This window comes from Actinoplanes italicus, from assembly GCF_003001815.1.
In the GTDB taxonomy this organism is placed as follows: Bacteria; Actinomycetota; Actinomycetes; order Mycobacteriales; family Micromonosporaceae; genus Actinoplanes; species Actinoplanes italicus.
This window is the reverse complement of the sequence record NZ_PVMZ01000019.1, coordinates 1-111,931: the sequence shown is the minus strand read 5'-3', so window position 1 is coordinate 111,931 and position 111,931 is coordinate 1. Positions and strand designations below refer to the sequence as shown.

The following is a 111,931-nucleotide window of genomic DNA, read 5'->3' as shown; positions in this document are numbered from 1 at the left end:
GTGGGGTTCCAGACGTCCGAGACCTCGTCGTTCGAGCGGATGAAGATCAAGGTCGGCGACGAGCTCAAGCAGCACTTCCGCCCGGAGTTCCTCAACCGCATCGACGACACGATCGTCTTCCACCAGTTGCGTGAGCAGGAGATCCTGCGGATCGTCGACATCTTCACGGCCCGCATCGAGTCCCAGCTCAGGAACAAGGACATGGGTCTCGAGCTGACCGGCGCCGCCCGCAGCCACCTGGCCGCCAAGGGCTTCGACCCGGTGCTGGGCGCCCGGCCGCTGCGCCGGGCGATCCAGCGCGAGCTGGAGGACACGCTGTCCGAGAAGATCCTCTTCAACGAGCTGCGTCCCGGCCAGACCGTTGTGGTGGACTGCGAGGACGGCCGGCTGATCTACCGGACCGCCGAGCGCGACGTGGTGGTGTCCGCCGGGTGAGAGTTGCGTGATCGGCGCTGGAGGACCGCCCACGCGATCCATCCGGTGCCGATCACGAACCCGAAACTGATCAGCCGGTACAACACGACGGTGGCGATGGCGGTGCCGGTGTCGACTCCGCCCGCGAGCAGGCCGAGGATCAGCGCGCTGTCGATCACACCGAGGCCGCCCGGCACGATGGTGATGGTCGCGGCCGCGTACCCGGCGCAGAAGGTCAGCAGCAGCTGGGTGACGCTGATGCCGCTGCCGCTGACCGCGTGCAGGCACAGCCACAGGCAGGCGGCGTCGAGCAGCCAGTTGAGCAGGGCGTGAGCGCCGGCCACGATCGCGTTGCCGGGTGTTAGGCGGACCGCGCCGAGCTGCTCGACGAACGCCGTGACCCGGTCGACGCCGTGTTCGCCGGGCCGGCGCCGGAGGCGGTTGATCCGGGCCACGACGGCCCCGATCAACGCGGCGACGGTGTCGGGCCGCCGGGCGAGACGCCGGATCCCGACGGTGAGCAGCACCGCTCCCACGGCCAGTCCGGCCAGTGTGGGCCATGGCGGCGTGCCCTGGGCCGCGACGGCGCTGACCGTGGTGACGGTCGCGAGCGCGGCGGCGGACAGGATGCCGGAGAGGGCGATGCACCAGGAGGCGACGGCCGGGCTGGCGCCGAAGCGGCGCATCTGCTGGAAGTTGAAGCGGGTCGAGAAGGCCGGGCCGCCGGGGAGGGTGACGCTGAGCGAGTGGGCGGCGTAGGCGAGTGCCGCGTGCCGGTAGAGCGGCACCCGGACTCCGGCCGAGCGCAGCAGGCGGCGCTGCATGCGGGCGTAGGCGCCCATCGCGGCGAGTTCGGCGAAGAGGGCGGCGGCGACCTTGCCGGGGTCGGGTGTGCGCAGATGGGCCAGGGCCGCGGTGAGCGACGGCCAGGCGAACAGGAGTTCGACGCCGAACAGGGTGAGCAACAGGGCCACGGCGAGCGGGCGCCACCAACGGGCCATGCTCACCCCCAAAAGAACGACTGTTCGTTTTTATCGTGACCGCGCTTCCCTGTCCCTGTCAATCCACGAACCGGCGGGGCAGTGACGACGGCCGATCGCACCTATGCTGCCCCGGTGCGTTTCGCTTCCATACTCTCCACAATCATCCGGGTTGTCGCCGTCTTGCTGGTGATCGCGGGACTCATCGCCTACACGCCGCTGGCCCGGAAGTACGCCGACGACCACGTGTTCGTCGCCGAGAACAAGCAGACCATCACGATCACGACCGGCCCCGGCGAGCCGCTGAGCCTCGGCGTGAAGATGCCGAGCGCGGTGAGCGGGCTCTGGGCGTCGCCGGACGGACTGAAACTGGCGATCAACGACCAGCAGATCATCCTGATGGACCCGGTGCCGCAGACCTGGGGCGACGAGATCACCACGAACCTGCGGGACATCTCCGACGACAAGACCGCGACCGGCCGGTACTTCACTCCCGAGGTGACCGCGCGGACCGAGTTCGCGGGCAAGATCACCGGCACGGTCGTCTATCCGGTCGGCGGCCTGGCCGTCTTCCACGACGAGCAGGCCATCGTCGACGTACCGGTGAAACTGACCGTCGTTCCCGACGCCGAGCTCGGCCGGACCACCGGTGACCTGCTCGACCAACTGGTGTACGCCCTGTTCGGGCTCAGCGCCCTGCTGGTGTTGTTCGCGCTCGGCAGCATCGTCGTGTCGCTGATCCGGACCGGCCTGGCCGGCGCGGGCGGCGCGCTCTTCAGCGCCACCCTGTTCGCGGGCCTGTTCACGCTGATCGCCTGGGGCGCCGAGAAGGCTGCCACGCCGGAGGTCAGCGACGTCGACGTGCTCGGCGGGCTGCCCGCCACCCCGCTGCAGGTCATCCTCGCCATCGCCGCGGCGGTGTGGTTCACACTGTTCAGCATCGCGCTCGGCCCTCAGCCGGCCCAGCCTCAGCAGCCGGCTCCCGCCGCCTGACCCGCACCCGCCGGATGGCGGGGTGATTCCGCCGGATGGCGCTCGATCCCCCCGCCACCGGCGCAGCATCCTAGGTGACACCGATCACACCGGTGTTTCGTCAAGGAGGCCGCGCCGTGTCCATCGCTCCCCCGTTCGACCCCGAACTGTCCGCCGCCCTCAGCGTCATCGGCGAGCAACTGCCGCCGGCGCTGACCCCCGAGATGATCCCGCTCATGCGGGGAGGCGGCGAGGTCCTCCCCGCCATCAGCGACGACGAACTGCGTCGCGACGGCCGGTTCACCGTCGAGGAGCGCTCCGTCCCCGGCCTCGACGGCGACCCGGACATCTCCCTGCTGATCTGCCGGCCCACCGCGCCGACCGGCACCCTCGGCTGCGTCTACCACACCCACGGCGGCGGGATGATCATCGGCGACAACCGCCTCGGCGTGACCGAGATGCTCGACTACGCCGAACGCTTCAGCCTGGTAGTGGTGTCGGTGGAGTACCGGCTGGCGCCCGAGACCCCGCACCCCGGACCGGTGAACGACTGCTACGCCGGGCTGCTGTGGACCGCGGCGCACGCCGGGGAACTGGGCTTCGATCCGGGCCGTCTGGTCGTGGCCGGCGCCAGCGCGGGCGGCGGCCTGGCTGCCGCGATCACGCTGATGGCCCGCGACCTCGGCGGCCCGGCACTGCTCGGGCAGCTGCTGATCTGCCCGATGCTCGACGACCGCAACGAGAGCCCGTCGGCGGTGCAGATGGCCGGTCGCGGCATCTGGGACCGCACCGCCAACGCCACCGGCTGGGGTGCGCTGCTCGGCGCCGCCGCCGGTGGGCCGGACGTCTCGCCGTACGCCGCCCCCGCGCGGGCGACCGACCTGTCGAACCTGCCGCCCGCGTTCATCGACGTCGGCAGCGCCGAGACCTTCCGGGACGAGGACGTCACCTACGCGAGCCGGATCTGGCAGGCCGGCGGACGGGCCGAACTGCACGTCTGGCCGGGCGGCTTCCACGGCTTCGACGGCATGGCGCCGGCGGCCGCGCTCTCCCAAGATGCCCGGCAGGCCCGGGTCCGCTGGCTCGACCGCCTTCTCAACGCCTAATTTCAAGGGCATGAAGGATCTGGCCGTACGCCTGGCCGCGCTCGACGCGCAGGCCGGTGCGGCCGTGCAGGTCATCGCCTACTTCGACGGGCTCGCTGAGGCCGGCGCCGGTCTGCAGAGCATCGTCCGCGGTGCGGCGGTGCTGGCCGGCTGCCCGGCCCGGCTCGACGACACCACCCGGCGCGTGCACATCCGGATGCTGCCCGACGGTGCCGCCGAGGCCGCCCCCGACCGGGCCGGCGATCGGTGGCCGTGTCTCGACGCGGGCACGGCCGTGCTCGCCCTGGAACGTGACGGCGAGGCGGGCCCGGTCGACGCGATGATCCTGGAACGGGCGGCCGGCGCGGCGCGGGCGGTGCTCGACCGCACCCGGGGCCGGGCGCCGGCCACCGACGAACCGGCCCTGGTGGAGTTGCTCGTCGACGCCACCGCGCCGGCCGAGGCCCGGCTGCGTGCCGCACGTCTGCTCGGCCTGGCCCCCGACGGCACGGCACGCGTGTCGGTCGGCCACACCGGCGTGATCCGGATATCGGCGGTGGCCGCGGATCCGCTGCCGGGCCGGTGCGGCGTCGGTCCGGCCGTCGCGATCCCGGACCTCCCGGTGTCGTTCGAGGCGGCGCGGATCGCGCTGCGGTTCACCGCCGACGGCACCGACGACGACCCCGGCGATCCGGTCGTCCGGCACGACGACCTGGGCGCGCTCGCCGTGCTGGCCGCGGTGGCCGAGCCCGGTTCGGTGCCGGACGTACGGGCCCTCGATCACGCGACCGTGCCGTGGCTGCTCGCCACCCTGCACGCGGTCACCACGACGACCAGCCTGCGGGCTGCCGCGGCCAAGCTGCGGCTGCACCACTCGACGCTGCAGGACCGCGTCACCCAGGCCGAGCATCTGCTCGGCTGGAGCCTGCACGAGCCGCACGGCCTGCTGCGCACACAGCTGGCGCTGGCGCTGCGGCGCCTGCAACGCAACTCCTGAGTAACATCCGGCTGTATCGTGCGGCGGTGGCTCGACTTCTACTGATCAGGCATGGTCAGGCGTCCTTCGGCGCCGACGACTACGACGCGCTCTCTGCTCTCGGGCACGAACAGGCCCGTACCCTCGGAAGGTCTTTCGCCGAACGCGGCATCCGGCCGGCGCTGTTGGTGCGTGGTGACATGCGCCGGCACGCGGAGACCGTGGAGGGGCTGCTCGACGGTTTGAAACTCGACGTCGGCGTGGAGATCGACGCGGGCTGGAACGAGTTCGACTTCCAGCACGTCGTGGAGATCCACCGGCCGGCGTTCCGGGACCGGGCGGCCATGACGGCCGAGCTGGCCACCTTCGCCCGGCCGGACCGGGCCTTCCAGGAGATCTTCGACGCGGCGACGTCACGGTGGTCGTCGGGAGAGTTCGATCCCGAGTACGCCGAGTCGTTCCCGGCCTTCCGCGATCGTGTCGCCGCCGCTCTCGACACCGTTCGTGAACTGCTGCGCGAGCACAGGGACGTGGTGGTGGCGAGTTCCGGCGGACCGATCGCGATGGCGGCGAGCCTGCTCACCACCGGGACCACGGCGGGCTGGGCGGCGTTCAACCGGGTGTCGGTGAACACCGGCGTGACGAAGGTGATCTCCGGCGGCCGGGGGCTCTCGCTGTCGACGTTCAACGAGCACACGCACCTCGAAGGTGAGGCGCGGCTTCTCACGTACCGCTGAGGGGTATTGCATCAAATTGGTTTGATGTAACCTGCGGTCATGGGGGCCGACACACCGCCCGCGTTCCTCACCGCCGCCGGACATCCGATCCGATGGCGGCTGTTGAGCGAGCTCGCCCACAGCGATCTGGCCGTGCACGAGCTGACCGCTCTGCTCGGCCAGCCGCAGAACCTGATCTCCTACCACCTCGGCAAGCTCCGCAAGGCGGAGCTCGTCACGGCCCGCCGCAGCAGCGCCGACGGCCGCGACACCTACTACGCACTGCACCTCACCCGGTGCTCGGCCATGCTCGCCGGCACCGGCGGCGCCCTCCACCCCGCCCTGCGCATGCGCATCCCCGCCCCCGCCCCCGCCCCCGCGGCGGGCGGGCGCGTGCTGTTCCTGTGCACCGGCAACAGCGCACGATCCCAGATGGCCGAGGCCATCCTGCGGAGCGAGGCGGGCGGGGCGGTCGAGGTCCACAGCGCCGGGAGCAACCCCAAACCCATTCATCCGTACGCCGTTCGAGCGCTCGCCTCACGCGGTCTCGACCTGACCGCCGCCGAGCCGAAGCATCTCGACCGGTTCACCGGCCAGCGGTTCGAACACGTGATCACGTTGTGTGACCGGGTCAAGGAGGTGTGCCCGTCGCTCGACGGTGTCCACGGGCCGCAGCAGTTCGGCCGGCCACAGCAGTTCGGCCGGCCACAGCACTTCGGCCGGCCACTGCAGTTCCGCCGGCCACAGCATTGGAGCATGCCTGACCCGTCCCGCGATCCGGACGGGCAGGCGGCCTTCGACCGCCTGGCCGACGAGCTCACCGAACGTATCGGCTTCTTCCTGCACACGCTTTGAGAAGGAGAGGGTCATGACCGGCAACACCGTGCACGTCCGTTACCTGGTGGCGGACGTCCAGACCTCGATCGACTTCTACACGAAGTTTCTCGGCTTCGAGTCGATCACCACGTTCCTGCCCGCTTTCGCCGACGTCCGGCGTGGCAACCTGCGGCTGCTGCTGTCCGGCCCGGCCAGTTCGGCAGGCCGCGCCATGCCCGACGGCAGCGTCCCGCAGCCCGGCGGCTGGAACCGCATCCACCTGCTCGTCGACGACATCGACAGCGAGGTGAGCCGCCTGCGTACCGCCGGTGTGCCGTTCCGCAGCGACATCGTGAGCGGTCCCGGTGGCCGCCAGATCGTCCTCGACGACCCATCCGGCAACCCGATCGAGCTCTTCCAGCCGGCCGCCGCCTCCCCACCGGCCGCCGACTCTTCGCCGGCCGTCGCCTCCCCACCGGCCGCCGACTCTTCGCCGGCCGTCGACTCTTCGCCGGCCGTCGTCTCCCCGCCGGATGCCGGGTGACAGCGGTTACGCCGCGGGCGAGCCTCGGCACCGTGCTCGCCCAGTGGGGACGGATCGGCTGCATCGGCTTCGGTGGGCCGCCCGCCCACATCGCCCTGCTACGCAAACTCTGCGTGGACGACCGCGGCTGGCTGGACGCGCGCGAGTTCGAGGACGCGGTGGCCGCCTGCAACCTGCTGCCCGGCCCGTCGTCGACCCAGCTGGCGATCTACTGCGCGTGGCGGGTCCGCGGCCGGGCCGGTGCCGTGATCGGCGGCGCCGCGTTCATCGTGCCCGGCCTGATCGCGATCCTCGCCCTGGCCGCCCTGTTCCTCGGCGACCCGCCGACCTGGGTCCGGGCCGCCGGAGCGGGCGCCGGGGCCGCCGTGGCCGCGATCGCGCTGCAGGCCGGCTGGAGCCTGATGCCGCCCGGCTGGCAGCGGGCACCGCAGCAGAGCAGCCGGGTCCGGTGGTCGGCGTATCTGCTGGCCGGAGCTGTGGCGGCGGCGACCGTGGGCCCCTGGCTGGTCCTGCTGTTGATCGCTTGCGGCGTGGCCGAGGTCCTCTTCCAGCGCCCGTCACCCCCGCCGCGACGACCCGCCGGCGCGTTGCCGCTGCTGGCCGTGGCCGGCGCGGGCACGGGGGTACTGGCCGCGCTGTCCTGGACAGCGCTTAAGGTCGGCGCGCTCTCCTACGGCGGTGGCTTCGTGATCATCCCGCTGATGCAGGCCGACGCGGTCGAGCACCACGGGTGGATGACCGCCGCCGAGTTCCTCAACGCCGTGGCCCTCGGCCAGATCACGCCGGGCCCGGTCGTGCACACCGTGGCCGTGGTCGGCTACGCGGCCGCCGGTCTGGTCGGCGGCCTGCTGGCGGCGGCGGTCGCGTTCAGCCCGTCGTTCGCGTTCATCCTGCTCGGCGCCGACCGATTCGATCAGCTGCGCGGCAACCGCTACGTCCGGGCCTTCCTGGACGGTGCGGGCCCGGCCGCCATCGGGGCGATCCTCGGCTCGGCGGTTCCGCTGACCCTCGCCCTGGCCACGACCTGGCAGTACCTCGTGCTGGCCGGCGCGGCCGTCCTGACCCTGGCGCTGCGCCGGGGACCGGTCCTGACCCTGCTCACCGCCGCCACGGCCGGCGTCACCCTGGTCCTGCTGGCCGGCGCGCCGCTCCCTCACTGACCGCCGGCCGCACCCCGGCGGTCTGTCCGGCGCGCCGGTTCTCAGTCCTCGGTGCCGCCGAGCGGTTCGGTGTGCCGCCAGGCCAGCACGGCGGCGGGGATCATGGCGCCGACCAGCACCGCCGTGATCGTGATCGAGATCCAGCCGTCGCCGTCGACCAGGGAGCCGCTTCCGGCCTTGCGCACGAGACCGTCGGCGATCGCCATCAGCGCGAGCAGGCTGATCAACACCACGACGAGACCGTGAGCCAGACGGTAGGCGAGGTTGCGTTCGCTGATCTCACGCTCGTCGAGCAGCCGGTCCGGTGCGCTGTCGAGCAGCCGGGTAGCGGTACGCAGCAGCAGGATTCCCGCGACACTCAGCACCGCCACGGCCGCCATGAGGGCGCTGCGCGCCACACCGTCGGGCAGGGTCCCGGCGTAGAAGCCGGCGATCAGCGGCAGGACCGGCGTCAGGGCCACGATCCGGCGGTTACGACGGCTCGCCAGCCAGCCGGGCAGCGGGCGGTCCCGATGCTGCCGGATCCGGGCGTCCTTCTCGGCCAGCAGGCGGTTCAATTGCGCGGAGCGCTTGTCAGCGTCGATGCTCACCGGGGTTCTCCTGTCTTGGTGGGATACAGCTGTGCCGACATGGGTGCGAACGGTGTCAGCGAGAACACCGCTTCGACGGGCAGGTCGAACCAGGCGCAGATCCGCAGGGCCAGCTCCAGCGACGGGCCGTAGTCGCCGCGCTCCAGGAAGCCGATGGTCTGCGTGTTCACGCCGACCGCCGCCGCCAGGTCACTGCGGGACACGCCCCGTTCGGCGCGCAGCACCGGAAGCCGGTTGTGCAAGCAGCCGCCTCGCCGGTTCGCCTTCGGATCCTTGTCCGCCACGCATCGACTGTTGCGTATACACAACAGCGCGTGCACGTACACAACAAAAGGTTCTATTTGGGGTTGCCTCAGTGGCGGGCCAGGCGTAAAGGAAGGTGGGCGTAGGACGGGATCAGGACATTACGGCGGTAGCGCCGCTCCCGGATGCGCCAGGCCCGGCCGGGAGCGAGCAGCGTCTGCAGCAGGCCGGTGATCTCGGCGCGCGCTACCGGCGCGCCCAGGCACAGGTGCCGTCCGGCGCCGAACCACAGTTGCCGCTGGTCGGGCAGGTAACCGCGATCCAGGTCGAAGGCGCCGGCGGCGTTGTTGGCGGTCCAGGTCAGCATCAGCACCCGCTCCCCCGCGCGCAGCCGCTGGCCCTCGACGGTGACGTCGGCGGCGACGGCCCGCCCGATCACCGGCGCCGGGGAGGTCACCCGCAAACCCTCACGGACGGCGTCGGGCAGCAGCGACGGATCGGCGCGGAGCCGATGCTGGGCACCGGTGTCATGCAGAATCGCCACGGTACGGGCCATCGCGCTGGCAGCGGTCTCGGTGCCGGCGACCATGAGCAGCGTCGACAGCCCCTCGGCCTGGCGCTGGTCGATTCCCAGGTCGCGGCATCGGCCGAGCACCGTCTCGGGCGCCGCGGTCCGCCACGCCTCGGCGACGTTGACGGTGAGCCGGGCGACGATGACCTTGGCCCGGGCGATGGTCTCCGGCGTGAGATGGGTCGACGTGGTGGTGCCGAGCGCCAGCGCGGCGAGTTCCTCGCCAACGGCGAAGATCTCCCGGTACGCGTCATCGCGATCCGCCACCCGCAGCTGCAGCAGGTCCGCGACGATCCGTCCCACCAGCACCCGGCCCAGGTCGGCGATGTCGACCGCGCGGCCGCCGGCGAGCTCGGCACCGGCCTGTGCCAGCCGGGGACCGATCACCCGGTCGGTGAGCTGGCGGGCGTTCTCGTCGGTGAACAGATCGCGGGTCCGGGAGCGGAGCTGGTGGTGGCCCGGCCCGTCGAAGATCTCGTTGACCCAGTCGCCGAGGACCTGCGCCCACAGGTGCCCGACACCGCCCTCACCCAGCAGCGTGAAGTGCGCCGGATCGTTGAGGATCCGCCGGGCCACGACCGGGTCGGCACTGACCCATCCGATGCGTGGCACCCGCCGCAGCGACCCGGCGAGGCGTCCCGCGGTGAGCAGCAGGGGAAGGCTCGGCTTGGCGGCGACGAGAACGCGGAACTCATGGCGGCGTGCGGTGTCCAGCATCCGATCATCCTTACCCGCCCCGTCCGGTCCTGTCCGGCTGTCGCTCACCGTCGCCCCCGCCACGAAGATCCAGCTACGTCACGGGTGGACGGGATCGGCGAGACTGGCGTCGCTGGACGTTCTGTTCGACATAGGTGATCATGATTCGCCACCGACGAAGAAATGACCGTGATTCTGATGCGCCTGCCCCTCCCCGCCGGGGTCGTTCTGGTCCTGGCCACGCCCGTGGCGATCTCGTGGCTGGTCGGCGACCTGACCGACCCCACGTCTCTGGCCCTGGCCGCTGAAGGCGTCGACCTCGACTACGGGATTGAGCCGATCACTTTCGGACCCACCGGTGACCGGATCGTCGGGATCACGGCGTGTGTCGCGGTGCTGTTCTCGCTCGGTCTGCTCGTGCAGCAGACGGTCACGTCCCGCTTCCGCGGAGGCTGGTGGGCGGTGCTGCTGCCGCTCGTCGCGGTCGGCGTCATCCTCGGCTACGGCTGGCGGGTCTTCACGGCCGGCGGTATCGGCGCGAACATCGGCGCTGGGCTGGTCCTGCTGCTCGGTGGCCCGCTCGCGCTCGGCCTGCTGCTCGCCGCGATCGTCCCCGCCATGATCCTGCTCCGCGAGCGCCCCACCAAGGCCACCACCACCACCACCACCGCCGCCACCGCCACCGCTGCCACCACCGCCGCCGCCACCACCAACAGCGCCACCACCACCAACAGCGCCGCCGCCGACAGCTGACGGCAGATCTTGTGAGGTTCGGCCGCCATCTCGACCCGAACCTCACAAGATCTGCCGCCAAGAAGGCGAAGCGACGAAGCGTCGGGCGATCTTGTGCGGCTACGCCGCCCCAGCGACCACAACCTCACAAGATCTCCACCGCAGACGACCAGCGCGCGGCGCGGGGGATGCCCGCGACGCGAGAGATGCGCGCGGCGCGAGGGATGCGCGGCGCGGGGGATGCCCGCGACGCGAGAGATGCCCGCGACGCGAGAGATGCCCGCGACGCGAGAGATGCCCGCGACGCGAGAGATGCCCGCGGCGCGGGGGATGCGCGCGGCGCGGGAGCGTCGTGCTCGGGGAACGGGGTCCACTTCCAGAGCCGGCCGGCCCCGGTCGGATACCGAACAGACAGAAGCCCCCGGCCGTACGCTATCGCCGTTGATCTAGTCCTGAAGCTCTTCGCGGCGGCGGGTGAGGTAGGCGCGTTCGGCAGAATTACCTGCAAGATCAATTGCCCGGTCGTACGCTGCACGCGCGTCGCCACCACGGTCGAGTCGTCGCAGCAGGTCGGCACGGGCGGCGTGGAACGCGTGGTAGCCGTCGAGGACGCCTGCCAGCTGATCGATCTCGGCCAGCCCGGCGGCCGGGCCGTCGACCTCGGCGACCGCGACCGCCCGGTTGAGCCGCACGATCGGCGACGGGTCGAGCCGCGCCAACCGGCCGTAGAGGGCGACGATCGTGGACCACCGGGTGGCACCCGAGGTGTGCACCGCGTTGATCGCGGCCAGCAGCTGGAAGCGGCCCACGGACGGGCCACCGGACTCGACCGCGGCGATCCGTTCCCTGATCAGGGCATGTCCCTCGGCGATCAGGCCGCGGTCCCAGAGATCGCGGTCCTGTTCGGCGAGGACGATCAATTCTCCGGTACGGGACACGCGCGCCGGCCTCCGCGCCTCGGTGAGCAGCATCAGGGCGAGCAGCCCGGCCACCTCGCCGTCGACCGGGAGCAGAGTGCGCAGCAGTCGGCCGAGCCGGATGGCCTGTCCCGTGAGATCGGCGCGCACCGGATCGTCCCCGTCACCGGCCAGGTAGCCCTCGTTGAAGATCAGGTACACGACCGCGAGCACCCCGGGAAGCCGCTCGGAGATGTCGTCCTCGGTGGGCACCCGGTAGGGCACGCCGGCCGCACCGATCTTCGCCTTGGCGCGGGTGATCCGCCGCGCCATCGTGGTCTCGGGCACCAGGAAGGCGCGGGCGATCCCGGCGACGGTGAGCCCACCGAGCAGGCGCAGGGTGAGCGCCACCCGGGCCTCCACGGCCAGCACCGGATGGCAGCAGATGAACATCAGTCTGAGCCGGTCGTCCTCGACCGGCCCGATCGGCTCGGCAGGGGTGTCGTCGGCCATCATCCCGGCCGCCCGCTGCTTGGCGTCACGCTGCGACTCGCGGCGCAGCCGGTCGATCGCCCTGCGGGACGCCGTGGTGGCGAGCCAGCCTCCGGGATTCGGCGGTACGCCGTCACGCGGCCATCGTTCGGCGGCGGCCAGGAACGCCTCGGCCGCGGACTCCTCGGCGACGTCGAGGTCACCGAACCGGCGCGCGAGACCGGCGACCACCAGCGCCCACTCGTCGCGGTGGGCACGGGTGATCGCCTGCTCAGCGGCTGGGACGCTCAATACCGCCCCCGGCCGGGCCCGCGGAAGCGGTGCACCTCCTGCGGCCATTCGAGCGCGGTCGCGAGCCGGCCGGCCCAGTAGCGCGCCGTGTCGTCGTCAGGCACGTCCACGACGGCGAAGCCACCGAGGTGTTCCTTGGTCTCCACGTACGGCCCGTCGGTCACGATCGGCCCGCCCTCCCCCGACTCGGCACTGCACACCACGGTGGACCGGTCGAGCCCTCCGTTACTGAAGATCAGCACCCCTTCGGCGATCATCTCGTCGATTACCGGCCGGACCGCGGCGGATTTGGTCCCGATCTGTTCCTCGGTGTGCTCGGGCACCCACTCGTCGTTGAAGCTGATCAGGTACTCGGGCATGGTCGTCTCCTTCTGTCACCACTTCTACGAACGGTCACGCCCGGATCGGACACCATCGCGGAAAGATGGAGATCGTGAGCGCCCCACCCGACTTCCCCTATCATCCGGACCCGCTGGCCACCGGCTCCGTCCGGCCCGGTTCGCTCCTCTGTTCGTGTTTGCGGCCAGGCCAGGTCGATGATCTACACCGGTCCGGTGTTCGCCGCCGACGAGATCGAGAACGAGCTGTGCCCATGGTGCGTCGCCGCCGGCAGCAGGAACGCTGGCTGCACCATTGCGGCGACGGAGCCGAATTCCACGGCCACCTCGGCGCCGCGGCGCTCCGGGACCTTCCGGACGCCCGCCGCTACCTGGATTGGGGCCTTCTTCCGCCGCGAGCCGGGCGCTGCTGTGCGTTGCAGGCGGCGGGTAGCGTCTGGGCGTGGAGTTCATGGATGGGGTGAACGTCATCATGGCGGTCATGGGCATGGGTGAGCTCTGCCTTGGTGCCTATGTCTTGACCACCGGAAGAGTTCCTGGTGGTTACGTGCCGAGCCCCGAGCGGATCCGGAAGCTTGGTGTGTTCTTCATCCTCATCAGCGGATTCTTCCTGTTTCAGGTAGCCGGCTATGCCGGCGTCCGGCTCGATCTCTTCTCCCGCGGCATCCGCAGTGTGCTTGTTCTGACGGCCTTCGCCGTTGGCGTGATCGCGTTGATCAAGTACTGGCCGCAGTTTGCGCTGAGCAAGGTGCGCCAGCAGGCAGAAGACGTCTCCACCGACCAGCACGACTAGATCCGGCGTCAATCGTCATGCCGCGGAGCGTGTTGCGGATTTTCGCGGGAAGCCTCATTGGGGTGAGCCTCACGCCGAACGCTGGGCGCGCGAATGAGCCCGCTGAGGCCCTCATTCAGCCGCTGATCGACCACGCTGGATGTTCTGCCCGGAGAGGTGGGGAACGCGGTTGGCGGGTGGTCCGCGGAAGTTCTCCGTCACGGACCCGTTCGGGATGTCTTCGTCAATGGTGAGGTACGCCGCGTTCGCCTCACTGTCGTAGCTCATCCGCATAGGGCATTCGAGCATGCCCCTGCATGATCCTGGAGCCGAATCCTCGGCGGCACCTCGGGTGTGCACTCGAACTGCTGCCGGCAACGCGTCGCTGCTAACAATCGCATGTGACGGTCACCGCGGGCGCCACCAAGGCTTCTTCTTGGGAGCAACCGCCACCCCGTCCGTCGTGAACTGGGCTGACTCCTTGCCGATGACGAGGCTGATCTGGCGGGTCGCGCTGTTGACCAGGATGCCTTCGCATTCCGGGTCCTCGACCGCCATCTGCAGGAGTACGCGACCGGGCACACCGGCGTTGCACTGGGAGTTCGGCCTTTGTGCGGCGACGTCAGGGTCAGCGAAGGTGAGGATCCGGTGCCGTCCGTCGCCGTGCGTGGTCCGGCCAACGGCGAAGCCGGGGGCGGTCACGGGCAGTCCCTGCGCGTCGTGCGTCACGGTCCCGATGCCCACGACTCCGACAATGGAGTCGCGGAACATCTCCAGGAACCGGGCGTAGCTGTCCGGGCTGCTCGTATCCGAGTGTTCGGCCATGAGATCCGACAGTGGGGTATCACTCACGGATGGCACTGTAACGCCCGAACTGCGTGCTTCGATCAGGCCGCGATCGACCAACGTGCTCAACACGCGTATGCCCATGTCGCGCACCAGTTCGGCGGGGAGGCGCGAGCTGAGCCGTTCGAGGTCGGCCGCGTGAAGGCCACCGTTGTGGGTGTCTGGCACACTGCCCGCCATGGCACAGGACGTCTCCGGCGCCGTTGCTCGGTATGCGCGACGCTTTCACGCAACGGCCGGTGACGGGCATCATGTCGCATCACCGCTGGGAGCTTGGATTCTGCTGGCCCTCTGCGCGTCGGCGAGCGGCAGCGCCGGCGAACGCGACCGCACCAGCGCCGGTGCCGGCGAACGCGACCGCACCACCCGCGCCGCGTTGACGGAAGTGCTCGGCATGGATGTGGAGGCTGCCGCAGCGGCCGCCACGGCGATGCTGGAGCAACCGCATCCGCTGGTGTCGTCGGCCACCGCGGTCTGGAACCGGCCGGGCACTGACACGGACAGGCTGCGGCACTGGTATTCGAGCCTTCCCCCGCGGACCGGCACCGGGCCGCTGCCGGAGCAGGCGCTCCTCGATGCGTGGGCGAAGGAACACAGTCTCGGCATGATCGACGAGTTCCCGCTGAAGGTGACGCCCGATGTGGTGCTCGTGCTGGCCGGGGCCCTGGCGACCCGGGTGACGTGGGAGGAGCCGTTCGACGTCGCGCCCGCATCAGCGCTGGGGCCGGAAAGCGCGTGGGCCGCCGACCTGAGCCGCGTCCTGAGCAGCCCGCCCGCCGGACACGTGGCGTTCATCGCCACCACGGAAACGGCCGGCGACGTCATCGTGCACGCCGCAACCGCCGGCTGCGGCCCGGCGCGGCTCTCCGTGGTGTCGGTCGCCGCCGCGCCGGATGTCGCCTTCGGCAACGTACTGGCCGCTGCCCACGAGATCGCTCCCACCGTCCACGACCGACCACCGGCACACCGGGTGTCGTTGTTCGACCTTCCGGTGGGCGAGACCACACTCTGGACGATCCGCGAGGACCGCGCACCCACTCACGCGCCGTCCGGCCGGGAGGAACGGCATCGGGCGGTGCTGCCGTGCTGGGCAGCCGAGGGCAATCACGACCTGGGCGACCCGTCACTCGGGTTCCCGCTGGCGGCTCGGGCACTGGCACCGCTGCTGGAGCGCAGCGGTCTGGAGTTCAAGGCCCGGCAGGCCGCGGTGGCCAAGTATGGCCGGTACGGCTTCGAGGCGGCCGCGGTCACCGGAGGCGCCGCCATCGAGAGTGAGCCCGCGGAAGGTGACGTGCGCGCCGCGGAACTGCGATTCGGACATCCGTACGCCGTCGTCGCCGTCACGAACGACACGGCGCGGGGGCCGTGGCACGGCGTTCCGGTGTTCTCGGGATGGGTCGGCCGGCCGGAGGACGTACCGGAGGAGGATCCGGACGACGAGGCCGCCGACGACTGACCTCGGGGCCCGCCGTCAGGCCGGCGGTCGGCCGAGGCGTACCGGTAGCGCGGCCAGACCGTGCATCAGCAGTCCGGAGCGCCACCGCAGGTCCTCGGGCGGCACCGCTGCCTCGAGGTCCGGGTGCCGGGCGAACAGTCGATCCAGAGCGATACCGGCCTCCAGCCTGGCGAGCGGTGCGCCCAGGCAGAAGTGGATGCCGTGCCCGAAGGCCAGGTGCCCGCCGTCGCCGCGGTCCGGGTCGAAGGTGTCCGGGTCGGTGAAGCGCTCCGGATCGCGGTTCGCCGCCAGCAGCGAGACCAGGACCTGCTCCCCGGCCGGGATCGTGACGGTGCCGAGGGTGAGCGGGCGCGTCGTGACCCGGTAGGTGGAGGTCGCCGCCGGGCTCGCCATCCGCAGTACCTCCTCGACCACGGCGGCCGTCGGGCGGTCCGGGCGGGCCGGCATGCGGCACAGTAGGTGAACGGCGTTGCCGATCAGGTTCGCCGTGGTCTCGTGGCCGGCGATCAGCAGCAGCAGCGCCATGCCGACGAGTTCGTCACCGGAGAGCCGGTCGCCCTCGTCGGCCATCGTCAGCAGCGCGCCGAGCAGGTCGTCCTCGGGATCGGCTCGCTTGCGGGCCAGCAGGTCACCGAAGTAGGTGACCATCCCGGACATGGCCGCGACCATGTCGGCCGGAGCCGGTCCGCCCACGATGATCGTGTCGGACCAGGCGCGGAGCGGTGCGCGTTCTCGCGGCGGAACCCCGAGAAGTTCACAGATCACTTCGAACGGCAGCGGTACGGCGAAGCCGGCGATCAGATCCGGTTCGGGTGCCGCGCCGAGCTCGTCGAGCAGCCGGTCGGTGATCCGCTCGATCGCGGGCGTCAACTCCCGGGTACGCCGAGGGGTGAACGCGGCCGACACCAGCCGCCGCAGACGGGTGTGGTCCGGCGGGTCGCGCAGCAGCATCTGGGTCGCCAGAGCCGGGCGCAGCGACGCGGGCAGCTGGTCGACGGGCTGCCGCTTGGACAGCGACGGATCGGTCAGCACCTGCCGGGCCTCGTCCCAGCGGGTGACCATCCAGAACGGGACCCCGGCCGCCGAGGTGACCCGGTGGACCGGGCCCGCTTCGCGCAGTTCGGCCAGGGCCGGGTGCGGGTCGGCCGTGTACTCCTCGCCGAACAGCGACATCGCGCTCCCTTCAGGGTTCAGCCTCGGGGACGGAGGCCGTCCAGAGCAATGTCGAGGACGCGGCGGCGCTGGTCCTCGTCGACGAAGGCGGCCGAACTCAGGCCGGAGACAAGGCGCAGGACGTCGTCGAAGGCGGCGTCGGCGCGGATGGAACCGGCCTGCTGGGCCCGGGCGAACAGGGGCTCGCCGGCGGAGTACATGACGGCCCGGCAGCTGCCGAACATCGCGGAGTCGCGATTGAGCAGGTCGATGATGGCGCGCTTGGTGGCCACGTAGGCCACGAAGCGCTCGAGCCAGGCCCGCAGCGCCTCCCACGGCGGCAGGTCGGCGACGGTGGCCGCGACCTCGCTGAGCTGGGTCACCTCTTCGATGTAGACGGCCTCGATGAGGTCCTGCCGGGCCGGGAAGTTGCGGTAGAGGGTACCGATGCCGACGCCGGCCCGCTTGGCGATCTCCTCGAGGCTGGTGTCGACGCCGTTGGTGGCGAAGGCTTCGCGGGCGGCGACGAGGAGCGCGTCGAAGTTGCGCCGGGCGTCGGCGCGCTGCGGGCGGCGCACTGTGATCGGCACCTCGGTCATGAAAACCCCTTGCGAAGCGGAGGCACGCCTCCGTTAATGTGGAGGCATGCCTCGACTTTACCAGGCGGGCCCGCGGATGACCTTCGCGGTGCTGGCCGCGGCCGCCGCCGCGTTCGCCCTGATGCAGAGCCTGCTGACACCCGTGCTGCCGACCATCCAGCAGGATCTGCACACCTCCACCGGCACGGTCACCTGGGTGCTCACCGCCTGGCTGCTCGCGGCCTCGGTCGCCACCCCGCTGATGGGCCGGGTCGCCGACATCATCGGCAAGGACCGCACGCTGATCGTCGCGCTCGCCGCGATCGCGATCGGCTGCCTGGTCGCCGCGCTGGCGCCGAGCATCGGCGTGCTGATCGCCGCCCGCGTGCTGCAGGGCCTCGGGGCCGCGGTGTTCCCGGTCTCGTTCGGCATCATCCGCGACGAGTTCCCGCCGGACCGGGTGGCCTCGGCGATCGGCACCATGGCCGCGGTGATCGCCACCGGCAGCGGTATCGGCATCGTGCTGGCCGGTCCGATCGTCGGCTGGCTGGACTGGCGGTGGCTGTTCTGGATCCCCCTGGCCGTGGTGACCGTTGTCGGACTTCTGGCCTGGCGTGTCGTGCCGGCGTCACCGGTACGCAGCCCGGGACGGATCAACATCGTCTCGGCGATCCTGCTGGCCGGCTGGCTCGTCGCACTGCTGCTGCCACTCAGCAAGGGCGCCGTCTGGGGATGGTCGTCCGGACGTACGCTCGGATCGTTGGCTCTTGCCGCCGCATTGCTGGCCGGATGGATGTTCGCCGAGCTCCGCTCCGCCGAGCCGTTGATCGACATGCGGATGATGCGCCTGCCCGCGGTCTGGACCACCAACCTGGCCGCCCTGCTCTTCGGAGCCGCGATGTTCGGCGTGTTCGCGTTCCTGCCGCAGCTCATGCAGGTTCCGGCCGCCTCCGGGTACGGGTTCGGCGCGACCGTGTCCGAAGCCGGCCTGCTGATGGCCCCGCTGCTGGTCATGATGGCGATCTTCGGCTCGCTGAGCGGCCCGCTGACCCGGTGGGTGAGCAACAAGGCGCAGCTGCTGTGGGGCTCGGCGATGGGCACCCTGGCCTGCCTCACACTGGCCCTCGCGCATGATCAGAAGTGGACGGTCTCGCTGGCGGGCGCCGTCTTCGGCATCGGGCTCGGCCTGATCTACTCGTCGATGATCAACCTGATCGTGCAGAGTGTGCCCCGCCACCAGACCGGCGCGGCCAGCGGCATGAACACCAACATCCGCACCATCGGGGCGTCGATCGGCACGGCGCTGGTCAGCGCGATCGTCACCGGCCACCCCGGGGCGAACGGGCTGCCCGCCGAGAGTGGCTACACGCTGTCGTTCCTGCTGCTGGCGGCGGCGAGCGCGGCCGCGTTCGCGGTGGCGCTGCTGGTGCCTGGCCGCGCCTCGGCGACGGCGGAGGTGTCCGAGCCGGCCGGCACTCCGGCGCTCGCCGAGGCGTAACCACCCCCGGGGGACCGGCCAGCCACCCTCGACACACACCGGACCGTCAACGCGATACGCGAGCTGGTCCCCACCTGCTCGGTCCGGACGTGTGCAGGGTCCCCGTGGGCGACGGGCCGGCCCCGGCCACGCGTTTCCGCGCGGCAGACCCTCAGCATGACGGAGGGCTCTCTCGGCCCTCTATCGTTTCTCTTCCGCCTGGGAGGGATCAGCCGGCGCAAGCGGCCTTGAGCTCGTCGATCGACTTGTTGAGGGCCGCCTCGCTGGGCTTCTTCTTCGGGTTCTTCTGCCAGGCGCCGTCGAGGGCGGTCATCTCGTCGCCCACCTTGCCGGCCGCGTCCATGACCTTGGTCTCGGTCGCGTCGAGCGACTTCGCATACAGGTCGGCGGCACCGGCCAGGTACTGGGCGCCGACGGCCACGTGACCGACCGGCCCGCCGATCTTCTCGGCCTCGGCGACCTTCTTGTCGTTGTCCTTGATCGCGGCGAACAGCGTGGTGCAGGCCTTCTTGGTCGCCGCGTCGAGGCCGACCGGAGCGAGGCTCGTCTCGACGGGAGCGGCCGCGGAGGCTGCCGGGGCAGCCGGAGGGGCGGCGGTCTCGGTGGACTTCTTCTCAGTCGGCGTGCAGGCGCTGAGGGCAGCGACGGCGATGACAGAGGAAACGACAATGGCGTAACGCTTGATAAGCACTTCAGTTCCTTACTTTTGCCCCGTGGAGATCGAAATGTACCAGATCGTCGATCTCTCCCGAGGCCCCCGGGGATCGCGACACCCATAGGACGGAGCCGATACCTCGCGGGGTTACACCGGGCGGTGCGCCAGAACCTTGGCAAGAGCGGCGGCGATCGTACGGGACTCGTCCGCCGAGATCAGATCGGTGAAGTGCCGCTTGATCCCGTCGAGGTAGACCGGTGCCGCGGCCCGGAACCGGTCGAGCCCCATCTCGGTGAGGGTCGCATAGGCGGACCGCCGGTCGTCCGGGTTGCCCTCCCTCGTGACGAGCCCCGCGTCGGCGAGCGCGTCGACGACCCGGCTCACCCGCGTGCGGCTCACCACGGCCCGCTGCCCCAGTTCGCCCATGCTGAGCCGCCGGCCGGGTGCGTAGTTGAGTTCGAGCAGCACGTCGTACCAGGTCAGTGGCAGTGCACAGGCTGCCTGCAGCTCCCGGTCGAGAGTCGGCACGAGGGCCGCGTGCACGCGCAGCAAGGCCGCCCACGCGGCCACATCGGTGTCACTCATCACCACAGCCTAGCGAATTCTTGTGCGTGCGCACGCACTGGAGTAGAAATGTGCGTGCGCACGCAAACTGTGGCTGCGTCGCACTGCTGTCTCAGGCCGCCTGAGACAGCGTTACGACACCGCCGCGAAGATTCCGACAGCGAAGGGCACGACATGAACCTGCTGCACATCTCCGCCTCCCCGCGCGGCCCGCGGTCCGAGTCGCTGGCCGTCGCCGCGACCTTCCTCGACACGGTCCGGGAGGTGAGCCCGGACGCCGCGGTCGAGCAGTGGGACCTGTGGGACGGCACACTGCCCGCGTTCGGCCCCGACGCGGTCACCGGCAAGATGGCCGTCTTCGCCGGTGGGCAGCCCGAGGGTGACGCGGCCGTGGCCTGGGAAGCCGCGAGTGCTACGTTCCGGCGCTTCGACGCCGCCGACACCTATCTGTTCTCCGTGCCGATGTGGAACGCCGGAATCCCGTACATCCTCAAGCAGTTGATCGATGTCGTCAGCCAGCCGGGCATGGTCTTCGGCTTCGACCCGGAGCAGGGCTACTCCGGTCTCCTGCGGGGCAAGCGCGCCGCGGTGATCTACACCAGTGCGGTGTACGGCCCGGGCCGCCCGCCCGCGTTCGGCGCCGACTTCCAGGCGCCCTACTTCGAGGACTGGCTGCGCTGGGCCGGCGTCACCGACATCAGCACCGTGCACTTCCGCCCCAACCTGGCCACCGCGGACGCCGCCACCGCCCGCCGGACCGCCCATGACCAGGCCCGCGACCTCGCCAAAGTGCTCACCGCGGGGTCCTGACGATCATGCTCACCGGCGTGTGAGCAACGCGATCGGGGGGAACCACCAGGCGGGTTGAGGCATCCGCCGTCCGGGTAGTGTCAGCGCCCTGGACGGCGGGTTCGCCGATGCGAAGCAGGTCGGTGACACGACCCCTAACCTGGAGACCATCCTGTTCACTGATCGTCAGGCCGGTGACTTCCCTTGCTGATCACCATCGGCATCGTGGCCATTGTGCTGCTGACCGCGGCGACCGGTTATTTCGTGGCCCAGGAGTTCGCCTACGTGGCGGTCGACCGGGAACGCCTGCGGGTGCTCGCCGACGAGGGCGACGGCGCCGCGAAGCGGGCGCTCGAGGTCACCCAGCGGCTGTCGTTCGTGCTCTCCGGCTCACAGGTGGGCATCACCGTGACCGCGCTGCTGGCCGGTTACGTCGCGGAGCCCTTCCTGGGCAAGGGCACGGCCGAGCTGCTCGGCGCGACCGGCCTGCCGCAGGCGGTGACCACCTCGATCTCGATGGTGGTGGCGCTGCTGTTCGCGACCGTGGTGCAGATGGTGCTCGGCGAGCTCGCGCCGAAGAACCTGGCGATCGCGAGACCCGAGGCGGTGGCCCGGGCGCTGTCCCGCTCGACCGTGATCTACCTGACCGTGGTCGGCCCGCTGATCCGGGTGTTCGACGCGACGGCGACCCGGCTGCTGCGGGCGGTCGGCATCGAGCCGGTCGAGGAGCTCCCACAGGGCGCCACCTCGGAGGACCTGGACCGGATCATCGAGACGTCGAAATCGCACGGTGTGCTCGACGCGCGCGCCGCCCGGCTGCTGGACCACGGGCTCGACTTCCGGACACGGACAGCGGCCGAGGTCATGCGCCCCCGGGTCGACGTCACGTCGATCGGCGCGGCCGAGCCCGCGTCGCGGGTCGTCGAGCTGCTGGACACCGGCCACTCCCGCTTCCCGGTGATCGGCGACGGGCTGGACGACGTGATCGGCGTCGTGTCGATCAACGACGTGGTGACCCTTGAGCCGTCGCTGCGGTCGACCACGTCGGTCCGTGACCTGGCGACCGACCCGGTGGCGCTGCCCGAGTCGTGCACCCTGCCGCAGGTGCTGGACCGGCTGAAGGCCGCACACCGGCAGATGGCCGTGGTGGTCGACGAGTTCGGCAGCTTCGCCGGGATCATCACCCTCGAGGACGTGGCCGAGGAACTGGTCGGCGAGATCCGCGACGAGGACGACCTCCCGGAGCCGGTGATCGAGCGCGACGGTGAGGGCTGGCTGGTGCCGGGCCGGGCGCGGGTGGACGAGGTGGCCGAGGCGACCGGGGTCCGGCTGCCCGAGGACGAGCTGTACGACACCGTCGGCGGCCTGATGATGGCCAGACTGGGCCGGCTGCCCGCCGAGAAGGAGGGTATCGACCTGGAGCTGCCGGCGCTGCTGGACGACGACGGCGAGCCCCTGCCCCAGGGCATGGCAAGGCTCACCGTGCTGGAGGTCCGGCGACGCGTGCCGGAGCGGATCTCCCTCATCGTCAAGGACGACCCGATCGAGGGGGACGAGGCATGAGCACCACCCCGGCCCTGTTGATCTCGCTGGCCCTGCTGGTGTTCAACGGTTTCTTCGTCGCGGCCGAGTTCGCGCTGGTCGCGGCGAAACGGCACCGCCTGGAGACGGCCGCGCAGGAGGGTTCACGCGGCGCCCGGGTGGCGCTGTACGGCACCCGGCGTCTGTCTCTGATGCTGGCCGGCGCACAGCTCGGCATCACCCTGTGCACGCTCGGCCTCGGTGCACTCGCGAAGCCGACCGTGGCGCATCTGATGGAGCCGCTGTTCACCGCCGTGGGCATTCCGGACGAGGTGGCGTACGGCGTGGCGTTCGTGCTGGCCGTGGCCCTGGTCGGTTTCCTGCACGTGGTGGTCGGCGAGATGGCGCCGAAGTCGTGGGCGATCAGCCACCCGGAGTCGTCGGCGCAGCTGCTGGCGATCCCGTTCGTCGGCTTCACCACGATGCTGCGGCCGGTGCTGGTGGCGCTGAACGGGCTGGCCAACGCGTGTCTGCGGCTGGTGAAGGTGACACCGCAGGACGAGCTGGCCCAGGTGCACAGCGCCGAGCAGCTGCGGATGCTGCTGGAGACGTCGAAGGAGCACGGCACCATCCCGGACGCCGAGCACGAGCTGCTGACCGCGATGCTCGCCGTGGAGTCCACGACGGTCCGCGACGTGATGACCCCGACCGACCGCATCGTGTCGGTGCAGTCCGCGGCGACCGCACGCGAGGTGGAGCTGCGGAGCATCGAGTCGGGCCGGTCCCGGCTCGCGGTGATGTCGCCCGACCGCGGGATCGCTGGGATCGTGCACGTACGGGAGGCGGCCAAAGCGGTCGGCGCGGCGGCCGGCGACACGGCGGGCTCGCTGATGTCGACGCCGCTGCGCCTCCCCGCCGGCACGAGCGGCCTGGACGCGATCGCGGCCATGCGGCACGCCCGCAACCAGGTCGCACTGGTCACCGAGGGACGCGGGGTGATCGGTCTGGTGGCGCTGGAAGACCTGCTGGAGCAGGTGATCGGGCAGTTCGACGACGAGACCGACCCGGTGATCGACGCCGCTCGCCGGGCCGGTCGCACGTCGAGGTCAGGCGCGTAACCACTCCCCCGCCGGCGTGCGGACCTCGAACCCGTCGGCGAGCCGGACGTCCGGGCACCCGTCGGTGACCGGGCTCCAGCCGCCGGACGGGTCGTGCACCGAGTGCTGCCGGCAGTGTTCCTCGTCGACGTACCCCCAGGCCATCAGGACGGGACGGCCGCGGTACGAGTAGCGCCCGACGGAGGCGATGCGGTCGCCGTCGGGCCGGCGGTAGAAGTCGGCCCGCAGACCGGGCACGACGGTGCCCTCGAATTCCGCATCGGGCATCGACCGATGCGGGGCATATGTGGTCAAATCCGGTAGAGACACGCTTATTGGTCGCACTCAGGTGCCGGTCGGTTCCCGGGATTCCTCTTTCAGGTGACTCCGGATCCGCGATCGCAGCGCCCGGCGGGCCAGCGGACCGAGATCCTCGACCACCTCGACCAGCACCGCGAGCTGGTCGAGGGCCTCCAGCGCGCGGGCGGCGCCCTCGGCGTCCACACCCTCGTAGAGCTCCAGCCCGACGAACGCCGCGGACACCGCACGGGCCAGACCCGGCAGGTCGGCGACCTCGGCCACCGGCGAACCGTGCATGATCCGGACCAGCACGGCCTCGATCTCGTCGGTCCACAACTGCAGAGCGGCGGCGACCGGACGGGCGATCCGCTCCCCCGTCTGGGCCGCGGCGAGCATCTGGGCCAGCACCGACACGTTGCCGGCGGCCAGCTCGGCGGTATGCAGGTCCCGGCCGATCTGCAGCAGTTCGCGCAGCGAGCCGACCGAGGCGAACCGGCTCGCATACACGCTCACCCGCTGGCGGGTGGCCTCCAGGCAGGCGGTGCCGAGCAGCTCGTCGACCGAGCCGTAGTGGTAGAAGACGAGTGCCTGGTTGACTCCGGCGGCCGCGGCGATGGTCCGGGCCGACACCCCGGTGACACCGTGCTCCCGCAGCGCGGCGAGGGCTCCGTCGAGCAGGCGCTGCTTGGTGTCGCTCATGACGGGACATTCTGCCGCAGGGCCGGATACGGGGGCGCGATCAGGGCATCGGTCACACCTGGGCCAGCCGTTCAGGATCGGAAGGAGCAGGATCCGGCACGGCTCGCCGGAGTGGCGTCATGCCCGTCTCGGGAAAGCGTCCCGCGAGCCGCGTCTGACGCGTGTTCGGCAGCGGGCGGTGACGGGTCACAGACCGGGCGGGCCTTCGGCCGGGAGCCCGGCGGCGGCCAGCAAGGAGACGACGTACGGGCCGTCGCCCCACGCGTCCGCCTCGACGAGGGCGCGGACGGCCGCCAGCTGGATGTCGGTGAGCTTGCCGAGTTCGGCGCCGCGCTGCGGGAACGCGGCGTCCACCAGCGCGCCGATCAACGTCGCGCGCTCCTGGCCGGGGCGGGTCCGGCGGAGCCGGGACACCAGCTGGTCGACCCGCTCGGCCACCAGCGACGGGTCGAGCCGGGACAGGGTCAGCGCGGCCAGGGTGGCCATGTCGCCGTCCAGGTACGGCCAGTTCGGCACCGGGTCGTCGGCTTCCAGCAGGCACTCGTACAACTGCTCCAGCACCGCACGCGAGGGCCAGCCGGTCAGCCGGGTCGACGCTATCGCCGCCGCCCACCGCTCGGTCGGTACCGGACCGGCCCGGCGGATGTCGAGAGCCTGGACCAGCCCCGTGTCGGCGGCGGTGCCACCGGCCAGGACCGCGGCCACGGCGGCGACCGCGGCCACCTCGGCGGTGTCGCCGGGCTCGTAGGCGATCACCCGGGTCAGCGCCGGCACGACCGTGTCACGTTCCTCCGGGAACCAGGACAGCAGGTGCGCGGTGTGGAGCCGGACGGCCGGGTCCGCGGTGGCCAGGGCCGCGATGAAGGCCGGGACGTACGCACGGACCGCGGCGTACGCCTCCGGGTTCCACTGCTCGCCAGCGGTCCGGTCGGCACCGTCGGGGTGCTCGACCAGCCAGTAGTTCTCCTCGCCGATCGCGATCATCCGCAGCAGCTGCGCGGCACCGAACCGGTCGCCGGCCGCCGGGTCGGCGAGCACGTCGATCAGGAACGGCACCGCCGCGACGCTGATCGGCGTACGTTCGCCCTGGTGAGCGAGAGCGCGGGCGAGGAAGTTGTAAGCGCTGCGCCGCAGGAACTCGTCGTCGGACCATAGGGTGTGCAGGGCGGCGGGCACACCACTGGCGACGCGGGGGTCACGCGTCAGGGCCGTCCAGTCGACGCTGTCGACCACGTGCGTGCGCTCGGGCATACCTCGGAATCTAGACGATCATCGCCCCAGTCACCGCCCGCCCCCGGCCGTCAGAGGATTCGGGCGGCGACCGCCTCGCCCATCCGGATGGCGCCGTCGACGTGCTGGAAGCCGAGGCCGGCGATGTCGCTGCTGGCGAACGAGAGCGGTCCGACGTCGGAGCGCAGGTGACGGCCATAGCGGGTGAGCGAGCCGATGTCGAAGCTGGTGCCGAAGGCACCGACGGTCCACTCGTCGGCCACCCACGGGCTCTCGTAGTAGTGCACCGGGTGCAGCGCCTGCTCGCCGTAATAGGCGGCCAGCGCCTCGAGGACTTTCCACCGGCGGGCGTCTGCGTCGAGCGAGAGCAGGCTGTCGGCCTTGACGTCGGAGACGAAGCCGACGAGCGTACCGCGGGTCTCGCCCTCGACGTCCTCGTTGGTGTTGTCGTAGGCCTCATGGACCAGCGAGTACGGGCTGAACGCGGTGCCGGACAGGCCGAGGTCACGCCAGAACGGGGTCTCGTACGTGATGTGCAGCTTGATGACCAGGCCGAACGAGATGTGCTGGCGCATCTGGGCCTGCACCGGCGGCAGCGCGGGGATGTACTGCACCCGGCTGACCAGCGTCGGCGGCACCGCCATCACCACGTTGCGCCCGTGGTAGGAGCCCCGCCCGGTGAACACGGTCGCCCCGTCCTCGTTCCACTCGACCTTGGTGACCGCCTCGTCGAGGTGGACCGTGCCGGGCGGCAACCGGTCGGCGAGCGCGAGCGGCACCCGCTGCAGGCCGCCGACGACCCGCCGGTCCAGGATGAAGTCGGCGTCGACCAGGTGGCTGAAGCCGCCCGCGCTCGCCGCCATCAGCACCGCCGACAGCGCCGAGAACGAGTGCGCCGGCTTGGTCAGCATGGCCGGGCCGACGTACAGGCCGACGTTGTCGCGGGCCTCCGGGTCGTCGGTCTGCTCGGCCAGCCACGCGGCGAACGAGATCCGGTCGAGCTCGTCGGCGTCCGGGTGGTTCCACGGCTCGAGCGGGTCCATTCCGGCGGCGAGCCGGTCGAGTTCCTTGGTGAGGCGCTCCACCTCGGCGGCGGTCCGGTCGGAGACCGGGAACTTCTCCCCCGCGAACGTACGGCGTACGCCGTCACGGCCGATGTAGATCGAGTCGCCGGCCCGGTAACGGGAGTACATCTCCAGCTTCAGCTCGTCGATGAGCGCGAGCAGCGCTGCCTGGTCCGGGGAGACCCACTGTCCGCCGACCTCGAGCCGGACGCCCTCGATGTCCTCGGTCAGCAGCCGTCCGCCGACGCGGTCGCGGGCCTCCAGGACGACGACCTTGAGGCCGGCGGCGTGCAAGCGGTTCGCGACGGTCAGCCCGGTGACACCGGCCCCGACCACCACGACGTCGAAGGCGGTCACGAAAGTCCTCCAGGTATCGCTGGTTCCTGCTGGGTGATGCAGTGGATGCCACCACCGAGGGCGAAGATCGCCCGGGCGTCGACGCCGATCACCCGGCGGCCCGGATACGCGGCGGCCAGGATGTCCAGCGCGGCGGCGTCCCGGGGATCGTCGAACGTGCAGGCGACGACACCGGCGTTGCACACTAGGTGATTGACGTACGAGTGATCAACCGGGCCCCGCTCGTCCTCGATGCCCTCCGGAGCAGGCAGATCGATGACATCCCATTGCCCTGGAATGGCCTCACGTAACACCGCGTCGAGAGCGTGGTCGGGATGCTTCGGGTCGGGCTGGACGTGCAGCAACACCGTTCCGGGTCCGGACATCGTGGCCACGATGTCGACGTGCCCGCGGGTGCCGAACTCCTCGTAGTCACGGGTCAGCCCGCGCGGCAGCCACACCACCTCGCGCACGCCCAGGGTGCGGCGCAGCTCACCCTCGACCCGGTCCTTCGTCCAGCCAGGGTTGCGGCTCGGGTCGAGTTGCACGGTCTCGGTGACCAGCACCGTCCCGTACCCGTCGACGTGGATGCCGCCGCCCTCGTTGACCAGGTCCGAGGCGATGATCGTGGCGCCGGCCCACTCGGCGACCCGCCGGGCGATCCTCGCGTCCTTCTCCCACGTGGCCCAACTCTGCCCGCCCCAGCCGTTGAACACCCAGTCGACGGCGCCGAGGCCGTCCGGGCCGACCACGAAGGTCGGGCCGATGTCGCGCATCCAGGCGTCGTCGAGCGGCGCCGGGAAGTACTCGACGGCGCTGCCGAGCCAGCGGTGGGCCTCCCGGATCGCCGACGGGTCGACGACCAGGCGTACCGGCTCGAACTCGGCGACGGCCAGCGCCACCGACGCCCAGGCCTGCCGGGCCTCGTCCCCGTCGGCATAGCCGGAGGACGGCCAGGCCATCCAGGTGCAGGTGTGCGGCTCGGTCTCGGCCGGCATCCGCCAGTCGCTCATGCCAGGCCGCCGTAGGTGTCGGGGCGGCGGGTGCGCAGGAACGGGAACAGGGTCAGCCAGTCCTTGCGCTGGTTCAGGTCCAGGTCGGCGACGAGCACCGCCTCGGCGTCGCGAGGGGCCTGGACCAGGATCCGGCCGTACGGGTCCGCGATGAACGACGATCCGTAGAAGGTGATCCGGCCCTCGTCGCCGGTGCGGTTGGGAACCACCATGAACAGGCCGTTGGCGATCGCGTGGCCGACGATGACCTGCTGCCACAGCGGCTGGGTGTCGAACTCGGGGTGGTCGGGCTCGGAGCCGATCGCCGTCGGGTAGGCGAGGATGTCGGCGCCCTTGAGGGCGTAGGAGCGGGCCACTTCGGGAAACCACTCGTCCCAGCAGGTCGGCAGCCCGACCTTCGCCTCCAGGAGCGAGTGGACCGGATAGGCGTCGTCGGCCGGGCCGGGCCGGAAGTACCTGTCCTCGACATAACCCTCGGTGACCGGGATGTGCGTCTTGCGGGTGCGGCCGACGATCTCGCCGGCCGGGGAGACCAGGACCGCGGTGTTGAAGCCCAGCCCGTCGCCGAGGTCGACCTTCTCGTAGAGCGAGGCGTGCACGTGAATGCCGTGCCGGCGGGCGGCCTCCGCGGCGAGCGCCACGGTCGGCCCGGTCACCAGGTCCTCGGCGGCCTCGACCGGCTTGCCGACCGGCTGCTCGAACGCCGGGTACCTCGACAGCGTCAGTTCCGGCAGGAACACGACCCCTGCGCCCGCCCCGGCTGCCTGCGCGATGCCGCCGAGCAGGACTTCCCGCAGCTCGGCGGGGTCGGGGCGCCAGTAGTGCTGGACCAGGCCCACCCGCAACGGCGGACGGGTCGGCTCGTCGACGCGAGCGGGCGAGTCGAACGCCGCGGACCGGATCAGTTCCATGGCCTACCTCAATTTAACGAATTGCATTCGTTTTACTATGGTGGTCTCCCTCACCCGAGCGCAAGGGGGTTCGCCGATGGGTCGTCCCGCCACGCCGAAGCTGTCGGTGGACAAGATCGCGGCCGCCGCCCTGACCCTGGTCGACGCCAAGGGCGAGTTCACCCTGGGCGAGGTCGCCGCGACGCTGTCGGTACGCCCGTCGTCGATCTACAACCACCTCAGCGGCAAGGCCGAGATCATCGAGGCGATGCGCGCCCTGATCTTCGCCGAGGAGCCGATGCCGGCCATGCCCGAGGACTGGACCGACGCGCTGCGGGTCCTGCTGCGCCGCTACCGGGATGTGTTCGCCCGCCACCCACGGCTCATCCCGATGCTCACCGCGTACACCGTCTCCTCCCCCGACGTGGTGCACATGTACGACGACATCGCCACCGTCCTGCACTCGGCCGGCATCGCGACCGAACAGCTTCTCGACGTGATCACGGTCCTGGACAGCTTCGTCATCGGCTCGGCGCTCGACATCGCCGCCCCCGATCAGGTCTGGGACCCGACCCACGCCCGCACTCCGATCCTGGTCGCCGCGATCGCCGCGGCCGGTCAGGGCCGCGCCCGCGCCGACCGGGCCTTCGAACTCGGGCTCGGCCTCATCCTCGGGGCACTGCCCACCCTGGCACCACCCGTTCACGGGCGGGGATAGAGCAGGTACGGCCGGCGGCGCCGCTCGTAGGCGCAAGCCCGCCCCGCCACCGGAGCACGAACGCGCGCGATCCTGTGAGGTTGCGGCTGATCGGACGGCGCAACGTCACGAGAGAGCTTTCGCAGTCGGGTTTCCCGGCCCGTCAGCCGCATCCGTCTGAGCCGTGGTGGCGCTCGGTCGGCTGATGGCCGGGCGTTACCGTCGTGGGCTCCGGGGTCGCGGGGGTCGGTTACCGCCTCGGTCCGATGCTGGACGATCAACTGCGGCCGTTTTCGGAGCCGGGCTCCGGGATATCGCTGCCTCCGGCCCGGTGAAGGGTTCGCTGCCCACTGCTGGGCGATCAAGCGGCCTGGGTAAGGGTTCACCGGGCACGGCTGGGCGATCAACAGCCCGGGGAAGGGTTCACCGGGCACGGCTGGGCGATCAACAGCCCGGGGAAGGGCTCACCGGGCACGGCTGGGCGATCAACAGCCCGCGGAAGGGCTCACCGGGCACGGCTGGGCGATCAGGCGGCCCGGAACAGGGCTATTCCCCACCAGCCTCAGACCCTGACCGTAAAAGGTGTCTAGATCCGGCGGGGTTCGGCTTCCAGGTAGACCTCCACGTCGTAGAGCAGCCGCACCGGCTCGCCGTTGGTGACGCCGACGAAGACCGGCTCACCGGCCGGGGTGCGGCCGTGCCGCCAGACCGCCTCCCGCGCCGCGTCCACGGACGCGCGGTCGCTGCGCCCGGCGAGGTGCAGGTTCATGATCCGCCGGGCGGCCTGACGGTCACTGTCCAGCTGGATGCGCATCACCGGCACGACAGCCTCCTTGAACGCCGGTAATCTGACTTACCAACGTTAACCTAGAATGGATCGGTGACCTCGATCTGGCTGCGCACCGACCCCGACCGCCCGCGCCGCGCTCCCCAGCTGACCCGCGAACGCATCGTGACGGCCGCGGTCGAGTTGCTCGACGCCGACGGCATCGACGCGCTCACCATGCGCCGCCTAGCCCAGCGCCTCGACGTGACCTCGACCGCCCTCTACTGGCACGTCACCACCAAGGACGACGTCCTCGACCTGGCCGTGGACGAGATCTTCGGCGGCGTGCCGCTGACCGGGCCGGGCCCCGACTGGGCCACCGACGTGCGGACCCTGGTCCACGGCTGGCGGACCGCGATGCTCGCGCACCCGTGGGCGCCTACCCTGATCGGCCGTCCGTGGATCGGGCCGAACGTGCTGGCGCGCACCGAGTTCCTGCAGGCCGCGCTGGCCCGAGGCGGGTTGAAGGACGAAAGCCTCGCGGTCGTCACCCGGCTGGTGGCGAACTTCGTGATCGGCTCGGCAGCCACCGAGACGGCCTGGCAGCGGGCCGTTCCCGCCGCGGACCGGGACGCGGCCCGCCGTCTCGTCACCGCCGGTCACCCCGACGATTCCCGCTGGCCGGACGACCTGCTGTTCGAGCGGGGCCTCGACGCGATCCTGTCGGTCGCCGCCACCCTGCGGTGACCATGGCCGTTACGATCCACCGGTGTCCGCCATCGCCTCGCTCCACATCGTCAAGGCCGCCGACCTGCCGGAGATCGTCGGCGCCGCGGGTGAGGGACTCGCGTACGAGGCGATCGATCGGGTCGGCCGGGCGAACGGTGACGACTACGCGTGGTCCGGCCACGTCATGCTCAACGTCCTGACCAGCCTGGACGAGTTGGACATCATGCTGGCGAGCCCTTCCCTGCAGGAGGCGTCCGACGCCATCAACGCCGACTACGACGGCGTCACGCTGATCGACAGCAGCGCCAAGGCGTTCCTCGACCGCCTCGAGCCGGCCGCCTACCGGCCCGCCGACCTGGTCGACCTGGCGGAGCTGGGCCTCGACGACGAGGAGACCGGCTACGCGATGGAGGACACGCTGACGCTGCTGCGGGACACGATCGCCGGCCTCGCCGACGACGAGGTGCTCCTGCTGCACATCGGCTGATCTATCCGGCGGGCGCCGGGCAGTTCTGGCTCTTGCGGCGGACCGAGTACTCACGGTCGTCGAGGGTGATGCCGGACGGCTGACCGGCGAACCAGGCCTCCATCTTGCGGCCCGCGGCGCGCTGCTCGTGGTGCAGGTGCGGGGCGCCCGACTTGCCGGTGCTGCCGATCTTGCCGATCTGCTGTCCCTGCTCGACCCTGTCGCCCTCCTTGACCGACGGAGGTTCGAGCATGTGCAGGTACTGGGTCTCCCAGTGGCCGCCGTGGTCGATCTTCACCCAGTACCCGGCGCCGGTGCCGTGCGGGCCCTTCGGGTTGTCGGGCGTACGGGATCCGAGCGTGCCGTTGACGCCGGCCTCGGTGACCGTGCCGGCGAAGGCGGCCAGCACCGGACGGCCCCAGGCGGAACCGGACGTCGGGAAGAAGTCGATGTCGTAGTCGTCGTGACCTGGATAGGTACCGAGAACCCAGGTCTCACCGCAGGTCACGGGCATCTGGAAGGCGGGCCGGGGACCGGGCTCCCGCAGCTGGGGCAGGTTCACCACGACGATGACCGCGATGGCGATCAGGACGACGACGACCGCGGCGATCCCGGGCACGTTCCGGGCGGGGCGGTTTGTCACCCGCACGATCCTGACAGAGCGTGGCAACCGGAGCCGCCGGGGCCTGGCACGGACCGGTCACCATGGCCCCATGCCCGAGACCTCCGCATCACCGAGCCTCCGGCCTCCGCGGCACCGGCTGGACCGCCGGTTCGTGCTCTGGCGTACGTTGCAGGCGATCTTCTGGGCCGTCGGTGTGCTCGGCGCCCTCACCGCGATCTACGCGTACGCCGAGATCACCCGGCCCTGGCTCGGCCCGGTGCTTCTGATCCTCGCCGTCGTCTACGCGGTCAACATCACCGTCATGCCGACCTGGCGGTACCGGGTGCACCGCTGGGAGGCCACCGACAACGCTGTCTACGCGCTCAGCGGCTGGATCACCCGCGAGTGGCGGATCGTCCCGATCTCCCGTATCCAGAGCATCGACACCGAGATCGGCCCGCTCCAGCGGCGGCTCGGCCTGGCCACCATCAGCGTCACCACCGCCTCCTCGGAAGGGAAGATCACCATCGAGGGGGTCGCCACGCCCGTCGCAGAGGAGGCCGTCGACCGGCTCCGGGAGATCACCGCGGCGACCACCGGTGACGCCACGTGAGCACCGCCGGCGAGACCGCCTGGCAGCGCCTCGACATCCGGGTCGTCTATCAGGGCCTGGCCCGGGTCGCGCTGTCGCTGCCGGCCGGCATCCTCGGCATCACCGTCGGCGACGACCCGATCTGGCCGCTGATCGCCGGCTCGGTGTTCGGCGTGCTCGGCGCCCTGGGCACGCTCAGCACGTGGCGGACCACCCGGTTCCGGATCACCGGACAGCAGGTGGAGATGCACACCGGCTGGCTGGCCCGCAGGCACCGGATCGTGGCCCGCGAGCGGATCCGGACCGTCGACGTGTCGGCACGTCTGCTGCAGCGGGTGCTCGGGCTGCGTACCGTCCATGTCGGATCCGGCGAGGCGGACGCGTCGTTCGACCTCAACGGCCTGGCCTCGGAGCAGGCCGAGCGTCTGCGCCGCGATCTGATGCCCGGCGCCCGGAATGAGGAGATCGAGCAGACCGGGCGGGCCGGCGAGCCACAGCCCGGCCCGGAGACGGTCATCGCCCGCCTGCGCCCTCAGTGGGTGCCGCTCAACGTGATCGGCGTGTGGTCGGTCTTCGCGGTGCTGGGCCCGGTGTTCGCCCTGCACTGGCTGCTGCGCCCGTTCGGCGTCGACCTGCTCGACACCGCCCACGACCTGATCGACGGTCCGTCGCTGGTGTGGACGATCGTGGTCGCGGTGCTCATCGCGTACCCGATCGGGATCGCGCTGCAGGCCGCCACCTTCGTCATGGAGAACTGGAACTTCACCCTCCTGCGCACCGGGGACGGCCCCGACACCGCCCTCGTCACCCGCCGCGGCCTGCTCACCACCCGCACGGTGCAACGCGCCGACGGCCGCATCCGGGGAATCGCCTTCGACGAGCCGTTGCTGTGGCGGTGGCTGCGGCTCACCCGTACCAAGGTGCTCTCCACCGGCCTCCGTGCCCTGGGCGAAGCCTCCGTCGGTGACATCCTGCCCCGCCTCCGTCTCGGCGAGGCCCGCGAGCTGGCCGCGCGGATCCTGCCGGACGGAGCCCGGCCGCTGGAGGCGGAACTGCGCCGCCACCCGAGAGGAGCTCTGGTACGCCGGATCGGCTGGGCGGCGTACGGCCCGGCGCTGCTCTCCGGCGTCCTGCTGCTGTTCACGCTGAGCGGCGCGCTCCCCGGCCGGTGGTGGCTGCTCCCGCTGACGCTGCTCCCGGTGACGATCCCGCTGGCGGTGGTGGCGTACCGATCGCTGGGCCACACCACCGGCGGCGACTACCTGATGATCCGCACCGGTGCCCTGAACCGCCGGACGGTCGCCCTGCAGAAGCGGGCGGTGATCGGCTGGACGATCCAGCAGTCCCTCTTCCAGCGCTGGGGCGGCCGGATGACCGTCGGCATCCCGACGGCCGCCGGCAGCCGCCACTACGAGGCCCCGGACATGAGCGTCGACCAGGCCCTGGCCTTCGTCGCCGAGGCCGCGCCGCACCTCACCGACGTCACGAGACCTCGGTCCGCGCCGGAGGAGCGGTCCGGCCCGACGGAAGGGTGAACCAGAAGCGGCTACCTCCGCCGATGTTCGACTCGACCCCGATCCGCCCGCCGTGGCGTTCGACGATGCGCCGGCAGATGTGCAGGCCCAGGCCTGTGCCGGAGTATCCGCCGCTGTTGGCGCAGCGGTGGAAGGCGTCGAAGACCTTCGGCTGCTCGGCCACCGGGATGCCGATGCCACGGTCCGAGACCTCGACACGGGTGCTGCCGTCGGCCAGGTCGAACGCCCGGATCTCGATCTCGGGGACCGCGCCCGCGGGTGTGTACTTGATCGCGTTCCCGATCAGGTTGTCCAGCACGTGACGCAGCAGCCCGGCGTCCGCGACGACGTCCGGCAGCGCTTCGGCCACGGTCACCCGGGCCGTGCCCGGGGTGGCGGCGTGGTCGCCGACGACCTCGCCGACCAGGTCGTTCAGTGACGACTGCCGTGGGTCGAGCTCGCGGTCGGCCCGCGCGTAGTCCATCAGTTCCTCGGCCAGCCGGCTCATCCGGCCCAGTCCGCGCTCGATCGCGGCCAGGAAGTGCCGGAAGTCCTCGTCGGTCTCGCCGTACTCGGCCCGCAGCACCTCGACGTGCGCGGCGATCGAGGCGAGCGGGTTCTTCAGATCGTGGGAAGCCATCGTCATCAGGGCGCGCAGCTCGGATTCGCGGGCCTGCGGCGTGGTAGGCGCGGCAGCGTTACAGAAAGTGAGCTTCGTTCGCATGGCTTCCTCCGGTCGGTTCGTTGCGGTGAGCTCAGAAAACCCCCGGCTGCCGGTGTTCACTGCTGCCGAGTGAACACTTTCCCGCAGCTCCGAGGCGTGGCCGCGCGGCCGGCGCTCAGATCGGCGTAGGTCCGGTGAACGCCCTGAACGGCGCGCCTCCCGACACCTATCCTGATGCCGTGGCGACGCAGAGTAATCCGGTGGGTGATCATCGCCGGCTGCACGATCTTCTTCTCGAGCTCCGGCACCGGGCCGGCGACCCGTCTCTGCGGAAGATCAACAGCACGTCGGAGGTGTCGGTCGGCTATCTCAGTCAGATCTTCGCCGGCAAGACCGCCCCGAGCCCGGAGGTGGCCGTACGCATCGCGCAGGCGCTGAAGGCGAGCGAACGGGAGCAGGCCCGAGCCCGGTACCTCGCGGAGGGAAGCGAGGCTGACCGGCCCGTCCCACGCGCGGCGCAGGCCGGCCAGCACCGCCGGTCCGCGTGGGAGGGATGCCCGTACCTCGGGCTCCGCCCGTTCGAGGAACAGCACGCCACGGTCTTCTACGGACGACGGCTGCTGACCGGACGGCTGCTGGACCGGCTCCGGGAGCAGCCGTGGCACGCCGGCATGCTGCTCGTACTCGGGCCGTCGGGCGCCGGGAAGTCGTCCCTGCTGCGCGCCGGGCTGATGGGGTCTCTGGCCGCCGACGGCCTGACCGAGGGAAGCCGGGCCTGGCCGCGACGTGTGATCACTCCGACCGGCGACCCGGTCCGGCAGCTCGCCATCCACCTGGCCGAGCTCGCGGCGGCCGACGCCATCACCGTTCAGGAGGCGCTGACCACCCGCCCCGAGCAGACGCATCTGCTCGCCGGGCAGGCCCTGGCCGCCGCCGGTCGAGCAACCGGACCCGGCGCCCATCCGCGCCTGGTGCTCGTGGTGGATCAGCTCGAGGAGCTGTTCACTCTCACCACCGACACCGCTGAACAGGAGACCTTCCTGACCGCGCTGCACAGCCTCGCGACCGGGCCGGTCCTGCCCGGCGGGGAGCCCGGTGCGCTGGTCGTCGCCGGGATCCGCGGAGACTTCCTGGACCGGGCGCTGGCGTTCGAACCGATCCGGCGGGCGGCCGAGTCCGGTGTGTTCGCGGTGGGCGCCATGAGTGAGTCGGAACTGCGCGAGGCCATCGTGGGCCCGGCCGCCGAAGCGGGCGTGCGCCTGCCCGGCGATCTGTGCGCCGTGGTCCTCGACGATCTGCGGGAACGATGCCTCCCGGTGGGCTTCGACTGCGGGGTCCTGCCGCTGCTGTCCCAGGTCATGTTCGTGATGTGGCAGGCCAGGGACACCGCCGGGCTGACCGTGGAGGCCTACCGCCGCACCGGGGGCGTGGCCGACATCGTGCGCACGAGCGCCGAGCGCGTCTACGAGAGCCTCGCCCCCGACCGCCAGGACGTCGCCCGGCTCGCGTTCATCCACCTCACCGCGATGACCGACGGCCGCCTCACCCGGCAACCCAGCACCCGCGGCGCTCTGCGGACCGCCACGGGCAGCGACGCGATCGACGAGGTCGTCGAGGCGTTCGCGGCGCAGCGGCTCGTCACGGTCTCCGACAGCGACCACGTCACCATCGCCCACGAGGAACTGCTGCGGTCGTGGAACCGCCTCCGGGACTGGCTGCAACCCAGCCTCACCGATCAGGCGCTCTACCGGGCGCTCACCGACGACGTGCACGACTGGCAGCAGGGCCGCCGCGACCCCTCCTACCTCTACAGCGGCGGGCGGCTGCTGGCCGTCGAGGACGCACGCCACCGGTGGGCCGAAGACCCGGCGCGGCACTTCCCCATCCACCCGGACACCGCACAGTTCCTCAGCATCAGCCTGCGCCGCGACCGTCGGCGACGGCGGGCGTATCAGGCCGCGGGAATGGTCATGGTCCTGCTGCTGGGCCTGGCCGGCTACAGCGCCATGCGCGCCGACGAGAACCACGAGCGGGCGATCTCGCTGCTGGCCAGCGGGCTCAGCCGCAGCCTCACCGCGGAGAACCGCATCACCTCGGAACGGTTCGCCGCGGCGGCCCTGGCGGCCGGGCGCACCGACGAGTCACTCGACGTCGCGGGCGCCCTGCTCGCCGACGCCGCCAACGTCCTGCCCGGCGACTCGGGCGTCGTCAAGTTCAGCGAGGACGGAAAGCTCCTGGCGACCGCCGACGGTTACGGCACGGTCCGGCTGTGGGATCCGAAGACCGGCAACCCGGTGACCGAACCGCTGCGCGGCCACACCACCCGGGTCCGCTCGGTGGACTTCACCCCGGACGGGACCGTGCTGGCCACCGCCTCCGAGGACGCGACGGTACGACTGTGGGACACCACGACCGGTGAGCAGATCGGCCTCCTCTCCGGACACGCCGGCCCGGTGCGTTCCGTGGACGTCAACGCCGCGGGCACTCTCGTGGCCACCGGCGGTGAGGACCGGACGGTGCAGCTGTGGGGCCTGAGGACCGGGGTTCGGCACGAGGTGCTCAGCGGACACGGGGACACGGTGCGACTGGTGAAGTTCAGTCCGGACGGAACACGGCTGGCCGGCTACAGCGACGACAGGACCGCCCGCCTGTGGGACCCCGTGACCGGGAAGAGGGTGGGTGAGGCGGTCGCCCACTCCGGGGCGATCCACTCCCTCGGCTTCGACCCCGCTGGCAGGCTGCTCGTGACCACGGACGACGCCGGCACGGTGCGGTTCTGGGACACCGGAACCGGGCGGCTGACGGGCGCGCCGCTGAGTACCGGGACCGGGCCGGTGTACACAGCGCAGTTCACCCACGACGGCACCTGGCTGGCCACCGCGGGCGAGGATCGGACGGTACGCCTGTGGGACGTGACGACCAGACGTCTGGTGGGACGGATGACCGGGCACTCCGGCCCGATCCGGAACATGGCGGCCACGACCGGTGGACTGCTGGCCACCGCGGGTGACGACGCGAGGATCCGCCTCTGGAACTCGGGCACCCGCCGGCAGGTCGGACTCCTCTCCGGCCACTCCGGCAACGTCTGGGTGATGAGATTCAGCCCGGACGGGAAGATTCTGGCCACGGCCGGCGCCGACCGGACAGTGCGGCTGTGGGACCCGGCGACCCGGCGTCCGCTCGGCATCACGCCGCCGGGGCACACCGACCCGGTCAACGCCGTGGCGTACAGCCGGGACGGCAGCCTGGTGGCCACCGGTGCTACCGATCATCGGGTGCGCCTGTGGGATCCGGCGACGCGGGCCGCCGTCGGCGAGCCGATGATCGGGCACACCGGGCCGGTACGCGCCGTCGCGTTCAGCCCCGACATGAGACTGCTCGCCTCGGCCGGCGACGACGCGACGGTCGTGCTGTGGAACGCCGACACGCGCCGCCAGGCGGCCGCACCGCTCAGGGGTCATTCCGGTCCGGTGCGAGCCGTGGCGTTCAGCCCCGACCACAAGCACCTGGCGAGCGCCGGCGACGACGGGACGGTACGCCTGTGGACCCGGGACCGGGCGCTGTGGCACCAGGCCGGAGGCCCGCTGATCCGCCACACCGGGCCGGTACGCGCGCTCGCGTTCGACCGCGGCGGGAAGCACCTGGCGACGGCCGGCGTCGACCGGGCGGTGTGGGTGTGGGACGTGGCCGGCCGGAAGACGATCGCCGGGCCGCTGCCCGGCCACACCGGGCCCGTCTACGCCGTGACGTTCGACCCGGACGGCAAGCTCCTGGCCAGTGCCGGCGAGGACGGAACGACCCGGCTGTGGGACCTCGCCGCCGGAGGTTCAGCCGCCGGCGATCCGCTGACCGGTCACTCGGGGCCGGTGTGGTCGGTGAGGTTCAACCGGGACGGGAGGTCGCTGGCCACCGCCGGCAACGACCGGACCGTGCGGATCTGGGACGTGGACCAGCGGCGGCAGCTCGGAGTTCCGCTGGCCGGGCACACCGGTCCGGTGTACGACGTGGCCTGGAGCCCGCGTGCCGGCACGCTGGCCAGCGTCAGCGGCGACACCACGCTGCGCTGGTGGGACACCGCGACCTTCTGGCAGAACCCGCTGGACCGGCTGTGTGACCGGGTCGGCGGCATCACCGCGGGCGAGTGGAACGGTCACGTCCACGGAGAACCGCTGGCCGAGCCCTGCGGGGACTGACCAGGCAAAGGAGCGTCAGGGGCGGACCGCACCGCCGATGCTGCGCGTCACCAGACGTAGTACCTCGTGGCGCGAGACGCCGTGCTCGGCCAGGTAGCTCCAGCCGGCGTAGAGCTGTGACCAGAGCAGGCTCTGGATCCAGAGTGCGGGCAACTCCGGGTCGATGCTGCCGTCGGTGTGGCCACGCCGGACCAACTCCTCGAAGCCCTCGTCGCAGACGGTCGTCTCCTCGTCGCAGTTCACCTGGTCGCGGAAGAGCAGCGACAGCACGTCACCGAGGTCGAAATACTCCCGGCAGAGCCGCTGGAGCGCGGCCACCGCGGGGCCCTCGTCGATCCGGGCGCGGGCGGTGGCCCGCTCGAGGCGTTCGTCGGCGAGCGCGTGCAGGGCGGTGATCAGGTCGCTGCGCTCGGCAAAGTAGCGGTGCAGCGTGGTGCGTCCCACGTCGGCGGCGACGGCGACGTCACCGAGGGAGGCCGACGGGTTGCGGGCCAGCACTTCGACGGCGGCGTCGAGGATCGCCTGCCGGGTGCGGGCCCGGCTGCCGGTGGGGACGGTCGTCACGTCGAGCAGAATAACACTTGCCCAATTTGGAACAGCGGTGTTCCATTACGGGTATGCCGGATTCCACGCGCCTGCGAACTCTGCTCACCGTGTTCCGTCCCCACCGCCGCACCATGCTGATCGGCCTGGCCCTCGGTCTCGCCGCCAACGCCGCCGGGCTGGCCACCCCGATGGTCACCAAGTGGGTCCTCGACAGTTTCTCCGACGGTGTCGACCTGGCCGGACCGGTCAGTGTCCTGGCCGTTCTCGTCGTCATCGGCGCCGCCATCGGGCTGTGGCAGTGGATCCTGATGGGCACCCTCGCCGAGCAGATCGTGCTCGACGCCCGCACCTCCATCATCAGGCGCTACTTCCGGGCCCGCGTCCTCGACCTGCAGCGCCGCCCCACCGGCGAGCTCGTCACCCGCGTCACCTCCGACACCGAGCTGCTGCACGCCGCGTCCGGGAGCCTCGTCGGCCTGATCAACGCCGGCATCGGGCTGGTCGGGACGCTCGTACTCATGGGGGTCCTTGATCTGGTCCTGCTCGCGTGCACCCTCGGCTCGGTCGTCGTGGTCGGCGCGCTGATGGGCTGGCTGCTGCCGCGGATCGGCGTCGCGCAGACGGCGGCACAGGAGTCGGTGGGGCGGCTCGGAGCCAACCTCGAGGGATCGTTACGCGCCATCCGTACCGTCAAGGCAAGCCGTGCCGAGGCCCGGCAGAGCGAGAGGATCATCGGAAACGCCCGGGACGCCGCCGCGCACAGCGTGCGAGCCGCCAAGGTGTCGGCGACCGTGTGGACCATCTCGTGGTCCGGCGTCCAGCTGTCGGTGATGCTCATCCTCGCCATCGGCGCCTGGCGCGCAGGCCAGGGACTGCTCGAGGTGTCGACGCTGGTGGCGTTCCTGCTCTACGTCTTCCAGCTGATGGGCCCGATCCAGGAGCTCACCCAGAACCTGACGGCTCTGCAGTCCGGTATCGCCGCGGCCGGCCGCATCAACGAGCTCGACAGCATCGGCCAGGAGCCGTCGGCGGCGGTCGAATCGCCGGGCCCGACGAGCGGCGACGGCCCGGTGCTGGTCCTGCGCGACGTCACCGCCCGCTACGGCCCCGACCTCGCACCCGCGGTGAACGGCATCGACCTGGAGATCGCGCGACGCGGGCACACCGCCATCGTCGGACCGTCCGGCGCCGGCAAGACCACACTGTTCTCGCTGCTGCTGCGCTTCCTCGAACCCACCGGCGGCCGGATCCTGCTCGACGGGCGGCCCTATCCGGAGTGGACGCACGACGAGATCCGGGGACGGCTCGCCTACGTCGAGCAGGAAACGCCGGTCCTGCCGGGCACCATCGCGGACAACCTCCGGTTCACCCATCCCGACGCGACTTCCGATGAGGTACGCGGCGCGCTGACCGCCGTACGTCTGGAGGCCCTCGACACCGCCCTCACTGCCACCGACGTGTCCGGTGGTCAGCGGCAGCGGATCGCGCTGGCCCGGGCCCTGCTGCGCACCCCCGACGTGCTGCTGCTGGACGAGGCGACCGCCCAGGTCGACGGCCTGACCGAGGCAGCCGTGCAGGACTGCATCCGTGAGCGCGCCGCGAACGGCGCCGTGGTGACGATCGCCCACCGCCTGTCCACGGTTCTGGACGCCGACCGCATCGTGGTCCTGGAGGACGGCCGGGTCCGGGCCCAGGGCACCCACGCCGAGCTGTACGCCACCGACGACCTCTACCGCCGCCTGGTCGAGGCGCTGCGCATCGCCGCCGATCCGGCCCTCACCTGACGGGCGTCCATTCGTAGTGCGTCGAGGTGGCGATCGCGTGGAAGCCGCACCGGCGCAGGATGGGCGCGCTGGCCGGGGAGGCGTCGACGTGCAGCAGGCGGAAGCCACGGGCGACGGCCTCCCTGGCCCGGGCGGCGATCAAGGCACGGTAGAGACCGCGTCCCCGCCAGTCCGGCAGTGTCGCGCCGCCGAGCAGCGCGGCGAAGTCGGTGCCCGGGCAGTGATCCACGAGGGCGCCACAGACGATCCGGTCACCGGCCTCGGCGACCAGGACGACGGTCTGATCGGGATCAGCCGACACCCGGGCGGCGAGGTCGTCCGCGACCCAGGAGCAGTCGACCCCGAACACCTCGGTCTGCAGGCCGGCGAAGCGGCGCAGGTCCCCGGTCCCGGTGATCCGCCGCAGAACGACACCGTCGGGCAGGACCGGTTCGGCAGCCGCCTCCGCGGCAATACCGAGCAGCACCGTCGACGGCTCCTGCGGCACGAACCCGGCCGCGACCAGGCGCTCGGGAAGATCCGCCGGCAGGTCGTGGGCCCGGAGCTTCCACTCGACGCCCTCGCCACGGGCCCGGAAGTAGTCCCGCTGGCGGGCGATCAGGCGGTCGAGCTCGGCGCCGGTGACACCGACGTCGCGCGGCGCCCGGATACGCCCCACGTGCCCGCCGACGATCCGCAGGACCGGGCCGTCGTACTCATGAGTCAGACCGGTCGGGACGGCGCCGGTCGGCAGGCGCATCTGTGCGTCGTAGGCGGCCAGGAGGGCCTCGGTGTCAACCATGGCCACACGGTTCCGCAACCGTGGTTGAATTCCACGATGGACACGCTCGACACGCCGGGTGGGGTGCGCGATCTCGACCCGGGACGGCTGGCGGGCTGGTCGGCACTGCTGTCGGCCTGGTTCGACCGGATGGTCGAACGCACCGCGGGGCAGGTGGGCGGTGCCGGTGACGTGCGGTTCGTCAACCCGCTGCGGATCACCGGGCCGCTGGCCGAGCGCCGGATCAGCTGGGACGCCTTCCCTCGGCCGGTGAAGGTCAGGCACCCCGGCGATCCGGCCGGCGCCCGGCGCGCGGCCGACGAGTTCCGCAGCCTCGGCGACTACTACGGGGTGACGTTCTACGCGGTCCGCGACGGGAAGGCCGAGGAGATCGTGCTCCGGTACCGCCCCCAGGACGAGTACTGCGAATGGTTCGTCGAACGCGATCCGGGCACCGGGCGGATGGCACGCATCGTGTTCACCTCGGAGGGGCACGAGTACTGGCGTTTCCTGGCCGACGGCACGGCGGCGTTCGACGAGCCGGGCGTGCCGGAGGAGTCCCGGGTCGACGGCGATCGGGTGCTGCTGCTGCGCCTCTACCGCGAACTCGTCGGGCCCGGGGTGCGAAAGAAAGACCTCTTCTTCGGTACGGACATCGCGTACCGTCGCGAGCCCGGTGATCCGTTGCGGCTGTTCCGGAAGAAGGGCGCGTACAACCCGTACAACAAATGGAACACCGTGGCCGGGCTGGCGCATCTGACCCATCCGGAGAACAGCCTGCACGGTGAGGTGTCCCTGGCCGCCGCGGCGAGCGTGCCGCGAGCCGGGGCGGACGGGTCGCCGGTGACCGACGCCGGGCGGTTCGTCTGCTGCGCCGGGCTCGGTGATCCGAACCGGTCGAGCGACCCGACCATCGTCACCGACGTCAACGACCTGGTCCGGCAGGGACTGTCGGTGACGCTGCGCGACCCGATCGGGCTCTACATCACCTCGTTCGACGACGCGGCGGTGTCCGGGCCGGACGGCGAGGACGTCTCATCGTGGTGGCGGCCGGTCCGCGGCACCGGTGGGCTGACCGTGCGCGCCGAGTTCGCGCCACCGCCGGGTGCCACGTTCGGTCTGGAGGAGGTGCTGGTCAACGGCCTTCCGCTGGAGCGCGGCGGGCAGTTGGCCGAGGTGCTGACCATGTCGCTGTTCGGTGCGGCCGCCGATCAGGGGCTCGGTGCGCCGCCGCCGATCCCGTGCGATCAGCGGTGCTGCGCGGCCGACGACAACCCGGACGTGCTGCGGCTGGTGTCGATCGGCTCCGAGTGCCCGGAGGGCTGGCACAGCGCCTTCGAGCAGGCCACCGCGGTTCCACCGGCCGGCGCCGCAGCGAACCGTGCCGTACGGCGGGCGGGCATGACCCAGTGACCGAACCGCTGCTCGAACTCGACGACATCCAGGCGCATCTGCTACCCGGATTCGGTCACGTTCATCAGCGGCTGCTGGGCTGGCGGCTGCCGGGCGACGATCCGGCGGCCGCGGCCCGGACACTGCTCGCCGAGTTGGCCGGACGGGTCACCCCGGCACGACGCGGGCTGGCCGACCGGGCGGTACGACGGGCGGTCCGGCGCGGACGTGCCGACCGGTCCCGGCTCAGCGGACGGCCCGCGACAGCGGTCGCCCTGTCGGCGCGCACGCTGCGGGTTCTCGGGCACGACGACCTGGCCACGATCGACGAGGCGTTCACGGTGGGGATGGCCCGGCGCAGCTACCTGCGTGACCCACCATCTCGTGACTGGACGGTCGGCGGGCCCGGCAAGGAGATCGACATCCTGGTCGTGACGGCCGGGGAGGACCCGGAACGCCTGGCCACGGCCGCCGGGGAGATCAGCGCCGCGGCGGCGCTGGCCGGCTGCGAACCGGTCCACGACCAGCCGGCCCGGCGGCTGCCCGGCGACGTCGAGCACTTCGGGTTCCGCGACGGCATCTCCCAGCCGGTTCTGCGCGGGGTCGTCGACGCCGGCGGCACACCGCTGGTGGAGCGGGCCCCGATGCCGCCGATGCCGGACCACCGCGCTTACGCGGGCCCCGGCGACGTGCTGGTCTGGCCGGGGCAGTTCCTGTTCGGACTACCCCGGCAGAGCGAGACAGACCCGGTGCGGTCCGCGCCCGCCCGGCGGGTGCCCGACCTGGCTCGCAACGGGTCGCTGCTCGTCTATCGCAAGCTCGAGCAGGACGTTCCCGGGTTCCGGGCCGACACCGAGCGGATGGCCGCCGGGCTGGGCGTCGACCCGCAACGGTTGCGGGCCGAGATGGTCGGGCGGTGGCCGGACGGGCGGCCGCTGGTGCGCTCCGGCGCCTCGGCCGGGGCGGCGCTCAATCACTTCGGGTACGACACGGCCGTACCGGAGATCCCGGGCGGGCCGAGCGGCGCCGGCGCCGACCCGGACGGGCTGCGGTGTCCGCTCGCCGCCCACATCCGCAAGGTCAACCCGCGCGACCAGGAGACCGACAAGGGAGCGCCGTCAGCGACGCTCACCTTCGCGATCCTGCGGCGCGGCATCACCTACGGCGCTGCGGAGGACGAGGAGCGCGGCCTGCTGTTCCTCTGCTATCAGACCGACCTGGTCAACCAGTTCGAGCTGCTCGCCCAGCGGTGGGCGAACAACCCTGAGCGGCCCCGGCAGGGCATCGACAACGGTGTCGACCTGCTGATCGGCCGGGCGCGGACCGGCTCCCCGCGCCGCGCCCGGATGCTTGCCGGTGAGGTGTCGACGTTCGCCGACTACGTCATCCCCCGCGGCGGCGCCTATCTGTTCGCGCCCTCGCTGTCGGCGTTACGGGCGCTCGCCGCCGGTCAGTAGATCGCGCCGCCCGGCGTCTTGGCACGGCAGGTGTCCCGTACCGACCAGAAGTTGTTCAGATAGTCGGTGTGGGTGGCCCGTCCGGCTACCCGGAGCAGCGCCTCGTCGGCCTGCCGCAGCGCGGACCAGGACAGGTTGTGGCTGCCGGTGTAGGTCCGCGGAGTGCTGTTCCCGGATACCGGGCCGTCGATCAGCATGTACTTGTGGTGCACCCGGATGTCGAGATCCTGGGCCAGTTTCCAGTTGCACCGGGTGGTCTGGACCTTCGTGGTGCCGTCGGTCAGAGCATCTTTCACCCCGTCGCTGATGTTGGTGGCGACGACGTCGACCCAGCAGCCCGCCTTGCGCAGCCTGAGCAGCTCCTGGGCGACCGGCCAGCGGTTGAAGTCGAGCATCATGACCCGCACGTCGGTCTGGCGTTTCACCCCCGCCTCCTCGTACGAGCAGGCGACTGCCTTCAGGGTGTTGACGAACGGATCCGTCGTCCCGCCGGTGAACGCCTCCCCGCTCGCCTCCTGGCGCGGGAAGAAGAACGCCCGGTGTGCGCTGGCGTTACCGCTGTCGGTGTAGTAATTCGGGTTGCCGATCGCGCTGTGCCGGGCGCTGACCAGGTCCTTGTGGTACTTCAGGTACACCCCGTAGAGCGCGGGGTCCTCCAGCGTCAGCGAGTTGTTGTAGCCCTCCTCGGCGTCCCACGGCGTCATGTTCGCCGACGCCTGGAAGACGACGCCGGGGACGACCCTCCCGGTGTCCAGCGTCAGCTGCGAGATCGCGATGAACTTGTTGTGGTTGTACGCCGGGACGGTGCCGCCCGGACTCGGCCAGGCGTAACTGCGCGTGCCGATGCAGCCGCGCGGCACCTTGTAGTAGTCGTCGCACGAGACGATGAACGACTCCCGGGTGTCGTCGGTGCCGAGCACGTTCCGCAGGTCCGTGACCGCGGCGAACCCGTTCGACGCCTGGTCGACGACGATCTTCACGGCGACGCGGCGCTCGTGTGCCCGCTTCAGCCGCTCGACGATGTCCGGGGCGTCGGCGGTGTTCGCGGTGACCGGCGGGTTCAGGTGGTACATCGACATCCGCAGCTCGCCGCCGGCCGGAATCCGGTCGATCAGCCGGGCGACCTGCTTGAAGATCGCGTTCTGCTCGGCTTTCGTGCCGGCCGGATCGTTGAACACCGCCTTGTCGAGGACGGGGTCGGGCTCGGCCGCGTGGGCGGCGGCCGGGGCGGCGAGCGTCACCAGGGTGATGAGGGCCGTGACGGCGAGCCGCCCGAGGGTGGTGAACCGCAAGTGTGCTCCTTCGACGCGCAGGGAGCGGCCAGCGTAAATGAAAACGACCATCGATTCCGCCCCGTACGGGCACGGGTCAAGCGACCGGAACCGGCTCATGGACCCGCTTCGGCCGCATCTGAACCACGACGACCGAGGCGAGCAGCAGCAGGCCCCCCGCAAGCTGGACCGGGGACAGGAACTCGCCGAGCATCACCGCGGCAAGTGCGGCGGTGAAAAACGGCTCCACCGTGGACAGGATCGCCGCCGTCGACGGGCCGGTGCCCCGCAGCCCGGAGAAGAACAGCAGCGTCGCCAGCACCGTCGAGATGATCGCGATGCAGGCCACCCAGAACCAGCCGGCCGGCGAGAACCCGAGATCGGCACCGCCGGTCGCCAGCGCCTTCCCGCTCAGGGCCACCGCCGCCCCGGTCATCACCAGGGTCGCCAGCAGCAGCGGCGGCATACCCTGCACGATCCGGTCCGAGACCAGGATGTAGACCGTGTACGTCAGCGCCGACCCGAATCCGAGCGCCACACCGAACGGGCTGACCGCCCCACCGCCGGCCCCGGCGAGCACCAGCACGGTTCCGGTCGTGGCGACGGCCAGCGCGATCGCCCGCCCGCGGGTCATCCGGTCGCGTCCCAGCAGAACCGCCCCGGCGGTCACCATCAGCGGGTACGTGTAGAGGATCAGCGACAGCAGCGACGCGTCCATGACGCTCAGCGCCTCGAAGTACAGGGTTGCCTGTGTGGCGAAGCCCACCGCCCCCAGCCCCAGCGCGATGGCCACCGACCGCCCGGCCGGACGCGGCGCCGGACGCAGCGACAGCAGGCCCGCGAGCACGACGGCGGCGAGCGTGAACCGCACCAGGAGCAGGGCGGACGGGGAGACTCCGGCGTCGTACGCGAACTTGCCGAAGATGCTCATCGCGCCGAAGCAGACGGCCGAGAGCAGACAGAGAAGCGGACCCATGACGGAAGCATCGACAATTTGTCTCATCAGGTCCAGTGATGGTTTGTAGACCTGAATGGTTAGGATTTATGCATGGTCGTGCTCGATCTGCGCCGCCTGCGGTTCCTCCGCGAATTCGAGGAACGCGGCACCCTCGGTGCGGTGGCCACCGCACTCGGCTACAGCCCGTCCGCCGTCTCCCAGCAGCTGACCGTCCTGGAGAAGGAGGTCGGCACACCCCTGCTCGAGAAGGCCGGGCGCGGCGTGCGGCTGACAGACGCCGGACGGCTGCTGGCGCAGCATGCCCGGGTGCTGCTCACCGCGGCCGAGGCGGCGACCACCGATCTGGCGGCCCTCAGCGGCGCGGTCAGAGGCACGGTCCGCGCCGGCGGGGTCCAGTCCGCGACCCGCCACCTGCTGGTCCCGTCGCTCACCCGGATGACGGCCGAGCACCCGCTGGTCCGGATGGAGGTGTCCGAACTCGAACTCGAACAGGCGCTGCCCGGCCTCCGCCTGGGCTCGGTGGACCTGGTGATCAGCGACGAGTACGACGGTCACCCCCGTCCCCGCCCGCCCGGCATGCGGTTCGCCCCGCTCCTGTCGGAACAGCTGCTCATCGTGCTGCCGGCCGGCCATCCGCTGGCCGCCTCCGGAGCACCGGTCGCCGTGTCCGACCTCCGCGACGAGGTGTGGGTCTCCTCCGACGAGACGACCGGCCACCACGCCATGATCGTCGGCACGTGCCGTTCCTTCGGCGGCTACGAACCCGACGTACGACACCACTCCAACGACGCCGACGTACAGCTGGCCCTGGTCCAGTACGCGGCAGCCGTAGCCCTCCTGCCACTGCTGAACCTGCCTCCGCCCAACCCGGCCCTGGCCTACCGCCGTGTCGCCGAAGCCGACCTGGGCCGCCGCCTGTTCACCGTCACCCGCGACGCGCCGCCCTCCCCCGCCCTCACCGCCTTCCTCACCGTGGTGACCGACCGCGCCGCGGCCATCACCCCCGCCCTCAGCTGATCGCCGCCGTCCCTCGTTCGCCGCGAACCGCTGTACCTCGTTCGCCGCGAACCGCCGTCCCTCGTTCGCCGCGAACCGCCGTCCCTCGATCGCCGCGAACCGCTGTACCTCGTTCGCCGCGAACCGCCGTCCCTCGTTCGCCGCGAACCGCCGTCACGAGTTCGCGCCGGGCCGGCAGCAGGGGAAGACGCACGGACGGGGTCGGGATGCGGCCCTGCTCGTACAGCACCGCCTTGATGACCGCCGGGTTCGGAGCCGCGAACAGCCCCCGGGAAAGCGCCGCGAGCCGGCCACCGAGGTACCGCCCGCGCCCGACGTCGCCATCCCGGTACGCCTGCGCCAGGTCCGCGAAGGAACGCGTCTCCAGATGCGCCGAGGCGAGGATGCCACCGTGTGCCCCGAGCGCCAGCAACGGCCAGATCACCGCGTCGTCGCCACCGAGCAACGCGAACCCGTCCGGCAGACCGGCGAGCAGCTCGACAGTCCCGGCGTCGACAGCCCCGATGGCGTACTTCATCCCGATGACCCCCGCGAGCCCCGCCAGCCGCCGGATCGCCGCGACCGACAGATCCTGCCCCGTCCGGTAGGGCACGTGGTAGACCACGACCGGCGTGTGCCCGGCCAGCGCCGCGAAATGCGCGACGACACCGTCCTCACCCGGCCGCACGAACGGCGGCACCAGGGCCAGCGCCGCCGTCACCCCCGGCCGGGCCGCCAGATCCGCCCTGGCCCCGACCAGCAACGGCGTACCACGCTCCCGGCTGACGCGCCCGATGACCTCGACGACGGCATCCTGCTCGGCGGCGGTCAGCGACGACGGCTCACCGGTGGTCCCCAGCGCCACCAGGCCGGTGGCGCCATCGGCCAGCACCTCGTGCGCCAGGCGCTCCAACGCGTCGAGTGCCACGGCGCCGTCGGCGGCGAATGGGGTGATCAGCGGTACGAAGATCCCGTTCAGACTCATGCGACCAGCCTCTTCGCCAACGAGCATCAGGTCCAGTTCACATTACTGAGGCAAAACGTAAGCTCCACTTATGCTCGATGTGCGCCGTCTCCGCCTCCTGTGCGACCTGTCCCGCCTCGGAACGATCGCCGCCGTCGCGGCCGCGCACACGTACACCCCGTCGGCCGTGTCCCAGCAGCTGTCCGCCCTGGAACGCGAGGCCGGTGTGCCGCTGCTGGAACGCACCGGCCGCCGCGTCGTGCTCACCGCCGCCGGCCGGCTCCTGGTCCAGCACGGCGAAACGGTGCTGGCCGCCCTCGAACGCACCGATGCCGCGCTGGCCGCCGCCCGCACGGGGCTCTCCGGCGAGCTGCGCATCGGCGCCTTCCCCAGTGCGATCCGCACGCTGCTCGCCCCCGCGCTCGTGACCCTGGGTGAACGACACGCCGCCCTCGACCTGCTCCTGACCGAACTCGACCCCACGGACGTCCCCGCCGCCCTGCTCGACCGGCGACTCGACGTGGGCCTGGTCCAGGACTACGACGTGGTCCCCACGGACACCGATCCCGGCCTGGACAGCGTGCCGCTGCTCGACGAGGCGGTCCACCTGGCCGTTCCCCTGCAGGCCACCGGCCTTCGGAACCTGCGGGACCTCAGCGAGGCCGGCTGGATCCTGGCGTCCCCGGGGACTCTGTGTCACACCGCCGCCGTACGGCTCTGCGGGTCGGCGGGTTTCACACCGCGAGCCCGGCACCGGGTGGACGACTTCGGCACCGTACTGGCTCTGGTCGCCGCCGGTCAGGGCGTCGCGCTGGTGCCCCAGCTCGCCGCCGACCAGCTCCCGGCGGGCGTACGCCTGCTCCCGCTGCCCACCCGCCGCCGGACCCGGGTCGCCTTCCGGCAGGGTGCCGCGGCCCATCCGGCCGTCGCCGCCTTCGTCGCCGCACTTCCGCCGGCATGAGGGCACGATGCCGGTGTCCCGGCGACCAGGGACAGCATGTCCCGGGTTTTCGGGACACCGTGTCCCTGGCGATCAGGGACATCGGTCCACTGTGATGAATGCACAGGAATCCGCCGACCCGCCAGGAGAAGACGATGCCGGATCTGATCAGCCGAGCCGAGGCCCTCACACCGTCGCTGCGGGCCCGCGCCGCCGAGCTCGACGAGGCCCGCCAGTTGCCGGCTGACCTGGTCGCCGAGCTCAAGGAGGCCGGCTTCTTCCGGATGTTCGTGCCTCGTTCGCACGGCGGCCACGAGGCCGACCTCCGTACGGGGATGACCGTTCTGGAGACCCTGGCCACCGCCGACCCGGCCGTCGGCTGGACCGTGATGATCGGCTCGGAGACGCCCCAGCTACTCGCCTTCCTCGCCCGCGAGACGTTCGACAAGATGTATGCCGCCGGTCCGGATGTGATCGTCGCCGGCGGTTTCAGCCCCCAGGGCACAGCCGTTCCGGCCGGCGACGGCTACCTCGTGGACGGCCGGTGGGCGTTCGGCAGTGGCAGCACCCACGCCGACTGGATCTTCGGTAACTGCGTCGTCCCGCCGCCTCCCCCGGCGGGTTCCACCGACGGGCCGCCGCCTCTCCGGTCGGTTCTGGTCCCGGCGTCACAGGCACGGGTCGTCGACACCTGGCGTGTGCTGGGTTTGCTCGGCACGGGTTCACACGATGTCGAGATCCGCGGCGTGCAGGTGCCAGCCGAGCACACCTTCGACCTGTTCGCCGGCGTCCCGTCGATCCCCGGGCCCGGCTTCACCGCGCCGCTCATGCACTTCGTACTGCACCTCGGGGCGGTCGCCACCGGCATCGCGCAGGGCGCCCTCGACGCCACGGTCACCCTTGCGGGCGAGGGCAAACATCGGTTGTACGCCCGGTCGAGGCTCGCCGACAGCCAACTCTTCCAGGTCGGCCTGGGCCGCTCCGACCTCACCCTCCGCGCGGCGCGGGCCCTCCTGGCGACCACCGCCGACGAAGTGTGGACGCTGTGTTCGAGCAACCCGGCGGGCCTCCCCGCGATCGGCCCACGGGTGTCGGCGACCTTGACCTGGGTCACCGACGCCGCCCTGTCCGTGGTCGACACCTGCTACCGCACGGCCGGTGGCCAGGCCGCCCGCGACTCCTCCCCGATTCAGCGCCGGTTCCGCGACATGCACACCTTCAGTCAGCACGCGGCCGCCGCCGAGGGCTGGCTGGGCGGCCATGGGACCGCCATCCTCGGCGAGACGGGCGGCCTCTCCTACTGACAGCCGGTCCTCCGACCGTCCACGGCCCGACACACGTCCCCGGTCCGGCTCGGTGCGATCCGAGCCGGATCCGGCGGGTGGTCCTGCTCGAGGTGGAGATTTCCGCCTGATGATTTGCTCCGGTGGCCTGCCCGTTTCGGTCGGGCCTCGACGGCTCGACCGCTCGGTTGCGGCCGGCTTCGGCTGTCCGGGCCGCTCAGCGCGGTCAGGCTCGGCCGCTCGGTTGCGGCCGGCTTCGGCTGTCCGGGCCGCTCAGCGCGGTCAGGCTCGGCCGCTCGGTTGCGGCCGGCTTCGGCTGTCCGGGCCGCTCAGCGCGGTCAGGCTCGGCCGCTCGGTTGCGGCCGGCTTCGGCTGTCCGGGCCGCTCAGCGCGGTCAGGCCCGGGTTGCGAGGGTGCGGCCGGCTTCGATGGCGGCCTCGTGGGCGGACTTCCGCATGACGGCGGCGGTCTCGGTGAAGGCGTCGAGAGCCGGGTTCACGCCCACCAGGGTGAACTCGCGTTCGATCAGGGTCAGGTCGGCGCCCCAGATGTCGCCGACCACGCGGCGCAGGTAGTCGGTGTTGTGGTCCCAGCCTTCGCGAGGCGTTCCGGGGCCGTAGGCGCCGCCTCGTGTGGTGAGGACGACAGCAGGCTTGCCGTCGAGGAACTTCTCACCGTTCTCGCCGCCGGCCATGGCCAGGTCGATCCAGGTCTTGGCGTGCTGCGACACGCCGTAGTTGTAGAACGGCAGGGCGAGGATCACCGCGTCGGCCGAGCGGAGTTCGTCGGCCAGCTCGCCGGCCAGGGAGACCGCCTTGTGGTGGGCGTCGCTGCGCTGGTCAGCGGGCACGTAGGCCGCGTGGATGGCGGTCGCCCAGGCATCCGCGGGCAGGGGGTCCGCGCCCAGGTGACGACGGACGATCGAGGTGCCGGAGAGCTCCTTCTCCACCAGATCGGCCAGCTCGGTGCTCGCCGAGTTCGGGCCCAGGATGCTGGCGTCGACACGCAGAACAGCCATCGGATTCTCCCCATCAAAGGAAATAAGAGAAATGTCGTTCAAGTTCGCATGGTCGCACTTGAACGTTCAAGACGAAGCATGACACCGCAAGTGTTGAACGTTCAAGTCGTTGATCGCGTATTCTTCTCAGTCGTGAGCGATCCCACAGCCGTCCCCTGGCTCTCCGACGACGAGCAGCGCGCCTGGATGGCGCTCCAGGCGGTGCTCACCAGCCTTCCGCCCGCGATCGACGCCCAGCTCAAGCGGGACGCCGGGATCAACTTCTTCGAGTACACGATCCTGTCCTCGTTGTCACAGGCGCCGGGTCGTGCCGTACGGATGGGAAGCCTCGCCCACCTCGCGGCGGGATCGCCGTCGCGCCTCTCGCACGCCGTCTCCCGCCTGGAGAAGCACGGCTGGGTGTCGCGCCGCACCACACTCGACGCCACCGAGACACGATGCGTCGAGGCAGTCCTCACCGACGCCGGCCTGGCAGCGCTCGTGGCCACCGCGCCCGATCATGTCCGCGAGGCCCGCCGGCTGGTCTTCGACGTGCTGACCCCTGAACAGGTGGGCCAGCTCGCCGCGATCGGGCGCCAGCTGCTGACCGCCGCCGCCCCGCATCTGACCGCCTGCCTGGGCCAGCCCGGACCGCAGAACGCCTGCTGACCCACCGAAAGCCAGACCGCAGATCACCACGCTGACCGGCGCGCACCCACGACGTGGTGACCCACGCCCACCAGCCAGCCACAGATCACCACGCTGACCGCGGGCCACCACAACGTGGTGACCCACGCCCACCAGCCAGCCACAGATCACCACGCTGACCGCGGGCCACCACAACGTGGCGACCCACGCCCACCAGCCAGCCACAGATCACCACGCTGACCGCGGACGACCACAACGTGGCGACCCACGCCCACCAGCCAGCCACAGATCACCACGCGGGTGGGGATGCCTCAGCTCAGGGCGGTGGGGCGTGGCGTGGGCGCGGTCACGAGTGACGGTCGGGGGGCGTGACGATGGATCGGAGGGTTTCGACAACGGTACGGACGGCGGCTCGGTGCAGGGCTTCCGGGCGGGCCAGGACGTCGATGTGCCGGGTGGCCGGGAGGTCCGCGAGTGGCCGCAGCACCAGGCGTGGGTCCGGGACCGTGGTGAGGCCGGGCAGCAGCGCGAGCACCTCGCCCGCGGCGACGACCGACGCGGCGACCGTGAAGTCGTTGATCCGGTGCCGGATCTCCAACGGGTGCCCGGCCGACGCGGCGATGGCGGCCAGCACCCCTTCCAGCGGGAACCCCGCGTGGACACTGATCCAGGGCCAGGCACCGGCCTCGGCCGCGGTCAGCCGGGGGTTCGCGGCCAGTGGATGTCCGGCCGACATCGCCACGTACAGCGGCTCGGCGATCAACTCGATGACGGCGAGCCGGTCGGCGGGCCAGGGCGGGCTGTGCGCCAGGCGGTGTGCCAGCACCAGATCGTGATCACCGACGAGGGCCGGGAAGTCGGCGTGGGCCACGTCCTCGTCGCTGCAGCGCACGGGTGGGCCGCCGGATTCGGAGAGCCGCTGTATCAGGGGCGCGAACCAGGTCAGCCCGGCACTGTGGAACGCCGCCAGGCTGACCGGCGTGTCCGGCGCGTCGAGGTGGTCGCCGACGGCGCGGGCGGCCCGGTCCAGGGCGGCCATCACCTCGACCGCGGCGGCCGCGAGGGCCCGGCCGGCGGGAGTGAGCACGAGCCGTCGGCCGTGACGTTCGGTGAGCGGCACCCGCGCCGATCGCTGCAGCGTGTTGAGCTGCTGGGAGACTGCTGACGGGGTGATGTGCATCGCGCGGGCGACGGCGGCGACGCTTCCCCGTTCGCCGAGTTCGCGCAACAGCCTCAGGTGATGCGGATCCACAAGGCTCCACTACATCGTCGGTTCATCAGTTGGCCTCTTGTCTACCGTATCGACGGGCCGCAGGCTTCTCGATGTGACTGGAGACCTGCTTCTGCTGGCCGTGGCGATCATCTGGGGCAGCAGCTACCTGGCTGCCCAGACGCTGGTGGTCGCGGGTGGCGTGCTCACCGTACTGGCGCTCCGTTATCTGGTTTCGATGTTCGCCATGCTGCCGCTGATGCTGAAACGGCGGGTGCAGCGAGGCGAGCTGGGCGTCGGTGTGCTGCTCGGCGTCACGCAGGCTTCGATCCTGGTTCTGGAGACGTACGGGGTGTCGCTGACCAGTGCCACCAACGCCGGTGTGCTGATCAGCCTGACGATCCTGCTCACGCCGTTGATGCAGGGCGGGCTGCCACCCCGGTTCTTCCTGGCCGCCGCGACGGCCACCGTGGGTGTGATCCTGCTGGTGGCGGGCCCGGGCCTGCGTACGCCGTCGGCCGGTGACGCGCTGATGCTGGCCGCCGCCGTGGTTCGTGCCGGGCACGTCAACCTGTCGGCGCGGCTCAGCCGGCCGTCGTACGACACGGTCACACTGACCACATTGCAGACCGTCGTCGGCGCGGTCGTCTTCACCGTGGCCGCGTGGCCCTTGACGACCGGTGGATTCGGGACCGGCGAGTGGCTGGGCATCCTGTACCTGGCGCTGGGCTGCAGTGTCTTCGCTTTCGTGGTGCAGCTGTGGGCCATCCGCCGGACCTCCCCTGCCCGGGCCAGTCTGCTGCTCGGCACCGAGCCGGTGTGGGCCGTACTGATCGGAGTCGGTCTCGGCGGCGACCACCTGACGGGGATCGCGCTCGCCGGGATCGGACTGGTCCTGACCGGCGTCTACTGGGGCCAGCGGATAGAACGTTCTGTCCGGGTATCCGACACACCGACCACCCCGACGCCCGCCACCCTCAGCGGATAGAACGTTCTGTCCGGGTATCTGACACACCGACCACCCCCACGCCCGCCACCCTCAGCGGATAGAACGTTCTGTCCGGGACTCCAAGGCCCGCACCACCGCGGCCATGTCCTCCACCCCGTAGCCGGCGCCATTCGTCTCCGCGTACAGGTCCCGGCACAGATCCAGCAACGGCGACACGATCCCCGCCTGCCGGGCCGCGTCCACGACGAGCTCGCTGTTGTACAGCACGTCCCGGATCGCCGCCTGCACCTCGAAGTCCCGGTCCCGCAGCTTGTGCCCCTTGATCCGGGAGACCGCGCTCGCCATCGGGCCGGCGTCCAGGGCAGCGCTCAACGTCGCGAGATCGAGTCCGTGCTGCCGGGCGAAGTGGAACGACTCGGCCAGCCCGGTGACCATGCTGATCAGGAACGTGTTGACGGCCAGCTTCATCAGGAGCGCCCCGGGCACCTCGCCGCAACGCACGATCTCCCGGCACATCGGGCGCAGCACAGCCTCCACGCCCGGATCACCGCCGGCGATCATCACGACCAGGTCTGCGGTCTCGGCCGGGCCGCGTGAGCCGGAGACGGGGGCTTCGACGTACGTCCCCCCGGCACCGGCCACGTCAGCGGCGAGACCTGCCGAGTACGCCGGCGCGGTGGTGCCCATGTGCACGATCGTCCGCCCGCCGGTCAGCTTCGCGAACTCGCCGCTCCCCCGCCGCAGCACCTCGTCGATGACCCGGTCGTTGGCCAGCATGAGGATGACGGTCTCCGCCGCGGCGAACACCTCGGCGGGGTCGGCGGCCACCGTCGCTCCGGCGGCGCGCAGCGGCTCGGCCCGGTGCGGGCTGCGGTTCCACACGATCAGGTCGGTTCCGGCACGGGCCAGGTTGAGGGCCATCGGCTGGCCCATGACGCCGAGCCCCACGAATCCCACGGTCACATCGCCGACGCTACGACGTCACCGCCGCGCCTCCACCGGCCAATTCCGAACCGCTGGACTGCGAAGCCCCGGCCGCGGACGGCCGAGCGGGCACGGAACCGGACGATGTCCGTGCCGAAATGAACGCCGATGAGCGTCCGGTCAGGCGAAGTAGCCCTTGATCGTTGCGGACTCACTGGTGACGGTCTCGGCGCTGATCAGGTCGCTCGCCTCGGCGATAAGTACGGCCGCCCTGCTCTGGAGGATCTCGGCCGCCTTGCCGCTGGTGTAGAGCGAGGTCCTGAGGCCGGTGAGCGCTTCGTCGTACGACTCCTTGAAGGTCTTGTTCGCACTGAAGCGGGTGACCAGGATGTTGCTGCGCGCGCCCATCCGGCCGGCACCGCCGCCGCCCTCGCGGGGAGCACCGCCGCCGCCCTCGCGGGGAGCACCGCCGCCGTTCTTCAAACCGCCGCGACCGCCGCCCATGGCGCCGAAGGTCAGGTTGTGATCCCAGGCGACGACGGTGAACTGATCCTTCTCGGTCGTGTAGCGCAGGTACGAGTTGTTGCCCGGCCCGTCGATGTCGTCGGAGTTCTTGACCAGCTCCTGGAACGCCAGGTAGGTCGCGAACGCGGCCACGTCCAGATGTCTACCGAGATCAGCACCGAACGTGGCGTCGTCGGACTGGTTGATGAACTTGAGGAAGGCGGCGAGCGGCGCGACGTTCGCGTTATCGGTATCGGTCTCCTGGTCGAAGACATCCTTGTAGGCCTCGGCGTCGTCACCGCGGTAGCTGTAGTCGCCGCCGCTCTCCGCCTTGTAAAGGATTCCCGCGGACGGGAAGTTGTCGGCGTCCCATTTGTCGCCCGGGTTCTCCACGATGAGCCGCAGCGCCTCGGTGCCGCCGTTGACGCTGAGCCGGGTGGAGACCGACTTCTGGGTGGCGAGCCCGGCAAGTCCGAGCAGTTCGAGGGCGACCGCCTCGTTGAGTGCGCTGTCGGTGTTGTTGGAGCGGACCACGAACTCGCTGTATCCGCCGAGCTGCTGCCCCTCGGTGTACTTGTCGAGACGTACCAGCCAGGGAAGGTCTTGGGGGTTGCCGGACGAGATGCTGCCGCCCGGCCCGGCCGCTCCCGTCTGGTCGAGTCCTCGCAGCGTCGAGTTTCCCTTGAGCCGCAGCCCGGCCTTCTCGAACGTCGTCCCGTCGATCGTGACGGTCGCCTCGATCCAGGTCTTGTCCTGGTCGTTCAGGTAGGCGTCGATCATCGCGTCGTAGTCGGCCCGCTCGAACGCCAGGTCGATGTCGTGGACCAGGCCGTCATCGAAAATGCCGCTTCCCGCCGATGCGGCGGGCAATTTCGAGCAGCCCCCGACGACGGCCAGGCCGACCACCCCGAGCAGGGCCGCCCCGAAGGATCGGCGGGACATGGAGACAGCGGGCATGCGGGCCATCCTTGAGCGTCACGGAGCGGGACGACTCAAGGAAAGGCCGCCTCCTGAGGATCCGGTTGTGCCGAGGCTGTGCGCCGCCTGATAAACCGGACCACCAGCACTACCAGCAGGACCGTCATCAACGGCGCGCCGGGAAACTTGACGAACCTGGGCAGTCCGCCGCCGTCCGGCAGGACGGAGAACGCCGAGACGATCGCGATCAGCATGAAGGCCTGGGTGCGCAGCGTCGTCGCGGCGAGCAGCGTGAGCGGCCAGAACACGTACCAGGGGTGGAATACGGGCGACAGCAGGACCACGGCGGCCATCGCCACGGCGGCGCCCCGCAAGGCGGTCTTCTCACGGTCGTCGGCGCGAAGGGTTCCGATCAACAGCATGAGGAGTACGGCGCCGAGCGTCACGAGGGCCAGCGCACGCACCGCCGGTACGGCGTCGAAGCCGGGATGCACCAGCTGGCCGGCGTAGGTGAGCGTCATCCCGGCAGCGGTCGGCGGTGACGTGAACTGGATGACCGACGCGCTGCCCTTCATCGCCGGGATCCACCCGAAGCCCAGCCCGCTCGCGAGCGTGACACCGGCCAGCGCCGCCACGGAGGAGCCGCCGACCAGCAGCGCCGGCCGGGGCAGCGCGCGCAGGCCGGCGACCAGCCTCGACGCGGCATTGGCCGCGGGGCGGGCCGCGATCAGGACAGCGAACGGGACGACCACGACGGCGGTCGCCTTCACCGCCACCGCGAGTCCCAGCAGCGCGCCGCCCGTCAGCAGCGGCAATGGGCGCGCGTCTCCCCGTACGACAAGGAAGAGACCGGCCACCAGCAACCCGATCATGACCGCATCGTTGTGGGGCGCGGCCAGCAGATGTGCCCCGACGAGCGGCCCGGCGAGCGCCACCCAGACAGCCCGCCGCGGTTCGATGCCGCAGCGGCGCGCCAGCGCCGGCAGGCAGGCCGCGACCGCGACGACGGCGGCCAGCGTGACCAGCCGGAACATCACGACGATCCCGGTCAGCGAACCGCCCAGCTTCACCGCGGCACCGGCGATGACCAGGAACAACGGGCCGTACGGGGTGACGCTGTCGCGCCAGATCTCGGAGACCATCCCCAGCCAAGTGCAGGGCAGGGCGTTGATCCCGTACGAGTACGGGTCGATGCCGTGCAGGAACATCTCACCCTGGCAGGCGTACGAGTACACGTCCCGGCTGCCCATCGGCGGCACGAACAGGAACGGCAGCAGCCACAGCACCGCCGTCCAGGCCGCCCACCGCAGCGTCGGCACCCGGTCCCGGCCCGACCACCAGGCCCACGCCTGAATCGCCGTCCCGACGACCCAGAGTCCGAGAATGATCGGCCCGAACTCGCTGCGGGCGACCTTCACCGGATCCGTGGCCAGGTCGGCGCCGGGCAGCGCCCCACCGAGCCAGCCGGCCCCGGCGAGCATCAGAGATCCGGCGAAACCCAGCCAGCGGAGGAACGTCACAGCCGTCGAGCTTCGCCTATCGAGGCAAGCCGGTGGGTGCCGGGGTGGCGCAGGTCACCGGACGATCCGGTACCTGACGTGCGTGACCAGCGACGCGGAACGGGAGCCGATCTGCTCCAGATTCAGCGGCGGCACACCGTCGAAGAGGCGCTGGCCGGAGCCGACGGTGACCGGGGAGATCTGCAGGTTCAGCTCGTCGATCAGACCCGCGGCCAGGAACTGGTTGACGGTGGCGGCGCCGCCCGCAATCGCGATGCGGCCGTCGCCGGTGGCCTTGCGCGCCTGGTCCAGGGCCTCGTGGATGCCGCCGGTGACGAAGTGGAAGGTCGTGCCCCCGGCCATCGGCAGGTCCTCGCGGGCGTGGTGGGTGAGGACGAAGACCGGCTTGTGGTACGGCGGGTCGTCGCCCCACCAGCCGGTCCAGGACATGTCCCACTGGCCGCGGATCGGGCCGAACATGTTGCGGCCCATGATGAACGCGTCGGCGTCGACGATCGCGTCGATCTCCGCGCTGTTCTCCTCGGGGGTCTCGAACATCCAGCGGTGCAGCTGGTCGGCCGGGGCGTCACCGAACGGCCGCTCGGCGGTGAGGTTGTCGCCGGCCACGAAGCCGTCGACCGAGACGGAGAGGGATGCGAACACGAACGCCATGACCGAGGTCCTCCTCGAACCGCATGCGAACTGCAACTGATGGTAATCAGACGTCGACGCCGTAACAGCCCTTGAACACGCTGACGTCATCGTCGGCGGACGGCCAGGCGATCACCGCACGGCCCGACACCACCGGGTCCTTCGGGAAGTCGACCCACACCGCGTCGACGCTGAGCTCCCGCGCCACCCGCGGCGCGTTGCACTCGAAGAAGAAGTCGGTCTGCTCGCCGTCCTCGTCGTCCAGGTGCTCCGGCCGCCCGGTCAGTTCCAGCTCGGCCATGACCTGGTGCTCGACCGGCAGCGGTTCACCGGTCGCGGTCTCCGGTTCCAGCGAGCTGCACCAGCGCACGATCTCCCCGCGCACACCGATGAGCCACGAGTCACCGTCGCCACGGCTGCCGTAGTAGTAGGCCTGGGCGTCGCCGTAGCGGGCGCTCAGCTCGGACACCCACTCCCGGACGCGCGGCAGGTCAGGGTCGCAGCTCGGTCCGTACACCAGGGTCCAGCCGTTGATCTCGGGAGAGACGAACACGTGCCGGTAGTACCGCCCCTCCTCGGCGCCGCCATGACCCAGGTGATCGATCAAAACCTGACCCATGGCGTACGTGGAAGGCGCCGTCCGATCCAGTCCGAGCACCCGCAGGATGCCCTCCCGGTCACCACCGCGCACCGCCAGCCAGTGGTCCCAGCAGCCGCCCAGCGAATGCGGCCGGTCACCTGGCCGCTTGATCGCGATGAGCCTCCGCAGCACCGCCAGATCATCCGGGTCCAGGGCCTTCTCCCCGCCCAGCTGGACCAGTGCCTTCAACGCCGCCCGCCGCAGCCGGCCCGGCCCGTGACGCCGGATCGTGCGGATCTCCGGCAGCATCGTCTCGTTCAGCTCACGCCAGGCGTCCCGGCCCAGCACGTCCTCGACGCTCGTCACGGCGTAACGCTAGCGTGCGAGGATCATCGGCGTGGATGCGCCGACCCTGACCCAGCCGCAGGAGCCGTGGGTGGTGTTCACCCGGGCCGACGATCCGTGGGTGCCGGCGGAGGCGGAGCGGCTCCGCGAGCGCGGCGGGGCGGTGGCACGGCTCGACGGGCGGGAGCTGCTGGACAAGCGGTCCCTGATGGCGGCCTTCCGGCGCGGTGTCGACCTGCCGGGTTACTTCAGCGGCAACTGGGACTCACTCGCGGCCAGTCTGCACGAACGGCACGGGCACGGCAGCGCCACCGCTGATCTCGCCGTCCTGATCGACCACGCCGACGAGTTGCTGCACGCCGACCACCTGGGGCTGTTCGTCGCCGTGCTGTGTCAGGGAGCCTGGCAGGCGAACCTGCGCATCGACGCGGACGGCTACCTGGACGTCGACTACGCGCCGCGGAACGCGCTGCACTTCGTGTTCCTGCTCGACGCGACCGATCCGGAGGCTTTCGCCGGGCCCGCCGCCACCGAGCCGGAGGTCCTCACCGCACTCGTCGGCGGCCGGCTGACCGCGACCACCACCGGCCCGGACCACCCCTCCGCCCCGCTGCGGCCCTGACCGGCTACAGGGTGGCGGCCACCTGGGCCGGGGTGAGGGGGCCGTCGGCGATCAGAACCGTGATGTCCCTGGTCAACGGGGTGCCGGGTTTCACGGTCAGGGTGTCCTCGTAGGCGAGGGCGGCGCACACGCCGTTGTAGTCACCCGTGCGGGCGAACCAGCGGTCGGCTCCGGAGAGGCCGGTGAAGACCAGCGTGTACGCGTCGTCGACGGTCATCGCCACCCACGGGTCGGTGGAACCGTGCGGTTCGGTGCCGGACGGGGTGAACGCGACCGCCCGGCCGGGGGTCGCCCGCCAGAAGAAGCCGCCGTAGCCCGCTCCCCCGGTACGGCCGTTGGTGGCGGGACTGCCGATCGTCACCTCGGCCTCGGCGGGGGTGCTCAGGGCGTACGAGAAGGAGAGCCGCCAACCGTGCGGTGCGGGACCGGCGGTGACCGAACGCTGTTCGCGCAGCAGGAGGCGGCCCTCGGCGTCGCACCACCGCAGGTTCTCGGTGTAGCCGCCGGGGACCGGCGTGCGCCCGTCGGACAGCACCCGGCCGTGGTCGTCACGCCAGACGTAACCCTCGTCGCGCACATAGGTGCGGCCGCCCCACACGTTGACGCCGTCGACGTCCTGCATGGTGACCGAGGCGCCGAGGTGCCAGGGGTGGTCCTGCGGATACGCCTCGGTGACGGTGACGCCGCGGAGCGTGCGAACCGGGTGCAGGAACGGGCGCGGGGCCAGCCGGATGTCGACGTCGGGGGTGTCGGGGCACTCGGCCACCACGACATCGTCAACGGTCAACCCGGCCATCAGACCCCTCCTCGCATGCAGGAAAGCGCTTTCCGACACGAACCCTATCCGCGACCCCGACGCCGAGCAAGGCCGCGGTCTCTCGGCGCCGCCAAGCCGGCAGGTCCCGGCGCGTGGGTCAGGACGATGCCGTCGCCGCCCGACGATCCGGCCGACCGGCTGGAACGCTCTGCCGGGCTCGGCGAACCGTCTGATGAGAACGCGCACATCAGGATTTAAGGAAAACCAAAGAAAGCGGTTGCGGAACCACGGCTACCTTGGTTCCGGAACAGCGAAAGGTTTCCAGCGATGGGCGATTCGGACACTGCGACAGCAATCGCCGTCCGGCGTAGCGACCACTACGCCGGCCGGTCCCGTGAACAGCGGGAGGCCGACCGGCGGGACCGGATCGCCGCCGCGGCCGTGCACCTGTTCGCGAGCCGTGACTATGACGAGGTCACGGTCGCGGACGTCTGCGCGCACGCGAAGGTGTCGAAGCGGTACTTCTACGATCACTTCGCCGACCGCGAGGACCTGCTGCTGGCCGTGCACCGGGAGCAGAACGACTGGCTCCTCGGCTCGCTCGTCGAGCTGAGTCCTCCTCGACCGGCCACCGTACGGGAGCTTCTGGACCCGGTGATGCGGGCGCTGGTGCGGCTGCTTGCCGAGAATCCGGAGCGGGCGCGGGTGATCTATGTGAACGCGCCCAAAATGGAACTGCGGCGGCGTGGTCTCCTGCGTGCCGAGGCGGCCATGTTCGGGCGGTTGCTGCGCCCGATGCTGCGCACGAAAGGCGACGAGACTCACGGTGACGACAAGCGCTTCGACCGGACCATGCTGGCGCTGGTCGCGGGCATCTCCGAGGTCATCATCGAGTGGGTGGGCGACGGGATGACCGCACCGGCCGACGAGCTGGCCGACGATCTGAGCAGGCTCGCCGTGGCGATGCTGGAGCGCAGCGAGGCGCCGGGCGGCCGATGACGACCACCCGGCGCTCAGCCGCCGGTCAGGGCGCCCAGGGCGCCGCCAGGTTCCCGACGCTGTCCGCGCTCAGCGTGTGCGGGCGGTTGCCGCCGTTGCCGGCGCCCGCCGCGATCGACACCTGCGACTCGACGTGCCTGACGAACGAGCCGGGCTGGTTGATCGGCTCCAGGCTGACGCCGGTGCCGCCGAGTCCGGGCCGGACGCAGAACGTGGCGTCGGCGGTGAACAGGGCCGATCCCTCGTCAACCGCGAGACGGATCCGGCCGCCGGCGTGCCGCAGGAACCGGCCCGGGTAGTTGACCGACTCGAACGGGTAGCAGGACGAGTCGGACAGGCCACGCCGTACCGTGAAGGTCGCGTCGTTCTTCAGCACCGCGCTGCTGCCCCTGTTGAGATCTCGGTCCGGCCCAGGTCGGAGGCGTGCCGTACGTAACTGTCGGTGTGCCCCACGTGGTGACCTGCGGTGACCGTCGCACGCCGACGGGGAGGACAACCGCTGCGCCGCAGCGCCGGCGCCGAGACGTTTCAGGTGGCGGTCTCGAACCGGGCGATCTGGGCGGCGGTACGGGTCTGGTCGAACGTCGGCGTGGACGGGATGTCCTGCCGGGCCAGCGGGCCGGTCCGGTCTTGAGGTGTCTGCGGAACATGTTGAAGCCCAGGTCCTTGTGCTTCCGCAGGTCGAAGAGCAGCGCCGCGTCGGTGGGCGCGGTGTGAGCCCGTCCGGCCAGAAGCCCTGGTCGAGAGTGCCGGTCTGGAGCACGAACTCGCCGTTGAGGGTCGGGCGGAGCTCGCCGTTGACCAGATTGGTGCCGACCTCGCGCATGCCGAAGTAGTTCGTCACCCGGTCGACCGTGGTCCCGCTGCCGTTCCGCAGCGACACCCGCAGTTGCAGAGGACCGGGTCGTCAGGCGACCATCGCCGCGCGTTCGACACCGGCACGGCGAACTCGGTGAAGCCGCCTGTGGCCGCGCCGACGACCGCCGAGCCGTTCATGGCCTCGGCGAGAACGCTGTGGCCGGTGACGCTTCCGCGCGTGAAGACCCCGTACCCGCGAGGTGTTGTTGATGATGGCGGGGTAGGCATCGACCGAGAAGATCGATGACGTGGCGGTCGGCTCCAGCCAGACCGTCTGCCGGATTCCGGAGGTCGGCGTGTGGAAGATGTTGCTCTGACCGTTGTCGTTGCGCAGGAGGCCGGACAGCGCTGACTCGACCGGATGATGCGCTCGGGCAGCGTCTGCCCGAGCGGCGGCGCAGCGTAACGGCTCCTGTCAGCGGCCGGTCCGGGGAAGGTTTCCGCCGCGCGGCCCGAGGACGCGGGCCGCGCGGAGGCGGGGATGCCGGGACCGCCAGGCCGGGTTCCGTAGGCGCGCTTCCGAGTCGGGGTGTGCGGCTGTCAGTCGTATCTCGGGTCTGGGTTCCCCTGCCCTGAGGTGACTCGGCTGCGGAGCTCGCGGGCCGTCAGGTGTCGGGTGGTCGCGGTCGTGGTCGCAGTCGTGGTCGTGGTCGCGGTCGTGGTCGTGGTCGTGGTCGTCGGCTTGCGTAGGGATGACCGCCGTTTCCCGGTGCTGGACGATCATCGTGGGCTGTTTTCGGGGGCCGGCCCCGTGATATGGCTGCTTCCCGGCCCGGGAAGGGTGCGCCGAACACCGCTGGGTGATCGGGTCGGCCTGGGAAGGGTGCGTGGGGTTCTGCTGGGTGATCAGGTCGGGTCGGGTTGGGTGCATAGGGCATTGCTGGGTGATCAGGTCGGGTCGGGTTGGGTGCGTAGGGCATTGCTGGGTGATCGGGTCGGGTCGGGTTGGGTGCGTGGGCATCGCGCCCGGGGAGTCGGCACGATCGTGAACCTGGCGCAGAGGTGGGCTAATGGACTCGGCGGAGGCGGTTGAGGACGGTCTGGGCGACCACGACGACGGCCAGGAAGGTGCCGCTGATCACCTGCTGCCAGTTGCTGTTCAGGTCACCGACCTGGTTGATCATGTTCTGGATGACGCCGAGCAGCAGCACACCGGCGACCGTGCCGCCGATGCTGCCCGCGCCGCCGGTGAGCAGAGTGCCGCCGATGACGACGGCCGCGATCGCGTCCAGCTCCATGCCGGCGCCGAGGACGGTGACGCCCGAGCCGAGCTTGGCCGCGTTGACGGCCCCGGCAAGACCGGCCAACAGCCCGGACAAGACATAGACCCCGATTTTGGTACGCCGGACCGCGACGCCCATGAGCCCGGCGGCGTCCTCGCTGCCCCCGAGCGCGAACACCGACTGCCCGAAGCCGGTGCGGGCGAGCACCACCATGCCGATCAGCACCAGCAGCGCGGCCAGCCACACCTGGTTGCCGATGCCGAGCAGCGAGCCCGTGCCGAGCGTGCCGAACGCGTCGCTCTCGACGACGTAGGTGGTCGAGCCCTCATCACTGATGGCCCGCATCACGCCCCGGGCACCGAGCAGCGCGGCGAGGGTCACGATGAAGGGCGCCATCCGGGTGTACGCGATGAGCAGCCCGTTGAACAGCCCGATGCCCCCGCACACGGCCAGGGGCACGAGCAGCGCGTACACGAATCCGTACTGGGAGGCCCAGGCCGCGAGCACCCCGCCGAGCACGTACAGCGACCCGACCGACAGGTCGATGCCGCCGGTCAGGATCACGAACGTCATGCCGAGCGCGATCAGCATCGGCGGCGCGGCCGCGACGAGAATCGTGCCGGCGTTGTCGAGGCTGCGGAAGTCGGGGAACACGGCCAGCGCCACGAGCGTGACCGTGACCAGCACGGCGAGCGCACCCTGACGCTGGACGAGCCCGACGATCCGGTCGGTGCGATCGGTCCGCTCCACGCCGTTCGGGCCGGTGGAGCCCGCGGTGGCCGGGACCCCGGCGTTCAGGGTCTTCATCGTGTCGTCCTCTCGCGGGCCACGTAGACGGCGACCAGGATGATGACGGCCTGCGCCATCTCGGCCGTCGACGGGCCCAGGTCGTGCTTGATCATGGTGGCGATCACGAGCTGCATGAGGATCGCGCCGGCGACGGTGCCGACGACCTTGACCTTGCCGCCGGTGAGCGGGGTGCCGCCGACGACCACCGCGGTGATCGCGGACAACTCGATGAGCAGCCCGACCGCGGAGGCGTCGCTGGACTGGATGCGGGCCACCGACAGCAGGCCGGCGATCGAGGCGAGCACCGCACACGTCACGTAGACGGTGATGAGCACCCGCTTGACCGGCAGACCGGCCAGCTCGGCGGCCGGCCGGTTGCCGCCGACGGCGAGCAGGCGGCGGCCGAACACGGTCCGGCGGACCACGAACGCGACGACCAGCACCAGCGCCGCGGCGATCCACACGAGAACCGGCAGTCCGAACAGGTCACCGGAGCCCAGGTAGAGCATGCCGGGGTTGCGGATGTCCTTCAGTTTCCCGTCGGAGACGACCACGGCCAGGCCGCGGCCGCCGACGAACAGCGCGAGCGTGGCGACGATCGGCTGCAACCCGACCCTCGCCACGAGCAGGCCGTTGATCAGGCCGACGGCCAGGCCCGCCACCAGGGACGCGAGGATCGCCGCGACGACGCCGTAGCCGAGGTAGAGCGGGATGAGAGCGGCCGCGAGCGCCATCACGGAGCCGACCGACAGGTCGATGCCCTCGGTGCCGATGACCAGGGCCATGCCGAGGGCGACGATCACGATCGGGGCGACCTGGATCAGCTGGATCCGCAGGTTGCTCACGGTCAGGAAGTACGGGGTGAACACGATGTTGTACGCGATCAGCAGCGCTATGGCGAGGTAGACGCCGTATTCGGGCAGCCATGTCCGTACCCGCGAAAGGTCTGTGGGTCTGGTTTTGATCGTTGTCGTGGTCATGCGGGGCTCTCCGGTGCGGCCGCGGCGATGCTCGCCATGAGGTCTTCGGTGGTGACCCGGTCGCCGGTGAGGTGGCCGACGACGGCGCCGTCGCGCAGCACGACGACCCGGTCGGAGCCCTCGACGAGTTCCTCGGCGTCGGAGGAGACCAGGACGACGCCGAGCCCTTCGGCGGCGAGTTCCTCGATGAGGCTCTGCACCTCGGCCTTGGCGCCGACGTCGATGCCGCGGGTGGGCTCGTCCAGGAGCAGGACCTTCGGGCCGGTGGCGAGCAGCCGGGCGAGCAGGACCTTTTGCTGGTTGCCGCCGGAGAGGTCGCCGACGCGCTGGTCGGGTCCGGACGCCTTGATCCGCAGGCGGGACATGTAACGCTGGACGATCTCGTCGATCCTCGCGTCCGAGACGATGCCGAAACGGCTGGTCTTGGAGAGCACGGCGAGGGCGATGTTGTCGCGTACGGACAGCCCGGCCACGATGCCCTCGGCCTTGCGGTCCTCGGGCTGGACCGCGATGCCGGCCTTGACGGCGCGTTCGGTGGTCGGCCGTTTCAGCGAGACGCCGTCGACCTCCACGGTGCCGCCGTCGAGCGGGTAGGCGCCGCCGATCGCCTTGATCGTCTCGCTGCGGCCGGCGCCGAGAAGGCCGCCGAGGCCGACGACCTCGCCCGGGCGTACGTCGAAGGTGACGTCGTGCAGCTTGGTGCGGCTGGTCAGGCCGTCGACCCGCAGGACCGGGCCCGCACCCTCGGGGGTCTCGTGGTCGCCGCCGAACTCGGTGAAGCCCTGCCGGCGAACCTCGGACATCTCGCGGCCGAGCATGAGCGACACCAGTTCGATGCGTTCGAGGTCGGCCAGTCTGCCGGTGTGCACCAGCCTGCCGTCGCGCAGGATGGTGACCGACTCGCAGATCTCGTACAGCTCGTCCATCCGGTGCGAGACGTAGACGATGCCGATGCCCTGGCCGTGCAGGCGCCGGATGACCGAGAAGAGGGTCTGCACCTCGCGCGGCTCGAGCGAGGAGGTGGGCTCGTCCATGATGACCACCCGCGCGTCGATCATGACGGCGCGGGCGAGGGCGACCATCTGCTGGGCGCCGAGCGGCAGGGTGCCGAGTCGGCGCCGGACGTCGGCGGTGACGCCGTACTCGGCGAGGATCTCGCGGGCCTCGCGTTCCATCCGGCCGCGGTCGATCATGCCGACGGCGTTGCGGGGCTCGCGCCCGAGGAACAGGTTCTGGGCCACGCTCATCAGCGGGATGAGGTTGACCTCCTGGTAGATGGTGGAGATCCCGGCGCGCTGCGCGTCCATCGGCGCGGCGAACGAGCGGGGTTGTCCCTGGTAGTGGATCTCTCCGCGGTCCGGCTGATAGACGCCGGTCAGGACCTTGATCAGCGTCGACTTGCCCGCGCCGTTCTCACCGACGAGCGCGTGCACCTCCCCCGGCTGCAGGGTGAACGAGACCCCGTCCAGCGCCTTCACGCCGGGGAAGGTCTTGGAGACGTCGACGACCTCGAGCAGCGCCATCCGGCGACCGCCTTCCCTGTTGCGGGCCCGGCGACCGGACGGATCCGGTCGCCGGGCCGGGCGGTCAGTACGCGCTGTTCAGGTCGGTCTTGGCGTTGCTGGCGTCGTAGGCGCGGTCGGAGATGATGATGTCCTGGCCGACCGGCTCACCGGCGAAGAACTTGGTGGCGGTCTCGAAGGCCAGCGGGCCGAAGCGCGGGTTCGACTCGATGACGGCGTTGATCCAGCCGTCGACGATGCCCTGGACGGCGCCCTTCGTACCGTCAATGGAAACGATCTTGACGTCGCCGGCCTTCTTGCCGGCTCCCTTGAGCGCCGTCACGGCGCCGAGTGCCATCTCGTCGTTCTCGCCGTAGATGCCGTTGATGTTCGGGTTGGACTGCAGCAGCTGCTCGGCGACCTTCTGGCCCTCCTCGCGGGAGAAGTTGCCGGTCTGCTCGAAGGTGACCTTGATGTCCGGGGCGATCTTGGCGATCTGGTCCTTGAAGCCGCTGGTCCGCAGGGTGGTCACGTTGTTGCCGGGCGCACCCAGCAGGATCGCGACCTCACCCTTGTTGCCGAGCGCCTTGGCCATCTCGTCGGCGGCGCGCTTGCCCTGCTCGGCGAAGTCGGAGCCGATGAACGTCAGGTAGTCCTTGCAGGCGGTGGCGTTGATCTTGCGGTCGATCGTGACGATCGGGATCTTCTTGGCCGACGCCTTGGCGAACACCGAGTCCCAGCCGTCGGAGTTGAGCGGCGCGATCACCAGCAGCTGCACGCCCGAGTCGATCATCTGCTCGACGTCGCTGATCTGCTTGTTGAACTGTGAGTTCGCGTTCGTCGTCGTGAGGTTCGTGATGCCGAGCTTGGCGGCCTCGTCCTGGATGGACTGCGTCTCGGCGATCCGGAACGGGTTGGCCTCCTTCTCCGACTGGGAGAAGCCGACCTTGGCGGTCTTCAGGTCCACCTTGGTGCCGCCGAACTGGTCGAGGGTGCAGGTCGCGGCGCCGGGTGCGGCGGACTGAACGGCCTGGGTGGCGGCCGGCGCGGATCCGGCGCCGGCGGTGGAGGCGGGTTCCTCGGACTTGGCGCAGGCCCCGGACATCGCGGCAAACAGGACGGTCCCGAGCAGGACGGCCGCCCGGCTCCGGTTCGATCGAACGTTCATGTGGACGACTCCTAGCGAGAGAAACGGCCGTGAGAGAGCGATTACCGGCTGCGGTTCACACATTCACGCATCATCGAACTTTTTCTGTCAAGGACTTGCGTGCTCACCTAACTGAAACGAACATGTTCCTGTTAAGAGTCTTACCCGAGGGTCAGGTGGGAGCGCCATGCGGGCACGCAGAACGGCCGCCCACCCAGGCAGCTCTCGCCCGGCGGCGGCACGCAGAACGGCCGCCCACCCCGGGACGGGGCGGGCGGCCGTGGACGGTCGCGTCAGGTCAGCGCAGCGGCGCCGTGGACTCCCGGGTGATCAGGCGGACCGGGAACGTCTCCACTCCGGAGCCGGTCACGCCGTCCATCGCCGCGGACAGGCGCTGCGCGGCGATGCGGCCCAGATGCTCCAGGTTGTGGTCGATGGTGGTCAGCGGCGGACGCGAGTTGACGGCCAGCACACTCCAGTTGTCGAACCCGATCACGGCCACCCGCGACGGCACATCGATGCGCTCCTCGTGCAGCACATCGAGCACGCCACGCGCTATCTCGTCGGAACCCGCGAAGATCGCGTCCACCTCGGGGCAACGGTCCAGCAGCATCCGCGTCGCACCCCGCCCCCACGCCTCGGACCACATACCGAACCAGACCTCGCCGCCGGCCAGCTCCAGGCCCTCCTCGGTGAGCCGCTCCACCGCCCCCCGGGCCCGGTCCTGCGCCGCGCTGTAACCCGGGTCGCCGGTGATGTGCGCGATCCGGCGGCGTCCGCAGCGGATCAGGTGGTCGACCGCGGTGCGGCCGCCGCCCACGTTGTCGGTGATCAGCGACAGGTCGGCCGGATCGTCCGACGGCGCGTACGCATACACCACCGGAACCGGCAGGTCACCCAGCGACGGCCGGGTGTCGGGCCGGGCACCGACCACTATCAAACCGTCCACCCGCCGCGACAGCAGCGCGCGCAGGTGGTGTTTCTCGCGGATGGCGTCGCCCCGGGCGTCACAGAGGAACACCGACGTCTGGTCGGAGCCGAACGCGTCCTCGGCGCCCATCAGGATCGGGATCGAGAACCGGCCCTCCAGGTCGGACGTGAGCAGGCCCACCGTGCCGCTGCGCTGGGTGATCAGGCCCTGGGCCAGCGTGTTGGGCGAGAAGGAGAGCTGCTCGGCCGCACGGACGACCCGCTCGCGGGTCTCGGCGCGCACCTGAGGCTGACCGTTGAGCGCCTTGGACGCGGTCGCGACCGAGACCCCGGCGAGCTTGGCGACGTCGCGAAGAGTGGCCCTTGACAAGAAATCTTCTCCCGCATCACATTCTTGAAAACCTTTTCGGAACACTGATCTGATGGTCAGCCTAGCCCAGCGGCAGCAACTCCGAAACACGCGGGAACCGGTCAGACGTCACGCCGATGATGAACGACCAACGCCGCACCGAGTACCGCGATAGGCCACAGGAGATAGGACAGCCACGCCGCGCCGGCCGACGTGTACAGGTCACCGACCGCTTCCGCGGGCCCGTAAGCGAGCGTCAGCCGCTGCCACGCCGGCAGGATCATCGCGTGGTGCAGCGCTCTGACCACCACGTTGTCGCCGGTCAGCAGTTGCGGAAGCGCCACCAGCAGCAGGATCCCGGTCACGTAGACCGCTCCGGCCTGACGCAGCAGCACCGCCAGCCCGAGACCCACGATCGCGCAGACCGGGCCGACCAGGACCGCTCCGGACAACTCCCCCGGCGTCACCGACACCGTGCCGTCGACCACCAGCGAACCCGCCGCGGCCAGCGCGCCGACCACGGTCCACACGGCAGCCTGCACCACGGCCTTGGCCAGGACCACGTGCGAGCGAGCCGGTACCGCCACCGCGGTGGCCCGGATCAGCCCGCTGGCGTACTCCCCGACCATCGACGCGGCGCCCGAACTCGTCGCCGCCACGATCAGCACCAGATAACCGGCGAGCGGGAACACCCCGTCGCGGTCGATCGCCGCCGCGACCAGGACGGCGGCGACGGTCAGCGCCGCCGACCACCACGTCGACCGCAGCGAGCGGGTCTTCAGCCACTCCGACGCGACCAGACCGGTCATCGGGCACCCCCGGCACGGTGGTCGACACTGCCCTCGGTCAGCGCGAAGAACGCCTCCTCCAGCGAACCGGCGGAACCGGTCAGCTCCGTCACCGGGCCGCACGCCAGCAGCCGGCCCTGCCCGACGACCACAAGCTCGTCGGCCGTCGCCGCCATCTCACCGATCAGGTGACTGGACAGGAACACCGTGCGGCCCTCGGCGGCCAGCCGCCGGAACAGCCCACGCGCCCAGCGCACCCCCTCCGGGTCCATCCCGTTCACCGGCTCGTCGAAGATCAGCACCGGCGGGTCGCCGAGCAGCGCCGTCGCCACCCCGAGGCGTTGCCGCATCCCGAGCGAGAAGGTGCCCACCCGACGGCCGGCCACCCCGGACAGTCCGGTCTCGCCCAGCACCTCGTCGACCCGGCGCCGGGACAGGCCGTTGCCTCTGGCCAGGGCGGCGAGATGCACCGCGGCGGTACGCCCGGGGTGCGCCTGCTGGGCGTCGAGCAGCGCACCGGCGTGCCGCAGCCCGCGCCGGTGCGACCGGAACGGGACACCGCCGATGGTGGCGCTGCCGCCGGTGGGCGAGTCGAGGCCGAGCAGGACCCGCAGCGTGGTGGTCTTTCCGGCGCCGTTGGGCCCGAGGAAGCCGGTGACCCGGCCGGGCCGGGCGGTGAAGGACAACCCCGCCACGGCGGTGATAGCCCCGTATCGCTTGACGAGATCTTCGACGTGAATCATGCCGACCACGATCGCCCCCGGCGGTACTGATCGTCATCGGCCCGTGGCACCCGCCGGCCTCATACCGTGGTAGTCGTTCCGTGGTCGGATGGCGGCGGACCGGCCCGCGGATACGATCAGCCGCATGCCCTCACCGCTGCGGATCCGCCGCCTGCCGCTTGCCGGCTGGGTGGCGCTGTGCTGGGCGATCTCGGCCTTCAGCACGCTGCGGGCCCACCTCGGGCTTCCGGGGATGCCCACCGGTCTTCCGGCGCCGCCCGCCTGGCGCTGGGCCGTGATCGCGGTGGCGGTGGCCGCGGCCGTCGTGGCGTGCCGGCTGATCCGCACCCGGCCGCTGCTCGCGCTGTGTCTTCTGGCCACGGCTCCCGTCGCGCTGATCCTGGCGGTCGGACACGACGGTCTCGCCAACGGCGAGGACCAGCTGTTGGCCCAGTTCCTGCTCGGTGCCGACATCGTGCTCGGTTACCTGGTGGCCACCCGACCACCGTGGACCTGGGCGGTCGCGCTCGTCCCGATCCTCGGCGCGCTACCGGTGACCCTCCGGCTCGGTGATCTCCCGCAAGCATGGACCGGCTGGACGGCGTTCGTGGTCCTGCCTCTGGTGGTGGCCTTGCTGCTGGGGTACTCGATCCGGCAGGCTCACGACTACGCGCTGCGCCTCAGCGAACAGGCCGCCGCCCAGAGTGTGATGGCCGAACGGCTGCGCATCTCCCGCGAGCTCCACGATCACGTCGCCCACAGCGTCGGCGTCATCGCCCTGCAGGCCGGAGCGGCGGCCCGGGTCATCGGCACTCAGCCCGAACGCGCCCGGGACTCGCTGCTCCACATCGAGTCGACCAGCCGTGAGACCCTCGCCGGTCTGCGCCGCATGCTCAGCGGCCTGCGGATGCCCCACGACGAGGACGCGCCCCTGCGGCCCGCGCCCACCCTGGCCGACGTCGGTGACCTGGTCCGGTCCGCCGAGGGTTCCGGCGTCGACGTCCGGGTCGACTGGGCGGGGCGGCGCCGGCCCCTGCCCGCCGACGTGGAACTCTCCGCGTACCGGATCATTCAGGAGTCACTGACCAACGTGCTGCGCCATGCCGATGCCGCGACCTGCAGGATCTCGGTCGAATACCGGTCCGCCGACCTGCGGATCGAGGTCGTCGACGACGGGCACGGCCCGCACCACGGCGGCAGCGCCGATGGCGGATTCGGGCTGATCGGCCTGCACGAGCGGGCCGCCCTGTTGGACGGGGCACTCACGGCCGGCGCCCGGGCCGAGGGCGGTTTCCGGGTCGCGGCCCACCTGCCGATCGATCCCGGTGATCCCGGCGGTCCGGGTGAGGCGCGGGCCGGGGCGGACCGGACGTGACGGTTCGCGTGCTGCTCGCCGACGATCACGCACTCGTCCGGACAGCGCTTCACATGGTTCTCACCGACGCTGACGGCATCGAGGTCGCGGGCGAGGCGGAGACCGGCGCCGACGCGGTCCGTCTCGCCCGTGACCTGCGGCCTGACGTCATCCTGATGGACATCCGGATGCCCGGGATGGATGGTATCGAGGCCACCCGGCAGATCATCGGTACCGGTCCGGCCGCAGACGACGATCGGCCTCCCCGGATCGTCGTGCTCACCACTTTCCCCGACGACGGCTACGTCTACGGCGCACTGCAGGCCGGCGCCTCCGGATTCCTGGTCAAGGACATGGCGCTCGACGACATCGTGGCCGCCATCCGGGTGGTCGCGGCAGGTGACGCGCTCATCGCGCCGAGCGTCACCCGCAACCTGATCCGGATGCTCGCCGGCCGTCCCCCGGAAGCGGCCGTGGCCGCACCCGACCTCGACGGCGTGACCGATCGGGAGCGTGAGGTGCTGACGATGATCGGGCTCGGCGCGACCAACTCCGAGATCGCCGAACGCCTGCACATCACCATGCCCACCGTGAAGACGTACGTCGGCCGGCTGATGACCAAACTCGCCGCCCGCGACCGGGTCCAGCTGGTGATCGCCGCCTACCGGGCCGGCCTGGTGAGCCCCTGACCGGATAGCTGGTGAGCTCCTGACCGGATAGATTGACGGGGTTACTGACCGTTCGAGTCGGCGCCGTGGTGGTAGGTGGGTGCGCTGACGGGTTCGCTGTGTGGCGAACCTGGACACCCACCAGGAGATTCTTGTGCACCATCACGTGGAAGTCGTCGTCGTGGGCGCCGGGCTGGCCGGGCTCGCCTGCGCCCGGGAACTCTCCCGCCGCGAGATCGGCGTCATCGTCTGCGAGGCACGCGACCGGGTCGGCGGGCGCGTCGACAGCGTTCTCATCGACGGCGAGCGCGTCGAGCTCGGCGGACAGTTCGCCGGGCCGGGCCAGGACCGGGTCCACGCTCTCGCGGCCGAACTCGGGGTGCCGGTGTTCCGCACCCACACGGCCGGGGTTCACCTGGTCGAACACGAGTCCGGCCGGACAGGGCGGTTCCGGGGCGTCGTGCCGCGGCTGTCACCGGCGGCGATGCTGGACTTCGCGCAGGCCGAGGCCCGGTTCGAACGGCTCGCCCGGACCGTCGACCCCGAGGTGCCGTGGCGGGGTCCGGCTGCGGACCGCCTGGACGGGGTGACGCTGGAGTCCTGGATCCGCCGGACCCTGCTGACCCCGGCCGGGCGGCGACTGTTCGCCCTGGCCACACGGCTGCTGTGGGCCTGTGAACCGGCCGAGTTGTCGCTGCTGCACGCGCTCTTCTACGTACGGGCGGCCGGCGGGCTGCGTGCCGTCATGGCCACCGACGGCGGGGCGCAGCAGGACATGCTCGACGGTGGCGCGCACCTGCTGGCCGTACGCATGGCCCGGGATCTCGGTGATCGGGTCCGGCTCGGCATGCCGATCCGGCGGATCGCCCAGGACGACGCCGGTGTCGTCGTCACGGCCGCCTCCGGGGTGAGCGTGCGGGCGGACCAGGTGGTCGTCGCGGTCCCGCCGACACTCGCCGGGCGCATCGTGCACGAGCCCGCGCTGCCCGCCGCGCGGGACGCTCTGACCCAGCGCCTCGCCATGGGCAGCACGATCAAATGCATGATCGTGTACGCCGCGCCGTTCTGGCGCGACGCGGGGCTCAGCGGTCACGCGCTCAGCCTGCGCGGGCCGCTCGCCGCGGTGGCTGACAGCGGTTCACCCGCCGGACGGCACGGCGTGCTGGCCGGTGTCCTGGAGGGCGCGGTGGCACGCCGTCTCGCCGGCCGGTCCGCCGAGGAGCGCCGGGGCCTGGTGCTCGACGAGCTGGTGCGGCTGTTCGGTCCGGCGGCCGCCCGGCCGGTCGCATACGTCGAACGGGACTGGAACAGCGAGGAGTACACCCGCGGCGCGTATGCGGCGCTGTTCCCGCCGGGCGCGTGGACCGCCTACGGACCGGCGTTGCGGGCACCGGCCGGCCGCGTGCACTGGGCCGGTGCCGAGACGGCGACCCGCTGGTACGGCTACATGGACGGCGCGATCCGCTCCGGCGAGGACGCCGCCGCGGCGGTGGCACCACGGGTCACCGGTGGTAGAACGCCTGTGTCCGGGTGAGCATCCACGTGGCCACCGAGCTCTGCTCGTCCAACGGCAGGACCTCGATGTCGTTCGGGACGGGACTCACCCGGGAGGCGTAGTCGACGGCGGCGCGCACGTCGCGCTGCCAGGTGGGGACGCGACGGTCGGGGCGGACACCGATCATCAGGGTGCCGGGGCCGTCGTCGATGCTGCGCAGCGCCCGCCGGGCCTCGATCACGCCGGAACTGGCCCGGAAGCCGCCGATCAGGGCGTCGAGCAGGTGGTACGGCTCGGGGCGGGGCACACCGAGCAGGATGCGCGAACTCGTGTCCCGCCGGTGGCCGCGCAACCTGCCGATCCGCTCGGCGGCCACCGGCACTGCGGTCGCCGAGCCCGGGTTGACGACGAAGCCCAGTTCGGCGGGGATCCGGTCGGCCAGCTGGCGGCCGGTGAGCCGGATCTGCCTGCGGTTGCCCGCGCCGGCCTTGGCCAGCTGCTCGGCGGAGGTATAGACGATCACGTATGGCTCGCCGCCGATGGTGGTGATGGGCAGTTGCCCGCCGCCGCCTGCCGAGCCGGATGGATCGGACGGCAGGGGAACCCACACCGGGTGGTCGGCCAGCGCGGCCAGCAACGCCTCGGGCGGTGACTCTCCGCGCCGTACATGAAGGAGGGTGGTTTCCAGAGTGTTGGCAGGAAACAAGGTCGACTCCGTCCTGTCGGCGTCCCCACCCTGGTGTACGCGCTGTCACCGGAGGCGGTTCACCCGCTCGGGTGACAGAGTGGCGGGTGAGGGCTGGAGGTCCCGCGACGGGGGAGGAACAGTGCATGACTGACGTACTGGTGCGGTCACCGGCCCGCTCCTGGGCGCTCGCCCTGATGCTCGGGAGCGCCTCGTTCCTGGTGCTCTTCGACAGCCTGGCGGTCGCCACGGCGCTGCCGGCCATCGGCGACGAGTTCGGGCTGCGGCCCGGCGTCCTGCAGTGGGTGATCAGTCTCTACTCGCTGTCCATCGGCGCCTTCCTGGTTCTCGGCGGCCGGGTGTGCGATGTGTGGGGACGCCGCCGGGTCATGCTGGCGGGCCTGGCGGTGTGCACCGGCGCCGGGCTGCTGGCCGGGCTCGCGCCGAACCTTCCCGTGCTGCTCGCCGGTCGGGCGCTGCAGGGCATGGCCGCGGCGTTCGCCCTGCCCGCCGCGCTCTCCGCGGCCGGCGGCGAGTTCGACACCGAACCGTGGCGCAGCCGGGTGTTCTCGGTGATCGCTTTCGCGGCCTGGTCGGCCGGGCTGGCCGGCGCCATGCTCGGCGGGGTGCTCACCACCCGGCTCGGGTGGCGCTGGGTGTTCCTGGTGACCGTGCCCGTCGGGGTGATCGCGCTGCTGGGCGCCCGGATCCTGTTGCCCCGGGACCGGCCGGGCACGGCGTCCGGCCGGCGGCTCAACGCGACGAGCGCCGTGCTGGTCAGCAGCGGACTGGTCGTGCTTCTGCTCGGTCTGCAGGAGAATTCCCCGCTCCTCGGGCTCGGCGGGCTGGCCCTGCTGGCGCTCATGGTCGTGGTGGAACGGCGGTCTGCCCACCCGATGGTGAATCCCGGCCTGCTCGCGTCACGGCGTCGCGCCGGCAGTTATCTGGCGTTCGGCACGTACTGCGCCGGGTACACCGCCCTGGTCGTGATCGGCAGCCTGGCCCTGCAGGAGAGGTACGGGCTCACGGCCGACGCGGCCGGCCTGGCGCTGTCGCCGGTCCTGGTGGGCGGCGCGATCAGCTCGACGCTGGCCCCGCTGCTGATGCGCAGGTTCAGTGCGCGCACGATCGTGGTGACGGCCATGGCGTTGTGCGCGCTGGCGCTGACGCTGATCGCCCTCAGCGACAGCGTGCCGCAACTGCTGCCGTGGCTGCTGCTGTGGGGTCTCGCCTCCGGCCCGATCTTCGTGGGGCTCACCCGTGAGTGCATCAGCGACGCTCCGGAGGACGACCGGGGGACTGCTTCGGCGCTGTTCGAGTCGATGAGCCACATCGGCGGGGCGATCGCGGTGGCCGCCTTCATGACGATGCTCGGCGCGGGCATCGCCTTCCGTCCGGTGGAGCTGACCGGCGCCGTCGTGGTGGCGGCCGGTGCGCTGCTGACATTGCTGGTCGTGCCCGGACGCCGATCGTAGGGGACCGGAAAGCTCAGACCGCCGTTCCTCCGGCCGATGTCGGAGTCCTCGGCCGGACGACACCCGGTCGCGGGAGGCGAAGAGATGTCAACCTCGACGGCGCACGACGTGACGACGCCCGTCGATCCGGAAATCGACCGGTTGCTGGCCCTGGCACGGCTGCATCTGGGCATGGAGGTCGCCTGGCTGTCGGCGTTCACCGAGGGCGAGCAGGTCATCGTGGCCGCCGACGGTGAGACGGCGGCGATGAACGTCGAGCTGATGACCGGCACCGCCCTGGACGGCTCCTTCTGCACCAGGGTCCTGGCCGGAACCCTGCCGGAGGTCGTCACCGACGCCCGTTCCCACCCGGTCACCCGCGACCTGGCGGTCACTCGGGACCTCAACATCGGCTCCTACGTCGGGGCTCCCTGGCACGGCGCCGACGGAACAGTCCTCGGCATGCTGTGCTGCCTCAGCCGGCACGCCGATCAAAGACTGACAGAGCAGGACGCCCGATTCGTACGGATGCTCGCCGACCTGATCAGCGATCACCTGAGCAGCCCGGCCGCCCTGGCACGCCACCTCACCCGCCGATCCGAGGCGTCCGTGCGCGAGGTGCTGCAAGCCGGAGCCGTACACACGGTCTTCCAGCCGATCGTCAGCCTTCGCACCGGTGCGCCGGTGGCCTTCGAGGCACTGTCACGCTTCGACCCGATGGTGTTCGCCACCCCGGACCGGGCGTTCGCCGCCGCCGCCCGCTGTGGACTCGGCGCCGAACTCGAGCTGCTGGCCGTACGCCGCGCCCTGGAGATCCTCGACCGGCTGCCACCGGGGATCCGCCTGAACCTGAACCTGTCCCCGGAGGTCCTGACGGCCGCCGGCACCGAGCGGCTGCTGCTGGACCACGCCGGGCACGATCTCGGTGTCGAGATTACCGAGCATGCCCAGGTCTACGACTATCCCGGGCTGCTCGCCCACACCCGGGCGCTGCAGGCCGCCGGGGTGCAGATCCTCGTCGACGATGCCGGTGCCGGCTTCGCCAGCCTCAGCCACATCCTGCGGTTGCGGCCCGACATCATCAAGCTCGACATCTCGCTGGTACGGGACATCGACACCGACCTCGTACGGCAGACCATGGCCCGATCGCTCAACATGTTCGCGACCGAGACCGGAGCCGCCCTGATCGCCGAAGGCATCGAGACCGCCACGGAACTCGACACCCTGCGCGGGATCGGCGTCGCCTACGGGCAGGGCTACCTGTTCGGCCTGCCCGGCCCTGTACCGAGCACGTAGGCACGCCGGAGGCGGCGCGGGTCACTCCCGGGCGTCCGCCGGCGCTTCGGGGGTATGAACCGGTGCGGTTGGCTGAGAATCGGGTTGGTTACACGCCGGGTCGGCAACAGCGCCTCCCACACCAGCAAGGTCGTCCTCGACAACACCGGACCGGCGATTACCGGCATCGCCCCCGGACACCGGGCTCTCGTGCGGGGCAAGACCATCCGCACCACCGTGTACGCCAACGACGGATCCGGCATCCGCGACGCCTACCTGCACGGGGCCTATTCCGTCAGTAAGGGCCCGTACACCATCAACGCCTCGGCCGGCCCGGACGGGCTCCGAACGCTGACCTGGGCCGTCACCGACCGGCTCGGCAACACCTCCCGGATGAGCCGCACCGTTGTCGTGGACAACACCCGGCCCACCCTGAAGCTCACCAAAGCACCGAAGAACGGCGCCAAGGTACGCGGCACGGTGAAAATCACCGCGTCGAGCTGCTCATCAACGGCAAGGTCGTCGCCAAAGACGTCACGGCCGGATACACCTTCTCGGTCAACACCAAGAAGTACGGCAAGAAGATGAAAGTCCAGCTGAGGGCGTACGACAAGGCCGGCAACCCGACCGTGACCACCACACGCGTCTGGCGGCGGTGACAACCCAGCCAGGCCCGGGTCAGGCCCCATCTCCGCCACCGCTCCCCGCATACCTCAGACCGGGTTCCCCTCCGCCAGAGTGAGTGTGCACAGGCTCGCGCGCACCGACCGTCGCACACGGCTACTCTGGAGCGCACCGGTCAGATCCATACTTGACTCCGGCCAGGGCTCGCGGGCGAACCTTCCCCCGTCATCCACCCATCCTGACCGGTCGGCGCTCGAGTCATGCGGTCCGCATCTGAGGGCGGATCTCCTCGTGCAGCGGCTGCGGAGTTCCGCTGGGGCGAGCTTGATGCTGATCTCCCAGGCCTTCACTGCTTGTCTTGGCATCTGGCCGACTTCTGGATTCGGCGGCAGCCGTGGGATGTGTCTGCTGTTCACTCCCGGGCGTCGACCTTAGCGGGCGTGTCCCGTACAGCCGATGGCCTTGGTCTGAAAATGATCGCGATCGGCCACAGAATCAGCACCAGGACCGCGAGGACCAGATATTCGGCCATCGGTACGCGCAGCAGCTCATGCAGGTGCTGCAGGCCCCGGTTCCAGTACACGAGCGACGCGCCGGCCAGCCAGGCGGCGGCGAGCAGCCAGCGGGTACGGGCGCTGAGGCCGAGCCCGTGCATCTGGGTGATCACGAAGACGGCGAGGAAGCCGAAGAGGAACCGCGGCCAGGCGCCGTCGGGACCGGAGTTCATCACCGCGACGAGGGTGCCGTGGACGGCGACCATCAGTTCGAGGCTGATCGTCCACCAGCGGTTGGTGTGTGCGGTCGTGAAGAACAGGCTGCTCTGCAGGAGCAGCAGGAACATGTAGAAGAAGCCGATCAGGTGGCCGCTCGTGGTGACCATCGGGTGGTACCAGAAGGTGTAGATGATCGCCCAGCTGAACAGATAGCCGTGGTATCGGCGGGCGAAGTCGATCACAACGGCGGGGATCGGGGCGGGCTTGCCGGCGACCAGTCCCCGCCGTCTGTTCTCCATCAGAAGAACGAACACGAGGAGGAGTACGACCGAACCCTGCGAGCTGAAGATCGAGACGTCCTGGGCCAGGCCGTCGTACCAGAGCTGCGACTGCAGCACGTGCAGGGCGATGAAGCCGAGGTTCGCGCCGATGGCGATCACGTTGACGCGTTTGAGCCCGCGGGTCCACTGCCGGCGGCGGGTCTGGGCGTAGTAGATCAGCCCCCACGACACGATCTGGTGTGCGGCGTAGCCGAACCACGCCGACAGCCGGCTCCAGGCCGTTGGTTCGGGGAGCTGCCACTCGTACCAGGCCGCGCCGCTGTCCGGGAGCAGGGTGACGTCGTCGAGGCTCTGGCCGGCCAGCCACACCAGGCCGGTGAGCAGCGCTACAGCGGGGACACCCCAGAGCAGGACGCGCTCGCTACGGACCGTCGAGTCGTTGACCACGCGGGCAGTATGCCTGATGTTCAGCAGGCTGAACAATGCGTGTTCATCGATGGGAGCGAGCCGGTTGGAGTGGGGCGGTCCGCGGCTCGACGGCTCGGGCACGGTCGGCTTAGGTGGAGGTCATGCCCGACAGCGACCTGCAGTTCGCGATCCGCATCGCCCGCCGTGCCGGTGAGGTCATGAAGAGTCATCTCGGCGCGTCCGCCGAGACGAAAGCCGACGGCACGCCCGTGACCCGCATCGACAGGCAGATCAACGCCATGGTCGGCGACGCCGTCCTGGCCCGTGGGGACCTCATGCTCGGCGAGGAGGACGCCCATCACACCGGCGCCACGGCGGGCCGGTTGTGGGTCTGCGACCCGATCGACGGCACGTGGTTGTACGCGGCCGGGGTGCCGGCATCGGTGTTCTCGCTGGCACTGGTCGAAGACGGTGTGCCCGTTCTCGGCGTCGTGAACGATCCGTGGACCGGCCGGCTGATCCACGCCCGGTCAGGCCAGGGCGCATTCGTCGACGAGCGGCGCACCACCGTGAACACGGCCGGCGATGTCGCCGGCGCCTGCCTGGTCCTGATGGGCAGGCGGGTGCCGGCCTTCGACACGGTTCGCCTGTTCGCCCAGGCGCTCGAGGCCGACGCCGCCGTGGTGACCACCGGCTCCGCCGTTCACGACGCGGTCATGGTCGCGCTGGGATTCGCGGCGGGAACGGTGTATCCGTACACCTCGCCGTGGGACATGGCCGCGGCCGCCGTCATCGTCACCGAGGCCGGCGGCCGGATCTCCGACCTGAACGGCGCGGCTCAGCGCTACGACGGACCGATCAACGGTGCGGTGATCAGTAACGGGCGGGTGCACGACCAGTTGGTCCGCATGGTCGCCACGGCCTCGAACGGTAGGCAGTACGACGCGAACCCTGATATTCAGTAGGCTGAACGATGCGTGTTCATCGATGGAGTGGGGGCGGTGCGGGTGCCATACCGGTTGCACGTCAACGGAAGACGGCAGGTGGTGGACGTTCCCGGCGACACACCACTGCTGTGGGCGCTGCGTGAGGATCTAGGACTGACCGGGCCCCGGTACGGCTGTGGCGTCGGCGCCTGCGGGGCGTGCGTGTCGCTGATCGACGGCACGGCACAGCGGCCCTGCGTACAGACCGTCGAGGACTCCCGGGGTTCCCGGATCACCACCATCGAGGGCCTGTCCGAGCACGGTGACCACCCGGTGCAGCGGGCCTGGCTCGAGCTGGACGTGGCGCAGTGCGGCTACTGCCAGCCCGGCCAGATCATGACCGTGGTGGCGCTGCTCGCCGAGAATCCGGACCCTACCGACACCGAGATCGACGAGGCGCTGCGCGACAACGTGTGCCGCTGCGGCACCTACCCGCGGATCCGGGCCGCGGTCCGGCGGGCCGTGGAGCTGACCCGATGATCACCCGGCGCGGTTTCCTCACCGGCGCCCTCGTCGTGGCGGTCCCGATCCCCGGCGGAACCGCGCCGGCGGGGACGGAGCTCGCCCCGACCGTCTTCGTGCGTGTGGACCGGCGCGGGCGGGTGGTGGCCACGGTTCCCCGTCCGGACACCGGCCAGGGCGTACGCACGATGGCCGCCGTCCTGGTCGCCGAGGAGCTCGCGATCGGCGTCGACGACGTGACCCTGGAGCAGGCGCCCGGCGACACGGCCGCCTACGGTTCACAGGCCGTCGCCAACTCCACCTCCAGCCGGGTCATCGCCCAGCCGCTGCGCTCCGCCGCCGCCACGGCCCGCTGCCTGCTGATCGCGGCCGCGGCCGCCCGCTGGGCCGTGCCCGCCGAGGAGTGCACGGCCCGCGACGGCCGGGTCCGGCACCCGTCGCACCGGCCGCTGCCCTACCGGGACCTGGTCGTCGCCGCCGCCGCGATCGACCCGGCCACGGTGCCGGTCACCCTGACCCCGCCCGAGAAGTGGCGGCTCATCGGCAGGACCCGCGCGGGCCGGGCCGACGCCCGCGACATCGTCACCGGCCGTGCCCGCTACGGCGCCGAGTCCGCGCCCGACGGCAGCCTGATCGCCGTGGTCGCCCGGCCGCCGTGGATCGGCGCCCGGCCGGAGACCGTGGACGACACCGCGGCCCTGGCCGTGCCGGACGTGGTCGCGGTCGTCCGCCTCGACCCGCCGGCCGCCGGGCAGGGCGGGATCGCGGTCGTCGCCCGGTCCATGCACGCGGCGCTGCGCGGCCGGGCCGCCCTGACCGTGACGTGGAGCGGTGGCACGCCGGCCGCGGACAGCAGGGTCTGGCTCGACGAGCTCGAGGCGGCACTTCCCGCGGTCCCGGGCACGCCCGACCTGCAGCGCGTCGTCCGGCTGCCGCTGCTCGCGCACGCGCCGATGGAACCGATGAACGCGACCGCACACGTCACCGGGAGCGCGGTGAAGGTCTGGGCGCCGGTGCAGGATCCGGGTGGCCTGCGCAACCAGCTGGGCGCGACGGCGCAGGTGTTCCCGACGCTGGCGGGCGGCGGTTTCGGGCGGCGCATCGAGACGGACGCGGTGATGGAGGCGATCGCCTGCTCCCGGGCCGTCGGGCAGCCGGTCTCGGTGCGGTGGACGCGCGACGACGACACCCGGCACGACTCGTACCGGCCGATGTCGGTGCACCGGCTCACCGCGACGCTCGACGCGACCGGGATGCCGACCGGCCGTACCCACCAGGTGGTGACGTGGCCGTTGACCGTCAGCCCGCCGTTCGCCAACCCGATCGTGGTCCGGGCCAGCGGCGACCACTTCCCCTACACGGTTCCCGGCACGGTGTCGGTGACGCTGCGGCCCGCCCCGCTGCGGACCGGGTTCTGGCGGGCGGTCTACGCGGGACAGTTCGGCTACGCCGAGGAGTGCTTCCTCAGCGAGATCGCCCGACGCGGCGGCCACGACCAGGTCGAGTTCCGGCGGCGGCTGCTGCCCGCCGACTCGCGTCTGCGCCGCGTTCTGGACGCGGCGTCCGCGCGGGCCGGCACTGGTGACCTGGGGGTCGCCTGCCATCTCGACTACGGTTCGGCGATCGCGGTGATCGCCCGGGCCGACCCGGGCGCCCGCCGGGTGCTGCGGGTGACGGCGGCCGTCGACGTCGGCATCCCGGTCCACCCGTCCGGAGTGAAGGCACAGGTCGAAGGCGCGATCCTGGACGCCGTCTCGACGGTGCTCGGTGCACAGGTGACGGTCCGCGACGGGGCGGTCGTGCAGTCGTCGTTCCGGGACTACGCGTGGGCGCGGATCACCGACTGCCCGGAGATCGAGGTGATCGTGGTGCCGTCCGAGGCGCCGATCGGCGGGCTCGGTGAGCTGGCGTTCCCGCCGGCCGCCGCGGCGATCGCCTCGGCGCTGGCCGCCGGCGCACCGGTCACGGGGATGCCGGTCGGAGTCCCGGTAGGGTGACCGGGTGCAGGGCGACGAGAAGACGGTGGCGGACGAGACCGATCGGGTCCGCGCCGACGTCGACTCCTGGCCGACCGGACGCCTTCTGTCGGTGGCCGCCCGCATGGTGGAGGGTCGTTTCGACCGGTTCCTCGCCGGGCTCGGCCTCACCCACGCGGGGCTGATCGCGCTGCACCACCTGGCCGGTGGACCACTATCGCAGCGCGAGCTGGCGCACCTGTGCCGGGTCACCGATCAGACGATGAGCCGCACCATCGAGCGGCTGGCGCGGACCGGGCACGCCGACCGTACCTCCGACGACCGGGACCGCCGCCGCACCGTCGTCACGATCACCGGCGAGGGCACCGAGGCGCTCGCCGCGGCCCGCACCGAGGAGCAGCGCTCGGAGCATCTGCTCGGTGCGGTCGAGGACTACCACCACTTCCGCCGTCAGCTCATCACCCTGATCTCGCACAGCGGCTGAGCCCGTGCACCGCGTCGCCCTGCCCGTCACCGACGGCACCCCGCTCTACGAGCTGGCCGCCGCCTGCGAGGTGTTCGGCGCCGACCGGCAACTCGCCGGCACCTGGTACGACCTGATGATCTGCGGCGAGGACGGCGCCGCGGTCGGCGGCTGGCTGACCGCGGGGGTGTCGCGCGGGCTGGAGGCGCTGGCCGAGGCGGACACCGTGATCGTCACCTCCTGCCGGGACCCGGAGGAGCAGCCGGCGCCGGCGCTGGTCGAGGCGGTCCGCGCGGCCCACGACCGGGGTGCGCGGGTGGCGTCGCTGTGCACGGGCGCGTTCACCCTGGCCGAGGCCGGGCTGCTGGACGGGCGCCGGGCGACCACGCACTGGGCGCACACCGAGCTGCTGCAGTCCCGCTATCCGTCGGTGACGGTCGATCCGGGTGTGCTCTACATCGACGACGGCGACGTGCTGACCTCGGCGGGTAAGGCGGCCGGCATGGACCTGTGCCTGCACATCGTGCGTACCGACCACGGCACGGCGGTGGCGAACGCGCTGGCCCGCACCCTGGTCGTGCCGCCGCACCGGCAGGGCGGCCAGGCGCAGTTCATCCCGGCGGCGGTCGGGCACGGCCGCAACCACGTCCTGTCCGGAGTGATGGCGTGGGCCGCGGACCGGCTCGACCAGCCACTGTCGGTGCGTGACCTGGCCCGCGAGGCCGGGATGAGCTCCCGCAACCTGGCCCGGCACTTCCATGCGGTCACCGGCAGCAGCCCGCTGCGATGGCTGCACGATCAGCGGGTACGCCGCGCGCAGGAGCTCCTCGAGGTCTCGGACCTGAGCGTCGAGCAGATCGCGGCGCGCACCGGCATGGGCACGGCCACCACGCTGCGCCGCCACTTCAGCCAGCAGCTCGGTGTGCCGCCGGAGGCGTACCGCCGCACCTTCCGTACCGCCTGACCAGCCACGTCAACCTGTGAATTCATTCAGGTTCTGAGGGTCCGTGACGCCGCAGGCTCACGATCGTTCTCGCTGGTGGAGTGCTGTTCCCCGCAGCCCGGTGACGGCGAGCCACAGGGCCCTCCCAGCTTCTTCCCAGCCCGGAGGTTGTATCCAAGACGAGATCCTCTCGTAACGATGTCAATGTTCTTGTAAAGTCCTCGTACCGCACGACGGCGTGCGCCTGCCGGCCCGTCGTACCCGTCAGGCAAGGAATTGGAATAGACGATGCTCAATCGCACCGTGATGTTCGCCAAGCAGCACTCCCCCGATTCCGTGCGCGTGGCCGTCCGGCGGGCGATGCTCGGGGCCTACAACACACGGATGCGTTTGACCGTCCCGGTCGCCGACCGTTGCGAATTCACGAACATCTACCACTGCGCAGTGCGCAAAACAGCCAGCCAGTGGGTCAAGTCGGTGTTCAGCGACCCGATCGTCTACCGCCATTCCGGCCTGGTCACCTACGACCCGCGCTACTACGCGTGGAAGGACCCGCGGGTGGTCCCCCCGAACCGGATCGGCCTGTCGCTCTACTTCCCGCACAAGCGCTACCTGAAGATGCCGAAACCGGACGCACACCGGGCCTTCTTCGTCTACCGCGACCCGCGTGACCTGCTCGTCTCCAGTTACTTCTCGACCAAGAACTCGCACACCCCGATGGGCGACGTGCTGGAGGTCCGCGCCGTCCTGAACGAGAAGTCGAAGAAAGACGGCATGCTCTACCTGATCGGGCATCTGACGAAGAAGGGCATGTTCAACGCGGTCCGTTCCTGGGTCGAGGCGCCGCCGACGGAGAACGTCCGGCTCATCCGCTACGAGGACCTGACCGGCGAGGACCAGATCGCCGAGATGGAGGCGCTGCTGCGGCACTGCGGAATCAACATCCCGGAGGCCGAGCTCGAGACACTGCTCGACAAGTACAGCTTCTCCCGGATGAACGACCGCAAGAAGGCCGGCAACGTGTCGCACTACCGCAAGGGCAAGTCGGGCGACTGGCAGAACCATTTCGACGACGACATCGAGCAGGCATTCCGCCAGGCCACCGGGAACCTGCTGGACATTCTCGGCTATTCGAGCACGGACCCGGAGTTATCGACGGTCTCCGGCACGACGACCGACCACCCCGTGAAGATCTAGGCCCCCTCGAAAAGTCATCCCTGGATGACGAGGAGCACGACGACCACGCCGGGCTAGCGTGAGATTTCGTGACGGAGGGAGCAGGACATGGCGAAGAAGTCGAAGAAAGCGAAGAAGGACAAGAAGTCCAAGAAGGACAAGAAGAAGTGATCGAGCGGGGCCGCCGGAGGTGAACCGGCGGCCCCGCTCGGTCGTTCACCGTCCGGCCCGGACGGATCACGGGGTTCATCGGCACGGTCCAGCTGCCGCCGGCCGTCGTGGCGCATGCCCGCATGACCTCAGCCCGCCGGTGTCACCGCGGTGTCACCGCATCCGAGGGCTCGGGTGAAGGGTTCGCGCCGCTTCGACGGCACGAGCCGCGATCGTGTCGACCGAGGTGTCGTTGCGGGCGAAGAACCCCTGGGAGTGGAGCGTGGCGTAGCCGTGCGCCACCGCGATCGAGGCCTCGAGCAGCAGGACCGTGTCGTGGTAGGAGGCGGTCTCGGTGGCCGCGGCCAGGTCGAGCATGGTGGTCATCAGGGCGCGGGTGTGCTCACGCCGGGCCTCGTCCGCGACTTCGTAGAGCTCGGCGGCGTAGATGACCGGCAGGCCGGCGCCCGTGCGGGTGACGAACCTGACATAGGCGCCCGCGGCGGCGGCGAGCCGCTCGGCAGGGTCGTCGCCGGCAGCCTCTGCGGCGGCCAGGATCGCGGCGTTCAGATCGCGGGCGGCGGCCGCCGAGACGGCGCTGAGCAGATGGTTGCGGTCGGGAAAGTGGCGGTACGGCGCGGCGGAGCTGACCTCCAGCCTGCGGGCCACGGCCGCCACGGAGAAACGCTGGAGCCCCTGTTCGGCGAGCAGGTCGAAGCTTGCGGCGATCAGCGCGGCACGCAGATCGCCGTGGTGATAGGCCCGATTCGCTCCCACGCTTGCCTCCGTGTAAGTAGGCTCTTACATTAGCAAGTGAGAACCCTCTTACATCAAGCACGACGGAGGCACCGGTGACCATCCGACTCGGCTACCAGATCCCCAACTTCAGCTACGGCACCGGAGTGGAGAACCTCTTCGACACCGTCGCCACCCAGGCCCGCGAGGCCGAGAGCAACGGCTTCGACACCGTGCTCGTGATGGACCACCTGTACCAGCTGCCCGGCATCGGCGCGCCCGAGGAGCCGATGATGGAGGCCTACACGACGCTCGGCGCGCTGGCCTCGGTCACCTCCACGATCCAGCTGTCGACGCTGGTCACCGGCAACACGTACCGTAATCCGGCCTTTCTGGCCAAGACGGTGACCACGCTGGACGTGGTCTCCAAGGGCCGGGCCGTCCTCGGCATCGGCGCCGGCTGGTTCGAGCTCGAGCACGACGCGTACGGCTTCGAGTTCGGCACCTTCGGCCAGCGCTTCGAGCGGCTCGAGGAGGCGCTGAACATCATCACGCCGATGCTCAAGGGTGAGACCGCCTCGCTCGACGGCAAGTGGTACACGGCCCGTGCGGCCATGAACAACCCGCGGCTGCGCCCGCACATCCCGGTGATGCTCGGCGGTCAGGGCGAGCAGAAGACGTTCCGCCTCGCGGCCCGGTTCGCCGACCACATGAACATCATCTGCGACATCGACGACCTGGCCCGTAAGGTGTCGGTGCTGCGCGAGCGCTGCGAGGAGATCGGCCGCGACCCGTCTACCCTCGCCACCAGCTACCTGATCATGGGCATGGTCGGCGAGACCGAACAGGAGGCCAAGGAACTCGGCGAGACGATCCCGGCGGACCGTCGCAACCGGGCCTTCATCGGTACGCCGGACCAGGTGGCCCAGCAGATCCAGGAGCGGGTGCTGGGCGCCGGCATCGACGGCATCACCATCAACCTGATCCGCAACGGCCACCGTCCCGGCGTCGTGGCCTCGGTCGGCCAGGCCCTGAAGCCGCTGGTCAAATAACATCCGTGACGTCGTAGGCGCCGAGCCGGCCGCACATGCCCCAGCGGCGCGGGTCGCTCGGCGCCGCGGCGCGCAGGCCGGATCGGCGCAGGTGATCTCCGTCGCCCTGCTCCAGCGCGTCGACCAGGTCCACGGCCCGATCGGTGGCCGCCTCGACGATGGCACGCCAGCCGCCGAGCGCGGGCCTGACCAGGGCGGCCGCGGCCTCGTAGAACCGCTCCAGCGGCTCCGGGTCGCCCTTCCCGGCGGCCTCGACCAGCTGCTCGAAACCTTCCAGCGCCAGGTCACGGCGTCGGCGTACGGCCAGGTCAGGGTCGCCGTCCAGCCGTGCGGCCGCCCGGTAGCGCTCCGGGTCGGCGACGATCTCGGCCGGAAACGTCATGACGGCGTCCCCGGCCTCGGGCAGCCCGGCGTTCGACATGATCACGACTACGTCCAGGTCACCATGGTTGACGGCGCGATGGATGGTGCCGGGCGTGAACCACACCGTGGTCCCGGCGGACAGCGGCGTCTCCCGCAGCCCGCCGCTGTCCAGCGTCCGCAGCAGCCCGGAACCGCCGATCACCACGTACGCCTCGGTCGAGACGGTGTGCAGGTGCGGCGTCCCGCCGTGCTCGGCGTAGACGGCCAGCCTGGTCAGCGACGTTCCGCCGGGGAAGGTCGTCACGCCAGCGCCTCCGCTCCCAGCGCGGCGAGTCTCTCGGTGCCGGCGTCCCCGTGGTCACCGTCGGCGATCACGACGGCGTAGCGGAACGCGACGGTCTCCTCGTTCCCGAGGTCCAATTCCTCACTGAAGAACGGGGCGGGATTCAAACAGGCGAATTCTTCGGTACGGGCGAACCAGCGCGGCGGGTGATGCGGATTGGCCGAATCGTCCACGACCACGATCGTCGAGGACCGGTCCACCCCGTCGTGCCGGCCCCGGAACGCGAACCACGGCCCCCGCGTGCCGCGCAGCTCGTCGCCGCCCACCCCGTCCGGTGACTGCAGGACGCCGCCGGTGAACGAGCGCGGCCCACGCCAGAACAGCCCGCCGTAACCGGCGTTCTCCCGGCCCTTGGTGGTCGGCGAGCCGAACGCCAGCGACTGCCCCGCCACGTTGGTCATCGTGGTGGCGAACGTCAGCACCCAGCTGACGTCGTCGGCCACCGACCAGGTCAGCGTGCGCCGCTCGGTCAGGACCGGATCGCCCTGTTCGGAGATCCAGTCGAGCCGGTGGCTCAGCTCCGCATCGGTGAGCGTGTCCAGGCCGCGGTGCAGGGCGCTGCCGTTGTTGGGTTTCTGCACGTAGAACTGCCCGTGCACGTAGGTGGGGCCGCCCCAGAAGTTGTGCTCGCCGACGTGCGGCAGCGACCAGGCGATGCCCTTGTGCCAGACGTGGTCGTGCGGGCGGAACAGCGAGACGACGTCGCCGGCCAGGGTGCGGATCGGATGCAGGTACGGCTTCGGCGACTCCAGCCGCGGGGTGTCGGGCGCGTAGACGTACGAGAAAAGGGGTGTCGTCCCGGAGGAGACGGTGACCGAACGGCCCAGCAGGTGCTCGACCGTCAACGTCCTGCTCCGTTCATCGCGGTGGCGAAGGGATGCTCCGGGCCGATCTCGCCTGCCCGGACCGGATGGCCGTTCGCCGCCGAGGCGTAGAGGGCGGCGATGAACTCCATGGTGGTACGGGTGTCGGGCAGCGAGACCGGCGGCGCGGTCCCGGCGTCGAGCGCGTCGAGAACGGCGGCGAGCTGGTCGGTGTGCCCGCTGACCGTTTCCGATCGTCCCTCGTGCCAGCGCTCGGTGAGGTTCTCGTGGCCGGGTACCGGTGTGATCGTCCAGTCGGCGTCGCGGTACCCGTAGAGGTGCGTCAGCTCGACCGTGGCCCGTTCGAAGTCGAACCGCAGCGTCGACGTCTGCCGCGGCGAGATCACCGAGTTGACCACCGAGGCGAGCGTGCCGTCGGCGAACGTGACCAGGGCCATCGACACGTCTTCGGTCTCCACGTCCCGCGCCCGGCGAGCGGTGACCGCGGTGACCTGCTCCCAGCGGCCGAGGATGGAGAGCAGCAGGTCGAACTGGTGGATACCGTGGCCCATGGTCGGGCCGCCGCCCTCGGTCGCCCACTTGCCGCGCCACGGGACGCGGAAGTAGTCGTCGTCGCGGTACCACCGGGTCTCGCAGGTGGCCAGCAGCGGCCGGCCCAGCTCACCGGCGGCGATCATCTCGCGCAGCCGGTGCGCGCCGGTGCCGAAGCGGTGCTGGAAGACGGTCGCGACGTGCGCGCCGGTGCGCCGGGACGCCTCGGCGAGGACGTCCATCTCGGCGAGCGACAGTGTCGGCGGCTTCTCCACCAGCACGTTCGCACCGCCGTCGAGGCATTTCAGGGCGAGGGGGGTGTGGGTGGCCGGCGGCGTGCACAGGTGCACCAGATCGATCCGCTCCCGCTGCAGCAGCTCGTCGAGCGTGGGGTGGACCTGCGGGATGTTCCACTTGGCGGCGAAGTGCCGGGCCAGTTCGGAGTTGACGTCGACGACGGCGACCGGGGCGACACGGTCCGCGTGATCGAGCAGAGCCTGAGCGTGTACGGCTGCGATCGCTCCGGCGCCGACGATCGCCGCGCGATATCGGGGTTGAGACATGGCTCCCTTTGCGGGCCGGCCCGCGCCGCCACGGTGGGCGGCGCGGGCGTGGATCAGAGTCAGGCGGCGTCGATGCCGGCCTGCAGTTCCTTGATGAAGCTCTCGGCCGCGGCCTGCGGGGTCTTGCGCTCGAACAGGACCTCCTCGGTGTGGCGCTTGAGGATGGCCTCCACGTCACTGGCACCGTTCGGGGTGACCCGCGGCGCCTCGCCGACCTTGACCGAGTCGAGGAACTCGGCGGCGGCCTTGTCGGTGCCCGTGAGCTTCCCGGTCAGCGCGGTGCGGATCTTGGTGTTGGCCGGGATGCCCCGGTCGGTGAGCAGCACGTCGGCGGCCTCCTGCGTGTTGGCCAGGAAGTTGACGAACGCGGCCGCCTCGGCCGGGTGCTTGGAGCGCGACGAGATCGACCAGAACATCGACGGCTTGTAGTAGGCGCCGGGCGACGTAGCCGTACTCTCGCCGGGGATCTTGAGAAGTTTGAGGTTCTGGCCGGAGGCCTTGGCCAGTGAGGTGAGCTGGCTGTTCCACCAGGTGCCGAAGACCGACTTGTTGGTGGCGGTGCCGGACTGGTCGAGGCCGGCGCCGGCGCGCTCGACGCTGACCGACGCGGACGGGGCGATGCCCTGCTTGGACAGGTCGAGCAGGTACTGCCAGTACTTGGCCAGGACGTCGGCCGGGATGGCGACCTTACCGTCGGGCGAGTAGAGCGAGGCACCGTTCTGACGAGCCCAGATGTTCACGCCACCGATGTCGAAGCCCCACGACTGGACGCCGGTCACCTCGCCGTTGCTGGCCTTGGACAGCTCGCCGCCGATGCGCTTGAGGTCGTCCCAGGTCCACTTCGAGTCGTCCGGGACCGCGACGTTGTACTTGGCGAGCAGGTCGGTGTTGGCGACCAGCGAGTACGTGGTGACGCCGGTGGGCAGGCCGTACTGCTTGCCGTCGATCGCGCCCGTGGCCAGGGCGTTGGCGTCGAAGTCGGTGGTGCTCAGGTTCTTGCCGGCGGTGCCGAGGTCGAGCAGCGCGCCGCGCTCGGCGTACGAAGCGAGGTACAGCTCGTCCATCTGGATGACGTCGGGGGCGTCGTTGGCGGCGACCGTGGTGGCCAGGCTGTCCCAGTAGCCGTTCCACTCCTTGAACTCACCCTTGATGGTGATGTTCGGGTGGGACTTCTGCCACAGGTCGATGACCTGCTGGGTGCGCTGGTGCCGGGCGTCCGAGCCCCACCAGGTGAACCGCAGCTCGATCTTGTCAGCCGTCAGGTCGCCGTCGGCCTTGCCGCCGCCACCGCCGCCGCATCCGGCGAGCATCAGTGCGGCGGCAACTCCTGCGATTAGTTTCTTCACGTTGTTCCTCCGGGGATTCATTTGATGCCGGTCGTCGCGATGCCCTTGATCAGGAATCGCTGGCCGACGAGGAATGCGAGGAAGATCGGGAGGAGCGAGACCACGCTCATGGCGAACATCGATCCCCACGAGGTGGAGACCGTGGCGTCGACATAGGAGCGCAGCGCGACCGGCACCGTGTACATCTCCGGGTCGGTCAGGTAGATGAGCTGACTGAAGAAGTCGTTCCACGTCCAGATGAACGTGAAGATCGTGGTGGTGGCCAGCGCCGGGAGCATCAGCGGCAGGATCACCTGTGCGAAGATCCGCGGGTGGCCGGCGCCGTCGATGCGGGCCGCCTCGTCCAGCTCCTTGGGCAGGCCGCGGATGAACTGGACCATCAAAAACACGAAGAACGCGTCGGTGGCCAGCAGCTTCGGCACGATCAGCGGCAGGAACGTGTTCACCCAACCGAATTGGGAGAACATCACGTACTGCGGAACGATGATCACGTGGATCGGCAGCATGATGGTGCCGAGCATGATCGCGAACCAGATCTTCTTGCCGGTGAACTCGAGGCGCGCGAAGGCGTACGCGGCCATCGAGCAGGAGACCAGGTTGCCGATGATGCAGCCGAGCACGACGATCGCCGAGTTGATCAGATAGTGGCCGAACGGCGAGGACAGCGCGTTCCAGCCCTCGCTGTAGTTGCTGAACTCCAGGCTGCCGGGGATCAGGCCGGGCGAGCGGAAGATCTCCTCGCCGGGTCTCAGGGAGCTGGCCACCATCCAGATCACCGGGTAGAGCATCACCAGGGTGAGCAGGATCAGGCCGGTGTGCTTGGCGACGCTTCTCGCACTCCCGGGAATTCTTACTTCCTTCTGCGGTACGGCCACCGACGCCTTGTGCGTGCGTTCGCGCAGGTCAGTCATCGTAGAAAACCCATCGCTTGGCGGCCCAGAAGTTGACCGCGGTGAACGCCGCGATGATCAGCAGCAGGAGCCAGGCCAGGGCCGAGGCGTAGCCCATGTCGAAACTGCCGAAGCCACGCTGGTAGAGGTAGAGCGTGTAGAACATGGTCGAGTCGGACGGGCCGCCGGTGCCGCCGGAGACCACGAACGCCTGGGTGAACGACTGGAACGCGTGGATGATCTGCAGCACCAGGTTGAAGAAGATGATCGGTGACAGCAGCGGCACGGTGATCCGTCGGAACTGGGTCCACCGACCGGCGCCGTCGATCGACGCCGCCTCGTAGTACATGACCGGGATCTGCCGCAGCCCGGCCAGGAAGATCACCATCGGCGCGCCGAAGGTCCACACGTTCAGCACGATCAGGGTCGACAGTGCGGTGTCCGGATCGGAGATCCAGCCCGTGCCCTGGATGCCGAACACGTTGAGGAACTGGTTGATCAGCCCCTCCGCGCCGAAGATCTGCCGCCACAGGACCGCGATCGCGACGCTTGAGCCGAGCAGCGACGGCAGGTAGAACGCCGAACGGTAGAACGCCAGCCCACGCATCCCACGGTCGAGCAGCAGAGCCAGTCCCAGCGCGCAGGCCAGCTGCAGCGGGACCGAGACCAGCACGTACGTGAAAGTGACGCGCAGCGCGTTGTGCAGCCGCTCGTCGGAGAGCATGCGCTCGAAGTTCTCCAGCCCGTTGAACTCGGGCGGCTGGATCAGGTTGTAGTCGGTGAAGCCCAGAACGAGTGACGCGGCCACGGGGCCGGCGGTGATCAGCAGTAGCCCGGCGAACCAGGGCAGGAGAAACAGCAGGGCGGCCCTGGTGTCCCGCTTGCGGGCGGCCCTGGTGTCCCGCTTGCGCGGCGGACCGCCGGTGGAGGTGTTGAGCCGTTGAAGTTCGCCGATGGCGCTCACCCGACCCCCTTCCTACGTGGAAACCGTATTCCGGAGTCTGCGGCGTTACAGCGGGGGCGGTCAAGTGTTTCGGGCAGATGAATCAGAGCGGGGGGAAAGCGCTTACCTGACGCGCTCGCGCTTGCCCGCACTTCCTCGGACGATGAGCGCGCCACGGAAGGTCTCACGGGCCGGGCCGTCACCCTCCGGCCGTTCCCGGACGGCCAGTTCGATCGCCCGCACGCCGATCTCGGTGAACGGCAGCGCGATCGTCGTCAGCCCCGGCGTCAGGTCCCGCGCCAGCGGCACGTCGTCGAACCCCGTCACCGACACCCGCCCCGGCACGTCCACCCCGGCCGCACGGCAGGCCGCCAGCACGCCGATCGCCACCGGGTCGTTGATCGCCACCAGCACGTCGGTGCCGTCCAGGCCCTCCCGGATCAGCTGGGCCGTCGCGTCGAACCCGCCCTGCCGGCTGACCTCGCAATTCACGATCCGGATGTCCTGCACGTCGGCGCCCGCGGCGAGCAGACCCTCGACATAACCCGAGGTACGCGCGGCGGCGTACGCGCGTTCACGGGTGCCGGCCAGGATGATCGCCCGGCGGTGCCCGGTCCCGGCCAGGTGCTCGCCCATCAGCCGCGCCGAACCGCGGTCGTCCACCGCGAGCGCGTCGAACGGCAGATGCACGCCGCCACTGCCGTAGATGATCACCCGGCCGCCGTTGCGCTCGAAGGCCCGCAACTCGTCGAGAACCCGGGTGTCCGACGACTCGTGACTGATCCGCGTGCTGGTCAGCACCAGCGCCCGCGGACGGAACCCGGCCAGCGTCCGGATCGTCGCGGCCTGCAGCTCGGGCAGACCACGGGTCGAGGAGACCGTCACGAACGCGTCGACCGTGCGGGCCTGCCGCTCCATGGCTGCCACCACGGCGGCCACCGCGGGCGTCGCCAGATCGTCGGCGACCAGGGCGATCGCGTCACTGCCCCGATTCATCGCGCGGGCCGCGGCGTCCATCGTGTACCGCAGCCGGGTCGCCGCCTCGATCACCTTGCGCGCGTTCTCCGGCGCCACCGAACGGTTGCCACCACCCAGCACCCGCGAGGCGGTCGCCACGGACACTCCAGCCTCCGCGGCAACGTCACGTAGGGTAACGGTGTCCCTGGCGCGGTGCGGCAATCTGTGGTCCTCTCCGGGCGGCGCTCACTCTCCGGTGAGAGACAAACAGCCAGCCCTCACCGGTGGAAACCGTATCCCGTCGTGCCAGAATCGCGAAGTGAGTGACCACAACCGAACCGGCGCCGTCACGCTGCACGACGTGGCCCGCGAGGCGGGCGTCTCCTACGCGACCGCCTCCCGGGCACTCAACGGCAGCGACCGCAACGTCCGCGCCGAGAACCTGGCCCGCGTCCAGGAGGCGGCCGGCCGCCTCGGTTACTCCCCGCACGTCTCCGCGCAGGCCATCGCCCGCGGCTCCAGCAACACGGTGGCGCTGATCGTCGGGGCGGTCGACGACCCCTACTTCGCGTCCATCGCCGACGGCGTCGCCGAGGGCGCCTACCAGGCCGGACTCACCCTGACCGCGGCGGTCACCGACCGTTCGCCGGACATGGGCCTGCAGATCGTACGGACCATGCGCGGCCGCCGCCCGAGGGTCATCCTGATCGCCGGCAGCCGTGTCGACGACGACGGCGTCTACGCGGCCCTCGCCGAGGAACTGGCCGCCTACCGGCGCGGCGGCGGCCGGGTGGCCCTGCTGAGCCGCAACGACCTGGACTTCCCCACCCTGACCGTCGACCATCACGGCGGAGCGTTCCGGCTGGCCCAGGCCCTGGCGGGACTCGGCTACCGCCGGTTCGCGGTATTGCACGGCGACGACCGGATCCGCATGTCGTACGACCGGCGCCAGGGTTTCCTCGACGGCCTGCGTCAGGCCGGCATCGTCCCGGATCCCCGGCATGTGGTGGCCACCGACCTCAACCGGGACGGCGGCCACCGAGCGGCGACGGCCCTGCTCAGCGCCGGGAGAGACCGGCCCGGCAGCGACCCGGGCCGCTCCCCCGAGGCCGCGACTCCACCCGGCCGCAACGCGAGCCACTCCCCCGAAGCCACGAACCCACCCGGCCGCAACGCCAGCCACTCCCCCGAAGCCACGAACCCACCCGGCCGCAACGCCAGCCACTCCCCCGAAGCCACGAACCCACCCGGCCGCAACGCCAGCCTCTCCGGCGGAGGCTCCGGGGCCGTCGAGGCGATCTTCGCGGTGAACGACGTGATGGCGATCGGCGTAATGACCGCGGTACGGGAGGCCGGCCTGGTCCCGGGCCGGGACATCGCCGTGGCCGGTTTCGACGACATCGACGCGGCCCGCGACGTCACGCCGATGCTGACGTCGGTCCGGGTACCGCTTCGCGATCTGGGCCGCCGAGCCCTTGAACTGGCGTTGGCCGACGATTTCCCCGGCATCGTCGAGGTCCAGGTCGAAGTGGTGCTGCGGGAAAGCACCCCACCGCGCTGAAACCCTTTCCTGAAACGGAAACCGTATTCCTCTCTCGCACCACGGCGGCCACCGAATTTCCATTCCAGAACAGATGTCATGGTCGAGCAGCCACAGACGCGTTAACGGGTGGGGAATCGCACGTTCGCACGCTGGGAAACAGCATTCTCGGCAGTCGCCTACGAGGAAGCGCCTACGCCAGAACACCGCACCTCCCAGCGTGGTGACCTACGCCCACGGGCACGCCACACATCACCACGCACACCGCCACCGGCGACAACGTGGTGACCCACGCCCACCAGCACGCCACACATCACCACGCACACCACCACCAGCGACAACGCGGCAACCCACGCCCACCAGCACGCCACACATCACCACGCACACCACCACCAGCGACAACGCGGCAACCCACGCCCACCAGCACGCCACACATCACCCCACGCGCCGGTGGCACGGCGGAAGACTGGCGGGGAATCAGGCGGGGGTCAGGAGGCAGAACTCGTTGCCTTCCGGGTCGGCGAGGACATTCCAGTGAATGTCGGCCCTGCTGGCCACCCCGGTCCTGCTGCTCGGGGCGATGCTGACCTCGCCGCCGCAGGCCGAGGAGTCCGACGCGGGCTACCTCGCGTCGCTGGCCGAGGGCGAGAGCCTGTCGATCGTCTCGGCGAACTTCTTCCACTACTACTGGGTGGCGATCGCCCTGGCCGTGCCGGCCGTGCTCACCCTGCTGCGCGGGACGCGGGACGCGGGACGCGGGACGCGGGACGCGGGGCCGGGCGCTGACCGCGGCCGGTGTCGTGGCGACGATGGTCGGCGCGATCCAGATGTCGGGCATGCTGTTCGCCGACTGGGTGTTCGCGGCGCTGCCGAACATCGTCGGCCTCGAGTCGGCGGTGACCGTGTTCGAGCAGGTCAACAGCAGTGTCTCGATGAGCGTGTGGCTGCGCACCGGCGTGTTGCCGGGCATCGTGATGCCGGCGGTGCTGATGGCCGAGCTGGCCCGCAACGGAGTGGTCGGCTGGTGGACGGTGCCGGGGACGCTGCTGCCGATGATCGCCGGGCCGATGGTGGGCGCGATGGTGGCGCCCGTGCCGGGAAGCGTTGTCGGTGCGCTCCGCTCGTCCTGCTCGAATGCGCCTCTGGACCCGTACGACCAAGTGATCTTTTTCGGTCTGAAAGGCCCGCCGGGCGGAACGCCTCACGGTCGGGGAGGCCCGCCGGCCCGGGAGCCGGCGGGCCTGTCCGTCAGGCGTCGAGAGCCGGGTAGTCGGTGTAACCACGCTCGTCGCCGCCGTAGAAGCTCGCCGGGTCGGGCGTGTTGAACGGTCCGCCGGCCGCGAGCCGGGCCGGAAGATCCGGGTTGGCCAGGAAGTTCGCGCCGAAGGAGACCAGGTCGGCGGTGCCGTCCTCGATCAGGGCGAGCGACTCCGGGCCGGTGGCGGCCGGGTAGGTGGCGGGGTTCACGATCAGCGTGGCCGGCCACCGCTCGCGCAGGCGCCGGGTCAGGCCGCGGTCCGGGTTCTCGACCAGGTGCAGGTAGGCCAGGCCGAGCGGGGCCAGCCGGTCGACCAGGGCCGTGTAGGTCTCCTCGACGTCGTCCTCGGCGATGTCGTTGTACGGGTTGCCCGGCGACACCCGGATGCCGACCTTGTCGCCGCCGATCGCCTCGGCCACCGCACCGGCGACCTCGACGGCGAAGCGGATCCGGCCGTCGACGCTGCCGCCCCAGCCGTCGGTGCGCCGGTTGGCGTTCGAGGACAGGAACTGGTGCACGAGGTAGCCGTTGGCACCGTGGATCTCCACGCCGTCGAACCCGGCGGCGATCGCGTTACGAGCGGCCGAGGCGAAGTCGGCGATCGTCTCGGTGATCTCCTGCTCGGTCAGCTCCCGGGGGACGACCAGGACCTGCGGGCCCTCGTTGGTGAACACCTGGCCGTCGGCCTTGACCGCGGACGGGCCGACCGGGTGCAGGTCGTCGGGCAGCAGGCTGGGGTGCCCGATCCGGCCGGTGTGCATGAGCTGCGCGAAGATCACGCCGCCGGCGGCGTGCACCGCGTCGGTGACCTTGCGCCAGCCGGCTACCTGCTCCTCGGTGTGCAGGCCGGGGGTGTTCAGGTAGCCCTGTCCGATCTCCGAGGGCTGGGTGCCCTCGGTGATGATCAGGCCGGCGCCGGCGCGCTGCGCGTAGTAGGCGGCCATCAGGTCGGTCGGGGTGTTGCCGGGACCGTAGGCGCGGCTGCGGGTCATGGGGGCCATCGCGATGCGGTTGGCCAGCTTGGTGCCGGCCAGGTCATACGAGTCGAAGGCGTTGGCCATCAGAGCACTCCTCAGTGGAAAGTTCGCGTCGCGAAACAAACTAGTTCGCAGCGCGAACTTCTGCAAGGTAGGATGACCCGCATGACAGCGACCTCGGGCTTCGGCAACGCCTTGGTGTGCCTGTCCGTGCTGATCCAGCGGCGTTACGCGCAGATCTGCGCCGACCACGATCTGACCGTCGCGCAGGCCCAGCTGCTCTGCGCGGTCAAGGACGAGCCCCGCGGCATGGGCGAGCTGGCTCAGACACTCGGGCTGGCCAAACCCGGCCTGAGCGGGCTGGTCGACCGCACCGTGCGCCGCGGTCTCGTCGAGCGGGTGGCGTGCCCCAGCGACCGCCGCGCGTGCAGCGTGGCCGGCACCCCGATGGGCAAGGAGATCGGCCAGGCACTGCACCGCGACGTGGCCGTCCGCCTGCCCGACATCTTCGAGGGCCTGACCGAGGCCGACCGGCGGATTCTGGAGGAGCTGGTCAGCGCGGCGATCGGTTCGCCGGCTTCGGGTCCATGCCCCGCAGGCGGTCCCCCAGCTGGCTGATCAGGGACTCCCGGCGCTCCCGGGCCTCCCGGCACAGCGCGTCGATCCGTTCCAGGGCGTCGCGGCGCTTGGTGACCAGGCCGGCGATCCGTTCGGCGTGGACGCTGCGCGCGTCGGCCACCACCGTCGACGCCCGCAGTTCCGCGTCGCTGACCAGCAGCGCGGCCTCGGTCGACGCCCTGCGCAACACGTCCGCGGCGACCCGGTTCGCCTCGGCGGTGTGCTGGTCGGCGGTCTGCTGGGCGAACTCCACGAGCCGCGACGGGTCCACCGAGCGGGCCTTCTCCAGCTCCGCCCGCAATCTCTCGACGCGCTCCTGCGCCTCGGCGCACTCGGCCTCCAGCCGGCACAGCTCGGCGAGGTCGCGGTTCTCCGCCTCCAGGCGGCCCATCTCGTCGGCCACCTCCTTGAGGAAGGCGTCGACCTGGACGTCGTTGTAGCCGCGCGCACCCTCCGCCGGCTCCCGGAACGCGTTGCTGCCGACCTGAGCTGCGGTGAGCGACATGGATTGACCAACTACCTTTCCGGGCGGCTCGGCGACGGAGAGGGCAGAACCTTGTTCGAAATCGGCCAGCAGGAGACGTGAGGAAGTAGACGCGAACGCTTCTTCAATGTCAACACCGTGCTACGGGATGGACCTGCGTCAGTAATCAACTGACACGAAAAGAGCCCACCAGCACGCGCAACTCCTCGGCGGTACGGGCCACCTCGGCACTGGCCAGGTTGGTCTGGCTGGTGCCCGCCACCGAGATCGAACTGGCCCGCGCCACCTCGGCGATGCTGACCGCGATCCGCCCGCTGCCGGATGCGACCTCGCTGATGCTCCGGCTCATCTCGGCCGTCGTCGCGGTCTGCTCCTCGACCGCGCTGGCGATCGTCGTCTGATAGTCGTTGATCTTGGCGATGACCTCGCTGACCCGGCTGATCACGTCGACCAGGCCGCCGGTCTCCTGCTGGATCGCCGTGACCCGGCTGGTGATGTCCTCGGTGGCGCGGGCCGTCTCCTGGGCCAGGTCCTTGACCTCGCTGGCCACCACGGCGAAACCCTTGCCCATCTCGCCCGCACGGGCCGCCTCGATGGTGGCGTTGAGCGCCAGCAGGTTGGTCTGCTCAGCGATCGAGGTGATCAGCTTGACGACGTTGCCGATCTCCACGCTCGACGCCCCGAGCTGCTCGATGCGCTGCGTCGCGAGCGCCGCCTCGGAGACCGCCTCACCGGCGATCTGGGCGGCCCGGTTGGTGTTCTCCGAGATCTCGCGGATCGAGACGCCCATCTCCTCGCTGCCGGCCGCAACGGTCTGCACGTTGCGGGAGATCTCCTCGGCCTCGGTCGACGCGGCCGAGGTCTGGTGGTCGGCCTTGTCCGCCGCGCCGGCGATCTCCTGGCTGGTCGCCGAGAGTTCGGTGGCGGCGCCGGCCAGGGTGTCGGCGTTCTCGGCCATCCGCTGCATGGTGGTGCGGATGCTGTCCACGGCGGTGTCGAGCTCGGCCGCCATGACGCCCAGCTCGTCACGGGACACGATGCCGGTCCGCTGGGTCAGGTCGCCCCGGGAGAGGGCCGCGACCACCGCGCCGACGCGCCGGACCGGGCCCAGGATCGAGCGGACCAGCGGTACCGACAGCGCCACCAGCACGATCAGGCCGCCGGCGGCGACGGCCAGCATCCACCACATGGCCGACGACTTGGTCGACTCCATGGCCTCACGCTGCTCCAGGATGCCGGCGTCGAGCTTCTCGTGAATGGCGCCGATCGCGTCGTCGACCACGCCGTTCTGCTCGGCGATCAGTTCGTACCGGCCGGCCACGCTGCGCCGGTCGGCGACCGCGTCGGCCACGAACTCGGTGACGAAGACGTTGAACGCCTCCACCTCGTCGCCCAGCGCCTTGATCGCATCGTCGATGTCACCGACCTCCTGGGCGCCGGCGGCCGCGAGAGCCTCGTTGGCCGAGACCACGTCGTCGGCGGCGTCCCCGGTCACGTCGTCGCCGTTCGCCGCGCGGTAGGCGTCGACCTTGAGCTCGGCCTCGCGGGTGTCCAGGTGGTTGAGGCCGGCCTTGGTGACCGTGAAGTTGTTGAGGCTCTCCTGCTTGATGCTCAGCTGCTCCTGTGACCACAGCCCGATGCCGGTCAGTGCTCCGGCGACGAGCACACCGGTCACCACGATCGAGGACAGCCGTTGGGCGACGCTGAGATCAACAAGGTGAGGCATGGGGTATCCCGGTCAGTTCGGTCGGAGTTTCTCTCTTCCGTCGCATCGGCCCGGAGAAAGCGGTACTGAGCCCTTCGGGTCAAACCTGCCCGGACCGCAGCAGCGGCGGATGCAGCAGGGCGGCCGGGCCGCGCCGGAAGAGCTGGGCCGGGCGGCCCCGCTCGCGGATCACAGTGCCGCCGGTGGCCTCCACGAAGCCCTCGGCGCCGGTCACCTTGCGATGGAAGTTGCGCGGGTCGAGACGGGTCCGCCACACGGTCTCGTAGACCTGCCGCAGCTCGGCCACGGTGAACTCGGGTGGGCAGAACGCGGTGGCCAGCGGGGTGTACTCGAGCTTGGCGCGGGCCCGCTCGATGCCGTCGGCGAGGATCCGGTCGTGGTCGAAAGCCAGGTCACCGGCCTCGATGTCGTCGACCGGCCGCCAGGCGGCGCCGGCCGCGTCGCTGCCGGCCACCGGGCTCGGCAGGTCCGGGAGCAGTGCCAGGTAGGCGATCGTCACCACCCGGCCACGCGGGTCACGGCCCGGCGCGCCGTAGGTGGCCAGCTGTTCGAAGTGTCCCGTGCGCGGGTCGAGCCCGGTCTCCTCGCGCAGTTCGCGCGCGGCCGCCTCATCGAGGTCCTCGTCGGGCAGGACGAAACCACCGGGCAGGGCCCATTTACCGAGGTACGGCTCGATGCCGCGCCGGATCAGCAGAGCCTGCAGCGCGCCCTGGCGGATGGTCAGAAGCACCAGGTCCACGGTGACCGACACCACGCTTGTCGTCATGTTGACGATAATAGCGTGCAGGCTTTATCGTCAGGTTGACGACAACGAAGGGATCGACATGGCTGACGTGACGCGCCGCCTCCACCTCCGGCACCTGCGTGGCGCCCCGACGAGCTGGGTCAGCCACACCGTGAAGGGCCGGGAGAAGCGCTCCGGCACCGGGCTCTCGTTCTGGTATCGGCCGCTCACCGCGGTCCTGTCCGAGGTCCCGGTCGACGACCGCGAGCTGCCGCTGCTGTTCCACGCCCGCACCGAGGACTTCGCCGACGTGACCGTGCAGGCCACGGTCACCTACCGGTTCAGTGACCCGTCAGCGGCCGCGGGCCGTCTCGACTTCTCCATCGACCCCTACAAGGGTCGCTGGCGCGGCCAGCCGCTCGACCAGGTGGCCACCCTGCTCGCCGAGCTGGCCCAGCAGCCCGCCCTCGACGTGCTGGCCCGGCTGCCGCTGGCCGAGGCGCTGACCACCGGCATCGCCCCGGTCCGGCAGTCGGTCGCCGACGCCCTCGCGAGCGACCCGCGCCTGGTCGAGACCGGCGTGTCGGTGGTCAGCGCACGGGTCGTCGCGATCCGCCCGGAGCCCGACCTGGAGCGGGCCCTGCAGACACCGACCCGTGAGCAGGTGCAGCAGGACGCCGACAAGGCGACCTACGCCCGCCGTGCGCACGCCGTCCAGCAGGAGCGGCAGATCGCCGAGAACGAGTTGCAGAGCAAGATCGAGCTGGCCCGCAGGCAGCAGGAGCTGGTCGAGCAGCACGGTGCCAACACCCGCCGCGAGGCAGAGCTCGACGCCGAGACCCAGCTGGTCGCGGCGAAGGCCGACGCCGACCGCAAGGAGGTGGCCAGCATCGCGGCCACCGAGCGGGCCAGGCGGGCCGCCGCCGGCGAGGCCGAGGCCACCCGGGTCCGCGACGAGGCCCGCGCCGCCGGCGCCCGACTCGTGGGCCTGGCCGAGGCGGAGGCCGAGGCCGCGCGCATGGCCACCTACCGTGACCTGCCGCCGGCTGTCCTGCAGGCTCTCGCGCTGCGCGAGCTGGCCGGTCAGCTGCCACAGATCAACGAGCTGACCGTCACCCCCGACGTGCTCACCAAGCTGGCCGGGCGGCTCGGCAAGTGAGCACCCTGACCCCGCGGATCGTGATCGTGTCGCGGCGCAGCGAGCTCGACGAGCTGCTCGCCCGGCACGGCACGCTCGGTGCCGCGGCGTATTTCCTGCGCCAGCGGGGCCGCGACCTCGACGAGGTGACCGTCCGGCATGAGGCGTTGAAGGCGGCGCTCACCGAGGTGGGCACGGCCGTCCCGGCCGACTGGCGGCGCGGGCACGTGGAGCGCGCGGACCTGCCACGGTTCCTGTTCGCTCCGGAGGACGTGATCATCGCGGTCGGTCAGGACGGCCTGGTGGCCAACGTGGCGAAGTATCTGGACGGACAGCCCGTCATCGGCGTCGACCCCGAGCCCGGCCGCAACCCCGGCGTACTGGCCCGGCACCGGGCGGGTGCGGTCGCCACCCTGCTCGGCACCACCGGCCGGGACGCCCGGGAGCGGACCATGGTGGTGGCCCGGCTCGACGACGGCCAGGAGCTCTACGGCCTCAACGAGGTCTATGTGGGACACGCCGGCCACCAGTCGGCACGATACGTGCTGTCCACACCCGAGGGCGCACGTGAACGGCAGTCGTCTTCCGGGCTGATCGCCGGCACGGGCACCGGAGCGACCGGCTGGTGCGCCTCGATCGCCCGCGAACGCGCCGCGGCCCCGGCGCTGCCCGCTCCTGACGAGCCGGCGCTGTGCTGGTTCGTCCGGGAGGCGTGGCCCTCCCCCGCGACCGGTGTCACCCGGACCGCGGGCCTGCTCACCGCCGGCGCCGAGCTGGAGCTGACCAGCGAGTCCGAGCGTCTGGTCGTCTTCGCCGACGGCCTGGAGACCGACGCCCTGGAGCTGTCCTGGGGCCAGCGCCTGCGCATCGGCGTGGCCGCCCGCAAGCTGCGCCTCGCCTGACCACCACCGGCTGTGTCGTACTGCTGTCTCGGCGGGCCCGAGACAGCGGTGTGACACAGCCGGGCCTAGGCGAGCAGGGCCTCGCGCATGGTGCGGCCCGGGTTGAAGCCGCCCACGATCCTGTTGGCGGCCGGGTCCCAGACGTCGACGGTGTTGTTGCGGCGCATCTGATCGCGGATGCCGGGCGGAAGCGGCGGCGCGTCCGGCATCGCGTTGCGCAGGTCCCGCGCGGCCGCGATCAGCCCGGCCGCCAGCGAGGCACCGTCGGCGTCGGGCGCCACGCCGCCGTACTCCCAGCCGGACGTGACCAGGTCGAGGATCTCCAGCACGTGGCTCAGCACCGGCTCGGCGGCGGTCACCCGTACGACCTGCTTGGCCCGGGTGGCGACCACGGCCGCGGCGGCCGCGACATGGACGTACGGATGAAGCCCGCCCGGCATCGCCGACAACGGTGACCGGAGCCGCGGTCCGGCGTGCTGCCAGGTCCACCGGTAGTCGTGGCGTTCGGTCTGGAAGCCCTGCGCCACGGTGGCCGCGTAGGCGGCGTCGGCGTACTCGCGCAGCACCACCGCCGCGACGATGATCCCGTCGTCGCCGTCGAGCATCGCCGCGCCCGCGGCCGCCTGGTCGGCGAAGCGCCCGGGCACGTGCCCGCCGAACCGCTCCCGCAGTGCCCGGTAGAGCTCCTGTTGGCGGCCGGGGTCCCGCTCGGCCTGTCGCTTACCCGCCCCGAACCGGAACCACCGCATGTCGCCTCGTCTCAGCCGCCAAAGAGATCGCGGCACATCGTAATCGGCCGCTGGTGTTCACATTTCTCCGGTTGGGGCGACTCAAACGGTTGACAGTTCATCATCGACCACGGCTAATGGAAACACTGTTTCGGAGAGCGTTACGGACACCCCTGGAGGTCCCGTGTCTCTGTCCCTTCGCCATGCCCTCGCCACGCTCGTGATATCCGCGAGCGTCCTCGTAGCCGCCCCCTCGACCGCGAACGCCGCCACCGCCGCCGAGGTGGACGGCAGCATCTCGGTGCCCTGCTGGATCTACACCTACAAGCCGGACGCCGACTGGTACTTCCCGGCCACCACGAGCCCCAAGGCCCTGGTGTATCTGCAGCACGGCTTCTCCCGCGCCAACGACAACGTGGCCGACCTGGCCCGGAAGTACCAGGCCGCCGGATATCTGGTCGTCGCGCCGACCCTGCCGTCCGCCGACATCTACGGCTGCACGGTCAACAACCTCGGCAACAACACGGCCTTCCTGAACAGCGTCGCTACCTGGATCGGCGACGCCGCCAACCCGTCGGGCGCGCTGGCCAGGAGCTACGCCGCGGCCGCCGCCAAGGCCGGGCGGTCCGGCAGCACCCTGCCGTCCAGGTACGTGCTGGCGGGGCACTCGGCCGGCGGCGAGGCCGTCACCTACATCGCCAACCGGCTGCGCACCGCCCATCCGGCCGCCTTCGCGAACGTCCAGCACCTGCAGCTGCTCGATCCGGTGAAGTCGATCTTCGGCAACAACATGGCGAGCGGGCTGAACGGACTGGCCGGCACCTCGCTGCCGATCCTCACCATCTCGTCACCGCCGTACCTGGCCAACAGCGACGCGAGCGGCACCGTCGAACTGACCGGCACCCTCGACCGGCCGTTCCTCGGTGTCCGGCTGACCACCGGCTCGCACTGTGACGCCGAGGGCGCCAGCACCAACGTGCTCTGCACGCTGACCGCCGGCACCTCGCAGGCGGCCAACGTCGCGGCGCTGCAGACCCTCGCCGTGAACTGGGCCTCCGGCGAGGGTTCCTATTACCCGGGCGGCGCCTATTACCAGAGCCTGCTGGCCGACGGCGTGATCCAGACGCTCAGCGGCAACTGAGCGGGGCGCGGCGCCGCTCCTGCCGGGGCGGCGCCGCGACGATCACACCAGTTGGGTCGACACGTCGCCGTGGGCGGCGCGGACCCAGCCCTTGCCGGCCATGCGCAGGTGGAGCGTACGCATCAAATCCTGCCGATCCACCGCGGACAGTGACCGGACCGCCGCATGGTCGGCGATGCGCGTCAGTGCGGAGGCGTCGTCCAGGTCCTCCGGCCGCGGCGGCGTCCCGGCCTGCCGCGCGCGCCGCAGCCCGGTCTGCGCGCCGAGCACCGCGATCGGCTCGACGCCCAGTTCCCGTTCCAGGTACTCGAGGTCGAACCGGTCGGCGACCTTGTTGCCGACGATCGCGACCGCGTCCAGGACACCGGCCGCATCGGCCAGCTCCCGGTAACGCCGCGCCACCGACACCGACTCCGGCGTCGGCTCGGCCACCACCACGATCACGTCGAACTGGGCGTGCAGCGAGTTCGCGAAGGCGTCGGTGCCGGCCACCATGTCGCAGACCACCCAGCCGTCGTCCGCCGGGTCGAGGTGCGAGAGCAGGTTCTCCAGGATCGCCAGGTGCCCGTGGTAGCAGCCGGTGCCGATGTCCCCGGGCTCGTAGGTGCCGACGTGCATGACGTGGACCCGCTCGTCGAGCGCGGTCGCGTGCCCGGCCAGCACCGGGTCGCCCGCCTCCAGCGTGACCAGGCGCGAGCCCGGCCCCGGCGGCGTGGTCGCCACGAAGTGGTCCGGTCCGTCGATCAGCGGGTTGGTGCCGAGCAGGTGCGTGCGCACCTTTCGCGCGTTGTCCGGGTGCGACAGCGCGTCCTCGGCGCGCGCGGTCACCCCGAGCAGCGGCGCTAGGTGCACGTTGACGTCGGCGTCGACGGCCAGGACCCGGTGCCCGGCCGCCCGCAGGTGCTGCACGAACAGCGCCGCGAGGGTGCTCTTCCCACTGCCACCCTTGCCAGTGAAAGCGATTTTCATTTGCATGAAGATAAGGATGGCAGAGCCACGGGGCAAGTACCGCCATACCCCCGAGCGTGTCAGGATGGCGGTTGCAAACGTTCCCACAACACGTCAAGGAATCCCCATGCCGGAACCTGACCTGCGCGAGGTGGCCCTGCTGCTGCGCGAGCACGACGACGTCGCGGTGGCGACCCGCGAGCTGACGGCCGGGGAGGTGCTGCGGCACGGCGGCCGGGAGCTGACCGTGCTGACCACCGTGCCGCGCGGGCACAAGATCGCGGTGCACGACCTGGACGAGAACGCGCCGATCCACAAGTACGGGCAGGTCATCGGCCGGACCACGACCGCGGTGCGGGCCGGCGACCACGTGCACGCGCACAACCTGGGAATGGCCGCGGTCGACCACGAGTACGAGTTCGGCACCGCCGTCACCCCGATCCCGCCGGCCACTGGCGGCATGCGCACGTTCCAGGGCTACCGGCGCTCCGACGGCAGGGTCGGCACCCGCAACTACATCGGCATCGTCACGTCGGTGAACTGCTCGGCGTCGACGGCCCGGATGATCGCCGACCAGTTCCGCGGCCCGATCATGGACATCTACCCGAACGTCGACGGGGTGGTCGCGCTCGCCCACGACTCCGGCTGCGGCATGGTCCCTGCCAGCGAGGGCGGTCAGATCCTGCTGCGCACGCTGCGCGGGTACGCGAACCATCCCAACATCGGCGGCATCCTGGTCCTCGGGCTGGGCTGCGAGATGATCGGCGTGGACACGCTGCTCGCCGGCCTTCCCGAGAACTCCGACACCGTCGTCGAGCGGCTCACCATCCAGGACACCGGCGGCGTGCGCGCCACCGTGCGGGCGGGCACGGCGGTCGTGCGTACCCTCCTGGAACGCCTCAACGAACGCCGCCGCGAGACCTTCCCCGCCTCGAAACTCGTGGTCGGCCTCAACTGCGGGGGCTCCGACGGGTACTCCGGCATCACCGCCAATCCGGCGCTCGGCCACGCCTCCGACCTGCTCGTCGCCCAGGGCGCCACCACCGTACTGGCCGAGACTCCCGAGGTCTTCGGCGCCGAGCACCTGCTCACCCGCCGCGCGGTCAGCAAGGAGGTCGGCCAGAAGCTGCTCGACAGGATCGCCTGGTGGCACCGGTACGTCGAGGCCGGCGGCGGCACCCTCGACAACAACCCGTCCCCCGGCAACAAGGCCGGCGGTCTCACCACGATCCTGGAGAAGTCGCTCGGAGCCGTGGCCAAGGGCGGTTCCGCACCGCTGAACGCCGTCTACGAGTACGCCGAACCGATCACCGACAGTGGTTTCACCTTCATGGACACCCCCGGCTACGACCCGGTCTCGGTCACCGGCCTGGTCGCGGGCGGCGCCACCGTGGTCGTCTTCACCACCGGCCGCGGCTCGGTGCTGGGCGGCAAGCCGGCGCCGGTGCTGAAGGTCGCCACCAACACGGAGACCTACCAGCGGATGAGCGAGGACATGGACCTCGACACGGGCGGCATCGTCACCGGCTCGCTCACCATCACCGAGGCCGGCGACCGGATCTTCGAGGCCATCCTCGCGGTCGCCTCCGGCCAGGAGACGTGCAGCGAGGACCTGGACCTCGGCCGGGACGAGTTCATCCCGTGGCAGCTGGGCGCGGTCACTTAAGAACCATCTATACGGTACGGAAGGAACACCCCCTCGAACGCAGCAACCCCGTCCCGTGTCTCCCACGCGGCGGGGCTGCCGGGTCAAGGGCCCCCACGCGACCGCCGGGGCTGAGGCGACCACCCCCGGTCACCCATTCACCGCCCCTGTCGATCACCGAACTGTGGCCTGTGGCCGCCTCCCGGCCCGGGAAGCAGCCCTGCCCCACAGCCGGGCGCCAAGAACGGCCCTAGATGATCGTCATCAGTAGGGTGGCGGTGTGACGCGAGCACTGGTGACGGGAATGTCGGGCGCAGGGAAAAGCACGCTGCTCGAGGAGCTGTCGCGTCGCGGCCACCGCGTCGTCGACACCGACTACGACGGTTGGACGCTGCCGGACGGAACCTGGGACGAGCCCCGCATGTCAGCCCTGCTGGATGATCGCGACGAGGTGGTCGTCTCCGGAACCGTGATCAACCAGGGCACCTTCTACGACCGCTTCGATCACGTCGTTCTGCTGAGCGCGCCCCTCGACGTCCTCCTCGAACGCGTCGCGAACCGAGCGAACAATCCCTACGGCAAGACCGCCGAACAGCAAGCAGAGATCAAGCGTTACCTGGACGAGGTCGAGCCCCTGCTCCGCCGTGGTGCGACAACCGAACTCGACGGCCGCCGTACGGTGGGGGAACTCGCCGACTCCGTCGAACGGTTACTCACCGGCTAGAGAGCCTCGGAGCACAGGTCATCGTCGCGGGAGGGGCCGTGTCGTGGCAGCCCCACAGATCTTGTGAGGTTCGGGTCGAGATGGCGGCCGAACCTCACGAGATCCGTCCATTGATGGGCGGCGGCGAGGACGGGTGACGGGAGTGGTCAGGCGGGAGGCTCGCCGGAGGAGGCGCGGACGACCAGGGTCGTGGGGAGGATGACCTCGGCACCCTGGGCGGCGGTCATGCTGCCGGCCCGGCCCAGCAGCAGGTCGAGGCCGATCGCGCCGGCCCGGTCCTTGGGGACGGAGACGCTGGTCAGGGGAGGGTGGCTCATGCCGGCGAGGCTCACGTCGTCGTAGCCGACGACGCTCAGCCGGTCGGGCACGACCGCGCCGCGGGCCGCCAGGCGGTGCAGCAGACCCATGGCCACCAGGTCGTTGTAGGCCAGGACCGCGGTGGCGGGAGCGGCCAGCACCAGGTCGCCGGCGAGGACGCCGCCGTCGAAGGTCGGTGCTACCGAGCCGATCGGCAGGATCTCCAGGTCGTCGCCGTCGAAGGTGGCCAGTCCGGCGAGGCGCTGCCGGGTCGCCCAGGAGTCCTCGGGGCCGGAAACGTACGCGATACGCCGGTGCCCGAGTGCCCGAAGGTGCTGCACCGCCTGGCGGGTGCCGTCGACGATGTCCGCCACCACGGACGACAACCCGGGTACCCGGCGGTGCAGCAGGACCGTGTTCTGCGGGTCGGCGGCGGCGAGCAACTCGGCGTCCTTGGCTCGCGGGGAGCAGAGCAGGATGCCGTCGGTGTTGTGCCGCAGTGTCGCGATCGCCTCGAGTTCGGCGACGGGGTCCTCGTCGGTGTCGCTGATGAAGACTCCGCAGTCGACGGCCCGGGCCCGCGCGGTCACGCCCTTCGCCACGTCGGCGAAGAAGGGATTACGCAGGTCCGGGACGATCAGCCCCAGGTTTCCGGTACGCCCGGTGATGAGTCCCCGGGCGGCCCGGTTGGGCTGGTAGCCGAGCCGGTGCGCGACGGCGACGACGGCTTCGCGGGTGGCCGGGCTGACGCTGCCGCCGGTCAGCGCACGGGAGACCGTCGACACCGAGACACCGGCCGCACGCGCGACATCCTGCACGGTCGTGCGCACCCGATCCACTCCTCCACTGGCGCCTGTTGCCGCGCCAGCATAACGAGCGGCCGTTCGTCAGTAGTTGAACTGGTCGACGTTCTGGTCGGTGATCGCGAGCGCCGGGCCGAGCAGGAGCATCTTGTCGGCCTCGGTGTACGCGACCGCGGACA

The 111,931-nt window shown here is 70.8% G+C and carries 112 protein-coding genes (1 of these 112 cut by a window edge); 54 read left to right on the top strand and 58 right to left on the bottom strand.

Going from position 1 to position 111,931, the window contains the following annotated elements:
• Window positions 1-435: the final stretch of an ATP-dependent Clp protease ATP-binding subunit gene (locus tag CLV67_RS36590; RefSeq protein ID WP_106327103.1), read on the top strand. The gene continues 1,992 nt to the left of window position 1, outside the view; 435 of the gene's 2,427 nt are visible here — the last part of the coding sequence; the start codon falls outside the window, past its left edge; it ends in the stop codon at window positions 433-435.
• On the opposite strand, the gene CLV67_RS36585 is transcribed toward CLV67_RS36590, so the two are convergent.
• Window positions 393-1,415: a lysylphosphatidylglycerol synthase transmembrane domain-containing protein gene (locus tag CLV67_RS36585; RefSeq protein ID WP_106326871.1), complete on the bottom strand. Its 1,023-nt coding sequence runs from the start codon at window positions 1,413-1,415 to the stop codon at window positions 393-395. The two genes, CLV67_RS36590 and CLV67_RS36585, sit on opposite strands and share 43 nt — an antisense overlap.
• A 114-nt stretch (window positions 1,416-1,529) precedes the next feature.
• On the opposite strand from CLV67_RS36585, the gene CLV67_RS36580 reads away from it, so the two are divergent.
• The 7 genes from CLV67_RS36580 (at window position 1,530) to chrA (ending at window position 7,663) form a co-directional block, all read left to right on the top strand.
• The gene (locus tag CLV67_RS36580; RefSeq protein ID WP_146169428.1) at window positions 1,530-2,387 is read left to right on the top strand and encodes a hypothetical protein; all 858 of its coding nucleotides are present in this window, start codon (window positions 1,530-1,532) and stop codon (window positions 2,385-2,387) included.
• A 116-nt stretch (window positions 2,388-2,503) separates the two neighbouring features.
• Window positions 2,504-3,472: an alpha/beta hydrolase gene (locus CLV67_RS36575; protein WP_239166667.1), complete on the top strand. Its 969-nt coding sequence runs from the start codon at window positions 2,504-2,506 to the stop codon at window positions 3,470-3,472.
• A gap of 10 nt (window positions 3,473-3,482) precedes the next feature.
• Complete coding sequence (locus CLV67_RS36570; RefSeq protein ID WP_106326866.1) at window positions 3,483-4,448, top strand: helix-turn-helix domain-containing protein; 966 nt, start codon at window positions 3,483-3,485, stop codon at window positions 4,446-4,448.
• 26 nt (window positions 4,449-4,474) lie between these two features.
• Window positions 4,475-5,164 (top strand): histidine phosphatase family protein, encoded by a 690-nt coding sequence (locus tag CLV67_RS36565; RefSeq protein ID WP_106326864.1) that lies wholly within the window; start codon window positions 4,475-4,477, stop codon window positions 5,162-5,164.
• Between the two features lie 39 nt (window positions 5,165-5,203).
• Window positions 5,204-5,998 (top strand): arsenate reductase/protein-tyrosine-phosphatase family protein, encoded by a 795-nt coding sequence (locus CLV67_RS36560; RefSeq protein ID WP_106326861.1) that lies wholly within the window; start codon window positions 5,204-5,206, stop codon window positions 5,996-5,998.
• A gap of 13 nt (window positions 5,999-6,011) precedes the next feature.
• A complete protein-coding gene (locus tag CLV67_RS36555; RefSeq protein ID WP_106326859.1) occupies window positions 6,012-6,503 on the top strand; it encodes a VOC family protein in 492 nt (163 codons plus the stop codon).
• Window positions 6,500-7,663: a chromate efflux transporter gene (chrA, locus tag CLV67_RS36550; RefSeq protein ID WP_106326856.1), complete on the top strand. Its 1,164-nt coding sequence runs from the start codon at window positions 6,500-6,502 to the stop codon at window positions 7,661-7,663. Before CLV67_RS36555 ends, chrA begins: the two co-directional genes overlap by 4 nt.
• 41 nt (window positions 7,664-7,704) lie before the next feature.
• Here the strand turns inward: chrA and CLV67_RS36545 are convergent, their stop codons facing one another.
• From CLV67_RS36545 to CLV67_RS36535, 3 genes are all read right to left on the bottom strand, one after another.
• A complete protein-coding gene (locus CLV67_RS36545) occupies window positions 7,705-8,253 on the bottom strand; it encodes a hypothetical protein (RefSeq protein WP_106326854.1) in 549 nt (182 codons plus the stop codon).
• The gene (locus CLV67_RS36540; protein ID WP_106326852.1) at window positions 8,250-8,537 is read right to left on the bottom strand and encodes a helix-turn-helix transcriptional regulator; all 288 of its coding nucleotides are present in this window, start codon (window positions 8,535-8,537) and stop codon (window positions 8,250-8,252) included. The genes CLV67_RS36545 and CLV67_RS36540 overlap by 4 nt, the downstream gene beginning before the upstream one ends.
• Window positions 8,538-8,605: 68 nt before the next feature.
• Window positions 8,606-9,784, bottom strand: coding sequence for a cytochrome P450 (locus CLV67_RS36535; protein ID WP_239166666.1), 1,179 nt, complete (start codon window positions 9,782-9,784; stop codon window positions 8,606-8,608).
• Window positions 9,785-9,946: 162 nt separating this feature from the next.
• Here CLV67_RS36535 and CLV67_RS52865 point away from each other — a divergent pair, with 162 nt between their 5' ends.
• A complete protein-coding gene (locus CLV67_RS52865; protein ID WP_211304170.1) occupies window positions 9,947-10,516 on the top strand; it encodes a hypothetical protein in 570 nt (189 codons plus the stop codon).
• Between the two features lie 425 nt (window positions 10,517-10,941).
• Here the strand turns inward: CLV67_RS52865 and CLV67_RS36525 are convergent, their stop codons facing one another.
• Complete coding sequence (locus CLV67_RS36525; protein ID WP_239166665.1) at window positions 10,942-12,174, bottom strand: RNA polymerase sigma factor; 1,233 nt, start codon at window positions 12,172-12,174, stop codon at window positions 10,942-10,944.
• Entirely contained in the window at window positions 12,171-12,533 is a 363-nt protein-coding gene (locus tag CLV67_RS36520) for a YciI family protein (RefSeq protein WP_106326848.1), read from the bottom strand. The genes CLV67_RS36525 and CLV67_RS36520 overlap by 4 nt, the downstream gene beginning before the upstream one ends.
• Window positions 12,534-12,632: 99 nt before the next feature.
• Between CLV67_RS36520 and CLV67_RS54840 the strand changes: the two genes are divergently transcribed.
• Both CLV67_RS54840 and CLV67_RS36510 read left to right on the top strand, forming a co-directional pair.
• Window positions 12,633-13,007, top strand: a complete 375-nt coding sequence (locus CLV67_RS54840; protein WP_373873182.1) for a CbrC family protein — start codon at window positions 12,633-12,635, stop codon at window positions 13,005-13,007.
• Window positions 12,955-13,305, top strand: coding sequence for a hypothetical protein (locus CLV67_RS36510; protein ID WP_146169427.1), 351 nt, complete (start codon window positions 12,955-12,957; stop codon window positions 13,303-13,305). Before CLV67_RS54840 ends, CLV67_RS36510 begins: the two co-directional genes overlap by 53 nt.
• A 387-nt stretch (window positions 13,306-13,692) precedes the next feature.
• On the opposite strand, the gene CLV67_RS36505 is transcribed toward CLV67_RS36510, so the two are convergent.
• Entirely contained in the window at window positions 13,693-14,310 is a 618-nt protein-coding gene (locus CLV67_RS36505; protein WP_211304169.1) for a hypothetical protein, read from the bottom strand.
• Here CLV67_RS36505 and CLV67_RS36500 point away from each other — a divergent pair.
• Window positions 14,309-15,586 (top strand): serpin family protein, encoded by a 1,278-nt coding sequence (locus CLV67_RS36500; RefSeq protein WP_106326841.1) that lies wholly within the window; start codon window positions 14,309-14,311, stop codon window positions 15,584-15,586. The two genes, CLV67_RS36505 and CLV67_RS36500, sit on opposite strands and share 2 nt — an antisense overlap.
• Before the next feature lie 15 nt (window positions 15,587-15,601).
• On the opposite strand, the gene CLV67_RS36495 is transcribed toward CLV67_RS36500, so the two are convergent.
• Both CLV67_RS36495 and CLV67_RS36490 read right to left on the bottom strand, forming a co-directional pair.
• A complete protein-coding gene (locus CLV67_RS36495) occupies window positions 15,602-16,759 on the bottom strand; it encodes a cytochrome P450 family protein (RefSeq protein WP_106326839.1) in 1,158 nt (385 codons plus the stop codon).
• A 17-nt stretch (window positions 16,760-16,776) separates the two neighbouring features.
• Window positions 16,777-17,337 (bottom strand): TetR/AcrR family transcriptional regulator, encoded by a 561-nt coding sequence (locus tag CLV67_RS36490; RefSeq protein WP_106326837.1) that lies wholly within the window; start codon window positions 17,335-17,337, stop codon window positions 16,777-16,779.
• Window positions 17,338-17,383: 46 nt separating this feature from the next.
• On the opposite strand from CLV67_RS36490, the gene CLV67_RS36485 reads away from it, so the two are divergent.
• Entirely contained in the window at window positions 17,384-18,814 is a 1,431-nt protein-coding gene (locus CLV67_RS36485) for an MFS transporter (RefSeq protein WP_106326835.1), read from the top strand.
• A 208-nt stretch (window positions 18,815-19,022) separates the two neighbouring features.
• Here the strand turns inward: CLV67_RS36485 and CLV67_RS36480 are convergent, their stop codons facing one another.
• Both CLV67_RS36480 and CLV67_RS36475 read right to left on the bottom strand, forming a co-directional pair.
• A complete protein-coding gene (locus tag CLV67_RS36480; RefSeq protein ID WP_239166664.1) occupies window positions 19,023-19,505 on the bottom strand; it encodes a hypothetical protein in 483 nt (160 codons plus the stop codon).
• Window positions 19,506-19,616: 111 nt separating this feature from the next.
• Window positions 19,617-20,054: a MarR family winged helix-turn-helix transcriptional regulator gene (locus CLV67_RS36475; RefSeq protein ID WP_106327093.1), complete on the bottom strand. Its 438-nt coding sequence runs from the start codon at window positions 20,052-20,054 to the stop codon at window positions 19,617-19,619.
• A gap of 153 nt (window positions 20,055-20,207) precedes the next feature.
• Here CLV67_RS36475 and CLV67_RS36470 point away from each other — a divergent pair, with 153 nt between their 5' ends.
• From CLV67_RS36470 to CLV67_RS36460, 3 genes are all read left to right on the top strand, one after another.
• Window positions 20,208-20,843, top strand: coding sequence for an FMN-dependent NADH-azoreductase (locus CLV67_RS36470; RefSeq protein WP_106326833.1), 636 nt, complete (start codon window positions 20,208-20,210; stop codon window positions 20,841-20,843).
• Window positions 20,844-21,026: 183 nt separating this feature from the next.
• Window positions 21,027-22,385 carry a hemolysin family protein gene (locus CLV67_RS36465; protein WP_106326831.1) on the top strand — a complete coding sequence of 453 codons (1,359 nt, stop codon included), beginning with the start codon at window positions 21,027-21,029 and terminating at the stop codon, window positions 22,383-22,385.
• Entirely contained in the window at window positions 22,382-23,461 is a 1,080-nt protein-coding gene (locus tag CLV67_RS36460; protein WP_106326828.1) for a hemolysin family protein, read from the top strand. Before CLV67_RS36465 ends, CLV67_RS36460 begins: the two co-directional genes overlap by 4 nt.
• Here CLV67_RS36460 and CLV67_RS36455 read toward each other — a convergent pair.
• The 6 genes from CLV67_RS36455 to CLV67_RS36430 all read right to left on the bottom strand — a co-directional run bounded on the left by CLV67_RS36455 (window position 23,450) and on the right by CLV67_RS36430 (window position 28,993).
• Complete coding sequence (locus CLV67_RS36455; RefSeq protein WP_106326826.1) at window positions 23,450-23,728, bottom strand: hypothetical protein; 279 nt, start codon at window positions 23,726-23,728, stop codon at window positions 23,450-23,452. The genes CLV67_RS36460 and CLV67_RS36455 overlap by 12 nt on opposite strands.
• 57 nt (window positions 23,729-23,785) lie before the next feature.
• Window positions 23,786-24,439: a TetR/AcrR family transcriptional regulator gene (locus CLV67_RS36450; RefSeq protein ID WP_106326824.1), complete on the bottom strand. Its 654-nt coding sequence runs from the start codon at window positions 24,437-24,439 to the stop codon at window positions 23,786-23,788.
• Window positions 24,440-24,625: 186 nt separating this feature from the next.
• Window positions 24,626-25,690: a hypothetical protein gene (locus CLV67_RS36445; RefSeq protein ID WP_106326822.1), complete on the bottom strand. Its 1,065-nt coding sequence runs from the start codon at window positions 25,688-25,690 to the stop codon at window positions 24,626-24,628.
• A gap of 50 nt (window positions 25,691-25,740) precedes the next feature.
• A complete protein-coding gene (locus CLV67_RS36440) occupies window positions 25,741-27,090 on the bottom strand; it encodes a flavin monoamine oxidase family protein (protein WP_106326820.1) in 1,350 nt (449 codons plus the stop codon).
• Window positions 27,087-28,082 (bottom strand): agmatine deiminase family protein, encoded by a 996-nt coding sequence (locus CLV67_RS36435; protein ID WP_106326818.1) that lies wholly within the window; start codon window positions 28,080-28,082, stop codon window positions 27,087-27,089. Before CLV67_RS36435 ends, CLV67_RS36440 begins: the two co-directional genes overlap by 4 nt.
• Window positions 28,079-28,993 (bottom strand): nitrilase-related carbon-nitrogen hydrolase, encoded by a 915-nt coding sequence (locus CLV67_RS36430; protein WP_106326816.1) that lies wholly within the window; start codon window positions 28,991-28,993, stop codon window positions 28,079-28,081. The genes CLV67_RS36435 and CLV67_RS36430 overlap by 4 nt, the downstream gene beginning before the upstream one ends.
• 76 nt (window positions 28,994-29,069) lie before the next feature.
• On the opposite strand from CLV67_RS36430, the gene CLV67_RS36425 reads away from it, so the two are divergent.
• Window positions 29,070-29,690 carry a TetR/AcrR family transcriptional regulator gene (locus CLV67_RS36425; protein ID WP_170154139.1) on the top strand — a complete coding sequence of 207 codons (621 nt, stop codon included), beginning with the start codon at window positions 29,070-29,072 and terminating at the stop codon, window positions 29,688-29,690.
• Between the two features lie 565 nt (window positions 29,691-30,255).
• Here the strand turns inward: CLV67_RS36425 and CLV67_RS36420 are convergent.
• Complete coding sequence (locus CLV67_RS36420) at window positions 30,256-30,483, bottom strand: hypothetical protein (RefSeq protein ID WP_170154149.1); 228 nt, start codon at window positions 30,481-30,483, stop codon at window positions 30,256-30,258.
• A gap of 66 nt (window positions 30,484-30,549) precedes the next feature.
• On the opposite strand from CLV67_RS36420, the gene CLV67_RS36415 reads away from it, so the two are divergent.
• Entirely contained in the window at window positions 30,550-31,182 is a 633-nt protein-coding gene (locus tag CLV67_RS36415; RefSeq protein ID WP_106326812.1) for a TetR/AcrR family transcriptional regulator, read from the top strand.
• A gap of 22 nt (window positions 31,183-31,204) precedes the next feature.
• The gene (locus CLV67_RS36410) at window positions 31,205-31,651 is read left to right on the top strand and encodes a hypothetical protein (RefSeq protein WP_106326810.1); all 447 of its coding nucleotides are present in this window, start codon (window positions 31,205-31,207) and stop codon (window positions 31,649-31,651) included.
• A gap of 1 nt (window position 31,652) precedes the next feature.
• On the opposite strand, the gene CLV67_RS36405 is transcribed toward CLV67_RS36410, so the two are convergent.
• Window positions 31,653-32,273 carry a M23 family metallopeptidase gene (locus CLV67_RS36405; protein WP_239166663.1) on the bottom strand — a complete coding sequence of 207 codons (621 nt, stop codon included), beginning with the start codon at window positions 32,271-32,273 and terminating at the stop codon, window positions 31,653-31,655.
• 70 nt (window positions 32,274-32,343) lie between these two features.
• On the opposite strand from CLV67_RS36405, the gene CLV67_RS36400 reads away from it, so the two are divergent.
• On the top strand, window positions 32,344-32,847 hold the full coding sequence (locus tag CLV67_RS36400) for a PH domain-containing protein (protein WP_106326808.1): 504 nt from the start codon (window positions 32,344-32,346) through the stop codon (window positions 32,845-32,847).
• On the top strand, window positions 32,844-34,361 hold the full coding sequence (locus tag CLV67_RS36395) for a PH domain-containing protein (protein WP_106326807.1): 1,518 nt from the start codon (window positions 32,844-32,846) through the stop codon (window positions 34,359-34,361). Before CLV67_RS36400 ends, CLV67_RS36395 begins: the two co-directional genes overlap by 4 nt.
• On the opposite strand, the gene CLV67_RS36390 is transcribed toward CLV67_RS36395, so the two are convergent.
• Window positions 34,309-35,064, bottom strand: a complete 756-nt coding sequence (locus CLV67_RS36390; protein ID WP_106326805.1) for a sensor histidine kinase — start codon at window positions 35,062-35,064, stop codon at window positions 34,309-34,311. The two genes, CLV67_RS36395 and CLV67_RS36390, sit on opposite strands and share 53 nt — an antisense overlap.
• Before the next feature lie 179 nt (window positions 35,065-35,243).
• Between CLV67_RS36390 and CLV67_RS36385 the strand changes: the two genes are divergently transcribed.
• Window positions 35,244-39,197, top strand: coding sequence for an nSTAND1 domain-containing NTPase (locus tag CLV67_RS36385; protein WP_146169426.1), 3,954 nt, complete (start codon window positions 35,244-35,246; stop codon window positions 39,195-39,197).
• 15 nt (window positions 39,198-39,212) lie between these two features.
• Here CLV67_RS36385 and CLV67_RS36380 read toward each other — a convergent pair whose 3' ends face one another.
• Window positions 39,213-39,761 (bottom strand): TetR/AcrR family transcriptional regulator, encoded by a 549-nt coding sequence (locus CLV67_RS36380; protein ID WP_106326801.1) that lies wholly within the window; start codon window positions 39,759-39,761, stop codon window positions 39,213-39,215.
• Between the two features lie 53 nt (window positions 39,762-39,814).
• Here CLV67_RS36380 and CLV67_RS36375 point away from each other — a divergent pair, with 53 nt between their 5' ends.
• Complete coding sequence (locus CLV67_RS36375; RefSeq protein ID WP_239166662.1) at window positions 39,815-41,527, top strand: ABC transporter ATP-binding protein; 1,713 nt, start codon at window positions 39,815-39,817, stop codon at window positions 41,525-41,527.
• Here CLV67_RS36375 and CLV67_RS36370 read toward each other — a convergent pair.
• Window positions 41,520-42,308, bottom strand: coding sequence for a GNAT family N-acetyltransferase (locus CLV67_RS36370; protein WP_106326799.1), 789 nt, complete (start codon window positions 42,306-42,308; stop codon window positions 41,520-41,522). The genes CLV67_RS36375 and CLV67_RS36370 overlap by 8 nt on opposite strands.
• Window positions 42,309-42,344: 36 nt before the next feature.
• On the opposite strand from CLV67_RS36370, the gene CLV67_RS36365 reads away from it, so the two are divergent.
• Complete coding sequence (locus CLV67_RS36365) at window positions 42,345-43,700, top strand: hypothetical protein (RefSeq protein ID WP_106326797.1); 1,356 nt, start codon at window positions 42,345-42,347, stop codon at window positions 43,698-43,700.
• Entirely contained in the window at window positions 43,697-45,136 is a 1,440-nt protein-coding gene (locus CLV67_RS36360; RefSeq protein WP_106326795.1) for a Dyp-type peroxidase, read from the top strand. The genes CLV67_RS36365 and CLV67_RS36360 overlap by 4 nt, the downstream gene beginning before the upstream one ends.
• Here the strand turns inward: CLV67_RS36360 and CLV67_RS36355 are convergent.
• Window positions 45,130-46,428, bottom strand: a complete 1,299-nt coding sequence (locus CLV67_RS36355; protein ID WP_239166661.1) for a phospholipase D-like domain-containing protein — start codon at window positions 46,426-46,428, stop codon at window positions 45,130-45,132. The two genes, CLV67_RS36360 and CLV67_RS36355, sit on opposite strands and share 7 nt — an antisense overlap.
• A 76-nt stretch (window positions 46,429-46,504) precedes the next feature.
• Window positions 46,505-47,383 (bottom strand): DMT family transporter, encoded by an 879-nt coding sequence (locus CLV67_RS36350; RefSeq protein ID WP_106326793.1) that lies wholly within the window; start codon window positions 47,381-47,383, stop codon window positions 46,505-46,507.
• A gap of 72 nt (window positions 47,384-47,455) precedes the next feature.
• On the opposite strand from CLV67_RS36350, the gene CLV67_RS36345 reads away from it, so the two are divergent.
• Window positions 47,456-48,382, top strand: a complete 927-nt coding sequence (locus CLV67_RS36345) for a LysR family transcriptional regulator (protein ID WP_106326791.1) — start codon at window positions 47,456-47,458, stop codon at window positions 48,380-48,382.
• Here the strand turns inward: CLV67_RS36345 and CLV67_RS36340 are convergent.
• Complete coding sequence (locus CLV67_RS36340) at window positions 48,375-49,346, bottom strand: dihydrodipicolinate synthase family protein (RefSeq protein WP_106326789.1); 972 nt, start codon at window positions 49,344-49,346, stop codon at window positions 48,375-48,377. The two genes, CLV67_RS36345 and CLV67_RS36340, sit on opposite strands and share 8 nt — an antisense overlap.
• Before the next feature lie 70 nt (window positions 49,347-49,416).
• Between CLV67_RS36340 and CLV67_RS36335 the strand changes: the two genes are divergently transcribed.
• Both CLV67_RS36335 and CLV67_RS36330 read left to right on the top strand, forming a co-directional pair.
• Entirely contained in the window at window positions 49,417-50,286 is an 870-nt protein-coding gene (locus CLV67_RS36335) for a LysR family transcriptional regulator (protein ID WP_106326787.1), read from the top strand.
• A 98-nt stretch (window positions 50,287-50,384) separates the two neighbouring features.
• Window positions 50,385-51,569, top strand: a complete 1,185-nt coding sequence (locus CLV67_RS36330) for an acyl-CoA dehydrogenase family protein (protein WP_239166660.1) — start codon at window positions 50,385-50,387, stop codon at window positions 51,567-51,569.
• 373 nt (window positions 51,570-51,942) lie between these two features.
• Here CLV67_RS36330 and CLV67_RS36325 read toward each other — a convergent pair whose 3' ends face one another.
• The gene (locus CLV67_RS36325) at window positions 51,943-52,566 is read right to left on the bottom strand and encodes an FMN-dependent NADH-azoreductase (RefSeq protein ID WP_106326783.1); all 624 of its coding nucleotides are present in this window, start codon (window positions 52,564-52,566) and stop codon (window positions 51,943-51,945) included.
• Window positions 52,567-52,698: 132 nt separating this feature from the next.
• Between CLV67_RS36325 and CLV67_RS36320 the strand changes: the two genes are divergently transcribed.
• Complete coding sequence (locus CLV67_RS36320) at window positions 52,699-53,214, top strand: MarR family winged helix-turn-helix transcriptional regulator (protein ID WP_239166659.1); 516 nt, start codon at window positions 52,699-52,701, stop codon at window positions 53,212-53,214.
• Between the two features lie 325 nt (window positions 53,215-53,539).
• Here CLV67_RS36320 and CLV67_RS36315 read toward each other — a convergent pair whose 3' ends face one another.
• Window positions 53,540-54,445, bottom strand: a complete 906-nt coding sequence (locus tag CLV67_RS36315; RefSeq protein WP_106326781.1) for a LysR family transcriptional regulator — start codon at window positions 54,443-54,445, stop codon at window positions 53,540-53,542.
• 73 nt (window positions 54,446-54,518) lie between these two features.
• Here CLV67_RS36315 and CLV67_RS36310 point away from each other — a divergent pair, with 73 nt between their 5' ends.
• Window positions 54,519-55,391, top strand: a complete 873-nt coding sequence (locus CLV67_RS36310; RefSeq protein ID WP_170154138.1) for a DMT family transporter — start codon at window positions 54,519-54,521, stop codon at window positions 55,389-55,391.
• A 51-nt stretch (window positions 55,392-55,442) separates the two neighbouring features.
• Here CLV67_RS36310 and CLV67_RS36305 read toward each other — a convergent pair whose 3' ends face one another.
• From CLV67_RS36305 to CLV67_RS36285, 5 genes are all read right to left on the bottom strand, one after another.
• Window positions 55,443-56,315 carry an NAD(P)-dependent oxidoreductase gene (locus CLV67_RS36305; RefSeq protein ID WP_106326777.1) on the bottom strand — a complete coding sequence of 291 codons (873 nt, stop codon included), beginning with the start codon at window positions 56,313-56,315 and terminating at the stop codon, window positions 55,443-55,445.
• Window positions 56,316-56,456: 141 nt separating this feature from the next.
• Window positions 56,457-57,737, bottom strand: coding sequence for a CotH kinase family protein (locus tag CLV67_RS36300; protein ID WP_203737463.1), 1,281 nt, complete (start codon window positions 57,735-57,737; stop codon window positions 56,457-56,459).
• 35 nt (window positions 57,738-57,772) lie between these two features.
• Complete coding sequence (gene mptB, locus CLV67_RS36295) at window positions 57,773-59,218, bottom strand: polyprenol phosphomannose-dependent alpha 1,6 mannosyltransferase MptB (RefSeq protein ID WP_170154137.1); 1,446 nt, start codon at window positions 59,216-59,218, stop codon at window positions 57,773-57,775.
• Between the two features lie 54 nt (window positions 59,219-59,272).
• On the bottom strand, window positions 59,273-59,869 hold the full coding sequence (locus CLV67_RS36290; protein ID WP_106326772.1) for a dihydrofolate reductase family protein: 597 nt from the start codon (window positions 59,867-59,869) through the stop codon (window positions 59,273-59,275).
• 46 nt (window positions 59,870-59,915) lie between these two features.
• Entirely contained in the window at window positions 59,916-60,794 is an 879-nt protein-coding gene (locus CLV67_RS36285) for a hypothetical protein (RefSeq protein WP_106326770.1), read from the bottom strand.
• A gap of 31 nt (window positions 60,795-60,825) precedes the next feature.
• Here CLV67_RS36285 and CLV67_RS36280 point away from each other — a divergent pair, with 31 nt between their 5' ends.
• Window positions 60,826-61,395, top strand: coding sequence for a barstar family protein (locus tag CLV67_RS36280; RefSeq protein WP_106326768.1), 570 nt, complete (start codon window positions 60,826-60,828; stop codon window positions 61,393-61,395).
• Between the two features lie 4 nt (window positions 61,396-61,399).
• Here CLV67_RS36280 and CLV67_RS36275 read toward each other — a convergent pair whose 3' ends face one another.
• Window positions 61,400-62,191, bottom strand: coding sequence for a DUF6807 domain-containing protein (locus tag CLV67_RS36275; RefSeq protein WP_106326766.1), 792 nt, complete (start codon window positions 62,189-62,191; stop codon window positions 61,400-61,402).
• Between the two features lie 288 nt (window positions 62,192-62,479).
• On the opposite strand from CLV67_RS36275, the gene CLV67_RS36270 reads away from it, so the two are divergent.
• Window positions 62,480-63,151, top strand: a complete 672-nt coding sequence (locus tag CLV67_RS36270; protein ID WP_239166658.1) for a TetR/AcrR family transcriptional regulator — start codon at window positions 62,480-62,482, stop codon at window positions 63,149-63,151.
• A 25-nt stretch (window positions 63,152-63,176) separates the two neighbouring features.
• Here the strand turns inward: CLV67_RS36270 and CLV67_RS52225 are convergent, their stop codons facing one another.
• Window positions 63,177-63,647: an AbfB domain-containing protein gene (locus CLV67_RS52225; RefSeq protein ID WP_275414929.1), complete on the bottom strand. Its 471-nt coding sequence runs from the start codon at window positions 63,645-63,647 to the stop codon at window positions 63,177-63,179.
• Between CLV67_RS52225 and CLV67_RS52220 the strand changes: the two genes are divergently transcribed.
• The gene (locus CLV67_RS52220) at window positions 63,618-63,785 is read left to right on the top strand and encodes a hypothetical protein (protein WP_170154135.1); all 168 of its coding nucleotides are present in this window, start codon (window positions 63,618-63,620) and stop codon (window positions 63,783-63,785) included. The two genes, CLV67_RS52225 and CLV67_RS52220, sit on opposite strands and share 30 nt — an antisense overlap.
• A 1,231-nt stretch (window positions 63,786-65,016) precedes the next feature.
• On the opposite strand, the gene CLV67_RS36255 is transcribed toward CLV67_RS52220, so the two are convergent.
• The 7 genes from CLV67_RS36255 to CLV67_RS36225 form a co-directional block, all read right to left on the bottom strand.
• Complete coding sequence (locus CLV67_RS36255; RefSeq protein WP_106326759.1) at window positions 65,017-66,039, bottom strand: ABC transporter permease; 1,023 nt, start codon at window positions 66,037-66,039, stop codon at window positions 65,017-65,019.
• Window positions 66,036-67,001 carry an ABC transporter permease gene (locus tag CLV67_RS36250; protein ID WP_106326757.1) on the bottom strand — a complete coding sequence of 322 codons (966 nt, stop codon included), beginning with the start codon at window positions 66,999-67,001 and terminating at the stop codon, window positions 66,036-66,038. The genes CLV67_RS36255 and CLV67_RS36250 overlap by 4 nt, the downstream gene beginning before the upstream one ends.
• On the bottom strand, window positions 66,998-68,524 hold the full coding sequence (locus CLV67_RS36245; protein ID WP_106326754.1) for a sugar ABC transporter ATP-binding protein: 1,527 nt from the start codon (window positions 68,522-68,524) through the stop codon (window positions 66,998-67,000). Before CLV67_RS36245 ends, CLV67_RS36250 begins: the two co-directional genes overlap by 4 nt.
• Before the next feature lie 64 nt (window positions 68,525-68,588).
• The gene (locus tag CLV67_RS36240; protein ID WP_106326752.1) at window positions 68,589-69,671 is read right to left on the bottom strand and encodes an ABC transporter substrate-binding protein; all 1,083 of its coding nucleotides are present in this window, start codon (window positions 69,669-69,671) and stop codon (window positions 68,589-68,591) included.
• Window positions 69,672-69,948: 277 nt separating this feature from the next.
• Window positions 69,949-70,950, bottom strand: coding sequence for a LacI family DNA-binding transcriptional regulator (locus tag CLV67_RS36235; RefSeq protein WP_106326749.1), 1,002 nt, complete (start codon window positions 70,948-70,950; stop codon window positions 69,949-69,951).
• Window positions 70,951-71,051: 101 nt separating this feature from the next.
• Window positions 71,052-71,738 (bottom strand): hypothetical protein, encoded by a 687-nt coding sequence (locus tag CLV67_RS36230; protein WP_106326746.1) that lies wholly within the window; start codon window positions 71,736-71,738, stop codon window positions 71,052-71,054.
• Entirely contained in the window at window positions 71,735-72,460 is a 726-nt protein-coding gene (locus CLV67_RS36225) for an ABC transporter ATP-binding protein (protein ID WP_106326743.1), read from the bottom strand. Before CLV67_RS36225 ends, CLV67_RS36230 begins: the two co-directional genes overlap by 4 nt.
• A gap of 124 nt (window positions 72,461-72,584) precedes the next feature.
• Here CLV67_RS36225 and CLV67_RS36220 point away from each other — a divergent pair, with 124 nt between their 5' ends.
• From CLV67_RS36220 to CLV67_RS36210, 3 genes are all read left to right on the top strand, one after another.
• Window positions 72,585-73,814, top strand: a complete 1,230-nt coding sequence (locus tag CLV67_RS36220) for a sensor histidine kinase (RefSeq protein ID WP_170154134.1) — start codon at window positions 72,585-72,587, stop codon at window positions 73,812-73,814.
• Window positions 73,811-74,482 carry a response regulator gene (locus CLV67_RS36215; RefSeq protein WP_106326738.1) on the top strand — a complete coding sequence of 224 codons (672 nt, stop codon included), beginning with the start codon at window positions 73,811-73,813 and terminating at the stop codon, window positions 74,480-74,482. Before CLV67_RS36220 ends, CLV67_RS36215 begins: the two co-directional genes overlap by 4 nt.
• A 100-nt stretch (window positions 74,483-74,582) precedes the next feature.
• Window positions 74,583-75,995 carry a flavin monoamine oxidase family protein gene (locus CLV67_RS36210; RefSeq protein WP_239166657.1) on the top strand — a complete coding sequence of 471 codons (1,413 nt, stop codon included), beginning with the start codon at window positions 74,583-74,585 and terminating at the stop codon, window positions 75,993-75,995.
• Here CLV67_RS36210 and CLV67_RS36205 read toward each other — a convergent pair.
• Complete coding sequence (locus CLV67_RS36205; protein ID WP_146169424.1) at window positions 75,964-76,662, bottom strand: enhanced serine sensitivity protein SseB C-terminal domain-containing protein; 699 nt, start codon at window positions 76,660-76,662, stop codon at window positions 75,964-75,966. The two genes, CLV67_RS36210 and CLV67_RS36205, sit on opposite strands and share 32 nt — an antisense overlap.
• Window positions 76,663-76,787: 125 nt before the next feature.
• Here CLV67_RS36205 and CLV67_RS36200 point away from each other — a divergent pair, with 125 nt between their 5' ends.
• The 3 genes from CLV67_RS36200 to CLV67_RS51305 all read left to right on the top strand — a co-directional run bounded on the left by CLV67_RS36200 (window position 76,788) and on the right by CLV67_RS51305 (window position 79,958).
• A complete protein-coding gene (locus tag CLV67_RS36200) occupies window positions 76,788-78,116 on the top strand; it encodes an MFS transporter (protein WP_170154133.1) in 1,329 nt (442 codons plus the stop codon).
• A gap of 84 nt (window positions 78,117-78,200) precedes the next feature.
• On the top strand, window positions 78,201-79,391 hold the full coding sequence (locus tag CLV67_RS36195) for a sensor domain-containing phosphodiesterase (protein ID WP_106326734.1): 1,191 nt from the start codon (window positions 78,201-78,203) through the stop codon (window positions 79,389-79,391).
• 54 nt (window positions 79,392-79,445) lie between these two features.
• Window positions 79,446-79,958, top strand: a complete 513-nt coding sequence (locus CLV67_RS51305; protein ID WP_170154132.1) for a hypothetical protein — start codon at window positions 79,446-79,448, stop codon at window positions 79,956-79,958.
• Window positions 79,959-80,406: 448 nt separating this feature from the next.
• On the opposite strand, the gene CLV67_RS36185 is transcribed toward CLV67_RS51305, so the two are convergent.
• Window positions 80,407-81,435, bottom strand: coding sequence for a hypothetical protein (locus CLV67_RS36185; RefSeq protein WP_203737453.1), 1,029 nt, complete (start codon window positions 81,433-81,435; stop codon window positions 80,407-80,409).
• Between the two features lie 122 nt (window positions 81,436-81,557).
• Between CLV67_RS36185 and CLV67_RS36180 the strand changes: the two genes are divergently transcribed.
• The 6 genes from CLV67_RS36180 to CLV67_RS36155 all read left to right on the top strand — a co-directional run bounded on the left by CLV67_RS36180 (window position 81,558) and on the right by CLV67_RS36155 (window position 87,423).
• Complete coding sequence (locus CLV67_RS36180) at window positions 81,558-82,361, top strand: inositol monophosphatase family protein (RefSeq protein WP_106326730.1); 804 nt, start codon at window positions 81,558-81,560, stop codon at window positions 82,359-82,361.
• A gap of 36 nt (window positions 82,362-82,397) precedes the next feature.
• A complete protein-coding gene (locus tag CLV67_RS36175; RefSeq protein ID WP_239166656.1) occupies window positions 82,398-82,862 on the top strand; it encodes a (2Fe-2S)-binding protein in 465 nt (154 codons plus the stop codon).
• Complete coding sequence (locus tag CLV67_RS36170; RefSeq protein ID WP_146169422.1) at window positions 82,859-84,841, top strand: xanthine dehydrogenase family protein molybdopterin-binding subunit; 1,983 nt, start codon at window positions 82,859-82,861, stop codon at window positions 84,839-84,841. The genes CLV67_RS36175 and CLV67_RS36170 overlap by 4 nt, the downstream gene beginning before the upstream one ends.
• Before the next feature lie 4 nt (window positions 84,842-84,845).
• A complete protein-coding gene (locus CLV67_RS36165) occupies window positions 84,846-85,304 on the top strand; it encodes a MarR family winged helix-turn-helix transcriptional regulator (protein ID WP_239166655.1) in 459 nt (152 codons plus the stop codon).
• Between the two features lie 4 nt (window positions 85,305-85,308).
• Window positions 85,309-86,247 (top strand): GlxA family transcriptional regulator, encoded by a 939-nt coding sequence (locus CLV67_RS36160; RefSeq protein ID WP_106326726.1) that lies wholly within the window; start codon window positions 85,309-85,311, stop codon window positions 86,245-86,247.
• Window positions 86,248-86,514: 267 nt separating this feature from the next.
• Window positions 86,515-87,423 (top strand): sulfotransferase domain-containing protein, encoded by a 909-nt coding sequence (locus tag CLV67_RS36155; RefSeq protein WP_106326724.1) that lies wholly within the window; start codon window positions 86,515-86,517, stop codon window positions 87,421-87,423.
• Window positions 87,424-87,726: 303 nt separating this feature from the next.
• Here the strand turns inward: CLV67_RS36155 and CLV67_RS36145 are convergent, their stop codons facing one another.
• Window positions 87,727-88,329: a TetR/AcrR family transcriptional regulator gene (locus tag CLV67_RS36145; protein ID WP_106326720.1), complete on the bottom strand. Its 603-nt coding sequence runs from the start codon at window positions 88,327-88,329 to the stop codon at window positions 87,727-87,729.
• Between the two features lie 74 nt (window positions 88,330-88,403).
• On the opposite strand from CLV67_RS36145, the gene CLV67_RS36140 reads away from it, so the two are divergent.
• On the top strand, window positions 88,404-89,339 hold the full coding sequence (locus tag CLV67_RS36140; protein ID WP_106326718.1) for an LLM class F420-dependent oxidoreductase: 936 nt from the start codon (window positions 88,404-88,406) through the stop codon (window positions 89,337-89,339).
• Here the strand turns inward: CLV67_RS36140 and CLV67_RS36135 are convergent.
• From CLV67_RS36135 to CLV67_RS36105, 7 genes are all read right to left on the bottom strand, one after another.
• Entirely contained in the window at window positions 89,332-90,006 is a 675-nt protein-coding gene (locus CLV67_RS36135) for a cupin domain-containing protein (protein WP_106326716.1), read from the bottom strand. The genes CLV67_RS36140 and CLV67_RS36135 overlap by 8 nt on opposite strands.
• On the bottom strand, window positions 90,003-90,890 hold the full coding sequence (locus CLV67_RS36130; protein ID WP_106326714.1) for a DUF6807 domain-containing protein: 888 nt from the start codon (window positions 90,888-90,890) through the stop codon (window positions 90,003-90,005). The genes CLV67_RS36135 and CLV67_RS36130 overlap by 4 nt, the downstream gene beginning before the upstream one ends.
• A complete protein-coding gene (locus CLV67_RS36125) occupies window positions 90,887-91,963 on the bottom strand; it encodes a Gfo/Idh/MocA family protein (protein WP_106326711.1) in 1,077 nt (358 codons plus the stop codon). The genes CLV67_RS36130 and CLV67_RS36125 overlap by 4 nt, the downstream gene beginning before the upstream one ends.
• Window positions 91,964-92,022: 59 nt before the next feature.
• Complete coding sequence (locus CLV67_RS36120; protein WP_203737451.1) at window positions 92,023-93,309, bottom strand: ABC transporter substrate-binding protein; 1,287 nt, start codon at window positions 93,307-93,309, stop codon at window positions 92,023-92,025.
• Between the two features lie 17 nt (window positions 93,310-93,326).
• The gene (locus tag CLV67_RS36115) at window positions 93,327-94,220 is read right to left on the bottom strand and encodes a carbohydrate ABC transporter permease (RefSeq protein WP_106326706.1); all 894 of its coding nucleotides are present in this window, start codon (window positions 94,218-94,220) and stop codon (window positions 93,327-93,329) included.
• Window positions 94,213-95,163, bottom strand: a complete 951-nt coding sequence (locus tag CLV67_RS36110; RefSeq protein WP_106326704.1) for a carbohydrate ABC transporter permease — start codon at window positions 95,161-95,163, stop codon at window positions 94,213-94,215. Before CLV67_RS36110 ends, CLV67_RS36115 begins: the two co-directional genes overlap by 8 nt.
• A gap of 102 nt (window positions 95,164-95,265) precedes the next feature.
• The gene (locus CLV67_RS36105; RefSeq protein ID WP_146169421.1) at window positions 95,266-96,321 is read right to left on the bottom strand and encodes a LacI family DNA-binding transcriptional regulator; all 1,056 of its coding nucleotides are present in this window, start codon (window positions 96,319-96,321) and stop codon (window positions 95,266-95,268) included.
• A gap of 97 nt (window positions 96,322-96,418) precedes the next feature.
• Between CLV67_RS36105 and CLV67_RS36100 the strand changes: the two genes are divergently transcribed.
• A complete protein-coding gene (locus tag CLV67_RS36100) occupies window positions 96,419-97,660 on the top strand; it encodes a LacI family DNA-binding transcriptional regulator (RefSeq protein WP_170154130.1) in 1,242 nt (413 codons plus the stop codon).
• Window positions 97,661-98,439: 779 nt separating this feature from the next.
• Window positions 98,440-98,964, top strand: a complete 525-nt coding sequence (locus CLV67_RS36095) for a hypothetical protein (protein WP_170154129.1) — start codon at window positions 98,440-98,442, stop codon at window positions 98,962-98,964.
• Here CLV67_RS36095 and CLV67_RS36090 read toward each other — a convergent pair.
• A complete protein-coding gene (locus tag CLV67_RS36090) occupies window positions 98,888-99,958 on the bottom strand; it encodes an alkene reductase (RefSeq protein WP_106326697.1) in 1,071 nt (356 codons plus the stop codon). The two genes, CLV67_RS36095 and CLV67_RS36090, sit on opposite strands and share 77 nt — an antisense overlap.
• 81 nt (window positions 99,959-100,039) lie before the next feature.
• Between CLV67_RS36090 and CLV67_RS36085 the strand changes: the two genes are divergently transcribed.
• Window positions 100,040-100,492 carry a MarR family winged helix-turn-helix transcriptional regulator gene (locus tag CLV67_RS36085; RefSeq protein ID WP_170154128.1) on the top strand — a complete coding sequence of 151 codons (453 nt, stop codon included), beginning with the start codon at window positions 100,040-100,042 and terminating at the stop codon, window positions 100,490-100,492.
• Here the strand turns inward: CLV67_RS36085 and CLV67_RS36080 are convergent.
• The 3 genes from CLV67_RS36080 to CLV67_RS36070 all read right to left on the bottom strand — a co-directional run bounded on the left by CLV67_RS36080 (window position 100,428) and on the right by CLV67_RS36070 (window position 103,468).
• On the bottom strand, window positions 100,428-100,997 hold the full coding sequence (locus CLV67_RS36080; protein WP_106326692.1) for a DivIVA domain-containing protein: 570 nt from the start codon (window positions 100,995-100,997) through the stop codon (window positions 100,428-100,430). The genes CLV67_RS36085 and CLV67_RS36080 overlap by 65 nt on opposite strands.
• 145 nt (window positions 100,998-101,142) lie before the next feature.
• A complete protein-coding gene (locus CLV67_RS36075; protein ID WP_106326690.1) occupies window positions 101,143-102,702 on the bottom strand; it encodes a methyl-accepting chemotaxis protein in 1,560 nt (519 codons plus the stop codon).
• A 79-nt stretch (window positions 102,703-102,781) separates the two neighbouring features.
• Window positions 102,782-103,468, bottom strand: a complete 687-nt coding sequence (locus CLV67_RS36070) for an NUDIX hydrolase (protein ID WP_106326688.1) — start codon at window positions 103,466-103,468, stop codon at window positions 102,782-102,784.
• A 58-nt stretch (window positions 103,469-103,526) separates the two neighbouring features.
• On the opposite strand from CLV67_RS36070, the gene CLV67_RS36065 reads away from it, so the two are divergent.
• Window positions 103,527-104,585: an SPFH domain-containing protein gene (locus CLV67_RS36065; RefSeq protein ID WP_106326686.1), complete on the top strand. Its 1,059-nt coding sequence runs from the start codon at window positions 103,527-103,529 to the stop codon at window positions 104,583-104,585.
• Window positions 104,582-105,466, top strand: a complete 885-nt coding sequence (locus tag CLV67_RS36060; protein ID WP_106326684.1) for a diacylglycerol kinase catalytic domain-containing protein — start codon at window positions 104,582-104,584, stop codon at window positions 105,464-105,466. Before CLV67_RS36065 ends, CLV67_RS36060 begins: the two co-directional genes overlap by 4 nt.
• A 65-nt stretch (window positions 105,467-105,531) precedes the next feature.
• Here the strand turns inward: CLV67_RS36060 and CLV67_RS36055 are convergent, their stop codons facing one another.
• Complete coding sequence (locus tag CLV67_RS36055; protein WP_106326682.1) at window positions 105,532-106,215, bottom strand: hypothetical protein; 684 nt, start codon at window positions 106,213-106,215, stop codon at window positions 105,532-105,534.
• 163 nt (window positions 106,216-106,378) lie between these two features.
• Between CLV67_RS36055 and CLV67_RS36050 the strand changes: the two genes are divergently transcribed.
• The gene (locus CLV67_RS36050) at window positions 106,379-107,335 is read left to right on the top strand and encodes an alpha/beta fold hydrolase (protein ID WP_106326680.1); all 957 of its coding nucleotides are present in this window, start codon (window positions 106,379-106,381) and stop codon (window positions 107,333-107,335) included.
• 42 nt (window positions 107,336-107,377) lie between these two features.
• On the opposite strand, the gene CLV67_RS36045 is transcribed toward CLV67_RS36050, so the two are convergent.
• Window positions 107,378-108,304: an ATP-binding protein gene (locus CLV67_RS36045; protein WP_106326678.1), complete on the bottom strand. Its 927-nt coding sequence runs from the start codon at window positions 108,302-108,304 to the stop codon at window positions 107,378-107,380.
• A gap of 106 nt (window positions 108,305-108,410) precedes the next feature.
• Between CLV67_RS36045 and CLV67_RS36040 the strand changes: the two genes are divergently transcribed.
• Together CLV67_RS36040 and CLV67_RS36035 are read left to right on the top strand one after the other, a co-directional pair.
• Window positions 108,411-109,949: a UxaA family hydrolase gene (locus CLV67_RS36040; RefSeq protein WP_106326676.1), complete on the top strand. Its 1,539-nt coding sequence runs from the start codon at window positions 108,411-108,413 to the stop codon at window positions 109,947-109,949.
• Window positions 109,950-110,208: 259 nt separating this feature from the next.
• Window positions 110,209-110,652, top strand: a complete 444-nt coding sequence (locus CLV67_RS36035; protein ID WP_170154127.1) for an AAA family ATPase — start codon at window positions 110,209-110,211, stop codon at window positions 110,650-110,652.
• A 146-nt stretch (window positions 110,653-110,798) separates the two neighbouring features.
• Here CLV67_RS36035 and CLV67_RS36030 read toward each other — a convergent pair whose 3' ends face one another.
• Window positions 110,799-111,779 carry a LacI family DNA-binding transcriptional regulator gene (locus CLV67_RS36030; protein ID WP_106326672.1) on the bottom strand — a complete coding sequence of 327 codons (981 nt, stop codon included), beginning with the start codon at window positions 111,777-111,779 and terminating at the stop codon, window positions 110,799-110,801.
• Window positions 111,780-111,931 lie beyond the last annotated feature (152 nt).

Bases quoted from the DNA above. Each gene is read 5' to 3' on its own strand.
- CLV67_RS36115 (WP_106326706.1), bottom strand. From the start codon at position 94,220: ATGACTGACCTGCGCGAACGCACGCACAAGGCGTCGGTGGCCGTACCG.
- CLV67_RS36075 (WP_106326690.1), bottom strand. From the start codon at position 102,702: ATGCCTCACCTTGTTGATCTCAGCGTCGCCCAACGGCTGTCCTCGATC.
- CLV67_RS36335 (WP_106326787.1), top strand. From the start codon at position 49,417: ATGCTCGATGTGCGCCGTCTCCGCCTCCTGTGCGACCTGTCCCGCCTC.
- CLV67_RS36435 (WP_106326818.1), bottom strand. From the start codon at position 28,082: ATGAGCGACTGGCGGATGCCGGCCGAGACCGAGCCGCACACCTGCACC.
- CLV67_RS36090 (WP_106326697.1), bottom strand. From the start codon at position 99,958: ATGGCCAACGCCTTCGACTCGTATGACCTGGCCGGCACCAAGCTGGCC.
- CLV67_RS36445 (WP_106326822.1), bottom strand. From the start codon at position 25,690: ATGCCCGAGCGCACGCACGTGGTCGACAGCGTCGACTGGACGGCCCTG.
- CLV67_RS36570 (WP_106326866.1), top strand. From the start codon at position 3,483: ATGAAGGATCTGGCCGTACGCCTGGCCGCGCTCGACGCGCAGGCCGGT.
- CLV67_RS36270 (WP_239166658.1), top strand. From the start codon at position 62,480: ATGGGCGATTCGGACACTGCGACAGCAATCGCCGTCCGGCGTAGCGAC.
- CLV67_RS36420 (WP_170154149.1), bottom strand. From the start codon at position 30,483: ATGCGCATCCAGCTGGACAGTGACCGTCAGGCCGCCCGGCGGATCATG.
- CLV67_RS36085 (WP_170154128.1), top strand. From the start codon at position 100,040: ATGACAGCGACCTCGGGCTTCGGCAACGCCTTGGTGTGCCTGTCCGTG.
- CLV67_RS36055 (WP_106326682.1), bottom strand. From the start codon at position 106,215: ATGCGGTGGTTCCGGTTCGGGGCGGGTAAGCGACAGGCCGAGCGGGAC.
- CLV67_RS36245 (WP_106326754.1), bottom strand. From the start codon at position 68,524: ATGGCGCTGCTCGAGGTCGTCGACGTCTCCAAGACCTTCCCCGGCGTG.
- CLV67_RS51305 (WP_170154132.1), top strand. From the start codon at position 79,446: ATGAACCGGTGCGGTTGGCTGAGAATCGGGTTGGTTACACGCCGGGTC.
- CLV67_RS36475 (WP_106327093.1), bottom strand. From the start codon at position 20,054: ATGAGTGACACCGATGTGGCCGCGTGGGCGGCCTTGCTGCGCGTGCAC.
- CLV67_RS36555 (WP_106326859.1), top strand. From the start codon at position 6,012: ATGACCGGCAACACCGTGCACGTCCGTTACCTGGTGGCGGACGTCCAG.
- CLV67_RS36495 (WP_106326839.1), bottom strand. From the start codon at position 16,759: ATGTCGCTGTTCGGCGAGGAGTACACGGCCGACCCGCACCCGGCCCTG.
- CLV67_RS36275 (WP_106326766.1), bottom strand. From the start codon at position 62,191: ATGGCCGGGTTGACCGTTGACGATGTCGTGGTGGCCGAGTGCCCCGAC.
- CLV67_RS36255 (WP_106326759.1), bottom strand. From the start codon at position 66,039: ATGAAGACCCTGAACGCCGGGGTCCCGGCCACCGCGGGCTCCACCGGC.
- CLV67_RS36365 (WP_106326797.1), top strand. From the start codon at position 42,345: ATGGACACGCTCGACACGCCGGGTGGGGTGCGCGATCTCGACCCGGGA.
- CLV67_RS36430 (WP_106326816.1), bottom strand. From the start codon at position 28,993: ATGGAACTGATCCGGTCCGCGGCGTTCGACTCGCCCGCTCGCGTCGAC.
- CLV67_RS36520 (WP_106326848.1), bottom strand. From the start codon at position 12,533: ATGCCCGAGTACCTGATCAGCTTCAACGACGAGTGGGTGCCCGAGCAC.
- CLV67_RS36350 (WP_106326793.1), bottom strand. From the start codon at position 47,383: ATGGGTCCGCTTCTCTGTCTGCTCTCGGCCGTCTGCTTCGGCGCGATG.
- CLV67_RS36045 (WP_106326678.1), bottom strand. From the start codon at position 108,304: ATGAAAATCGCTTTCACTGGCAAGGGTGGCAGTGGGAAGAGCACCCTC.
- CLV67_RS36290 (WP_106326772.1), bottom strand. From the start codon at position 59,869: ATGGCGTTCGTGTTCGCATCCCTCTCCGTCTCGGTCGACGGCTTCGTG.
- CLV67_RS36195 (WP_106326734.1), top strand. From the start codon at position 78,201: ATGTCAACCTCGACGGCGCACGACGTGACGACGCCCGTCGATCCGGAA.
- CLV67_RS36390 (WP_106326805.1), bottom strand. From the start codon at position 35,064: ATGCGAACGAAGCTCACTTTCTGTAACGCTGCCGCGCCTACCACGCCG.
- CLV67_RS36490 (WP_106326837.1), bottom strand. From the start codon at position 17,337: ATGACCGAGGTGCCGATCACAGTGCGCCGCCCGCAGCGCGCCGACGCC.
- CLV67_RS36325 (WP_106326783.1), bottom strand. From the start codon at position 52,566: ATGGCTGTTCTGCGTGTCGACGCCAGCATCCTGGGCCCGAACTCGGCG.
- CLV67_RS36240 (WP_106326752.1), bottom strand. From the start codon at position 69,671: ATGAACGTTCGATCGAACCGGAGCCGGGCGGCCGTCCTGCTCGGGACC.
- CLV67_RS36340 (WP_106326789.1), bottom strand. From the start codon at position 49,346: ATGAGTCTGAACGGGATCTTCGTACCGCTGATCACCCCATTCGCCGCC.
- CLV67_RS36065 (WP_106326686.1), top strand. From the start codon at position 103,527: ATGGCTGACGTGACGCGCCGCCTCCACCTCCGGCACCTGCGTGGCGCC.
- CLV67_RS36125 (WP_106326711.1), bottom strand. From the start codon at position 91,963: ATGTCTCAACCCCGATATCGCGCGGCGATCGTCGGCGCCGGAGCGATC.
- CLV67_RS36485 (WP_106326835.1), top strand. From the start codon at position 17,384: ATGCCTCGACTTTACCAGGCGGGCCCGCGGATGACCTTCGCGGTGCTG.
- CLV67_RS36585 (WP_106326871.1), bottom strand. From the start codon at position 1,415: ATGGCCCGTTGGTGGCGCCCGCTCGCCGTGGCCCTGTTGCTCACCCTG.
- CLV67_RS36300 (WP_203737463.1), bottom strand. From the start codon at position 57,737: ATGCCCGCTGTCTCCATGTCCCGCCGATCCTTCGGGGCGGCCCTGCTC.
- CLV67_RS36505 (WP_211304169.1), bottom strand. From the start codon at position 14,310: ATGGCGGGCAGTGTGCCAGACACCCACAACGGTGGCCTTCACGCGGCC.
- CLV67_RS36500 (WP_106326841.1), top strand. From the start codon at position 14,309: ATGGCACAGGACGTCTCCGGCGCCGTTGCTCGGTATGCGCGACGCTTT.
- CLV67_RS36220 (WP_170154134.1), top strand. From the start codon at position 72,585: ATGCCCTCACCGCTGCGGATCCGCCGCCTGCCGCTTGCCGGCTGGGTG.
- CLV67_RS36250 (WP_106326757.1), bottom strand. From the start codon at position 67,001: ATGACCACGACAACGATCAAAACCAGACCCACAGACCTTTCGCGGGTA.
- CLV67_RS36080 (WP_106326692.1), bottom strand. From the start codon at position 100,997: ATGTCGCTCACCGCAGCTCAGGTCGGCAGCAACGCGTTCCGGGAGCCG.
- CLV67_RS36330 (WP_239166660.1), top strand. From the start codon at position 50,385: ATGCACAGGAATCCGCCGACCCGCCAGGAGAAGACGATGCCGGATCTG.
- CLV67_RS36200 (WP_170154133.1), top strand. From the start codon at position 76,788: ATGACTGACGTACTGGTGCGGTCACCGGCCCGCTCCTGGGCGCTCGCC.
- CLV67_RS36155 (WP_106326724.1), top strand. From the start codon at position 86,515: ATGCTCAATCGCACCGTGATGTTCGCCAAGCAGCACTCCCCCGATTCC.
- CLV67_RS36425 (WP_170154139.1), top strand. From the start codon at position 29,070: ATGGGTCGTCCCGCCACGCCGAAGCTGTCGGTGGACAAGATCGCGGCC.
- CLV67_RS36470 (WP_106326833.1), top strand. From the start codon at position 20,208: ATGAACCTGCTGCACATCTCCGCCTCCCCGCGCGGCCCGCGGTCCGAG.
- CLV67_RS36450 (WP_106326824.1), bottom strand. From the start codon at position 24,439: ATGAGCGACACCAAGCAGCGCCTGCTCGACGGAGCCCTCGCCGCGCTG.
- CLV67_RS52865 (WP_211304170.1), top strand. From the start codon at position 9,947: ATGACCGTGATTCTGATGCGCCTGCCCCTCCCCGCCGGGGTCGTTCTG.
- CLV67_RS36375 (WP_239166662.1), top strand. From the start codon at position 39,815: ATGCCGGATTCCACGCGCCTGCGAACTCTGCTCACCGTGTTCCGTCCC.
- CLV67_RS36560 (WP_106326861.1), top strand. From the start codon at position 5,204: ATGGGGGCCGACACACCGCCCGCGTTCCTCACCGCCGCCGGACATCCG.
- CLV67_RS36170 (WP_146169422.1), top strand. From the start codon at position 82,859: ATGATCACCCGGCGCGGTTTCCTCACCGGCGCCCTCGTCGTGGCGGTC.
- CLV67_RS36460 (WP_106326828.1), top strand. From the start codon at position 22,382: ATGAGCACCACCCCGGCCCTGTTGATCTCGCTGGCCCTGCTGGTGTTC.
- CLV67_RS36370 (WP_106326799.1), bottom strand. From the start codon at position 42,308: ATGGTTGACACCGAGGCCCTCCTGGCCGCCTACGACGCACAGATGCGC.
- CLV67_RS36345 (WP_106326791.1), top strand. From the start codon at position 47,456: ATGGTCGTGCTCGATCTGCGCCGCCTGCGGTTCCTCCGCGAATTCGAG.
- CLV67_RS36070 (WP_106326688.1), bottom strand. From the start codon at position 103,468: ATGACGACAAGCGTGGTGTCGGTCACCGTGGACCTGGTGCTTCTGACC.
- CLV67_RS36455 (WP_106326826.1), bottom strand. From the start codon at position 23,728: ATGCCCGATGCGGAATTCGAGGGCACCGTCGTGCCCGGTCTGCGGGCC.
- CLV67_RS36180 (WP_106326730.1), top strand. From the start codon at position 81,558: ATGCCCGACAGCGACCTGCAGTTCGCGATCCGCATCGCCCGCCGTGCC.
- CLV67_RS36400 (WP_106326808.1), top strand. From the start codon at position 32,344: ATGCCCGAGACCTCCGCATCACCGAGCCTCCGGCCTCCGCGGCACCGG.
- CLV67_RS36225 (WP_106326743.1), bottom strand. From the start codon at position 72,460: ATGATTCACGTCGAAGATCTCGTCAAGCGATACGGGGCTATCACCGCC.
- CLV67_RS36230 (WP_106326746.1), bottom strand. From the start codon at position 71,738: ATGACCGGTCTGGTCGCGTCGGAGTGGCTGAAGACCCGCTCGCTGCGG.
- CLV67_RS36535 (WP_239166666.1), bottom strand. From the start codon at position 9,784: ATGCTGGACACCGCACGCCGCCATGAGTTCCGCGTTCTCGTCGCCGCC.
- CLV67_RS36040 (WP_106326676.1), top strand. From the start codon at position 108,411: ATGCCGGAACCTGACCTGCGCGAGGTGGCCCTGCTGCTGCGCGAGCAC.